The organism is Lamprocystis purpurea DSM 4197, from assembly GCF_000379525.1.
In the GTDB taxonomy this organism is placed as follows: Bacteria; Pseudomonadota; Gammaproteobacteria; order Chromatiales; family Chromatiaceae; genus Thiodictyon; species Thiodictyon purpureum.
In genome coordinates this window covers 1-114429 of the sequence record NZ_KB902386.1, presented here as the reverse complement: position 1 = coordinate 114429, position 114429 = coordinate 1, and the positions used below count along the sequence as shown (strand labels likewise).

100 protein-coding genes, 1 tRNA gene and 1 pseudogene are annotated in these 114429 nt (G+C 65.4%); 67 read left to right on the top strand and 35 right to left on the bottom strand.

The genetic code is table 11. The features are described 5' to 3' along the window. The first annotated feature begins 463 nt into the window (after positions 1-463). The 7 genes from traL (A39O_RS0104960) (at position 464) to A39O_RS0104930 (ending at position 5815) form a co-directional block, all read left to right on the top strand. Positions 464-757 (top strand): type IV conjugative transfer system protein TraL, encoded by a 294-nt coding sequence (gene traL / locus A39O_RS0104960; protein ID WP_020503602.1) that lies wholly within the window; start codon positions 464-466, stop codon positions 755-757. Continuing rightward, positions 754-1341, top strand: a complete 588-nt coding sequence (locus tag A39O_RS0104955) for a TraE/TraK family type IV conjugative transfer system protein (protein WP_020503601.1) — start codon at positions 754-756, stop codon at positions 1339-1341. The genes traL (A39O_RS0104960) and A39O_RS0104955 overlap by 4 nt, the downstream gene beginning before the upstream one ends. Then, positions 1338-2366: a TraK domain-containing protein gene (locus A39O_RS36225; protein WP_020503600.1), complete on the top strand. Its 1029-nt coding sequence runs from the start codon at positions 1338-1340 to the stop codon at positions 2364-2366. The genes A39O_RS0104955 and A39O_RS36225 overlap by 4 nt, the downstream gene beginning before the upstream one ends. Further along, on the top strand, positions 2363-3661 hold the full coding sequence (locus tag A39O_RS0104945; RefSeq protein WP_020503599.1) for a TrbI/VirB10 family protein: 1299 nt from the start codon (positions 2363-2365) through the stop codon (positions 3659-3661). Before A39O_RS36225 ends, A39O_RS0104945 begins: the two co-directional genes overlap by 4 nt. A 514-nt stretch (positions 3662-4175) precedes the next feature. After that, positions 4176-4379 carry a hypothetical protein gene (locus A39O_RS0104940; protein WP_020503598.1) on the top strand — a complete coding sequence of 68 codons (204 nt, stop codon included), beginning with the start codon at positions 4176-4178 and terminating at the stop codon, positions 4377-4379. A gap of 96 nt (positions 4380-4475) precedes the next feature. Next, positions 4476-4928: a hemerythrin domain-containing protein gene (locus A39O_RS32055; RefSeq protein WP_020503597.1), complete on the top strand. Its 453-nt coding sequence runs from the start codon at positions 4476-4478 to the stop codon at positions 4926-4928. Positions 4929-5167: 239 nt separating this feature from the next. Continuing rightward, a complete protein-coding gene (locus A39O_RS0104930; RefSeq protein ID WP_020503596.1) occupies positions 5168-5815 on the top strand; it encodes a DUF938 domain-containing protein in 648 nt (215 codons plus the stop codon). Between the two features lie 135 nt (positions 5816-5950). Here A39O_RS0104930 and A39O_RS0104925 read toward each other — a convergent pair whose 3' ends face one another. After that, on the bottom strand, positions 5951-6742 hold the full coding sequence (locus A39O_RS0104925) for a phosphodiester glycosidase family protein (RefSeq protein WP_040527167.1): 792 nt from the start codon (positions 6740-6742) through the stop codon (positions 5951-5953). A gap of 665 nt (positions 6743-7407) precedes the next feature. Then, positions 7408-7596 (bottom strand): CPXCG motif-containing cysteine-rich protein, encoded by a 189-nt coding sequence (locus A39O_RS0104920; RefSeq protein WP_020503594.1) that lies wholly within the window; start codon positions 7594-7596, stop codon positions 7408-7410. A 137-nt stretch (positions 7597-7733) separates the two neighbouring features. Here A39O_RS0104920 and A39O_RS0104915 point away from each other — a divergent pair, with 137 nt between their 5' ends. Both A39O_RS0104915 and A39O_RS37820 read left to right on the top strand, forming a co-directional pair. Next, on the top strand, positions 7734-8570 hold the full coding sequence (locus A39O_RS0104915; RefSeq protein WP_040527165.1) for a sulfurtransferase: 837 nt from the start codon (positions 7734-7736) through the stop codon (positions 8568-8570). 831 nt (positions 8571-9401) lie between these two features. Then, a complete protein-coding gene (locus A39O_RS37820; RefSeq protein WP_083924523.1) occupies positions 9402-9998 on the top strand; it encodes a sce7726 family protein in 597 nt (198 codons plus the stop codon). Here A39O_RS37820 and A39O_RS0104900 read toward each other — a convergent pair. From A39O_RS0104900 to A39O_RS0104875, 7 genes are all read right to left on the bottom strand, one after another. Then, entirely contained in the window at positions 9952-11040 is a 1089-nt protein-coding gene (locus A39O_RS0104900) for a beta family protein (RefSeq protein ID WP_157639647.1), read from the bottom strand. The genes A39O_RS37820 and A39O_RS0104900 overlap by 47 nt on opposite strands. Continuing rightward, positions 11027-12304, bottom strand: coding sequence for a helix-turn-helix domain-containing protein (locus tag A39O_RS0104895; protein WP_020503589.1), 1278 nt, complete (start codon positions 12302-12304; stop codon positions 11027-11029). The genes A39O_RS0104900 and A39O_RS0104895 overlap by 14 nt, the downstream gene beginning before the upstream one ends. Continuing rightward, positions 12301-12816 carry a DUF6932 family protein gene (locus A39O_RS37815; RefSeq protein WP_245561774.1) on the bottom strand — a complete coding sequence of 172 codons (516 nt, stop codon included), beginning with the start codon at positions 12814-12816 and terminating at the stop codon, positions 12301-12303. The genes A39O_RS0104895 and A39O_RS37815 overlap by 4 nt, the downstream gene beginning before the upstream one ends. Before the next feature lie 386 nt (positions 12817-13202). After that, complete coding sequence (locus A39O_RS0104885; RefSeq protein ID WP_157639645.1) at positions 13203-14198, bottom strand: DNA-binding protein; 996 nt, start codon at positions 14196-14198, stop codon at positions 13203-13205. After that, entirely contained in the window at positions 14195-14458 is a 264-nt protein-coding gene (locus A39O_RS41590) for a hypothetical protein (protein WP_169338401.1), read from the bottom strand. Before A39O_RS41590 ends, A39O_RS0104885 begins: the two co-directional genes overlap by 4 nt. 53 nt (positions 14459-14511) lie before the next feature. Next, on the bottom strand, positions 14512-15522 hold the full coding sequence (locus A39O_RS0104880) for a helicase-related protein (protein ID WP_026199172.1): 1011 nt from the start codon (positions 15520-15522) through the stop codon (positions 14512-14514). Between the two features lie 37 nt (positions 15523-15559). Then, a complete protein-coding gene (locus A39O_RS0104875; protein ID WP_020503586.1) occupies positions 15560-18571 on the bottom strand; it encodes a Tn3 family transposase in 3012 nt (1003 codons plus the stop codon). Positions 18572-18739: 168 nt separating this feature from the next. Here A39O_RS0104875 and A39O_RS0104870 point away from each other — a divergent pair, with 168 nt between their 5' ends. Beyond that, the gene (locus A39O_RS0104870; protein WP_020503585.1) at positions 18740-19327 is read left to right on the top strand and encodes a recombinase family protein; all 588 of its coding nucleotides are present in this window, start codon (positions 18740-18742) and stop codon (positions 19325-19327) included. Positions 19328-19359: 32 nt separating this feature from the next. Here the strand turns inward: A39O_RS0104870 and A39O_RS32050 are convergent, their stop codons facing one another. The 3 genes from A39O_RS32050 to A39O_RS0104855 are packed head-to-tail and all read right to left on the bottom strand — an operon-like array spanning position 19360 to position 22915. Next, complete coding sequence (locus A39O_RS32050; RefSeq protein WP_020503584.1) at positions 19360-21465, bottom strand: SNF2-related protein; 2106 nt, start codon at positions 21463-21465, stop codon at positions 19360-19362. Further along, a complete protein-coding gene (locus A39O_RS0104860; protein ID WP_020503583.1) occupies positions 21462-22319 on the bottom strand; it encodes a hypothetical protein in 858 nt (285 codons plus the stop codon). The genes A39O_RS32050 and A39O_RS0104860 overlap by 4 nt, the downstream gene beginning before the upstream one ends. After that, positions 22316-22915: a hypothetical protein gene (locus tag A39O_RS0104855; protein ID WP_157639643.1), complete on the bottom strand. Its 600-nt coding sequence runs from the start codon at positions 22913-22915 to the stop codon at positions 22316-22318. Before A39O_RS0104855 ends, A39O_RS0104860 begins: the two co-directional genes overlap by 4 nt. A gap of 318 nt (positions 22916-23233) precedes the next feature. On the opposite strand from A39O_RS0104855, the gene A39O_RS0104850 reads away from it, so the two are divergent. From A39O_RS0104850 to A39O_RS0104810, 9 genes are all read left to right on the top strand, one after another. Beyond that, the gene (locus A39O_RS0104850; RefSeq protein WP_020503581.1) at positions 23234-24958 is read left to right on the top strand and encodes a PRTRC system ParB family protein; all 1725 of its coding nucleotides are present in this window, start codon (positions 23234-23236) and stop codon (positions 24956-24958) included. A gap of 30 nt (positions 24959-24988) precedes the next feature. Next, positions 24989-25441, top strand: a complete 453-nt coding sequence (locus tag A39O_RS0104845) for a PRTRC system protein E (protein ID WP_020503580.1) — start codon at positions 24989-24991, stop codon at positions 25439-25441. A gap of 7 nt (positions 25442-25448) precedes the next feature. Beyond that, positions 25449-26240 (top strand): PRTRC system ThiF family protein, encoded by a 792-nt coding sequence (locus A39O_RS32045; RefSeq protein WP_051088762.1) that lies wholly within the window; start codon positions 25449-25451, stop codon positions 26238-26240. 36 nt (positions 26241-26276) lie between these two features. Continuing rightward, entirely contained in the window at positions 26277-26495 is a 219-nt protein-coding gene (locus tag A39O_RS0104835) for a PRTRC system protein C (RefSeq protein ID WP_020503578.1), read from the top strand. 87 nt (positions 26496-26582) lie between these two features. Next, complete coding sequence (locus A39O_RS0104830; RefSeq protein ID WP_020503577.1) at positions 26583-27833, top strand: hypothetical protein; 1251 nt, start codon at positions 26583-26585, stop codon at positions 27831-27833. Then, on the top strand, positions 27820-28563 hold the full coding sequence (locus A39O_RS36215) for a PRTRC system protein B (protein ID WP_020503576.1): 744 nt from the start codon (positions 27820-27822) through the stop codon (positions 28561-28563). The genes A39O_RS0104830 and A39O_RS36215 overlap by 14 nt, the downstream gene beginning before the upstream one ends. 23 nt (positions 28564-28586) lie before the next feature. Continuing rightward, positions 28587-30836: an ATP-dependent helicase gene (locus A39O_RS0104820; RefSeq protein WP_020503575.1), complete on the top strand. Its 2250-nt coding sequence runs from the start codon at positions 28587-28589 to the stop codon at positions 30834-30836. 621 nt (positions 30837-31457) lie between these two features. Continuing rightward, the gene (gene parA / locus A39O_RS0104815) at positions 31458-32099 is read left to right on the top strand and encodes a ParA family partition ATPase (RefSeq protein WP_020503574.1); all 642 of its coding nucleotides are present in this window, start codon (positions 31458-31460) and stop codon (positions 32097-32099) included. Then, positions 32092-32343 carry a ribbon-helix-helix domain-containing protein gene (locus tag A39O_RS0104810; RefSeq protein WP_020503573.1) on the top strand — a complete coding sequence of 84 codons (252 nt, stop codon included), beginning with the start codon at positions 32092-32094 and terminating at the stop codon, positions 32341-32343. Before parA ends, A39O_RS0104810 begins: the two co-directional genes overlap by 8 nt. A 584-nt stretch (positions 32344-32927) precedes the next feature. On the opposite strand, the gene A39O_RS43360 is transcribed toward A39O_RS0104810, so the two are convergent. Beyond that, positions 32928-33068, bottom strand: coding sequence for a hypothetical protein (locus tag A39O_RS43360; protein WP_020503572.1), 141 nt, complete (start codon positions 33066-33068; stop codon positions 32928-32930). Positions 33069-33554: 486 nt separating this feature from the next. Here A39O_RS43360 and A39O_RS40345 point away from each other — a divergent pair, with 486 nt between their 5' ends. The 14 genes from A39O_RS40345 (at position 33555) to A39O_RS32020 (ending at position 50999) form a co-directional block, all read left to right on the top strand. Next, the gene (locus A39O_RS40345) at positions 33555-38183 is read left to right on the top strand and encodes a phosphoribosyltransferase (RefSeq protein ID WP_157639641.1); all 4629 of its coding nucleotides are present in this window, start codon (positions 33555-33557) and stop codon (positions 38181-38183) included. 3 nt (positions 38184-38186) lie between these two features. Next, positions 38187-39692: a metallophosphoesterase family protein gene (locus A39O_RS37810; protein ID WP_083924519.1), complete on the top strand. Its 1506-nt coding sequence runs from the start codon at positions 38187-38189 to the stop codon at positions 39690-39692. A 530-nt stretch (positions 39693-40222) separates the two neighbouring features. After that, complete coding sequence (locus A39O_RS0104790; RefSeq protein WP_020503569.1) at positions 40223-40981, top strand: DsbC family protein; 759 nt, start codon at positions 40223-40225, stop codon at positions 40979-40981. Further along, on the top strand, positions 40978-41196 hold the full coding sequence (locus tag A39O_RS0104785; protein WP_020503568.1) for a hypothetical protein: 219 nt from the start codon (positions 40978-40980) through the stop codon (positions 41194-41196). Before A39O_RS0104790 ends, A39O_RS0104785 begins: the two co-directional genes overlap by 4 nt. Further along, a complete protein-coding gene (locus tag A39O_RS36210; protein ID WP_020503567.1) occupies positions 41193-41579 on the top strand; it encodes a TraV family lipoprotein in 387 nt (128 codons plus the stop codon). Before A39O_RS0104785 ends, A39O_RS36210 begins: the two co-directional genes overlap by 4 nt. Before the next feature lie 88 nt (positions 41580-41667). After that, the gene (traA, locus tag A39O_RS0104775) at positions 41668-42015 is read left to right on the top strand and encodes a TraA family conjugative transfer protein (RefSeq protein ID WP_020503566.1); all 348 of its coding nucleotides are present in this window, start codon (positions 41668-41670) and stop codon (positions 42013-42015) included. 54 nt (positions 42016-42069) lie between these two features. Next, positions 42070-42351 (top strand): RRXRR domain-containing protein, encoded by a 282-nt coding sequence (locus tag A39O_RS0104770; protein ID WP_020503565.1) that lies wholly within the window; start codon positions 42070-42072, stop codon positions 42349-42351. Next, positions 42348-44744 carry a type IV secretion system protein TraC gene (traC, locus tag A39O_RS0104765; RefSeq protein WP_020503564.1) on the top strand — a complete coding sequence of 799 codons (2397 nt, stop codon included), beginning with the start codon at positions 42348-42350 and terminating at the stop codon, positions 44742-44744. The genes A39O_RS0104770 and traC overlap by 4 nt, the downstream gene beginning before the upstream one ends. Further along, positions 44737-45093 (top strand): hypothetical protein, encoded by a 357-nt coding sequence (locus tag A39O_RS32030; RefSeq protein WP_040527134.1) that lies wholly within the window; start codon positions 44737-44739, stop codon positions 45091-45093. The genes traC and A39O_RS32030 overlap by 8 nt, the downstream gene beginning before the upstream one ends. After that, positions 45090-45596: a S26 family signal peptidase gene (locus A39O_RS0104755; protein WP_020503562.1), complete on the top strand. Its 507-nt coding sequence runs from the start codon at positions 45090-45092 to the stop codon at positions 45594-45596. Before A39O_RS32030 ends, A39O_RS0104755 begins: the two co-directional genes overlap by 4 nt. After that, positions 45583-46860, top strand: coding sequence for a TrbC family F-type conjugative pilus assembly protein (locus tag A39O_RS0104750; RefSeq protein WP_020503561.1), 1278 nt, complete (start codon positions 45583-45585; stop codon positions 46858-46860). The genes A39O_RS0104755 and A39O_RS0104750 overlap by 14 nt, the downstream gene beginning before the upstream one ends. 77 nt (positions 46861-46937) lie before the next feature. Continuing rightward, the gene (locus A39O_RS0104745; protein ID WP_020503560.1) at positions 46938-47909 is read left to right on the top strand and encodes a TraU family protein; all 972 of its coding nucleotides are present in this window, start codon (positions 46938-46940) and stop codon (positions 47907-47909) included. Then, positions 47902-50310 (top strand): conjugal transfer protein TraN, encoded by a 2409-nt coding sequence (gene traN, locus A39O_RS36205; RefSeq protein WP_020503559.1) that lies wholly within the window; start codon positions 47902-47904, stop codon positions 50308-50310. Before A39O_RS0104745 ends, traN begins: the two co-directional genes overlap by 8 nt. A gap of 158 nt (positions 50311-50468) precedes the next feature. Next, the gene (locus A39O_RS32020) at positions 50469-50999 is read left to right on the top strand and encodes a DUF2726 domain-containing protein (protein ID WP_020503558.1); all 531 of its coding nucleotides are present in this window, start codon (positions 50469-50471) and stop codon (positions 50997-50999) included. Here A39O_RS32020 and A39O_RS32015 read toward each other — a convergent pair. After that, positions 50971-51651, bottom strand: coding sequence for a hypothetical protein (locus A39O_RS32015; RefSeq protein WP_020503557.1), 681 nt, complete (start codon positions 51649-51651; stop codon positions 50971-50973). The two genes, A39O_RS32020 and A39O_RS32015, sit on opposite strands and share 29 nt — an antisense overlap. 609 nt (positions 51652-52260) lie before the next feature. Between A39O_RS32015 and ssb the strand changes: the two genes are divergently transcribed. The 14 genes and pseudogenes from ssb (at position 52261) to A39O_RS31995 (ending at position 64946) form a co-directional block, all read left to right on the top strand. Further along, positions 52261-52734, top strand: coding sequence for a single-stranded DNA-binding protein (gene ssb, locus A39O_RS0104725; protein ID WP_020503556.1), 474 nt, complete (start codon positions 52261-52263; stop codon positions 52732-52734). Between the two features lie 368 nt (positions 52735-53102). Next, a complete protein-coding gene (bet, locus tag A39O_RS0104720) occupies positions 53103-54122 on the top strand; it encodes a phage recombination protein Bet (RefSeq protein ID WP_020503555.1) in 1020 nt (339 codons plus the stop codon). Positions 54123-54228: 106 nt separating this feature from the next. Beyond that, positions 54229-55248 carry a YqaJ viral recombinase family nuclease gene (locus A39O_RS0104715; RefSeq protein ID WP_026199170.1) on the top strand — a complete coding sequence of 340 codons (1020 nt, stop codon included), beginning with the start codon at positions 54229-54231 and terminating at the stop codon, positions 55246-55248. A 142-nt stretch (positions 55249-55390) separates the two neighbouring features. Next, positions 55391-56347, top strand: a complete 957-nt coding sequence (locus A39O_RS0104710; protein WP_020503553.1) for an AAA family ATPase — start codon at positions 55391-55393, stop codon at positions 56345-56347. Further along, on the top strand, positions 56344-56721 hold the full coding sequence (locus A39O_RS0104705; protein WP_020503552.1) for a hypothetical protein: 378 nt from the start codon (positions 56344-56346) through the stop codon (positions 56719-56721). Before A39O_RS0104710 ends, A39O_RS0104705 begins: the two co-directional genes overlap by 4 nt. Beyond that, positions 56699-57907: pseudogene (locus A39O_RS32010) on the top strand (DUF3150 domain-containing protein). Before A39O_RS0104705 ends, A39O_RS32010 begins: the two are co-directional and overlap by 23 nt. A gap of 108 nt (positions 57908-58015) precedes the next feature. Further along, on the top strand, positions 58016-59782 hold the full coding sequence (locus tag A39O_RS0104695) for a hypothetical protein (protein WP_020503549.1): 1767 nt from the start codon (positions 58016-58018) through the stop codon (positions 59780-59782). Between the two features lie 263 nt (positions 59783-60045). Then, positions 60046-60660, top strand: coding sequence for a lasso peptide biosynthesis protein (locus A39O_RS36200; RefSeq protein WP_020503548.1), 615 nt, complete (start codon positions 60046-60048; stop codon positions 60658-60660). 179 nt (positions 60661-60839) lie between these two features. Beyond that, positions 60840-61124, top strand: coding sequence for a hypothetical protein (locus tag A39O_RS40340; protein ID WP_157639635.1), 285 nt, complete (start codon positions 60840-60842; stop codon positions 61122-61124). Positions 61125-61203: 79 nt separating this feature from the next. Beyond that, positions 61204-61446 carry a hypothetical protein gene (locus A39O_RS0104680; RefSeq protein ID WP_245561772.1) on the top strand — a complete coding sequence of 81 codons (243 nt, stop codon included), beginning with the start codon at positions 61204-61206 and terminating at the stop codon, positions 61444-61446. Between the two features lie 141 nt (positions 61447-61587). Then, on the top strand, positions 61588-62094 hold the full coding sequence (gene radC / locus A39O_RS0104675) for a RadC family protein (RefSeq protein ID WP_020503545.1): 507 nt from the start codon (positions 61588-61590) through the stop codon (positions 62092-62094). 69 nt (positions 62095-62163) lie between these two features. Then, a complete protein-coding gene (locus A39O_RS0104670; protein WP_026199169.1) occupies positions 62164-63198 on the top strand; it encodes a DUF7146 domain-containing protein in 1035 nt (344 codons plus the stop codon). A gap of 336 nt (positions 63199-63534) precedes the next feature. Then, entirely contained in the window at positions 63535-63963 is a 429-nt protein-coding gene (locus tag A39O_RS43455) for a helix-turn-helix domain-containing protein (RefSeq protein ID WP_083924517.1), read from the top strand. Between the two features lie 11 nt (positions 63964-63974). After that, a complete protein-coding gene (locus tag A39O_RS31995; protein WP_020503543.1) occupies positions 63975-64946 on the top strand; it encodes a tyrosine-type recombinase/integrase in 972 nt (323 codons plus the stop codon). A gap of 40 nt (positions 64947-64986) precedes the next feature. Here the strand turns inward: A39O_RS31995 and A39O_RS40330 are convergent. Both A39O_RS40330 and A39O_RS36195 read right to left on the bottom strand, forming a co-directional pair. Then, a tRNA-Pro gene (locus A39O_RS40330) sits at positions 64987-65080 on the bottom strand. A gap of 85 nt (positions 65081-65165) precedes the next feature. After that, positions 65166-65612, bottom strand: a complete 447-nt coding sequence (locus tag A39O_RS36195; RefSeq protein WP_020503542.1) for a helix-turn-helix domain-containing protein — start codon at positions 65610-65612, stop codon at positions 65166-65168. 189 nt (positions 65613-65801) lie between these two features. Here A39O_RS36195 and A39O_RS0104655 point away from each other — a divergent pair, with 189 nt between their 5' ends. The 9 genes from A39O_RS0104655 to A39O_RS0104610 all read left to right on the top strand — a co-directional run bounded on the left by A39O_RS0104655 (position 65802) and on the right by A39O_RS0104610 (position 72586). Next, positions 65802-66011 (top strand): hypothetical protein, encoded by a 210-nt coding sequence (locus A39O_RS0104655; protein WP_020503541.1) that lies wholly within the window; start codon positions 65802-65804, stop codon positions 66009-66011. A 110-nt stretch (positions 66012-66121) separates the two neighbouring features. Next, on the top strand, positions 66122-67234 hold the full coding sequence (locus A39O_RS40325) for a hypothetical protein (RefSeq protein WP_157639630.1): 1113 nt from the start codon (positions 66122-66124) through the stop codon (positions 67232-67234). Between the two features lie 602 nt (positions 67235-67836). Beyond that, entirely contained in the window at positions 67837-68202 is a 366-nt protein-coding gene (locus A39O_RS0104640) for a hypothetical protein (protein WP_020503538.1), read from the top strand. Beyond that, positions 68199-68513, top strand: coding sequence for a hypothetical protein (locus A39O_RS0104635; RefSeq protein ID WP_020503537.1), 315 nt, complete (start codon positions 68199-68201; stop codon positions 68511-68513). Before A39O_RS0104640 ends, A39O_RS0104635 begins: the two co-directional genes overlap by 4 nt. 227 nt (positions 68514-68740) lie before the next feature. After that, positions 68741-68887, top strand: coding sequence for a hypothetical protein (locus A39O_RS40320; RefSeq protein WP_157639628.1), 147 nt, complete (start codon positions 68741-68743; stop codon positions 68885-68887). 25 nt (positions 68888-68912) lie between these two features. Further along, complete coding sequence (locus A39O_RS0104625; protein ID WP_020503535.1) at positions 68913-70028, top strand: MBL fold metallo-hydrolase; 1116 nt, start codon at positions 68913-68915, stop codon at positions 70026-70028. A 202-nt stretch (positions 70029-70230) separates the two neighbouring features. Continuing rightward, positions 70231-71331: a helix-turn-helix domain-containing protein gene (locus tag A39O_RS0104620; RefSeq protein WP_020503534.1), complete on the top strand. Its 1101-nt coding sequence runs from the start codon at positions 70231-70233 to the stop codon at positions 71329-71331. Continuing rightward, positions 71315-71461 (top strand): PIN domain-containing protein, encoded by a 147-nt coding sequence (locus tag A39O_RS40315; protein WP_020503533.1) that lies wholly within the window; start codon positions 71315-71317, stop codon positions 71459-71461. The genes A39O_RS0104620 and A39O_RS40315 overlap by 17 nt, the downstream gene beginning before the upstream one ends. A 39-nt stretch (positions 71462-71500) precedes the next feature. Then, positions 71501-72586: a Fic family protein gene (locus tag A39O_RS0104610; protein ID WP_020503532.1), complete on the top strand. Its 1086-nt coding sequence runs from the start codon at positions 71501-71503 to the stop codon at positions 72584-72586. A 231-nt stretch (positions 72587-72817) separates the two neighbouring features. On the opposite strand, the gene A39O_RS0104605 is transcribed toward A39O_RS0104610, so the two are convergent. The 18 genes from A39O_RS0104605 to A39O_RS0104525 form a co-directional block, all read right to left on the bottom strand. Next, on the bottom strand, positions 72818-74908 hold the full coding sequence (locus A39O_RS0104605) for a DEAD/DEAH box helicase (RefSeq protein ID WP_020503531.1): 2091 nt from the start codon (positions 74906-74908) through the stop codon (positions 72818-72820). Then, a complete protein-coding gene (gene brxD / locus A39O_RS0104600; RefSeq protein ID WP_020503530.1) occupies positions 74905-76218 on the bottom strand; it encodes a BREX system ATP-binding protein BrxD in 1314 nt (437 codons plus the stop codon). Before brxD ends, A39O_RS0104605 begins: the two co-directional genes overlap by 4 nt. A 3-nt stretch (positions 76219-76221) precedes the next feature. Beyond that, positions 76222-78906, bottom strand: coding sequence for a BREX-2 system phosphatase PglZ (gene pglZ / locus A39O_RS0104595; RefSeq protein WP_026199168.1), 2685 nt, complete (start codon positions 78904-78906; stop codon positions 76222-76224). A gap of 3 nt (positions 78907-78909) precedes the next feature. Beyond that, the gene (locus A39O_RS0104590) at positions 78910-82584 is read right to left on the bottom strand and encodes a hypothetical protein (protein ID WP_020503528.1); all 3675 of its coding nucleotides are present in this window, start codon (positions 82582-82584) and stop codon (positions 78910-78912) included. Between the two features lie 179 nt (positions 82585-82763). Then, positions 82764-84119 (bottom strand): BREX-2 system adenine-specific DNA-methyltransferase PglX, encoded by a 1356-nt coding sequence (gene pglX, locus A39O_RS0104585; RefSeq protein WP_020503527.1) that lies wholly within the window; start codon positions 84117-84119, stop codon positions 82764-82766. Positions 84120-84150: 31 nt separating this feature from the next. Next, positions 84151-84492 (bottom strand): nucleotidyltransferase domain-containing protein, encoded by a 342-nt coding sequence (locus tag A39O_RS0104580; protein WP_020503526.1) that lies wholly within the window; start codon positions 84490-84492, stop codon positions 84151-84153. After that, positions 84489-87038, bottom strand: coding sequence for a BREX-2 system adenine-specific DNA-methyltransferase PglX (gene pglX / locus A39O_RS31985; protein WP_020503525.1), 2550 nt, complete (start codon positions 87036-87038; stop codon positions 84489-84491). The genes A39O_RS0104580 and pglX (A39O_RS31985) overlap by 4 nt, the downstream gene beginning before the upstream one ends. Continuing rightward, positions 87035-91327 carry a BREX system serine/threonine kinase PglW gene (gene pglW / locus A39O_RS31980; protein ID WP_040527144.1) on the bottom strand — a complete coding sequence of 1431 codons (4293 nt, stop codon included), beginning with the start codon at positions 91325-91327 and terminating at the stop codon, positions 87035-87037. Before pglW ends, pglX (A39O_RS31985) begins: the two co-directional genes overlap by 4 nt. A 261-nt stretch (positions 91328-91588) precedes the next feature. Next, the gene (locus tag A39O_RS0104565; RefSeq protein ID WP_020503523.1) at positions 91589-91939 is read right to left on the bottom strand and encodes a hypothetical protein; all 351 of its coding nucleotides are present in this window, start codon (positions 91937-91939) and stop codon (positions 91589-91591) included. Between the two features lie 932 nt (positions 91940-92871). Then, positions 92872-93162 (bottom strand): hypothetical protein, encoded by a 291-nt coding sequence (locus A39O_RS40310; protein WP_157639626.1) that lies wholly within the window; start codon positions 93160-93162, stop codon positions 92872-92874. A 58-nt stretch (positions 93163-93220) separates the two neighbouring features. Continuing rightward, complete coding sequence (locus A39O_RS0104560; RefSeq protein ID WP_020503522.1) at positions 93221-96868, bottom strand: conjugal transfer protein TraG N-terminal domain-containing protein; 3648 nt, start codon at positions 96866-96868, stop codon at positions 93221-93223. 3 nt (positions 96869-96871) lie between these two features. Beyond that, positions 96872-98314, bottom strand: a complete 1443-nt coding sequence (locus tag A39O_RS0104555; RefSeq protein WP_026199166.1) for a conjugal transfer protein TraH — start codon at positions 98312-98314, stop codon at positions 96872-96874. Further along, positions 98298-99263 (bottom strand): conjugal transfer protein TraF, encoded by a 966-nt coding sequence (gene traF / locus A39O_RS0104550; protein ID WP_020503520.1) that lies wholly within the window; start codon positions 99261-99263, stop codon positions 98298-98300. Before traF ends, A39O_RS0104555 begins: the two co-directional genes overlap by 17 nt. Next, on the bottom strand, positions 99247-99741 hold the full coding sequence (locus tag A39O_RS0104545; protein ID WP_020503519.1) for a FlhC family transcriptional regulator: 495 nt from the start codon (positions 99739-99741) through the stop codon (positions 99247-99249). Before A39O_RS0104545 ends, traF begins: the two co-directional genes overlap by 17 nt. Further along, positions 99738-100157, bottom strand: coding sequence for a hypothetical protein (locus A39O_RS0104540; protein ID WP_157639624.1), 420 nt, complete (start codon positions 100155-100157; stop codon positions 99738-99740). Before A39O_RS0104540 ends, A39O_RS0104545 begins: the two co-directional genes overlap by 4 nt. Beyond that, complete coding sequence (locus A39O_RS36190; protein WP_211211536.1) at positions 100139-101179, bottom strand: lytic transglycosylase domain-containing protein; 1041 nt, start codon at positions 101177-101179, stop codon at positions 100139-100141. The genes A39O_RS0104540 and A39O_RS36190 overlap by 19 nt, the downstream gene beginning before the upstream one ends. Positions 101180-101237: 58 nt before the next feature. Continuing rightward, positions 101238-101528, bottom strand: a complete 291-nt coding sequence (locus tag A39O_RS0104530) for a hypothetical protein (protein ID WP_157639622.1) — start codon at positions 101526-101528, stop codon at positions 101238-101240. Further along, a complete protein-coding gene (locus tag A39O_RS0104525; protein WP_020503515.1) occupies positions 101518-102510 on the bottom strand; it encodes a ParM/StbA family protein in 993 nt (330 codons plus the stop codon). The genes A39O_RS0104530 and A39O_RS0104525 overlap by 11 nt, the downstream gene beginning before the upstream one ends. Before the next feature lie 664 nt (positions 102511-103174). On the opposite strand from A39O_RS0104525, the gene mobI reads away from it, so the two are divergent. The 11 genes from mobI (at position 103175) to A39O_RS40305 (ending at position 113678) form a co-directional block, all read left to right on the top strand. Continuing rightward, on the top strand, positions 103175-103738 hold the full coding sequence (gene mobI / locus A39O_RS0104520; protein ID WP_020503514.1) for a conjugative transfer protein MobI(A/C): 564 nt from the start codon (positions 103175-103177) through the stop codon (positions 103736-103738). Positions 103739-103850: 112 nt separating this feature from the next. Next, complete coding sequence (mobH, locus tag A39O_RS36185; protein WP_020503513.1) at positions 103851-106229, top strand: MobH family relaxase; 2379 nt, start codon at positions 103851-103853, stop codon at positions 106227-106229. Continuing rightward, the gene (gene traD, locus A39O_RS0104510; protein WP_020503512.1) at positions 106229-108190 is read left to right on the top strand and encodes a conjugative transfer system coupling protein TraD; all 1962 of its coding nucleotides are present in this window, start codon (positions 106229-106231) and stop codon (positions 108188-108190) included. Before mobH ends, traD begins: the two co-directional genes overlap by 1 nt. Then, positions 108187-108588, top strand: coding sequence for a hypothetical protein (locus A39O_RS0104505; protein WP_020503511.1), 402 nt, complete (start codon positions 108187-108189; stop codon positions 108586-108588). The genes traD and A39O_RS0104505 overlap by 4 nt, the downstream gene beginning before the upstream one ends. Next, the gene (locus tag A39O_RS0104500; protein WP_020503510.1) at positions 108581-109249 is read left to right on the top strand and encodes a DUF4400 domain-containing protein; all 669 of its coding nucleotides are present in this window, start codon (positions 108581-108583) and stop codon (positions 109247-109249) included. Before A39O_RS0104505 ends, A39O_RS0104500 begins: the two co-directional genes overlap by 8 nt. A gap of 82 nt (positions 109250-109331) precedes the next feature. Then, complete coding sequence (gene traL / locus A39O_RS0104495; RefSeq protein ID WP_026199164.1) at positions 109332-109613, top strand: type IV conjugative transfer system protein TraL; 282 nt, start codon at positions 109332-109334, stop codon at positions 109611-109613. Then, on the top strand, positions 109610-110206 hold the full coding sequence (locus tag A39O_RS0104490; RefSeq protein ID WP_020503508.1) for a TraE/TraK family type IV conjugative transfer system protein: 597 nt from the start codon (positions 109610-109612) through the stop codon (positions 110204-110206). The genes traL (A39O_RS0104495) and A39O_RS0104490 overlap by 4 nt, the downstream gene beginning before the upstream one ends. After that, entirely contained in the window at positions 110203-111216 is a 1014-nt protein-coding gene (locus A39O_RS0104485) for a TraK domain-containing protein (RefSeq protein WP_020503507.1), read from the top strand. The genes A39O_RS0104490 and A39O_RS0104485 overlap by 4 nt, the downstream gene beginning before the upstream one ends. Beyond that, positions 111213-112499 (top strand): TraB/VirB10 family protein, encoded by a 1287-nt coding sequence (locus A39O_RS0104480; RefSeq protein WP_020503506.1) that lies wholly within the window; start codon positions 111213-111215, stop codon positions 112497-112499. Before A39O_RS0104485 ends, A39O_RS0104480 begins: the two co-directional genes overlap by 4 nt. Positions 112500-112737: 238 nt before the next feature. Next, entirely contained in the window at positions 112738-113280 is a 543-nt protein-coding gene (locus A39O_RS0104475) for a GNAT family N-acetyltransferase (RefSeq protein WP_211211535.1), read from the top strand. A 185-nt stretch (positions 113281-113465) separates the two neighbouring features. Further along, on the top strand, positions 113466-113678 hold the full coding sequence (locus A39O_RS40305; RefSeq protein ID WP_040527137.1) for a DUF4351 domain-containing protein: 213 nt from the start codon (positions 113466-113468) through the stop codon (positions 113676-113678). A gap of 464 nt (positions 113679-114142) precedes the next feature. On the opposite strand, the gene A39O_RS31965 is transcribed toward A39O_RS40305, so the two are convergent. After that, positions 114143-114379, bottom strand: coding sequence for a DUF1214 domain-containing protein (locus A39O_RS31965; RefSeq protein WP_083924521.1), 237 nt, complete (start codon positions 114377-114379; stop codon positions 114143-114145). Positions 114380-114429: the final 50 nt, after the last annotated feature.

Here is a 114429-nt window from a genome sequence, read left to right as displayed (position 1 = left end):
ATCGCGCACCAGATACAACCGCTCCAGGTCGCTGCGCGCGTCAACATCGCGCCAGTCAAATAAGCTCGGTTCAATGGCCGCCATGGGGTCCTCCTGCAAAGGATCGTCTCGATAACGATATGATCCCTTGGCGGCCGCCTTTTTGCACGCCCCCGCCGCTACGCTGGGGTGAATTTTCGCCCGCCGCCCCAGCCCACCCGCGCAACTGACTGATTGTTCGTTCCGGGCTGGGGTAAACGAAAGTTTTCCACCGCCGGGCGGCTTTTCAGTTCAGGGGGTTGCGGACACCGCTAGAGGCTCTTCAGAGGGTCTCACGGGTGCGTCTCGACGCACCCCCTGAACCGAAACAAGCGCTCAGGCCGGGCGTTCTCGGTCTGGAGCCAGCCTGGTTCCCCGCATTCCCCCCCAAAATCCGCACCTTCAGCGCTCACGGTCCCCGCCCACCGCGCAGCACACTGCGCCCATGGCTGACCCCACCGAAATCCCCAAATACATCGACGATCCACCGCTGATCCTGCTGTGGCGCGTCGACGATCTCGTGCCCATCGTCCTGTGTCTGATCATCGGGATCTTCACCGGCAGTCCCAGCACGATGTTCAAACTGATCGTCCTGGGAGTCCTCCTGGTGCGCCTGTATTCCAAGTACCGCGAGCGGCGTCCCGACGGGCACGCGCTGCACGTCCTCTATTGGTATGGCCTGTTGCCCCTGCGCGGGCGGACCACCCCCAATCCGTTCTGTCGGCGGTGGCTGCCATGAACCTCCAGCGCTTTCTCGCCACCTGGGCCGGGCTGACGCTGGAGAACCGGGTCAACCGCGTGATCATCCTGCTGCTGATCGGCGTGAACTGCGTGCTGGCGGTGACGATCAACCAGACCGATCGCACCGTGGTGTTGGTGCCGCCGGTGCTGGAAGGGGCGGTCTCGGTTGCCCGCGCCTCGGCCAGTCAGGAGGTCCGGGACGCCTGGGCGCTGTTCGTCGCCGAGCTGCTCGGCAACGTCACCCCCACCAACGCCGAGTTCCTGATCAAGGCCCTGGAGCCCTTGCTGTCACCCGCGCTGCGGGTCGACGTGCTGCGCGTCCTGGACGCCCAGGTCGCCGAGATTCGCCGGGAAAAGGTCAGTCTGGCCTTCGAGCCGCGGGCGGTCAGCCGGGATCCGGCGAGCGGCACGATCTTCATCACCGGCACCCACGTCACCAGCGGACCGGCGGCCAAGCCGGTCAGTACCGCGCGCACCTATGCGCTGCGGATCGAGTTCAAGAACTATCGGCCGGTCGTGGTCTTCCTGGATTCCTATCCGGGGGAGCCGCGCATCGGCGCAACCGTTGGGAGCCCGCGATGACCCGCCAACCGACCCTGCTCGCCCTGTGCATCACGCTCGCGCTCGGCACTGCCCAGGCCGCCCCCGAGCCCGATCCCGTGACCGCGATCCCGCGGGTCTCCTGCGACCTGCTGGATGTCCGCACCGCGGCGGCGGGACCGCGCACCGAGCCGACCGGGACCGGGGAGGGCGTTCCGGTGGGCGCACCGCCCATTCGTCAGGTCGGCGGGGCCGCGGCCGCCCGTCGGACCAGCAGTGCCCCCGAGCGGCGTGGCGGCTTGCTGCGCGTCGGGATGGGTCAGTCGGGGTCCGGGGCGATGGAACTGGGACCCCGCAACGTCACCCTCGCCGCGGGCACCACGGCCTTGATCGAGATCGCCATCGACCATCTCAACCGCATCGTCACCCCGTTCGCGAATCCGGTGGTGCGGACCGTCTCGGCGGCCAGTACCAGCGTCGATGGCCCGGTGGTCTACGTGGCCACGTCCACCGAGGAACCCGTGTCCCTGTACATCAGCGACGGCCAGAGCAACGACCTGGCGCTGTCGCTCACCCTGGCCCCGCGGTACGTCCCGCCGCGCGAGATTCGCCTGACCGTGCCCGGCTATCACGGCAAGGGCGCGAGCGGCGGGGTACCCGACAGCGGCCAAGCGGCGTTGCCGCCGATCGGGGGAGGAGGGCGCAACGGCAGCGACCCCTACGTGGCCGGAATCACCGACCTGTTGCGTGCCATGGCCCAGCGCCGCCTGCCGGCCGGCGTCCAGGTCAAAGGCCGCGGTCCGCACGCGCACTGCGTGCCAGAGCTCAAGATCACCAAGGCACAACTGACCCAAGGGGCGGGCGCCAGTGTGCTGACCCTCGGCGTACGCAATGCCGGCACCAGCACTGTCCTGGTCAACGCGTCCGCCTGCGACCTGGACCAGGGCCGCGTCGCGGCGGTGGGCGCCTGGCCGTTGCAGACACTGGCGCCGGGGCAGGCGACCGAACTGTTCCTCGTCCTCCAGGAGGGCGCGGTCACGGCTGCGCCCAGCGAGACACCCCGGTGATCACGCTCAAGACCCAGTGGGCCGCCCTGTCGCCCGGCGTCCAGCGCGTGGTCGCCTGGGGGGCCGGCGCGTCCGTGCTGCTCGTGCTGGCCGCGCTCGCCGTGCAAAGTGCCGGACCCCCCGCGCCCAAGGGGACCGCCCAGGAAACCCTGGTGCGCAACCTGCTCACCGATACCGATCCCCGTTCGTTGGGCATCGAAGGGCTCGCCGCCCGGCTGGAGCGCATGGAGCACCATGTCGATGACGTGAAGCAGGCGTTGGCGAAACCCCCGGACCCGCCGGCCGTGCCCCCGGTCGATCCCGCGGTGGTCGAGGCGCAGCGGGTCGAGCTGGCGCAGTTGAAGAATGAACTGGAGAGCCTGCGCCGCCACGTGGAGGTGACCAAGCAAACTCCACCAACCGGGTCGCCGTCCGCCGTACGGCCGCCAGGGCGACTGGCCGAGCCGGCGCCCGCGCCGCCCCCGGTGCCGGCGGCCGCACCGGCGTCGTCGGGCGAGCGGCCCCTGAATCACCTGTTCAGCCCGCCGACCACCCCCGCGCCGAGCCCCGCGGTGCCCGGCGCGCACGCGAGCGGAGCCGGCCGCGCCCTGGACATTCGGGTGGTCAGCGCTACGCCCCCGCCCACGCCGCCCGCCGGTCGACCCGCCGTCCCGGCCCCCGGCGAACTCTTCATCCCCGCCGGCAGCATCCTCAGCGGGGTGCTCCTCAACGGACTGGACGCCCCCACGGGGCAGGGCGCCCGGCAGCAGCCGACCCCGGCCCTGGTGCGGATCAAGCACGATGCGATTCTGCCCAACCGGTTCCGTGCGGACGTCAGGGAATGCTTTGTGATCGTCGGCGGCTTCGGCGATCTGGGGTCGGAGCGCGCCTACCTGCGCGCCGAGACCTTGACCTGCGTGCGCACCGACGGGGGTGTCATCGAGGTCCCGCTCGACGCCTACGCGGTCGGCGAAGACGGCAAGGTCGGCGTCCGCGGCCGACTGGTCAGCAAGCAGGGCGCCCTGCTCGCCAAGGCGTTGCAGGCCGGCTTCCTGACCGCGTTTTCGAAGGTGTTCACCCAGGTTCCGGCGACGCCGTTCAGCAACGCAGCAACCGGCGGCCAGGTCCAGTTCCAATCCATGTTCACTCCCCAGGCGGCCGAGGCCGGTTTTGCCGGCGGGGTCGGCGGGGCCATGGACAAGTTGGCCGACTATTACATGAAGATGGCCGAAAACACCTTTCCGGTACTCGAAGTCGATGCGGGACGGGGGATTGAGCTCATCATCAACAAGGGGACGTCGCTCAAGCTGAAATGATGTCGACCCCGAAGCCACGCATTCTGCTCGTCGTTCCCAACTCCACCAGGCAGCCCCTGGTGCGCCCGGCGTTGTCGCGCTGCGGGGCGCTGGTCACCAAGGGGTCGGGGAGACGGCTCTGCGCCGGTGCGCGGTTGCCCCGCCCGCGGCCGTCATCGTGGCGGTGGTCATGTCCGGGCTCAACGGGTTACCGGTTCTGACCCGACTGCGTACCGACCATCCCACGCTGCCGGTATACCTCATGGACGACGAAAGCGCGGGCGGCGGATGGGCGCCGAGGGCCTTGCCGCTGGCGCCGCGGCTGTTTTCCAGAGTGCGCAGGTGGGTGTCTGGACGAACCCGATCCTTGATACGGCGCTACACTGAAGTCGCGCCGTCCGACCCGCCGGTCCTTGCGTCGTTGTGATCGCCCGCAGGGGCCGGCCGTCCTACCGGCTGCACCCTGGGAGCCATTCGGCGTCGGCACGACGTGCGACAATGCAACGTTTCAGGCATTCGTCCCCACTATGAAAGGATGAAGACCGTGATCAATGGGCTCGATCTTGCGGAAGCTGTTCGATCGGCTTGCTTGCAGGCCGCGTTGGACGCCTATGAGCAGGCGGGCGTGAGCGGACTGTGCGGCGAGGGGCGCTGGGAGATCGCAGTGCAAACGATCAGGAATCTCGATCTGGTCCAGTTGCTCGACGCGGATTGCAGTTCCCAAGGCAACCGGCGGTGAGCACGCCATGAGCAGGAGCAGCGAAATGCAGGGATGGTCCCGTGGTTGTTTTGACGGGTCCACTCTTATGGATCCCTGGCCGCGGCGACACGACTGATGCAGCGGTCTGCGGCGCTCAAGCGGCTGTCGAGCGAACATCACCTCGGATTGGTCATCGCACGCCGGGCGCGGGAAGCGCGCGATAACCCGGAAGCTGCATGGGGCGAGTTACGGCGAAGGTTCGCCGACGAGTTGGAACCTCACTTTCAACTCGAAGAGCGCGGCCTGTTGCCGGCGATGCAGGCGGCTGGCGAGCAGACGCTGGTCGAACGCACGCTGGCCGACCACCAAGCCATGCGCGCCCTGATCGATGCCGGCGGGCCCGAAACCTTGGCTGCTTTCGCTCAGTTGCTCGCCGATCACATCCGGTTTGAGGAGACCGAACTCTTCGAGACTGCCCAGCGGATCCTGGGGGCGGAGGCGCTGGCGGCCATTCAGGACCTCCATGCCCAAGAACCCGGGACTGCGTGCCGGCCGCCGGAACTGAGCGCAACGTCATCCGGTGATTGATTGCGCACTGACCGCGCCTGGCTGCTCGCGCTGTGGCCCGGTCCGCCCAGCCGCAGAGCCCCCGACCTGCTGAGACGAACGCACGCGCCGCAGAGAAAGCTGCCTCACTGGTCGTATACTCGCGGCAATTGCAGGAGAGGGCATCCACACGATTGGCTGCCCCGGTTCTGCCCGATCTGCGCTTGCCTAATCGCCACCGCCGTCGCGGGTTGCGACAACCCGTGCCAGGATAATTCCCAATGGCAACACGCACGCTCCACGACAAACCCTTCTCGCTGGCCTGCGAGGAGAACCAAGCCCCCATTCTCGCGGTCATCGGTCCGCTGTTCGCCAAGGCCCGCCGGGTCTTGGAGATCGGCAGCGGCACGGGCCAACATGCGGTCTACTTCGCCACCCGGCTGCCTCACCTGATCTGGCAGACCAGTGATGTTCCGGCCAATCTGCCGGGCATCCGGTTGTGGTTGGCCGAGGCGCAGCTGCCCAACCTGCCGGAGCCACTGAGCCTGGACGTAATCGGCGATTGGCCTGCGGGTCCGTTCGACGGCGTCTTCAGCGCCAATACCGCCTACATCATGGGAGAGTCGGAGGTCGGCCGGCTGTTCCGCGGCGTTGGTCAGATTTTGGCGCCTGGTGCACCGTTCGCGCTCTATGGCCCGTTCAGCAAGGGCGGACAGCATACCAGCGAGAGCAATGCCCGCTTCGATGCATCGCTCAAGGCCCGTGACCCGCGGATGGGGGTGCGGGACTTGGACGATCTGCGGGCGTTGGCGGATCGGGCGGGTCTGGAGCTGCGCGCCGATCACCCCATGCCCGTCAACAATCGGACGCTGGTCTGGTGCCGGTGCAACTCGGCAGGAGCGCAAACGAATCCGGCAACGGGGCACTGAGTAGCGGGGCCTGAGCAACGCGGCCAGGCTCGATGCCGATGTCACGGGCCAAGCGACGGCTTTGCTCCCATTGCCGCCGCGGGCCGATTCGTCCCTGGGGGCCTTTGTGACCGCCCGCATCCATCCAGCGGCTGGTCAGCGCGGGGTAATTCCAAGCAGGTTGCGGACGCGTTTCCAGGGACTTAGGGTCACCGGAGCCTTGTCGCCCCGCCGGTCGAAGAAAAATCCGGCCGAGCTTCCGCCATCGAGGTTGAGGGCGCGATCGACCCGCCACGGAATCAGGGCCCCGGTCGAGGCGAGACATTGTGCGAAGTCGGCGAGGGTGAGCGGGCTCAAGGTGGCACCCAAGACCCAGCGCCCGTGCGCATCCGTGGCGATAAAGGTCCGGCGGCTGGAATCGGACGCGGACAGACCCCGCGCCGCCCGCGCGCCATCCACGAGATAGGGACCGCTTTGCAGCAACGCGGCGATGTCCGGGTGATCCCGGAACTGAGCCCGCCGCACGAGGTGGACACCCTGGTTGTCGCTGTAGACGACACCGCTGAGGAGCTTGGCGGTTTCGAACCGGTTGATCCGGCGGCCGGCGGAGATCACCAACCCGGCTGGCCGCAGGTCCGGGTGGAAGAATCCACCGTTGACCCCCGCCACGCATCCTTCGGCCCGAAAGGCATCCGCCAGGGTCGGATAGACGGGCTCGGCACCGGCCCCGAGATCGACAACCTTCAAGCGGAATCCCGGCGAGGTGAAGAAGGCGAGGTGCGCGGTGACTTGCCGACCGTCGGAGGGACGGACCGCCGACCGCTCGGCGTAAGACAGGTCCGTTGTGATGTCCTGCCGGTCCGATTCCCCCTTGGGCTTCCAGTCCGTCGCGCCGGCGCTCGCGGCGACCATCAGGCAGGCCCAGAGAAGAACGCAAGGCGAAGTCATAGCCGCAGCTCGGTAGGCGGTGGATTTGGAGGCGTCGGCGAGCATGGCCCGAGCATGCGGGGGCTTTACCTGGCGGTCAACCACGGCGATCTCGATCCAGGCGAACCCGGCTGGTTGATGCATCGGCGCCGCGTATCATGCGAGTAGCCCAGGAGGACATCCGAATGGAATCCATGGCCGGCGTCGCAGCCCGAGCGGAGTCTTGAGGTCTGCAACGTTCGAAACGAAAGACGGGATCGCGGCCCATCCCCGACAGTCGACGGCTTCCGCGGAGCGAGAGACTTCTCCCAAGCGTGTTCACACGAGCAGGGGGATAGCGAAGGACTGGTAGCCCACAAACGGACTTAGTAGTCGTGTTAAAGCCGAATCCTGCCACAGTGAGGCCCAATATCGGCTCACCCGTCCCCGGATCGGTCCGTAGCTGTCGCTTTCCGGTCGAGATCCGGCGGAAGCTGCGGGTCGTAACGGGTCTGTCTAGTGCGTCATCGCCCGCGCCCGCAAAGCGCGTTGACCAGCCGCTCGACAGTCCGAGGTTGAGAGACACTCTTGGGATCAGAACGGTCGCTGAGCATGAAACGTTTAGTGTCAGGTTTGGGTCGGGCCCGGTCACGCTCTCGGGCTCGCTGGGAACGCGCTCGCGCCCCAGCAGATTGATCGGCTGACCGTCAATCGTCGTCGCGGCGCGTCGTCAGGGCGAGCAGGTTGCCGCCCCAGTCCACGTCGGCTTGAAACTCGATGGGGCGGCAGCACACGGGGCAGTCCTCAATGTAGCGCTGGCTGCCCGCCGAACAGTCCACCGTGGTCGCAAAGCCCTCACCGCAGTAAAAGCACTCGACCTGCATGTCTTTCAGCATTCAACGGTTCCTCGCGGCTATGGCTCAAGGCCAACTGCGCTTCGTCGCGCTACCCGATGCGCCCGGGCGGATTCGCCAGACGCGCGACGCTCCGGTAGCCTATGTCTCGTCAAGCCCAGCGCACGCCGGAGAAACCCATGCCCCATTACCCGCATCTGATCGATGGCCGCACGCTCGCCTCGGTCCCCGATATCGTCGTATTCGATTGCCGTTTCAACCTCGCCGACCCTGGCTGGGGCGAGCGCGCCTATCGCGAAGGGCATCTGCCCGGCGCCCGCTTTGCCGATCTGGACCGGGATCTGTCCTCGCCCATCGGACCCACTACTGGGCGCCACCCCTTGCCGGACGCCGCGGGGCTGGCGCGCAAACTCGGCAACTGGGGGGTGGACCGGTCGGTGCAAGTCGCGGTCTACGACGATGCCGGCGGCGCCTATGCCGGGCGCCTGTGGTGGCTGTTGCGCTGGCTCGGACACCCGGCGGTGGCGCTGCTCGACGGCGGCCTCCAGGCGTGGTCGGCGATGGGCGGCGAGCTGACCGCCGACCTGCCGCAGCCGCGACGCTTCGAGCCCCAGGCGAACGAAGCCGCCTGGGTGACCAGCGCCGCGCTGGTGGCCGGTCTGGCCGAGAACCGGTTCCAGGTCATCGACGCCCGCGCCCCGGTCCGGTTCCGCGGCGAATCTGAGACCATCGATCCGGTGCCCGGACATATTCCCGGCGCCGTCAATCTCCCGTTGCAGGGCAACCTGACCGCGGACGGGCGGTTCCTGTCGCCAGACCAATTGCGGGCACGCTTTCTCCCCGCACTCGGCGAACGGCCGCCGCACGCGGCGGTCCATGCTTGTGGTTCGGGAGTCAACGCTTGCCATAATGTGTTGGCGATGGAGGTCGCGGGCCTGCCGGGCTCGAAACTCTACACCGGATCTTGGAGCGAATGGATTCGCGACCCGCACCGTCCGGTCGCCAGCGGCGACTAAGCTGCCGGACTTAGCCACGTTTCCGGGCGCACCACCTGGGTCCAGACCCTGGCCGGCGCCGGTTGACCCGCGTCGCCCGATCCTGCTCCGGTCATCGCGTCGGTCGTCGGGTCCTGCCCAGGTTGGCGCGTCTGGGCCACCCTCGGCGTCGCCATCGCCGACCCCGGCGGGCGACGCACCACGGCGGCAGCCGGGTCGGTACGATCAGGGCTGGCGGTCTCGGCGTGCCACCCGCCGATGGTCGTGGTACCGAGCCCGTCCGCAGGGAAGGGCGGCGTTGAACGGACATTGACGGCCAATACCGGACATTCGACCTAAACCACCGATCGCGGTTATCATGCTAGCCGTGGGCCACGGGCGTCCAACTCCCAAACAGCCGGATTTGGCTGGCATTGCACCTATGCGGTGGATCTTCAGCGAAGCGAAAACGACGCCGGGCTTAGAGGATATCCGGAACGGAATATGCTTAAACTGAGAAACCATAAAATTTACAACGCTTAATCTATCAAGCGCCAAAAGCGTCGTATTCTCAGAGTTCAGTGACATATCAATAAATGTCAACCGGTTGTCTTTCATAAGCAATTTCTGAACCGGATTTCCTCTTAGAGATCCCATCGCGAGCCCAGGCGACCATCCCTGGCGCTGGCTGCCAGCCCTAGTCCGGAAGATCGCCCTGTTACAGTGACCGGAAGGGGCGGGCCAGGACGGCGCGGATACCGCTTACGTGGGGCTGGCAAGAACCCGAATTGAATAAACTGCTGCCTAAACCAAAATTGACACTTGGCTCTGCCTGTCATTTCGGAGGATGTGGTGCAGGTACATGTGACCGCCATGGCCAAGACTGAAACCACTGATATTGATATCCGTCTCGCACTTCACGCCCAGCGCTTGCGCCGCGTGAAGGCCCATCCAGACACACTGGTGATCGACGAACTGGGCCTTGCGCACGCCAAGTGTCGTATCGACATAGCCGTGATAAACGGTTGCATTCACGGATACGAGATTAAGAGCGCCAAGGACACGCTTAATCGGCTCAACTCGCAGATCGATATCTGTCGGCAAACGCTGCAGAAGCTCACCATCGTAGCCGCGCCGAAACACGTCTCAGGGATTATGACTCGCGCCCCAGAATGGTGTGGCATCATTGCGGCCGAGCAGGGGCCACGCGGCGGCATTAGCTTCAGCGTGTTACGCAATGCTGTCACCAATCACGAGGTTGATCCGGTGATGATGGCGCACCTTCTCTGGCGTGATGAAGTCATCGACCTGTTGATTCAGATCGGATATGCGCCGCGGGAACTCCGACAGCCCAGAAAACATCTGTACGAAATGCTTTGTAAAGCCATGACTATTCGCGAGATCACGGCCGCGATCCGAACATTTATGGCGCAGCGGCAATCGTGGCGAGATCGTCCAGTACATGCGTGATGTGGTGGTTGATTGCCACCTCCTTCCAGTGCCCCAGATTGCTCGGTCCTTTCTCGTAAATCGCACATTTGGCGATGTAATCGTCACCGTTCGAGTAGCTGGCGCCGTTGAACTTACCCGACGCCACGATTGACGCGCAGTGATCATGCATCTGGGCGCGATTTTGTTGAAATGCCCCGCCCTTACGCACTTCCCATGCGCAAGGGTTCGTGTACACAAGCTTCCCCGCTGGGTTGATCATGCGCATATCCAGCGCCGCCTTGAATTCCGGATGGACGATCGTGAAGTCTCCGTAATTCGGCTGCCGCATGCCGACGGGCATCCGGTCGAGAAGTATACGGTAAAAGAGCCAGTCATGGCGCGGGAGTTGGTCAGCACCCTTGGCAACATCCTTGAAAGACTCCGGAATGGCCGTTCCGATCACCACGAAATTCCGGAAGGCATGGAGGTCGCCGAGCCGTCGCATGGCTGCAATCAGGAGACCCGCGAAGGCAGCATACGGCTCGAAGTTCGGCGCACCAAAATTGATCACCAAGTCAACTTCGTTGAGCGCTACACCGATCGATCCCGCCAATCCACTGATGCGGGTACCGGCATCGGACTTCATCAGGTCTTCAAGGCGGATTTCAACCGCTACGCCGTGACCATCGGTCGCAACGATAGCCCTGACAGAGGCAACAATGCGAGGGGCCGTGTCTAGAGGAATCACCGGAATCGCTTTCGCCTGGAATGCGCGCAGGCCATGGAATACGTAGGCGTGTATATCCCGCCCATCACCCATAGGCTCATTGACGATGCCCGGATGAACGCCGACCCACGCGGGACGCTGGTTCCACTTGGCTTTGAAGCGCGTGGCAAACGGATGGACGTGCTCATGGACGGACTTCTTCGGCTGCCGCGTCTGGAAATCAAACTCCACTTCTGGAATGGTGATGAAGGGGACAACGCGATCCTTAACCGCAGAAGCAAGGCGGAGAAGCGCCTGATACTCGGCTTGCCGCCACCGCAGGGCCGGAATATACATGTTTTTAGTCAAGATCATCGCCCGTCTCCTCAAGCTGCGAGCGCACGTGACCCTGGCCGACCAGATCGCTCAGGATCGTATAGTTTGCGCACTCCTTCCTGATGCGTCCGGCGATGATGCTGGGATCGATTCCGATCGTTTCCGCGTCGATCTTGACTGCCTCTTCGGACAGTGCAAAACGGGAAAGGCACTGATCCCACAGGTCTCCCGGTATCAGCGTATCGAGCGCGAACTTGTCTGCTTCCGTCTCGATTGTGTCCGAATCGCTCGCGCTTTCTTCGTCGAAAAAGTCGAAGCGTAGTCCATCGAACAAATGCCGAAATACATGCCCTAGCTCGTGCATCAACACGAACCAGAAATTGTCAAGCCGGTCATACCTCAGGGTTAGGCCGACGACCGGTATTTCACCAATGGCAAGCATGGCAGCACCGTCGAGATAAGAGCCCGGCAGATGTCGCTCTACAATCAGCACGATCCCTTTCGCGGCAAGCAGATCGCGGGCGCGCTTTGGCCCGTCCTTTCGCTTCGTTAGGCGCACTAGGTCCGGCAGCCATTGATCGTCCAACGTGAACGCGCCGAGCGCGCCTTCCTCAATTTTGTTCCGCGCCCGCTCTAGAACTCGGGCCTGCCACGCGAGCAGCGCATATTCGTTCGGCACATTCCCGCTTCGCATCTTCTTGCGATGAAAGGCTGTCGCCAATTGCGGTCCAGCCGCTTGTAGGAAATACTCCTTGACCTTGTCGATCGGATTCCCGCCGCGTGGCACGGTGAACCACTTGCGCTTGATCATCTCCTTGTAGGGGAGTTGCCCCCAAACGATATCGTCGGCATCTCCCCATGCGAACACTGATCCGCCAGCCTGCTTAGGTCCCTCGAAAGTTCCTGACGTTCTTACGCCAAGGGCGTGCGACACCTCAATCAGTCGCGCGAGGCTCGCGCCCATGTAGTTGGTCGCCTCGTAACGCTGCACCTGCTGCGGTTTCATGTTCAGCTTTTCGGCAAGGTCCGTCTGGCTCATGCCGAAAGCAATCCGGGCTTGCACCAGTACGCGCGGCAGATCCTCGAGCGCGTAGGTTTTCGAAAAAGAGACCTGCCCAGATTTTAGGAGAGAGTATTCGGCGATTTCCGCTTCGATATCAGCGATCTGGCTCTTGAGCGCCTCGATTTCCGCCTGCTTGAGCCAGGGCTGATGCGACGCGCGGTCTCTTGCGGTAGCGAGCGCGTCCCGCAGCTTGGCTAGTTGCGCGCTTGATACTCCGCATTGCTTATCGCTGTAGATCATGGCTGCACCATTCTCGAAAGAAGCGGATCTGCCGAAAGGGGAATAGAGATGATGCCTTTTTGTTCTCCTGTGAAACGATCCAATTGAAAGAAATCCAAGAACGTCTGCCCGACATCCGCGCACATCATCGAAGAAGGGAAGAACTCGCCCTTAAACGCTGCCTTCTGAGCCGCCCTACCGTTCGCAAATTGCAGAAACAAGGGATCAAGCCTACCCGGATCGACGCCGGATGGGTCCCAGCACGCATCGAAATCACCGGGCTTTTGCTTGCCCGATACATAGCTCCCATCGAGATAAACTGTCTGGCATCCAGCCGCCCGGAGGCGGCCAGAGGCATCAACAAGTCCATCGAAGAGTTCCTGTCGCCAGGCATTGGTAGCGAAGGCTGTCGCAACGTCATCAAGGCTTGCCTGGTGTATCCCTGGAGGCAAGACCAGCCATGGAGAACTCGGCAATGTGACAAGTGCTGGAATCATGCTCGCAACAATAATGTTGTAGCGGCGGAATTGCAAGTCGCCAGTTTGTACCCAGCCAAGCGGAGTGCCGCACGGAGGGAATCTGACCTCCGATGTTCGAGTCGACGCCGAGGATCAGATATGCGCTCTCGCCTCGGCCTCCTGGTCGCGTCCGGACTTTGTCGGGCGATCCTGATGGCGAAGGCCCATTTCCGAGTGGTTTGCGCAGATCCGTTCAAGCCCTCCGGAACCCCCAGCAGCCAAGTATTTTGCCCGCTTACGGGTCAAAAAAATATTCGCAAAAGCAAGAAAATGGCAAAACCTATGCAAGCCGACCCGTGCAGGTCGGTCGGCCCAGGCGGACCAGATAGGCCACAGAGGCAGCCTCTGGGGATTGTCGCTTAACGTCCGTTATGGGTCGAAAGTGAACCTGCACGGCAAAATCAGCCTTGGCGAGCGGCGCCTCGCGCACGCTCATCATCGTCGATCCCGGACTGCACCTTCCGAAGGTCCTGCCGCAAGCGTTGCGCCTCCAGGGTTAGGGCCTTTTTCTCCTCGGTCAGCGCCGTTTCCCGGGCACGGGCCGCCGCCACTGCCGCCTGATGCTCGGCGAGGCGGCTGAGCCAGTGCTGGGTATCCGCGTCGCGCGCCTGCTGTTCCGCCTGGACCGTGGCCGTGAGTGCGGCGAGTTGGCCGTCGCGCTCGGACAGCGAGCCGCGCAACTGTTCCGCCAACGCCTGTTCGGCTACAAGGTCCGCCCGTGCCTGCGCCGCAGCGTCCCTGGCGACCGCCTCCGCGCGCTCCAGCAACTCGGCCCGCGCCGTCGCGACCTCCTGCTCCACCTGGAGCCGGGCGATGCGCTCTTGGGCCGCCTTGAGGCTTTCCGCCGACGCGGCGATAACCCGCTCGGAGTGGTCCCGCTGGCGGGACTGGTCCTCGCCCTGTGCGCGTGCCTGAGCCAGGGCTTCGGTCGTCTCTTGGAGGGCCTCGGTACGGGCGGCAAGGCTGGTGCCGGCCAGTTCCAAAGCGTCCTGCGTTTCCAGCAGTATCGTGCCCCGGCTGTTCAGTTCGGCGGCCAGGTGCTCGATCTCGGTGCTGGCCGCGTCGCGTTCGCCAGCGACCGCCGCGACCTGGGCGTCCAGTGCGGAGACCTGGGCCTCAAGCGCCGTCTTCGTGTCGAACCATTGCTCGCCGGCCAGCCGGCACGCCTGGTCCCAGACTTCGACTACTTGGGTGCGCAGCGCCTCGGGAATACCGGGGATCTGAAAGCGCCGGGCGGCCTCGTCGAGCCAGTCGTCGATCCCGGCGCCGATCGCCTGCTGGGAGCCCTTACCACCCAGTCCCTCGCGGACGGCGGCGATCGTCGGGCGCTTGCCGGCGGCGGCGAGGGTACAGGCGGTCTGGAAGGCGCGTTGGCGGGTCGCTCCGTGGGCGCTCATGGTGCGTCCGGTGGGCGCTTGCACGCGCCAACGGCGCCGATGCCAACGCGCTCGACGATCGAACTCACCGCTCCATGGACGGACCATGCGCCCGTCCATGCCTCCCCCGGCCGATGCACCAGACGATCGAGCCAGATTCGGGTGACTTCGCCGTCCGGGTTCCGATCAAGCCCCAGGACCTGCGCCACGATGGGCGCGGAATGCCCGGAGCGGCGGATGGTGACTGACCCGTCACCAATGACAACCTCAATATCGCTCATCATCTCCCCCTATGCCGCCAGTCGGTCCCGGACTTCATGGGTCCGGCACCCCATCAGCCCCGCCAAGTCCGCGACGAACCGCCCCAGGATCGTATCGAGATGCTGGAACTCGACGCCATCCAACGCCGGGGTGCCCCAATCCAGTCCGGCGCTGATGGCATCGCGCTTTGCGCCACCATCTGCCCTTGGTAGTCGTCGATCGACCCGCGCAAGTGGACGAACTCGGTGGTCACGGGCCGGGTCTGCTGGGGCCGCAGCACCCGGCCTTCGGCCTGGTCCTCGGTCTTGGCGGTCCAGGAGCGGGTGAGGAACAGCACCCGATCGGCCTCCGGGATGTTCAGCCCCTTCTGGGCAACCCCCAGACTCGCCAACAGCACCGGGGCGGAGCCGGCGCGGAAGCGCGTGTTCAGTTCTCGCACCCGCTCAGCGATCGGCTTGCCGCCATGGATGGTCACCTGCTCAATGCCACGCCCATCCAACTCCCGTCCGATGACCTCCAGCAACTCGGGCCATTCGGCGTAGGCGATGACCTTGTGGCCGTCCTCCACCAGACCCGCTAACCGGTCCACCACGTACCGCTGTTTGCTGGTGAGCCCGCCGTCGTAGACGAACGGGGACTTGTCCGAGCGCCGCTGCGGGATGGCCGCCGCGATCTGCACCGCCTGGATACGCGCCAGCAGGGCGATCAGGTTGCGTTCGCGGGAGTTGGCCTGGCCCTTCATGTACCACTGGCGGAAGTCCTCCGCGACCCGCAGGTAATGGGCCAAGTGCGTCGGGTCCCAGTCCAGGGTGACCACATGGCGCTCCGGTACCGGGATCTGGAAGTGCCGCGCCACCTGCGGCTCCTGGGCCACGCGCCGCTTGACGTGGTGGGCGAGGGCCGCCCGGTAGGTCGACAGGTTGCGCAACGTCGGGACTTCCCGCTTGGCGCCGGTGGTCATGTCGTCCTTGAACGCATTGGTCACCCACTCGAAGGTAACGAACTGCTCGCGCACCTGATCGACCCCGGGTACGCAGCCGCGGGTCGATTGCCGCAGCGCCGGGTCCAGATACCAACGGTGCATCCCGTACACGGGGTCTGACAATCATTGGAACGAAAACTTACGCTAAGGACCAGTCATCGTCCTCCGGCCCCCGGAGCGGTCGCATCCCGCCGCGGGCGACCTGCTCGGACAGCAAGAACGCATAGCGGCCCAAGACATTGATATGATGGGTTGACAGTGGGGACAGGCGGGCCACATCTTCCGGCCGGACCGCGTAGCCCTCGGCGCGCAACTGCTCCAGGGCGGTGGCCGTGTAGATGGTGTTCCACAGGATAACGGCGTTGACGACCAGCCCCAGGGCGCTCAATTGGTCCTCCTGCCCCTCGCGGTAGCGTTTGCGGATCTCCCCGCGCTGGCCGTGACAGATCTTGCGGGCGACGGCGTGCCGCCCTTCGCCGCGGTTAAGCTGGATCAAGATACGGCGCCGGTAGGTCTCATCGTCCAGGAAGTTCAGCAAGTGGATCGTCTTGGGAATCCGGCCCAGGTCCGCCATGGCCTGGGTCAGACTCGACGGTCGATCGCCTTTGAGGAGCGAGCGCACCAGTTCATCCGCCCGGATCGCGCCCAGTTTGAGGGAGCCGGCCACGCGCAGGATGTCCTCCCACTGCCGGACGACGCGCGACCCGGTGATCCGATGTTTGGCGAGGGCGTTCAGGGCGCCGTAATCGGCGTCCGCATCGAGCCGCCAGAACCGGGCGCCGCCAAGGTCGGCAAGCCGCGGACTGAACTGATAGCCGAGCAGCCAGAAGAGCCCGAAGACGACATCGCTGGCCCCCGCGGTGTCGGTCATGATCTCGGCCGGCTGAAGACAGGTCTGTTGTTCCAGGAGCCCCGCGAGGATGTAGATCGAGTCCCGCAGCGTGCCCGGGATGACCAGACCATGGAACCCGGCGTACTGGTCCGAGGTGAAGTTGTAGTAGGTGATGCCGCGCTCGGCGCCGAAGTATTTCCGGTTAGGTCCCGCGTTGAGGGTCCGCACCGGGGTGACGAAGCGCATCCCATCAGCGGAGGCGACCTCGCCGCCGCCCCACTGCTGGGCCAGCGGATTCGCCGTTTGGCCCTCGACCAGGCAGGCATTGGCCTGGGCGAGCGTGTCGGCACGGATGTAGTTCTGCTGAATCCAACTCAGACGGTTGCGGGTGAGCGCTGGATTGTCCTCGCGCACCAGCGGCTCCAGGCCGATGTTGCAGGCCTCGGCCAAGAGCACGGCACACACGCTGGTCGGCAGGTCGCTGATCCGGGCCTGGGCCTCGCTGACATGGGTGAAGGCGGAGGCGAACCCGGTACGCAACTGCATCTCCAGGAGGATTTCCGGCAGATCCACCCGTGGTAACAGGCGGTTCACGCGGGCACGCAGGTCAATCAGACTGTCGGGCTCCGGGATGTGGTCCAGATGGCTCAGGGTCAAGGGTCGCGCGGGATGCGCTGGATCGATTCTGACCGCGGTGTTCGTCGGCAGATTCGCCAAGGTGCGTCGATAGGCCGTGTCGAGTTGAGCGCCGAGCTGCGCCAGTGCCTGGTCCGCGTTCACCGGCAGGTTGAGCGAGCGGCAGAGCGGGCCGCGTTGCGCCTCCCACTGCGGACCTTGCAGGAGTTTGGCGCGCGGATCGCCCCAGCGTTCGCTGGGACTGACGTAGAGATCCCGCCGCCGGAGTCCATCTTGCAGGCGCCCCAGGGTGCACAGGGTATAGGCCGGACGCTGCACCTGGTCGTCTTGGTCGATGACCAGCCGGCGCCACGGGGTCGGAATGCACTCGCGCGGTGCCGCCTGGCAATCGGCGTGGCGCTTGCCTTCCAGTGAGCGTAGGAACTGGAGGGCCTCCAGGACGGGCTGACCGCTGGGGGTCGCCTGGAACTGGACCTGACGCAGGACTGCGGGCAGGAACCGCCGGACGCGTTGATAGCGATCAACCAGTTCCTCCTGGTAGTGGTCATCGGCCGGACGTGCCAGGGTCTCGATGGTCGCCATGGCGCGGCGCAGCCGCTCCTCGGGGATATGCTTCAAGACCACGGTGCGCACCTCCAGGTCCGGATACTGGGGGTCGAGCAGCAGGACGCAGGCCTCGCGCAGCGCCAGGGCCGCCTGGTCCAGGTCCCGCACGGTGCGCAACCGCTGCTGCTGGCCTAAGCGCTCGGCCTGGGCGGTGATGTCGGTGATCAGCAGGTCCAGTACATCCAGGGCATCATCGAGCGCCGTGACTTCGTAGACCGCCACGAACGCCAACAGGGTGGCCAGGCGCCGCGGTGGCTGCATGCGGGCGATGATCGGTGCCCAGGCGGTCGCCGCCGTTCGCGCCAAGAGTTTGATGCGCGCCGGCGGCAAGCCGGTCAGGTCCAGCGTGCCGATGCCCAGCGCCTGCAGTTCGCGATGCCGCTGCAGCGCGCCGATCAAGGCCGGCGCACTGACGCGCGTAGGGCCGCGGCGCAACCGGTCCAGGTGACTGTAACGCGACCCCTCGGGAACCAGCAGCAAGGCCTCGAGCCGCTCCTGCTGCGCCGCCGAGGGTAAGGCGCAGAGTCGCCGCCACAGGCGGCTGGCCGAGCGGTCACGGACGCGGGCGACCAGGCGGGTCAGGGTCGTGACACCGGGCAACAACACCTTGCGTTCGATCAGCCAGGCGGTGGCCAGGTCGAACAGCAGGCTTGGGCGCTCCTCGCTCAGCCAGGCCCGCAGGAACAGCCAGCGACCGAGCCGAAAGGACCAGGGCGGTTCACCGAAGTCGCGGTAACCGTAGGCCGCACGGATCTCGGCGCGGTGCGCGTGGCGGGTCGGCTCGCGCTCCAGGTAGCGCGACAGACAGCCGACCTCGGTGATGCCCAGTTGCCGGGCTACATGCTCGACCACGGGGGGCGGCACCGCGACGGGGTTGGGCAGGAAGCTGCCGAGAAACCGCACCGTCAGCAGTTGCAGGGCGAAGCCGAGCCGATTGGCATCGCCGCGGTGCTGGCCGATCAGGTCGCGGTCGGTGTCATCGAGGTGGAAGAAGCGCGCCAACTGGGCGGCGGAGACCGCCTCCGGGTAACGGCCATAGCGGCGCTGCTGCGCCTCGGTCAGAAAATCGACGGGCACCGGGGCGTCTCAACAAACGACCGTTTGATGAGACGGCCAGAAACGTCCCACGCGAACCGCGAAACAGGCCCGATTTTGTCGCATCTGTCCGTCTCATGAATCAAAGTCTCAGTTAGCCATCTGTATCATAGGAAAGCAAGACAAAGCTCCGGCACCCGAGGATCGAAGATGGCAAAGTTAGTTGGCTACGCGCGGGTCAGTACCGAGGACCAGGAGGTTGCGTTGCAGCGCGATGCCCTGCAAACCGCGGGTTGCCGCCCCGAGTGGATCTTCGTCGACAAGGTTTCTGGAGCCCGCACCCAGCGCCCCGGACTGGACGCCTGCCTGGGCGCGCTGGAGGCCGGTGACACGCTGGTGGTGTGGCGGCTCGACCGGCTGGGCCGCTCCATGCCGCACTTGGTGGTCCTGATCCAGGACCTACTGGGCAAGGGGATCGCCTTCCGGTCCCTGTGCGATGGTGCGATCGACACCACCAGTGCCTCGGGCGAGCTGATCTTTCACATTTTCTCGGCGCTGGCCCAGTTCGAGCGGCGGCTGATTCAGGAGCGGACCAAGGCGGGACTCACGGCGGCCCGGACGCGCGGGCGTAAGGGTGGGCGCCGACCGATGACGAGCGACGATCCGCGGGTGAAGACCGCGCAGCGGATGTACGCCGGCCGGGCACTCAGCGTGAAGCAGATCTGCAAGACGCTGGCGATCTCGCGAGCGACGTTCTACCGCTATCTGGCCGTCGCGGCAGGGCCGGGGAGTCCTTAGCGTAAGTTTTCGTTCCAATGATTGTCAGACCCCTACACCTGAGCGGCGGTCGCATCGCCCCCGGTGAAGGCGAGCACCGCGAAGGCATCGCGCGGATAGTTCCCGAGCGGCGTCCCGGACAACGCATAGCGCCGCTTGGCCGCGAGCTTCCACAAGGCGGCAGTCTGGGCGGTGCCTTTGTTGCGCAACAGGTCCCCCTCGTCGGCGACCAGACAGCCGATGCGGTGCCGCAGGCGGCTTGCGTAGGTCCGCCGCTGGTGAGCACCGTGGATCGGCCCACGCAGCCGGTGGTAGCTGATCACATTAATCCGCCGCAGGGTGTCCAGGTCCCGCGGGCTCTGGATGACCTGCCAATCCGCGGCCGGGATCGGGAGCCTGGCCAGTTCGGTGCGCAGTTCGTCGATCAGGTACGCCTCGGTGCAGATCAGCCCGGCCGTGCAGCCGGACAGCAGGATCAGCCCGGCCGCCAGCCGCGCCTTGCCGAGCCCGACCGCCCAGGCGGCGACGGCACCGCGGGTCATCGACAACTCCAGCAGGTCATCGAACTGGTAATCCCAGGACAGGAACCCATCCAGACCCAGGGCTTGCCCGCGGCGGCGCAGTTCGGCCGCCCGCTCGGGGAAGGCCGTCAGCCGTCCGGGATGGACCGTCTCCCACCGATCCTGCGCCTGTCCGGTGACGACCGCGAAGCGGCGGTTGAGTTCTTCTGCCGCCAAGGCGAAGTCACGTCCGCCGACCCGGTACCGGTAGGACCCGGCGCCATCGGGCGCAAAGGCGACCTCCGCCCCCGCCGGGATGACCGGCGAGCCCCAGGTTTCAGGGTCCACCAGGTGCAGGGTACGCGCCTTGCCGACGAGCGCCCCGGTCGGGCCGTGCGCCCGGTCGGCCTTGACCAGGACGGTATGGCGGAAGGGGGTCCGCTCGATGCGCAGGCGGCGGACGCGCTTGCGCAGGTATTGCAGCAATCCGGGGTCGACCTCCAGGTCGGCACCCGCGGCGCGGATCAGGTCGCACAGAGCCTCAAGGGACGCCAGGGGGTCTTCCTGGATCAGGTGAACCTCGATATCCAGCGCACCCTGACCGGTGGACTTCACCCCCTTGGGGTAGCGGTGGCCCGCGATGCCGGTCGGGGTGAGCCGCTCACCCAGGATCGCGTTGCGGACCTTGGCCTCGATCAGACCGCAGGCAAAGCCCAGGGTCAGCTTGCGCCCCGAGTGGCCGAGTCGGACCTTGGGGTTGCCCGTGACCGGGCGGGTGATGGTCGGTCCGTCATCGACAATCCCGGTCTCGCGCAGCCGGGGGGTGAGGCTGCGTGTGGTGCGGCACGACAGCCCCAGGTCCGGCGCCAGGGTCAGGGCGTCGTCCAGCGTCTCGACGCGGACCTCGGCACCGGGCGCCCGTGGGTCCTTGGCGAAGAACAGCACCGACACCCGCACGTCGGCCCCCTGCGCGCGGAAGCACCAGGCCGGGGCGTGGAAGGCCGCCACCAGTCGCGGCCAGGACCCGGAGTCGGTAAGCACGGTGTCGGCGTAGGACCGGGGAAGGACGGCAGCCACCACGTCGGCCGCCGCCAGTGCTTGCTGCACGGCGTAGGCGTGCGACAGAGCCGAGGTCTCCGGCCCGAAGCGCCCATAGTGCGTGGCCGGGCCGGCAACCAGGGTCGGGGCCTCCAGGTGGAGCGAAAAGGGTGGGTTGATCAGGGCGACCCCGAAGCCCGTCGGGTCGATCTGCTCCATGCCCACGGTTGAGAAGTGGCACTGGAACCCGGCTGCTTTGGCAGCTTCGCCGAGCGCCGTCACGCTGGGACCGTGAACATCGGTTCCGGCCAGCGTGTGGCGGGCCGGATCGGCGAACTGAAGCAGGGCACCGGTGCCGCAACTGGTGTCGATCAGGGGTACCCGGACGCCGGTACCGTCGCTGGCCAGGGCGCGCGCCAGGGCAGGGGAGACCATGCGCCAGATCCACGCGGCGAGGGGGTCAGGGGTGAAGAACTGACCCAGGTGCGCCAAGCGCGCCGCGTGCAGTCCAGCGAGCGACCCCGGACGCTGCGCCAGGCTACCGAGCGAGGCCAGACCGCGCAGGGCCGAGCGCCAGTCCGGGGCGCGCGTCTCCGCCGGGAGGGGTGCGGGCGGGGTCACGCGGCCTCCTGGGCATTAGCGGGTTCGGACTGTCGGCCATAGAGGGCCAGGAACAGTTGCAGTTGCGAACCGAGCGCCGCGCCGAAGATAAACTCGAAACGGGTGTAATAGGTGACGATGTGCAGGGCCGGGGCGACCCGGATGCGTTGCCGCGAGATCACGCCGGACGCACGGTCACTCAGTCGGCCTTTCGCCGCGTCGAGCCCGGCCGCGAGCGTGCCGGCGTCCTGCGCCCAGACCGCAAACGTCTGCAGCGCGCCGAGCACGTGCACCAGCGCGTCTTGCTGGCTCCACGAGAGGGGTTTACAGGTGCGCGTCGCGAATGAACTATCGATGTAGACCCGCGTGGACAGGACGATGCCGTCACGGCGGCGCTCCACGCGGGTTCCCGGTTGCAGGTCGAACGCGCCGTCGATGGCGCACGCGGCCTTGCGGTAGGCCAATTCAACGCCCTTACTGCCTCCATACTGCTGTTCCAGTTCGCGCCACACGGCGGCCGGATCGAATCGCTCGGGGGAAAAGACTGCGTCCCGCCCCGCGCGACCCTGGCACGCCTCAGTGACAAAACGGGTCTGGAAGTCCTGATCGGGAATGCTCAGCGCCGGGCATCCGGCGGGAGTGAACGTCTCGTTTGCCAGACGGACCAGGCGGGTGACGATTGCCGCGGCGCGTTGCGTCAGGTCCGTCCAGGACTCATAGATATCTTTGGAAAAGGTCTGCTGAGAAAGCTCCGTGATCGCCAGTTCGCTGGCCTCACGTTGAGCGAGCGCATTGGATCGCGCAGCGAATGCCTGTCGGGCGGCGACATAGTCGCGCCAGAGTTCGGCGTAGACCTGGCCAGGATTCGTATTCATGCGGCAGTCTCCAGGAACTTCATCGATAGAGGCAAGTCGAGTTGCTGCGCGGTCGCAACGGCAGGCGGCTTGCCCAGCGCGGCCTCAATGGCTGGCTGATTCGGGAAGAACACTTTGTCCGCCAGGGACCGCGGGCAGCCCATATAGAGCCCATCGTTGTGGTTGTAGGTGGGCCATTCGCCGGCCTGGTGCCACGGGAGCGACCCAATACGGCGCCATCGATACTCGGTACAGCGTCCGTCCAGGACGCTGGAGCGCACGATCACGCGCCACTCGTTCTCCCCGATCACTGCCGGCGCTGAGCCGAACAGCGCGTCATTGGGCAATGCCGGCTCCGCTTTCCAGGGATTGCGGGGCAATGTCCGGGCGGCCACGGCCTGCAGCAACTGCGCTTGAATAGCGGCCAGCACCTTGGGCTTGGTCTGCTCGAAAGCCACCAGGAAACCCGCTTTCAATAGCACTTCGCGCAGGACATTGACCGGAAGGCACACTAACGCATCGAGTGCCCCCTTGAGATGACCGTCGGTGATGGACGCTGAAAAGCGTTCAACCGGTGTCGCGGGTCGTGGTGTGCCGCTCATATCAGCCGCTGCCATAAAGAAGGAAGAAATCCATGGGGGGTAGCCTAGCAAGGGTGACGGAAAACGTAAAGCGGAGAGTAATAAATAAATATCACTCTTGACGAAATAAAGCGGCTGGCTATAATGGCACCGATAGCGGATTGATGGCTGGCAATAGGACCAGTCGAAAATTAACTTGCAGCGCGTGGAGCAGAAGCCAGTAGGCGCGGGGGATGGCCGCAATGAAACGGTGCCAATAAGCGCATCCGTTGCTTGAGAAAGCGCAAACGCCGTGAATCACAACCGTGGAACACGTCAAAGCCACGAATCATCGAAAGACCGACAGGGGCCGTTATGCATACCCAACCCGTCATCCCACAAGCCGCCGTGGCGATACCGTCCGCCGAGGACGGTCAACTCGCCTGGTTGCCCGTCAGCGTGATTGCGCCCCGTGCGGGGCATAATCCCCGGCGTCATTTCGACGCGGCCAGCATGCGTGACCTGGTGGAGTCGATCCGCACCCAGGGCGTGATCCAGCCCATCGTGGTGCGTGCCATCGCCGGTGGGTGCTACCAGATCATCGCCGGGGAACGGCGCTGGCGGGCCGCGCGTGAGGCCGGGCTGGATGAAATCCCCGCGTTCGTCCGCGTGGTCGATGATCTCCAGTCCATGCAAATGTCGATGGTCGAGAACACCCATCGGGACGATCTCGCCCCGAGCGAGGAAGCGCAGAAGGCGCGGGACCTGCTGACCCTGTGCCATGGCGACCGGGACGCGGCCCGCCGTCGACTCGGCTGGAGCGCAGCGAAGCTGGATAGCCGTCTCGCCCTGCTGCATTGCACCCCGGCGGTCCTTGAGGCCCTGGACACCCGTCGTCTCACCCTGGGCCATGGCGAGTTGCTGGCGACCCTGGCGCCCGACACCCAGGACGGCACCCTGCCGCGCCTCCTGGAGCAAGGGATCAGCATCGCCCAACTGCGCGAGCGGATCGGCCAGGTGGCCCGGCCCCTGGGGCAGGCGATCTTCGACCAAGCGGCCTGCCAGGGCTGCCCCCACAACTCCGAGGTGCAGGGCCAACTGTTCGCCACGCATATCGACAGCGGGCAGTGCTCCAACCCGACTTGTTACGGCGAAAAGACCCGGCGGGTCCTGGAAGCCAAGAAGCTGGCCATGACCCAAGCGGTCGCCGCTGTCTGGCTCGACACCGAGCGCGCACCTGACACCTACGCGGTGCTCGAAGCGACCGGCGCACTCGGGGTGGGACCGCAGCAACTCGCCGAAGGGTGCCGGCAGTGCGCCCACTTCGGGGTCCTGATCGGGACCGCGCCAGGGCAGGAAGGGCGGCTCACGGAAGACCTGTGCTTCAACCTGGCCTGCCGGGCCGAGAAGCAGCAGGATTACCGTCGGCTGCGTGAGACCCCGCAGAGTGCGTCGGCCGCGCCGATGACGCAGCGGGCTGCCGCCGTGCCCAAAGCGCCGGCGGCCGAACGCCCGCACGCCGCCGCGACCCCGCAGCGCGTCCAAGACGTGACCGATGCCAAATTACGCACCCTCGCCGCGGACCTGGCCCAGGAGGATGCACGGGTCGCCCGTGCCGTGCGCCTCTACGCCCTGCTGCGGGATGCCGGGTTCACCGATACCGAGAAACTCGGGGTAGCCGCCGTGCCCACCGCGCGGGCGCCGGCCATGACCGCCCTGGTGGCCCTGACCGATGCGCAGTGCATCGCCCTGGAAGCCGCTCTGGTGCGCCACGTCCTGATGGAACGAACCGATGGCGATCTCCCCGGCGCCACGGTGGCGATCCTTGCCACCACCCAGACCGACCTGACGCAACGGTTCCGTGTGGATGAACCGTTCCTGAGGGCGCACCGCAAGGCGGGCCTGGATGCGCTGCTGCGCGAGGCCGGATTCGCTGCCTGGTACGACGCGGCGCATGGCGAAGCCCGGTACGCCCGGCTGATGCAGGGAAAGCTGGACACGATCATTGCCGCGGCCCTGGCCCCGGATGCCTTCGACTGGTCCGGCTTCGTCCCTCAGGTCGTGGTCGGGCGGTTCGAGACCCTGGCCGGACGCGCCTGAATCCCGCCCACAACCCCCTCGGAGACCACAATGGCCCTCTTTGAACACCTTGCCGGCGTCCTGACCGCGGGCGAACGCCTCCGCTTCGAGATCGCCCGCAACCCGGATGGGGGCCTGACAGTGCTGGTGCAGCCGCTCATGATCACGCCGGTGGAGCACCTCGCAGGCGACACGGCGTCCCTGCGCGCAGCGCTGGCGATGCCACTGCGGATCACCGGAAGCGTCGCGGAACTCGATGCCCGGTTGCCCGCGATGCTCGTCACCTATGGCGAGCGCCGGCAGGATGTCGCGATGAAGGTCACTGCATTGGAAACGTTGAAGGAAGCGGGGAAGGCTGGGGCGCGGCTGGTGGAACAGGGCAAGCAAGCGGCTGGGGCCTCAGCGGTTGCTGCGGCCCCGCTGGACCCGACACCGACTTCGGTACCGGCGCCCGTGCTGTCCGCCCCGGCCGTGCCGGTCGACCCCAACAACCTGTTCGCCTGAGTACGCCGTGTTTATCCTACCAAACCATTGGGTTGCGAACCCCATCCGCGTGGTCCTGGCGGGCGCCGGGGGCAGCGGCAGCGAAGTCCTCGACGGGCTGGCGCGGATCGACCGGGCGCTGCGCGCCTTGGGGCATCCGGGGTTCCAGATGTCCGTGTTCGATCCCGATACGGTCTCACCGACCAATACCGTGCGGCAACGCTTCTGGCCGGCGGATGTGGGCCAGAACAAGGCGGAACTGCTGATGCACCGTTACGGAACCTTCGGCGGCCTGGACGGGCGGGGCTATCCCGAGGCACTCACCGTGTCGACCCTCGACGCCATCCCCGGCGTCGACCTGTTGGTGACCTGCGTGGACAAGGCCCGCATCCGCCATGCGATCGGTGCCCATGTTTGGCACCTGGACCCCGACCGCTGGCGGGACACCCTGTGGCTCGACCTCGGCAACGGCGCACGCACCGGCCAGGTCGTCCTCGGCCACCTGGGGGGCTGGATGGGCGATCCGGCCCGCCTGCCCAACGTCTATGACCTGTTCCCGGAACTGGCGCAGGCCGAGCGTCTGGACGCCGACGATACGCCAAGCTGTTCCGCCGCCGAGGCCCTGGCCGCGCAGGACCTGTTCATCAACCGCTGGGTGGCCGTCGCCGCCGGCGATCTGCTGTGGCAGTTGGTGCGCCACGGCACCCTCGGCGTCCATGGCTTCTTCATCCACCCGACCGGCGTGCGCGTCAGCGAATTGGTCATTGACCCCCGCACCTGGGCGAGCTTTGGATGCGTCGCCGCGCGCCCGGCCGCCTGATCCCCAGACTCAAACCCAAACCAGAAGCAGCATCCCATGACCACACCCACCATTGAGACCCCGCTCCGCGTCTTTCGCCTCGGCGCACTGGAACTGGCCGACCCTGACGCCTCCCTGTCCGCCGCGGACGCGCTGGCGCTGTACGCGCCGAACTTCCCGCAGGTCCAGGGGGCGACGCTGGCGGCGCCCGAGTACCGGGCGGACGGGACCCTGGTCTATCCCGTCGAGCGGCCCCTGGTCAAGACCAAGGGATAGGCCGGCTATGCACCCCGGCACGATCACCGCCCGGCTCCGCGCCTGGGCGGAGGACCGCGCAGCGCAACAGGCACAGGAGATCACCCCATGCGGACTCAGGGTCACTACCGATTGGCAACACCGCCGGATCCATCAGATTCTCAGCCGCGCCGCGCACGACCGCCGACGGGGCGGGTTCGACCCCAGGGCGCTGCCGCCGGCCTGAGTCCGCTCGCGTTCCCCCTCCGCGCCGCGGCGGACACCTTCCACGGGGAGGCGGACGCCCGCCGCGCCTATGCCGACTGGCTGGAGCGCGATTGGTATCGGGTCGCAGGGCTTTTGGAATTCACCCTGGAAGCCGGGCTGGTGGACGGCCGGGCCATCGCCGTGGCGCTGGACGCGAACGACGGTGGCGATGCGCGTCCGCTCTATGGACTGGCGGCGACGGCCCTGCAGGCCATCGGCGACCACCTGAACGCCCAGGTCGCGGACCTGGTGGACCCGGCGCTGCACCCGGCGCTGCTGATTGGCGTTGAGCGGTGGGAGGAGGGCGACCGTGCGGGGGTGATCCACATTATGGGCGAGGGCACGGCCCTGGTCTGCACCCGCCTGCCGTTGCTCACACTGCCGCCCGATCTGGCGCGCCTGTGTTATCGGGTGTGCATCCTGATGCGCCAAACCCTGGGGATCGACGTCACCCGCGGCTGGCAGCCGGACCTGTTCTGGGCCGTCGCGGAGCAGTTGGACGCCTTTCTGGCGGTCCCCAAGGCGGTGCGTCACGACCCCGCGGCCTTCCATACCGCCTGCATCGACGAGAGCCGCGCGTGCGGCTGGTTGGAGCGGGGCGCCGCGTCCGTCGCTGACGCCGCGGACCTGGCCACTGCGTTGGCGTCCTGGGTGGACCTGCGCACCCGCTGGGAGGTGTTCGTGAAGCGCCAACAGCGGCGCCGCCCGCTGACCGTCGCGCAGGTGGATGCACAGGCCGTGCGCCTGGTCGCGTCCCTGGAGCACGCCGACGCGCCTCCGGAAAACCTGGCCTGGGCACGCTGGGTCCGGTTGGTGTGTGCCCGGCTCCGGGTCGCGGCGGGACGCTCCCCGGCAGAGCCCACGCCGGAGGACGAGGGTGAATGGGCGCTCGACTGGCTGATCCACGTGGATCCCGCGATGCCCTGGTTCGCTGACGCCCTCCAGGACACCCTCGATCAGGCCGCCCAGGCGGGGGAACGCATGAGTGCCAGCTACCCCTTTGCGGCCGGCGGTGCCCGGTCCATCCTGGACGCCCTGACCAACGCGGTGACGGCGATGGGCCTGATCCTGGCCGCCCCCTCCGGCGATGAGGTTGACCATGTCGCTCATTGACTGCATGGCGCTGCCGAGCATCACCACGGCGCGGCCCACCGGGGCTGTCGTCTTCCACGCCCAGCAGCAGGACCGCGGGGGCGCGATCACCTACCATCCGCTGGACGACGCCGCGGGCGCAACCCGCATCATCCCCGGTCGGCCGCTGACCGTGGCCGACGCCCGCGCCCTGCTGGAAACCCTGCTCGGGGAGCGCACCAGCGACCTGCGGTGGACCCCGCCGAACCTGCTGGCCAGCGGCGACGCAGCCTGGGTCTGGTCGGTGCCTGGGAGGGTGCGCCCCATGTACTTTCGTGGGAAAAAGGACGGGCCGATCCACCTGGACGTGCCGTGGCCGACCCTGGTGTTCGCCGCCACCGATGGCGCCATCCGGCTCGCCGCGATCAAGTCACGCGGCCGGCCGACGGCGCGGACACCGCTGTTCCACGCGCCGCTGTGGAATGTCGATCAGGACGGCCGGGTGTGTCTCGGCAGTGCCACGGTCCCGCCCTTGGACGGTGTCGACGCTCTACCGGGGTACGAGCGCGCGATTTTCGATACCCTGTTCAGTCATGGCAATTTCCGGGGGAACCTGGCCTATCGGCAGGACCGGGGCGAAACCAGCGACCGCGATCATCTGCGATTCTGGCGCGAACTGGCTCGCGCCAAGGCGACCCGCTTTCCGCCCGCGGCCCTGGTGCCCATGGGGCAGCGGCTGGCGGCCTGGCTGGGATTGGAGCGGCGCCCTTAGCGGGTCTGCGAACAGAGCAACCGATGGGTTACACCGACGAACAACTGCGCGCCATCGAGCACACCGGCGGCCACAGCCTGACCTACGCCGTGGCCGGGTCGGGCAAGACCCACATGCTGGTCGGCCGGGTGCTGTTCCTGCTGGAGCAGGGCATCCCGGCGGAACGCATCCGCGTGCTCGCCTTCAACCGCGAAGCGGCGAAGGAATTTCAGACCCGGCTCACGAGCGTGCTGCCGACGCACCGCGCCGCGCCCAAAGTATCCACCTTCCACAGCCTGGGGCTGTCCCTGACCGCGCTGTTCGAGCAGCAGGACCTGCTGCCGCGCCGCCGCCTGGAAGCCAGCGAAGCGGTGGAGAAAAAGCTCGCCCGCGAGGCCGCTCTGGCGGCGCTGAAGGAGGAGGGCAGCGACGAGTACCCCAGCCAGGATGTGTTTGAGGCGTTTCGCGCCTTCATCGGGCTGGTCAAATCGGATCTGCTGTCCGCCGCGGACGCCTTCCGGACCTTTGGCCTGCTGCCGTCGTGCGCCTACTTCGTCCGGGCGTTCACGCTCTTTGAGCAGGCCCGCGAGCGCGCGGGTCTGCGGTTCTTCGCCGACCTGCTGTCGGACCCTGTGGCGGTGATGCGCGCCAACCCTGCGGCGCTCGCGCGGGTCACCAACAAGCTGGACCTGGTGGTGGTCGACGAGTTTCAGGATGTCAGTCGGGTTCAGGTCGAACTGCTGATCCAACTGGTGGGTACCCGTGCCCACCTGAACGCGGTCGGCGATGATTCGCAGTGCATCTACGCCTGGCGCGGGGCGCGACCCGAGATCATGGGGGCTGAGTTCGCGCAGCACTTCCCTGGGGCGACCCGTTACACCCTGTCCCGGACCTTTCGCTTCGGCCACCGGGTGTCGCTGGCCGCGGCCCAGTTGATCGGCCACAACCGCAACCGCATGGATACCCTGTGCGTCTCGGCACCGTCCACGCCCGACACCGGCATCGCGGTGCTGCGTGCCACCTCGGCCGGGGACCAAGCGGCGGTCGTAGCGGCCATCGACGACTGGCGCCGTTCCGGGCGGTCGCTGCGCGAGGTGGCGGTCCTCGCCCGCCTCTGGGCGCAGACCCTGAGCCTGGAACTGGCGCTGCTGGAGCGCGACATCCCCTACGTCAAGGCCAAGGATGACCTGTTCCGGGTTCCTGAGATTGCGGGCCTGTTGGGCTACCTGCGTCTCGCCGCCGGCACCCTGTTCGCTGAACCGCGGGTGCGCGAGATCGTCCGCCACATGCTCACGACCCCGACCTTGTGGCTGACGGCGGCCACGCTGGATGCGTTGACGGATGCGATGGTCCGCGCCCCCGCGCAGGCCCCGGCCCTGCTCATGGAGGCCGCCCGCCAGGCCAGGAAGCCCTATCACGCAACGCGGATCAGTGATCGTGCGCAGGTTTGGCACGAGGCCCTGGGATGGGCCGCGTGGCCGGCCGCCGAGGCGCTGCGGTACTACGCCCGCACCACCGATCTGGTCAGCGCGTTCGCCACCTCGGCGACCAGTGAGGCGGCGGCCGAAAAGGAGTTGGCCTATCAAACGCTCCTGGACTGGGCGGTGCGTACCCGCACCACGGTCGGCGAATTCGTCGCCCGCATGGACGCCCTGCGGCAGGCGCGCGAACGCTACGAGGCCGGTGGTGACGCGGTGCTGCTGTCGTCGATTCACCAGGTGAAAGGACGGGAGTTCCCCCTGGTTATCGTCACCGGGCTGGAAGACGGGCTCTTCCCGTCGCGCCGCGCCAGTGCCGAAGAAGAGCGGCGGCTCGCCTATGTGGCGCTGACCCGCGTCCAGGAACAACTGCTGCTGGTCGTACCGCCCGATGAACGCTTCGATGCGGCGTGGCTCGGCATCCCGACGCGGGGTCCCGGTCGGACCAAGAGCGCGGCCAGCCCCTTTGTCTTCGAGGCCAATCTGCGCACCAGCACGGCACTCGGGGAGGCGCTCACTCGCCTGCTGTCCGGCGCCGACCCTGAGGCACCCTTGCCGGAGGCGTCGCTTGAGGCCGCGCCGGTGCTCAACCGGTATCTGGGGGACGTCGGTCTTGAGGAACGCTATCAAGCCCCGGCGCACCCACCCGCGGCCCCGGTGTCCACCGGCGACTGGCGCATCAATGACCGGGTGCGCCATCCGTTTTTTGGTGACGGCCTGGTGGTTGGCCTGCGTGATCAGGACATCCTGGACATCAACTTCGGCGGCACCCAGCGGTCCATCAAGGCGGGCGTCGTGGCCATGGAGCGGGTGTGAGCGCGCGCGAACCGTGCGGGCGCGGTCGCCCACGCGCGCTTCCACGGCGACGCTTGGCGGTCCACGGCGGACCGGTGTATCGCTGCACCGAACATCCGGATCGCCTGGGCCTGTAACTGGACGGTCTTCCGGACCTGGGTACTGGGTCGGGCAGCGTTTTGGTATCCGGACGAACGCGACCGAATCCGCCTGCCGATCCGGCCGGAGCTTCTTTCCTTGGTCTCTTCCAAGATTCCTCGGAGACAACAAAATATGGAAGCAAGAAAGTTGGGAAGTTGGGAAGGGAGGATGTGACGTGCGTGGGGACCCGGCGGATGTTGAACCGTCCTCTGCGTGTCGCCGGGTGGGATGGTTCACCGTCTCGGACGAACGGGGGAAGCGATGAAGTAACGAAACGATGAGGGGAAGAAAACGGGAAGCCACCGGGTGCGCTGAACGCAACGGGTCCCGCCCTTGATCAAGCCGCGACATGGAATGTTGCCAGCAGGCGGCTTCAACGGAACGAAGGTAGAGATGAAGCGAGGAAGCGAAGAAGGAAAGAAGTTCAGAAGTTAGGAAGCAGGGAAGCAAAGAACCGTGGAAGTCATGTAACAATGTTGGATCAACCAGGGAGTGAAACCTGTGCCAAACGTCGTCGCCATCCTCAATCCCAAAGGTGGGTGCGGGAAAACCACCCTAGCCGCCCATCTGGCCCGGGCACTGCACCTCAAGGGGCAGACGGTCCTGCTCGCCGATGCCGACGCGCAAGGCAGCGCCCGTGACTGGCACAACGCGGGCGAAGGGAAAGCCGGCTTTCCCGTGATCGGCCTGGACCGGCCGACGCTCGATCGAGATCTGATCTCCTTGGGCGCACCCTATCAGTGGGTCTTCATCGACGGCGCCGCCAAGCTGGAGAAAATGATCGCGGCAGCCGTCAAGGCCGCGGACCTGGTGCTCATCCCGATCCAGCCCTCGCCGTTGGATATCTGGGCCTGCGACCCGCTGGTCGAGATGATCCAGGCGCGACAGACCGTCACGGACGGTAGCCCCGCGGCGGCTTTCGTGATCACCCGGTCCAAGAAGGGCACTCTCCTGGCGCGGGAAGTCGCCGACGCGATCAAGATCTACGGGTTCCCGATCCTGCAAGGGGCCATCTACGATCGCACGATCTTCGCGCGCTCCATGGCCGACGGGTCGACGGCCATGGACGACGAGCCCACGGGACCGGCCGCGTGGGAGATCCACCACTTGCTCAAGCAAATCCAGGAGGCGTTCGATGTCTGAACCGCGTTTGAAGGTCAAGCCGCGTCCAGGGCAATCGGCCGCGGGCAGCGGGACACCGTCGGACCTGGCGCCGCTGACCGCGCTGGCAGCGGCGGAGCCCACCGCGCGGCTCAACGTGCAGATTCCGGCGAAACTGCGCCAGCAACTGAAGATTCGGGCGGTACAGGAGGGGCGTACTGTTCAGGACCTGGTGAAGCAACTCATCGAAGAGTACTTGGCGTCGACCCACGAAACGCTTGGGTAAAGCCGGGCATCCGATCAACGTGCGGGGCAGGGCAGGACGGGCCAACGCCACCGGGCTCGCTTCCCAAGGCCGAAAGGGCAGAGGGGGCACGTCGGTCATCGCAGTTTGTGTGCGACTTGCCCGTGGGGGGAACCCCGCGTGTCGCACGACACCCTGCACGGCCTGGCTGAACGCCAGAGCCGGTTCAGCCCGATTTGTTCAATGGCGGTGCGCAACTCCCCGCCGACAGCGACTTGGAGGGTCGCCCTCGGTGACGGTCGAGCGTGCGCACGTGCGCTTTGGCGCTGACGCCCTGCGCCGGAGACTGTCCGCCACGGACCAAGTGGCCACGACCCTATTCCTGCAAACAGACGCCAGAGGGTCCAAGAACGTGTTAGTTTATGATTGATATAGTCGGCTTTTTCGCAGACACTTAATCGACTAAGTGGAGGCTGAGACGAACGGAGTCGTGGTGCCCCGTCTTGGAGGCATTTGCGCTACGCCCAGATATTGTCGTCACAACTGCCCCCAGGCACTATAAGTTGCGGTTTTTTCATTACAGCGGAATTAACTCTCTTGAGTCCGTTGACGCACCACGACGGGGGTTAAGGGGCCACCGTGACCAAAGCCGACATCCAGAACACCTGTTCGTGACGCTTGATCTCAGCAAACGCGAGACCACCGACCCTCACGAGCGCTTCTTCGAGGAGATCCGCATGTCGCTGGAGCGTGGCGAGGAGGTCCATCCGGGGTCGGGAACTTCAATCTGCACGAGAAGAAGGAGGGCTAGGGGGGAATGGCACTGACTTAAGGCGCTGGCCTAGCAGAAACAAGCGGTTGAGATATAGAGATGTCAGCGAAAAACGGACGCGGCCTCGATCATCGTTCCGGCCAGCGACGGCCTGTCCGCAACTGGAGGTCGAGGCTTTAGCCAGTGGCGATTCCCGAGATCTTAAAGAAAATCAGTGATGCCTGCACGCCGGACCGGCGAAAGCCTCAACCTCCAGTGGCCGAAACGATGACCAAGGCCAGGGCCGCGGGATCTGGCCCGGAGTCAAAAAACACCGCGGAAAATGCTACCTCCACTCCAGTGACAGATTGTCGATCTGTCCGTAAGTCGCTGATATGTATTTGTCGCGGCTTAAGTCAGTGCCATTCGGGCCTGTATCCTAAACTAGGCATTTGAACGATCAACCGAAAAATCGTATTACAGTCTTAAGGAATGCGCATCAATGCAGCCAATACCCCCACGGATTTCCCGACCACGGCAAGAAGGAAATACATGCATCTGGTCGATCGCCTCAGAGTTTCTCGAAAATGAAGCGCTAGGCGCAATGGGGTTTTTGCAGAGTTTGGTCACCTCTCCTCAAATTCATTACTGTCGCATAGACTTGGCGCGTGTTCAGTGGGCTGATCCGCTAGCGCTGCTTTATCTTGCTTTGATCCTTGCGGAATCGCCCCTGAAGCAATCGTCTACGACGCTTGATCTCGGCAGATCGAATCCTCGGAATGAAGCCCACGGTATTTTTCTTAAGTTCCTTGCACAGCAGGGCTTCCTAACGGCGTTTTCTGAATCCGCGATCATTATCTTCGACGGCGAGATACAGAACCAACATCGCGACGTTTCTTTATTTAGATTGCGCATGGCTTCTCAGGCCCAAGCAACCCATTTTCAGAATGCCGACTGTATCTTTGCCAGGATCATTCGCGTCGATGATTTATCTGAGCACAGGCTACAGCAGCGAGTCGAAGAGTTCTTAGAGGAAGCACGGACCCGCGCCGTTACAAATCCTTTCTATTCGGATCCTCTCTCAAGGGATATGTTATTTCAGAAATTACGAAAGCTACTTCATGAACTATTGCTAAATGTGGCGGAACACTCTCATCTGCCGGGCCAGCCGGCGTATGCAGGAGTATTTGCAAGAGTCAGGGGAGCCAAACCGCAACGCGCCGAAGAAGCCGGCCGCTGGTCCGACCTATTTAATAAATGTAATAGCATTTATGGTCAATCACAGTTTCTACCGAATCCGTATGCCGACTGGTTGGAATTATACCTATGTGACGCAGGAGTTGGCCTAACCTCAAGGATAGCTGAGTGGCGGGCTCCGGCCGGAGATCCAGACGCAGCACGCAGTTTGGCTGCCGCTCAAGCTGCAAGCAACCCACTACGTTCAATAGCACCCAGTCTTTTTAAGACGCCACTATCGCGATTCCCGCGCCACAATTCGCAACGTACCGCTGTCACCGGTCTTCAGCACCTCGGTAACATCCTGTCCCACGGAGGAGACTACTGCCGCCTTTACGCCCAATTCGGTACCTGGGTTGGTGGGCAGCATCCCTGGGGTTCAACAGTTACCGGCTCCCAAAAAGACGTCACAAAAGATCCGCGCTATAGCACCCTTGTTGCTGTTTCTGGCACGGCCTACGTCTTTAGTATACAACCTAGTCACCGAACTTTTAGCCAGCAGGAGGATGCTTGGGTTTTGGCCGATAGCGATGCTAGAGCAAGGATAGTTGGTGCATTGTGTCACCATGGGAATATCGCTAGTACTATTCGCGTCGAATATTACGAGTTTTGTGAGAAGCAATCTTGCGCTCCCCCACTTAGCTTCCCACCGTCGGAATCGGCTGATGTTATGGTAATGCGTCCGCCAAGGCTTGTAAGCAAACAAGATCTTGCGAAATGGTTACTTTTGCTTGCCGGAGATCGAGGTGCGTCCCCCTCCCGTCGGGTTCGCACTTTTGTGATCGCTGAATTAACCCCTTTTCAGACGCTGACTTTACGCGAGCTTCTCTTGCATGTTGTCGTTCATGAGAGCAGCCATCTGGATATTCTCCTCGTAGCGCAAAACTGGGCGGTTACCTGTCTCTGTACATCACCCGGCGAACATAGGCTGACACCGAATATTCTAAAAGCAGAGCGATTTTTTTATCCCACTAAAGATTCAAACGCCTTTGGGGCTAAAGACTTAGCCGTCCGCCTTCAACTGGCAGACTCGGAGTTGTTTTGGGAATCACCCGACTCGCCATTCTTTCGGGACGCGCCGGTCGAGTGGCTAAATGATCAGGGTCAAGTTGAGTGTGTCTTGAGACGCTACCTAGATCTTCCCCTAGCTCTAACGGATCCGCAGCGCTATGCGGCAAGTTTACGTGCGGTTCGGCGATTAATAGAGCTTCATCCTGATCACTATTTCGTACCGGGAGACGATTTGGTCGCATCTCTGGTAAACGAAGCGCAACTTGAGACTTATACTCCTACGACCTTGGAGGAAAAACTCAGTAAGAAAATTGTTGTCGGAAGTGTCGGCGTTACGCTGGCGACTGTCCAAGAAAGTGCGGAGGGATCTGAATCAACTATGCATCTTATGATTCATCGAGATGCGAACCCAGATGCTCATCCGCATGCACTAGTTGCGCTGTTGTGGCTATCGCAACTCCCTAATTTCCAAGATACTGATCTTGACCCCTGTCGTGTGGCAGTCGGGTCCCCTTGGCGCCGAATACCGCATACACCTTTTATCGCCCCTGCGGGAGAGAAATCTATTTCCATACTTCGGTATATGCGAAGTACAGCTGACTTCCTCGATTTTTCAAGGCCATGGTACGGACGGACACCCGAGGACACATACAACGATTTTGATCGTCTACGCATATTGAAACTCGGTCACTGGAAATACGGGAACCACCACGACCTAATAACAGTAAATTTATGGCTTGCATTCCAATTGTCATCCCTTTCTGCCGAGCCGCTATTTTCTTGGCTTTATGAGCAATTTCGTGATCTTTTTTGTCCGCAAGGTGCCTCCACCACGACACGAGCTCAGGTCCTGATATATCCGTCTCATCGCGTAACCGACACGATAGTTGATCGCATTCGAAGGGACCCAATGTTCCGTGATTCCAAGCCAGTAGGTGGTATGATCCCGGTAAAATTTCTTGGCATACACACGGTTTCTCCTCTTCTCGCATCGCACATGGTCGCCCACCATATTGAGTCTCTTATTGAAAAGCTCTCTTTGACCTCGTGGTCGGGCGTAATTCTCGATGACGGTGCAGTTACAGGTAAGCACCTCCGCGAACTGACTCAATTTCTCCAAAGTTTGGGCGCAAGAGAGGTATACACGATCGCTTTGATTGACCGAACGGGATTACCTGCGCAAGATGGCGTCATGCCGCGCTTCTTAGAGCGGCATCGGCGGTTCTGGCGTTGGGACGTTCCGACCCTAGGACATGGTCGAGATTGTCCGCTTTGCCAAGCGCTAAATATAGCGCAAACGGCCGCAAATAAACTGTTCTCGCAAAGGCAACGGAGTCGCCTGAGCGAATGGGAGCTGATCTGGCGAGCACGTGATTTGGAGCGAGAATGGCATCAAGCAGGTTTGACTTCAGTTCCATTTCGATCTGGGCTACCGATAACATTCGGAATCGATGGGGATGCGACTAGCGGCGCGGGAAAGAAGAAGATCTTTGCGAATAATTCAACAGCCGCAGCAGCGCTTCTCATTGAACTTACCCGTCTCACTACACGTGCAGACGTTGCAATGAAGAAGGCGCGCGATGTGACCGTAGATTATCCTGCCGCTGCGATCGAGATCCTAGTCGCGCAAACCCTATTGTTTTTCGATGAATTACGGATTGGTGAAAAACGCGAGAGAGTTGATTTGCTCTTGCAGCTTCTGTGGGGTGTTCCTACTACAGGTGATATCACTGCGCTGGCGGGCCTATTGTTCGCCCTAGTGGATCATGACGTACTCCACTACATTTGGGAGCGCTGTCGAAGTGAGTATCTGAAGGAGCGCTTACTGAGAAATCTTGACGCGATTCTAGCGATTAATATCATTCGCTATCGCCATCAATTCATTTCCGGGCAGCATTATATTCCAGGCGGGTTGGCAACGCAGACTGAGAGGGATAATTTTATTCTTTTAGGGGGCGGCGATCTTCGGGCATTAGTTCGGGGATTTCTTAAGTTGTATCGCAACCCGGACATACAAGACCGCATCAGCGATCACACGACGCCACTTCGTGAGCGGTTTCTTCGTATCTTGGATGGTGGTTATTGCGACCCCAAGAGTGTGCACGCAGAGTTACTCGCACTGGTATCGAATTCGCAGCTGATCAGCAATATCATTGAAGGTCTGGCGGATGAAGGCGCAATTTCGGATCCGATCGACCTCACAAATCTACAAGCGGCTACGGATGCCTTGGAGAAAATTGGTTGCGAAGATTGCTCTACTCAGCATGGTGAATCGTGTGGAGATGGCATAAGGGCAGCAACGGAGGTGGTCTACCGGCTTCTATACGGCGGCGATTCGCTTAGAGGAATTTTTCGGGTTGCTGCAAATCAGTTCCTTCGGCGGGTCCATGGGCCAACCGGTCTTTCACGTTTCATCGGGGACATAGCGTTGGATGTTTGCTCTCGATGGACCGAATTGGTCAATAATCGGTGTCGGGAAGAGTCGGCGCAACGATGGCTTAAAGGTGACGGAGTGCATCCTGAGATATCATGCGGGGTCATTCCGCCAGCTACTGAGTTCTGGCTATATTGCGATACGTTCGTGACTGGCGTTATAAGGGATCTCTTTCAAAATGTTTTCCACACACCGCATAGGACGCATAACCCATGGGATTCGTCGGACGCTCAAGAGGCGGACCTGTGGTGGCGCGTGGTTGTTGAGGGGGACTATCTGGTTCTCGAGTTGATCAATATCACGGTTGATCGTGCCATATCACTCAAGCAATCTGTTTGTATCGCTGGTTTAGAGAGAACTGGCGGTACTGTCACGGTGGCAATCGTTGATAATAAGGCCATCACGCGAGCGACTATTCCAATGCACTCCGCATTTTTCAAAGAGAGCTGACCTATGAAATTCAAGGTGCTAGTAATAGATGATCGGCTTGGTGTGGAGAGTAGGCGCAACGGATATGTGCGTTTAGCGCAAGAAATTGAGGCAAGAGTCCCCGGTTTCTCGATAGAGTTAGACTGGGCCGAGCGCCCTTCAGATATTACTATTAAGTTACGGCAGAACCGGTATTCTGCGGCTCTAGTCGATGCGGTTCTTACTGAACTGTGGCCGTCGGAATGCGATCTCGATTTCGCTATGAGTAAGCTTGATGACAGCATCCCCATCGCCTTGCTGAGCAGTCACTGGGATGACACCAACGCTGCACAGTTAAACCGCGCGTTGCTTAGGCCCAATTGTAACACAATACTTCACTGGAGAGATATTGCCGGAGAAGGGGGTGGGTGCATTGAATATGCGGTAGCACAGTTTTCCGGAATGATTGCGAATCGGCAGCACTTACGGCTTTCCTTAGACGGCGAGACTTCGGATTCAATCCGAATTCTCCATATCTCCGATCTTCAGTTTGGTGGAATTGACGCCAGCAAGGTTGAGTTGGAGGCGATGCGTAGCGCGGATAGAGTTCTGGCAGCCTGGTCGAACCAGCCTCCCACATTCATTGCATTTTCTGGAGACATTGCCGAGCACGCACTCCCCTCGGAGTATAAGAGTGCATTGCGGTGGCTCGAGTTCTTCTTTGGGCGTCTCGGCATATCTTGGCCGCCGAATGGTGAGTTATTGGTCGTTCCAGGGAATCACGATGTAAGCATAGCGATTGCTGCTGCGTCGAGGATAGAGTTAGAAAGGGATGAAGGAAGCGACAGTCTAGCGCCGCGACTTGCGAGCACCGTAAAAAATGCGGATCTAATCACCGAGGCATATGCCCCTTTTCGGCAATTTATGAAGACTGCCGCGCACGCGCCGTTGCTAAGCGAAGAGGTCGATGAGACGTCTTTTGCATGGGTTGAGGCTCGCTATAGGCACTTGGGTGTGGTTTTCTATGGAATCAACACCGCATGTCCCGCTAGTCCGCATGGTGTTCCAAAGAGACAGGTTGATGCGAATGCACTTGCGCAAATTGGTGTGGAGATTGGTCGCTCGGTCAGTAGCGGTGAAAAGGACGGGCCACTTATTATCGGTATATCGCATCACAGCCCGATTTCGGCAAGTGGCGACAAGAGTGTGACCAATCCAGAGGATTTCGCAACCTTTTTCAAGGGGCGTCTAAAAACGGCTTTGTTCTTGCACGGTCACATTCACGAACAAGCCGTGCAATATCTTAGCGAGGACGGTTTCCGCATGGTTCGGAGTTGCGCTTCTACCCTTGCAAAAGAGGGTTCGGCGCGACCTCGGGATAGCCTCCGGGGATTTAATCTTCTTGAGCTGTCATCAGTTGATGGGCGGCGAAATGCGCGGCTTTGTGCGTCATCGTTTGGGTGGATTGGAGGGACGATAAAAGAGATTTCGTCGGGTGAGTGGGAGCGTGACTATGACGGGATGTTCCGCGAGGCGCGAGTAAGGCCATAGGAGTAGGTGCTACACTCCGGAAATGACTGATCGTCGCCGCATCGCGTGAGACACGCAAGATGGCTTTGCTGTCTTGGTTCGGATCGGAACCAAGGCTTGGCATAGACGACTTGATGCGCCATGCGGATGTTGGACTGATTGCTGGCTTGATATGCCGAGGTACCAAGATTTCAGGCTCTGCATAAGGGGCGGGTCCGGTCAGTCAATGGCCGTCTCTCGGCGTGGAAGACGCCCGGCTGCACGTTTCTCCCACAGCAGCAGGCGCCTTGTGCGGTCACTGTCGCGCTCGTCGGCAGCGATCCGGTTCGCGCCGCAGGGAGCCCGCCCCGAGTGTCGAGCCTCCTGATTCGCGGTGTCTAGCAGTGCCGACTGGGAAGGTATCCAGACAGCGTGGTTTTGGGAACTCTGGTTGGTGATTTTACCTCGGTTTCCCGCATTCCCCCCCGAAAACCGAACTTTGAGCGCTCACACCCACCCCCCCTGATCAGGCACCCTGACGGCACCTTCACAGCCGGTCCGGGTCCCCGTCAATGCGCTTCTCCAGGTTTTCAGGGCTGCTCGCCGTGGCACTCGCCGCACCGCCCTATGCCCTCTGGGCCGAGCCCGCCGCTACCCTGGGCACCATCCTGGGCAACAGCGACACCGCGATCCGTCGCATGGCCCGGCTGCCGGTGGGCGGCCTCCAGGCGGTCGAGACCACCGACGGACAACTCCTGTTCATCTCCGACACCGGGCGCTACGTGGTCCGGGGCAACGCCTACGACCTGTGGCACGGCGTGGCCTTGACCTCGCTGGCCCAGGCCGAAGAACTGGCCGGGCGCATCGCTCTGAAGCATCTGAAGCTCGACGTTGCCGACCTGGGCGCGCTCGACCTCGGCACGGGTCCGGAGGTCGTGGCCTTCGTCGACCCGCAATGCCCCCATTGCGCCGCCTTTTTCAAGGACATCGCGTCGCTCACGGACCGCTATCGGTTCCGCTTGATCCCTCTGCCCATCGGCGAGGACTCCCAGTCCGAGGTGCTGGCCGTGCACTGCCTGGCCACCACCGACCGTGCCGCCGCGCTCGCCGCACTCCTGGAACACCCGACNGACGTGCCGGCGGCGACGGGCACCTGCGGACAGCAGACAGCGCAGCGCACCTTGATCACGGCCCAGATGTTCGGGGTGGGAGGGACCCCCTTCGTGATCGCGCCCGACGGACGCCTCCATCAGGGCCGCCCGGATGACCTCGCCGGGTGGCTCGCCGGCACCCCGACGGCAGTGCCCAACGCCGGGGAGGGCGGGCAGTGAACCGCGCCGGCTGGTGCTGGCCGCTCGTCCTGTTCCCGCTGGCGGCGCTGTCCGGATGCGCCAGCGACAACGCGACCTTCGCCTGCCCTGGATTGCCCGGTCAGCCGCTGTGTTTGCCCACCTCGGCTATCTACCGCCTGACGGACGGGGCCGGGCCACCGCCCGCCGCGGAGCGCCGTCCCAGCACCATCACCACCAGTGGGAGCTTCTTATGAAACGCATCAGGAGGGTTGTTGCACTGCTCCTGCTGAGCGCCCTGGCCGGCTGCGCCACGCCCCAACCGCCGGGTCCCAGGGTCGCCGGACCGGATCAACGTCCGCCGCAGTTCGCACCGCAGCGCGTGTCGTCCACCACGATGGCCGTCTGGCTCGCGGCCTGGGAGGACGACAAGGGCGATCTGCACGCACCGGCGACCGTGTATGTGGAGGTGGACCCGCAGCGTTGGAGTTACGCCGACCCGTCCACGCCCGCGCGTTACACCGTGTTGCGTCCGTTGCAGGTGGAGCAACGCCCGACCGATGCGGGGGAGCCCCGTAGCGCTGCCCCGCCACCATCGACCCCGCTCCCGCTGCCGCCGACGGCGCGGCGCGGGGCCTAGTGAACCCCCTGGCCCGACGCCGTGCGCCGGGTCATCGGCCACCCGCCGGACGACCGGCAATCATCATCCGCAGCACGCAGGAACCCCTATGCAACCACACCCCTTCCAGCCGGGACTGTCGCCCCGGCAACACACGACGCTGATGGCCCTCGGCCTGTTGGCGTTCATGGCCGCTCTGATGCTGGTGGCCGATCCAACGCTCGCGGGCACCGGAGGCTCCGAGTTCAACCCGCTCTACACCAAGCTGTCGGATTGGATGACCGGCTACCTGGGCCGCGTCGTGGCGGCGGTGTTCATCATCGTTGGGTTGGTGGCGGGTGTCACCCGCGGGTCGGTGATGGGCTTCGTCTTCGGGGTCGCGGCCGGAACCGGCCTATTCCTGGCGCCGAATGTCATCGACGCCACGGTGTCCGCCACGCTGCCGCTGCTCGCGTAGCCCAGCACTCACCGGCCTGCACGCCGAGTCGCGACGGGAAACCGTCATCCACCCATGCCGCGCTATCTGATCACCGTTCCCGCCGCCGTGTGGTCCGTGCTGGCGTCCCTTTCAGACACTGAGCGGGACCGCGTGCTCGCCAGCGCCCTGGCACCCAGCCACGGCGGCACGGACCCGGTGCAGGTGCGCGACCTGGACGAGCACAGTCTGGCGCCCTGTAGCCCCGCGCGGGCGCGCCAATTGGTTCGGCGCGGGACCGCGCAGTGGGTGTCCTACTCCCCGCCGGTCATTCGCCTGACCCGCCGTCAATCACCCCACACCGGAGAAGCACGTTGATCCATCGTCAGTTTCGCGGTTCGCGTGCGGCCGGACTCTTTCCGGTGCTGGCCTATGAACCCGACCAGCAGATCTTCGTCCTGGACGACCTGTCCCTGGGTTTCGGGTTCGTCTGCGAGCCGCTGGCGAGCGCCGACCGCGCGCAGGCCGATCGGCTGTCGGTGTTGATGAACCTGGACTGGCCAGCGGAGACACTGGTGCAGATCGCCTTGTGGGCTTCGCCGGACATCGAAGAGCGCCTGGCGCGGATGCAGGCGTTGCGCATCGGCCATGGCGACGAGTTGCTGCGGGCGTCGACCCAACGGCGCGCCGCGTTTCTGCGGGCCGGGACCGAGGCGCCGCTCGGGCCGGCCAGCGAGCTGCGCCTGCGCGACCTCCAGGTCATCGTCACCGTCAAGCTGCCCATCGCGGAAGGCAAGCCAACCCCCCGCGAGATCACGGACGCGGCCGTTCTGGGCGCGACGGCGCTGCAAGTGTTGAAGACGGCAGGGTTGCGGCCGGTCGCGCTGACGGCGGACCGCTATGTGCGGCTCATGTCGACCCTGCTGAACTGGGACGCACAAGCCGGCTGGCGCGACCGGATCGTGCCCGAGTGCGATCCGGACCGGCTCATCCGCGAGCAGTTCTTCGACCTCAGCCACGCGTTGGAGGTGGATGCGCAGGGCCTCACGCTCGGCACGCACCGGGCGCAAACCTTCTCGGTCAAGCGCTTTCCCGACCGGGTCGCCTTCGGCATGGCCGCGCGTTATATCGGCGATGGGGTCTCGGGCACGCGCGGCATCCGCCACAACGTGCTGATCACCCTGTCGGTCCGTTTTCCGGACCCCGAGGCGCTGCGGACCAAGCTGTCGGCCAGCCGCCAATGGGCCACCCACCAGGCCCTCGGCCAGTTGTCCCACTATCTGCCGACCTTGCATCAGACCAAGACCGGCTATGACGGGCTCTTCCAGTGTCTGGACAACGGCGACCGTCCGATCCACTGCTATCTCGGCATCGTGCTTTTTACGCCGCTGGCGGAGGCGACCGCGGCCGGCTCCAATCTGCGCACCTATTGGCGCGAGCTGGGCTTCCAAGTCATGCCGGACCAATTCTTTTCGCTCCCCTTGTTCCTGCATTGTCTGCCGTTCGGCGCCGACCGCGATGCCATCCCCCACATGATGCGGTATCGCACCATGGCCGCGAGCCATGCGACGACCCTGATGCCGGTGTTCGGCGACTGGAAGGGCACGGGGAGCCCGGTGCTCAACCTGGTCGGGCGCGCCGGACAGCTCATGGATTTCAACCTCTTCGACTCGGCCACCAATTACAACGCGGTGGTCGCGGCGTCCTCCGGGTCGGGGAAGTCCTTTCTCGCCAACGAACTCCTCGCCACCAACCTCAGTGTGGGTGGACGGTGCTGGGTGATCGATGTCGGGCGCAGCTACGAGAATCTTTGCGAGGCCCTGGGCGGGCAGTTCGTGGCCTTCACCAAGGAGGCGCAGCTCTCGGTCAACCCCTTCGGCCTGATTGGCAGTTGGGAGGAGGAGGCCGATGTGGTGTGTGCCCTGGTCACCGCCATGGCCGCCCCGACGCAGCCGCTGCTCGACATCCAGAGCGCCGGGCTCAAGCGCGTGCTCAAAGCGGTGTGGGATCGGACCGGTCCGGCGATGGACATTGATGCCATCGCCGCGGCGCTGGCCGCCACGGACGATCCGCGCCTGCGGGATGTGGGGCAGCAGCTCTATCCGTTCACCTCACAGGGCGAGTACGGACGGTTTTTCTCGGGTGCCAACAGCATTCAGTTCGCGTCGAACCTGGTGGTCCTGGAACTCGAAGAGCTGAAGGGACGCAAACACCTCCAGCAAGTCATCCTGCTGATCCTGATCTACCAGATCCAACAGGTCATGTACCTTGGCGACCGTGCTCAACCCAAGCTGGTCTTCATCGACGAAGCCTGGGATCTGCTGACCCACGGGGATGTGGCGAAGTTCATCGAGGCGGGTTACCGGCGCTTCCGCAAGTACAACGGCGCGGCGATCACGGTTACCCAGTCGCTCAACGATCTCTACAACAACCCGACCGGGCGGGCCATCGCCGATAACAGTGCCCATACGCTGCTGCTCGCCCAACCCGCGCAGGCCATCGACCAACTCCACGCCGAGAACCGCCTGCCGCTGTCGGCGGGCGGGGTCGAACTGCTGAAGTCGGTCCACACCGTACCCGGGGCCTATTCGGAAATCATGACCTTGACCGACCGCGGGGCGGGGATCGGCCGGCTGGTGGTGGACCCGTTCCGCCGGCTCCTGTATTCGACGCGTCCGCAGGATGTGGCCGCCATTCGCGCGCTGCGCCAGGAAGGGTATTCGGTGCGCGACGCGATCAACCGACTGTTGGGACATCAGGCCGATGGATAAGCCGCCGACCCCCGCGTCAGGGCGGATGGCAGGGCCGCGGCGGTTCGGGTGGGTGCCGCTTGTGCTGGCCACCCTGGCGAGCGGTGCGCTCGGCGCGTTCCTGGCCGTGCGTCCGCTGCGCAGCGAGTTCGCCACGCGCCCGCCGGTGGTGATCCTCGACGCCGCGGAGGCTTTGCGTGGGGTGCCGGCGGCGCAGGTCGGTCCGGTGATCGCGCGGCAACGCGACATCGCCCGTCGTTTGGCCGCCGGCGGCGTGCTGGTGCTCGATCCGCAAGCGGTCGTTGCCGCGCCGGCTGGTTTGTACCTGCGGACCGAGCCTCAAGAGGCGGACCCCGGGGGGCGTCCATGACGAACCACATGGCATCGCGAGCCTTCGTGGTCCGTGCCGGACTGAGCCTCCTCGTCATGGCGGCTCTGGGGCTCTATCTGGGCACCCGTTTCCGGATCGGGATCGACAGTCAGGTGCACCAGTGTCTGCCACCGTATAGCGTCTGGCTGATCGACCGGCATGACCGGGCACTGGTGCGTGGTGCGACCTACAGCTTCTTCGCCGGTGACGCCATGGCCCCGTTCTTCAGTCCCGGACAGCGCGTGGTCAAACGGCTGCGGGGGCTCCCCGGAGAGCAGGTCACCGTCACGTCCGAGCGGACCACGGTGAACGGGGTGACAATCGGCACAGGGCTCGCGCTGGCGGCCACCTTGCACCAGCCGCCGGAGGCCTTCGCCCGCCAGGTGACGCTACCCGCCGCTGCGGTGTGGATGATGGGGGACACCCCCGACAGCTTCGACGCGCGCTATTGGGGTCCGCTGCCGATCGTCCAGATCCGCGGGAGGGCGTATGCGCTGTTTTAGCACGGGTGCCGTGTTGATCCTGGTCCTCGCGCCCCCTGTGCCGGCGGCCTGCGCTGCCGATGCACTGGGACTGCGTGCCATCCGGGATCAGGCGCACGCGCTCGACGCGGCGGCGCGCACGGCGTCACCGCCGGCCTGGTTGCGTCTGACGCCGGCGACGGCGGGAGCCGCCGCCGGTGATAGCCTGGGGCGCAGCGCCCTGGCGCGGATGCAGGAGGCTCCCGCGGCGGTGTCGGCCTGCACGGATCTCGGGCAACTGTGCGGGACCGGTCAGGATGCCGTCCCGGTGACGCGCCCGGCCGCGGCGCCGGACGTGACCTACACCGTTCTGGTCTCCCGCAGCCTCGGGGCCGACGCGCTGCGGGCCATCTTCCGCGCGGCCACGGGTCTGGACGTGCGGTTCCTGTTTCGCGGGGTCGCCCCCGGTGAGCCGCTGATGGACATGATCAAGGCGATCCATGCGCTCCTGGATGGCATCGACCCGGTCCCGAATGTCGCGATCGATCCGACGGTGTTTCGCGCGGCTGGCGCGACCGTGGTCCCGTTGCTGATCGCCCGCGGTCCCGCTGGCGAGCTGGCGCGGGTGACGGGGCTGAGCGCCCCGGCGTGGCTGCGCGAGCAGATCCAAGCGGGGGCGCGGGGTGACCTGGGGGTCCGCGGACCCGCCGTCGCGATCAGCGAGGCCGACCTGATCGAGGAACTGCAACGCCGGGCCGCCGCCTTGGACTTGGACGCGTTGCGCGCGGGCGCGCTCCAGCGTTTTTGGCAGCGCGCGACCTTCGACGCCTTACCCGTGGTGACCGTGCCCCGCGAGCGCACCATCGATCCAACCATCACCGCGAGCGCCGACGTCCGGTTGCCCGACGGGACCACAGCGATCCAGGCGGGGCAGACCGTGAATCCGCTCGACCATGTGCCCTTCAGCCACCGCCTGATCGTCTTCGATGCGTCCGACCCGCGCCAGGTGGCGACCGCCCACCGGCTGGGCGAGACCGCCAGTGCGCAGCGTCCGTTGTACCTGGCGACCGCGTTCGACCGCGCGCTCGGCTGGGACGGGCTGCGCACCGTCGAGGACCGACTCGATGAGCCGGTGTACCTCCTCACGTCCGACGTGCGCACCCGGTTCGGCTTGGAGCGGGTCCCCGCGCTGGTCGAAGCCCGGGGGCGGGTGTTCGTGGTCCATGAGGTGCTGCCCGATGATCTGCCGACAGGGACGCCAGCCCCGCGTGCTGAGGAACCGTTGTCCGTGGAGTCCAAGCAATGACCGCCGTGTTCTCCCGTCAGGATCGGCAACACCGTCACGGGTTATCGCGGCTGGGCCTATGGCTCGCGTGCTGTCTCATGCTCGCCGGAACCGCGCCGCGGCTGAGCCAGGCCGCCGACCCCGGGTGTCCGGATGCGGAACTGTTCTCGGGCAAGCTGATGACCGATATCTGCTGGGCCTGTCTGTTGCCGGTGCGGATCGCGGGGATCCCGATCGGCGGCGGTGGTCAGGTCCCGGCCGGGGCGGCGGACAGCGCGTTTTGTGCGTGTTCCACCGGGGCCGGATTCACGATTGGCATGTGGGAGCCGGCGCGCCTCATCGAGCTGACCCATGCCCCGGGGTGTTCGTCCGCGCTGGGTGGTGCCCGGCTGCCCATGGGCAGTCGCCGGCTGATCGGGACCGAGGGCAAGAGCGCCTACGATGCCACGGATGTCGCCTTCTGGCACTACCACTGGTACGCGTTTCCGTTACTGATCTTGCTCGATCTGTTCTGGGATCAGCACTGTAACGCCGACGGGCTGATGGACGTCGACATCCTGTATCTGTCCGAACTCGATCCGACCTGGAACAACGGCGAACTGGCGTTCTTTACCAACCCGGAGGCCGCCTGGCTCGCCCATCCGGCGGCGCAGGCGGCCTGCCTCGCCGATGCGACGGCAGCCACCGCCGGGGCGCCCATTGACGCGCTGTTCTGGTGTGCCGGCACCTGGGGGAATCTCTATCCCTTCACCGGCACCCAACCGAACCTCGGGTCGGACCCCCGCGAGACGAGTCTGGCCGCGGCGCGCTCACTGGCGGCGCTCCACCGCCGGGGGATGGCGCGGCGGACCATGGGCAATGATGCCGTGTGCAAAGCCCCCATCGATTTTTTCGTCAAGAAGAGCGCCTACAAGCTCACGATGTTCTACCCACTCCCTGAAACGCAAAAGGCCCACGTGATCGGTCAGAGCACCTTCACCTGGGGTGAGTCCCGGACGATTCCCGGCCCTGGGGAGCATCAACTGTATCTGCTGTGGCGTTGGAATGACTGCTGTGCCATCGATGACTGAGTTCAATCCTTGGGCCTGGGGTCGCCGCCTGCTGGTCGCGGTGGTGAGCATCGCGCTCACCTGGACGCCGTGGGCGCTGGTGTGGGGCGATGCCTTTCGCGATGCCGCCCAGGCTGGTCAGGCGGCCGGGACGCAGTTGCGGATCACCGCCACCGTCCCGAGCGCGACGGGCAGTACCGTGCAGTTTCCGGCGAACGCGGGGGGACCCATCGCGATCGAAACGCTGTTTCCCGGCAGCAGCGCCGCCAACGGCGATCCCTTCGGTGCGTATTTCGGCAACCATACCGCAACCCTCACGGCGGGTCAGCAGGCGCAACATCACCTGGTCCATGACCCGTCATCGACGGGGGACGCCTACCGCACCCTGCGCACGGGGGTCGACCGTTCCCACCTGGATATCAGCCTGCAGGCGGCCTGGCAGCCGACCGATGCGCTTGCGGACAACCTCGGACACCTTACCCAGACCTTCGCCGACTGTCGTCTCCACAGCCAGTTCGCCCAGGGGTCCCGGACGCTGCATCTGCCCGACTATCGCGTCTGTGAACGGTTACCGCCGCCACCCCCCGAGATCAACTGCAGCGGGGCTACGGCGGGGCAGGTGCGCTATCGTTGCCCGCCCTTCGAGGGGTTGTATCCGGCGCCACTCCTGCAGGCGTGTGCTCCCATCGCCAGCCCGGACTTGGCGGCAGCGGGCGTGCGCTTTCACTGCCCCGACCTCCCTGGGGTTCCGGCGGGCGAGTACGGACCCGAGCAACTGAGCGGTTGTTACCCGGTCACGCTCGGAGTGGAGAACCTCGATCCCCTGGGCGGCCAGTGGGCGATACAACCGCCGGAGTGCCTCCAAGCGCTCGTGGCCAGCAACGCCGACCCCTTTTGCCGCATCGCCGCCCTCTGTACCCATCCGGCAACGGAAGGCGGCTGCCTCGGTACCTCAATTAACGCGAGTTGTGGGACCTTCCATCACGGGGCAATGGATTGCTGGGTCGATCCCCAAGGGGGAACACAGTGCCCCACCAACGCCGGCACCACCAACAGTTGTGCCGCGTTCGAGTCCGATGCCGCCTGCACCTTCGTGCGCAGCGCCTGCGTGGAGGGTGCCACCGGACCGGACGGCACCTGCCATGTGTTCGAGGAGACCTGGGACTGCGGGACGCCGGCCAGCGCCCCGGTCGTCACGCGGACCACCACCGTGGACTGCGCCGGGCCGGTCAACCTCCCGGGTGCGCCGGCGCCGCTGAGCCCCGTGCGTTGCATCGGCTCCGAATGCGCCAGTTTCCCCAGTGAGCAATCCGCGGATTTTGCCAAAGCGGCAGCGGCGTTGCAGGCCGCACAGCTGTCGGCCGCGGACATGGAGTGCGTACCGGGTGGCACCTGTGTCGTGTTCCCGGGGGAGGCCCGCGAATGCAAGCGGGCGGTGGGCGGCATCGTCAACTGCTGCAAGACGCCGGGGAACGCCTCGCTGGGTGATTATCTGGACCTGGTGTTTGCCATGAGCAAGATCAACAACGCCATCATGGGGATGGACAGCAGCAGCGCGGTGCGCGGCGCCTGGGAGACTTTGAGTGGTCCGATTTCCAATGCGTATAGTGCGGTGACCGAGCAATTCACCTCCGCTGCCAATACCCTGATGGGGCAGACCAGCGCGACGGTCAGCGAAAACGCGCTGAAAGCGGCGCTCAGTGAAGCCACGCAGCAACTTATGATGAAAGCGGTGGAATGGACCGCCAACCTCTTTGGGGAAGCGGCTGCCAATACGCTCTTCGTCAGCGCGGCCGGCGGCCCCGCGGTGTCGGGTGGGGTGGTGTCGAGCGCGGGTGTCGCCCTGGCGCCGATGCTCGTCAGTCTCATCAGCGTGGTCATGTGGGCCTATCTGATCTATCAGATCGTCATGATCCTGATCAAGATCATCTGGGAGTGCGAGCAAAGCGAATTCGAACTGGGCGCCAAGCGGGATCTGAAGTCCTGTGTGTTCGTCGGCGGGTATTGTCGCTCACGCACGCTGGGCTACTGTATCGAGAAGCGCGATGCCTATTGTTGCTTTAGCTCACCGCTGGCGCGCATCCTGCACGAGCAACTGCGGCCGCAACTGGAGCGGGGCTGGGGAACGGCCAAGGCGCCCGATTGCGCGGGGCTGAAGGTCAGTGATTTCCAGCGGGTCGACTGGAGCGCGGTGAACCTCGACGAGTGGATGGCGCTGTTGGTGCAAACCGGTCACTATCCGACGCTGGATACCCTGGGGATCGAACGACTGACGGGCAACGGCAGCGATTTGGCCACCAAGGCCGGGCGCCCGAACGCTGCCGCGCGCTCCATCGAGCGTGTCAGCGGCATGGATTCCGATCGCGCACGGGGCGCTGCCGAACGGCAACTGTGGGACGCGACCCAGACGGTGCCGAAGTAAGCCCACTTCCGCACTGCGGCCAAGGAGCGACACCAAGGGCCCTGAGCACCGCGTGACCACCGCTCCCTGACGTGTGGCAAGCGATTGGAAACGCTGTCAATGCTGCCTGGCAGGCGTCGCTGATCACGCCATTGATGCACCGTTTTTGTGGATAACTGATGCCTCACGATGTCCTCTCGCAACTCCGCCAACTGACGGCACTGCCACCGGTTGCGCTGCTCGCCAGCGCGGCCGTGCTGGTGCTGCTGATCATCGTGGCGGCGCGGCTGGTGGCTCCGCCCCGGTACGAGCGCAAGGAACGGCTGTTTTCACCCGCGGAGTGGGCGTTTTTCCGCGTCCTTGAAGAAACGGTCGGGTCGGAGTTCCGGATTTTCGCCAAAGTGCGGATCGCGGACGTGCTCAGTCCCAAGCAGACCGCAAACCGGCGGGCCTGGTGGCGCGCCTTCAGCAAGGTGTCCTCCAAGCATGTGGACTATGTCCTGGTGGATCGCGTCACCGGAGTCATCGCCGCCGCCCTGGAACTCGACGACAGGACCCATGACCGCCAGGACAGACGCGCGCGGGACGCTTTCGTGGATCGGGCCTTTGCCCAGGCCCGCGTGCCCCTGATCCGGGTGAAGGCGGGCCGGAACTATCAGCGGCGGGAACTGGCGGCGCGGATCAGTCAGGGAATCGCGGGGCGGGGGTAGCTTCGGGGTCGGCGCTTGCCGCCGCCGGGGTGTCCGCGGCGTCGTGCTCGACCACGACGTCCGTATCCGCGGTCGCCGCGGTCGCCGCGGCGACTTCGTCGGCCTTCCCGTCGCGTGCTGCCGCGTCGCGGGCGCGCCGCTCCAGGGTCATGATCTCACGGCCGATGCGCAGTAACGCCACCCGCCACGTATAGCCGGCCAGGGCCTTCTGCTTGCTGGTCAGCACGGCGTTCATCCACAGTGAATCGATCTCCATCATCAGGCGGTCGAGCACCTGGATGAGGACGGTGTACTGTGCCATCTGGGGTGATGAGATTTGGATCTTGAGGGTGACCGGGCGCGTGTATTTCACGTGGCGGGTGATGCCGCTTTGCTCGCGCAGCATCAACAAGCGCTGGCGTTCCTGTTCCATGGTCGTTGCGAAGGCCTGAATGTGCCCGTCAACCAGCGTCTCCACGGCATCCATCTCGTCGTGATCGCCGATGATGCGCAGCACCACGTCGATGGCGTAGAGGGCCGCCGCGACGCGGTAGTAGCCACGATCCAGGATGCGTTGCGCGTGGGAGGAGTGGATGGTGATGGTCTCCTCAAAGACCGGGCGGCTGAAGCGGGAGTCCTGGAGCGGTCGTTTCGAACGGCGGGGTTCGGCCATGGTGTGGGTCCGCGTGGTGGTGAACGGTTCGGGTACTGCCACGGTAGGCCACCTTCGGGCCGCTGGTAAGCCGCTGAAGGTTCGCAAAAATGTGGGCTTTGCGGGAAGCCATTGGCGACGCCGGTAGTGGCCAGGAAAATGCGCTGGCCGACGCTTGCAACCGCCTTTGAAATGCGCTACAACGCGGATTATGCGGTAGCTGGCCGCCCGGGGCGATGTGGACCCCGGAAGAGCAAGCCATCAACGAGTCTCATCCCGAAGTATTCCGGCGCGCTGCTGTTTTTCTCCGCGCCACTCGCTATGCGACCCAACCAGCGCCAACGTGCTCGGCACGTAACCGTCGTCCCCAAGATCCCCCCGCTGGTATGAGCCGGCGCCTTCGCCGTGCTCCTGAAACCTGCTTTCCCCTGTCCCTTGCGATCCTCACGCAGCTGCGTGCCCGTGGTCCGCAATGGACAGTCGGATTGTCGTGTCTCCTATGGTGGAGACGCGCATAGCGCCAGCTGAGCGCTTTACAAGAACAGCCAAACCCAATACCCCATCGACCCACCCCACCGGGGCACAGCGCCCCTGCGGGGCGTTGCGCCCCTGTATTCCCAGGAGGGAATCATGTCCAGAGGCGTGAACAAAGTCATCCTGATCGGTCATCTCGGCGCTGAACCGGATGTGCGCTACATGCAGAGTGGCGACGCCGTCGCCAATGTGAGTCTCGCGACCAGTGAATCCTGGAAGGATAAGACGACCGGCGAGACCCAGGAACGCACCGAATGGCATCGCGTGGTGTTCTTCGGCAAGTTGGCCGAGATCGTCAAACAATACCTCCACAAGGGTTCAAAGATCTACGTGGAAGGGCAGTTGCGCACCAAGAAATGGCAGGATAAGGAGGGTCAGGATCGCTATACCACGGAGGTCATCGTCAGCATGCGTGGGACCATGCAAATGCTCGATGGCCGCCCGGCCAGCGAGTCCGAGGCTCAGTCAACGAATAGGGCAGGGACGCAGCAGCGCCCGGCTGCGCGGAACGAGCCGCCCCCGCCAGACCAGGGTGGTGGTATGCCGTTTGATGATGATATCCCGTTCTAGGAATCCGTTTTCATCCAATTCCCCGGGGAGACCTGCTCTCCCACTCGGGGGCGTTTTTCTCCTCGGGTTCATCGAATCGAGGAGACCAGTATCATGATTGATCTATTGATCGCTTTCGGCTGCGGCGTTGCCGCCGCTGTCCTTTGGCGACGGTCGTTTGTCAGTCGCGCCGCGCAGCCGTCCGTGCCGTCGACACGTGCGCCTACCTGCGACTGGGGACCTGAATACGACGTTCCAACCTACCTGCGTCGGCGCAACGCCAGAAGCTAACGTCGGCGCTGCCGGCATTCAAGCCATTACCTGGGGAGCATGTCACTCCCCTGGGGAGTGGTGTGTCTCCCTGGGTCATCAACCCTCGGAGACACACCATGGCAACAACCAAGAAGAACGCATTAGCGGTCGTCCCGTGCACCGGTGCGGTGCCGTGCCGCATCCCGGTGGCCGCCGCTGTCCTGGCGGAGATCGGTCTTGACCCAAGTACCTGGGCGGTGCTCACCGACAGTATTTTCCCATCGGCGGCCACCTCCGAAGGCATCGTCCTGGCGGTCCGCTATTGCCAGGCCCGCGGCTTGGACATCATGAAGCGTCCGGTCCACGTGGTGCCGATGTGGTCGAGCGCGCTGCGACGGTACGTGGAGACGGTCTGGCCGGGTATCGCCGAAGTGCAAATTACGGCGGCGCGGACCGGACTCTGGGCGGGGCTGGATTCGCCGAAGTTTGGTCCGGATCAAACCAAGACCTTTACCGGCTCGGTGAAACGCAATGAGCAATGGGTCGAGGCGCAGGCGACCGTGACCTTTCCGGAGTGGGCCGAAGTCACCGTTTACCGCCTGGTGAACGGGAATCGCTGTCCCTTCTCGGAAATGGTCTTCTGGGAGGAAGCCTATGCACGTCAGGGCAAGTCCCCGATCCCGAATGAGATGTGGCAGAAGCGTCCGCGCGGGCAACTGCTGAAGTGCGCGAAAGCCGCCTCGCTGCGGGCGGCCTTTCCGGAGGAGGCCGGGGAGTACACCGCCGAGGAAATGGCCGGGAAGGTGATCGAGGTGGACTCGGTCCCCATGGCGTCCGTCATCGAGCGCACGCCGGTCACGGCCCAGGCCACGGTACCAACCGTTCAAGAGACTGCGGGGACGGTGTCAGCGCCTGGTGACCAACCGGCGACTGAGACGGTCCCCCGGACCGACCAGGCCAAGACCGCGGCCATTGATGAGGCTGCCCAGGCACAGATCAACAAGCTGGTTGCACGGGCCACCACCACAAAGGCGTGGGGCCAGGCCGAAGAGTACGCGCGGTCGCGCTTCACCGGTGACCATCTGGTCCTGGCCCTCCAAGCGCTGACCACGGCGGCTGCAGTCGCCGTCAAGGAGGCTCAGGCACAGGCCGCCTGAACGGCACGTCAGACCGCCATGGACGGCGGTCGGACACCGACCCACCACGGGGCATCCGCGTCCCCTAGGGGCCTGGTGCCCTACCTGTTGATAGGAGCACCGACTGATGAACGTGATCGATCTACCTCAGCGCACACCCGCATGGTTGGCGTGGCGGGCCGGCGGTGTGTCCGCCTCGGATGTCGCCATCCTGCTTGGCCTGTCGCCCTACAAAACGCCATGGCGTTTATGGGCCGAAAAGACCGGGCTGGTGCGCCTGGAAGCGGAGCTCTCAAGCGACTGGTTCCGCACCAAGGGCACCGGCGGCGAGGATGCCGTGCGCTGGGCGTTCGAGCAACAGCACGACACGCTGTTGTTGCCCCTCTGCGGCGAGTCTGAGGAACAACCGCTGATCCGGGCGTCCTTTGACGGCATCGACGACGACGGCCGCCCGGTCGAGTTGAAGGTGTCGTGCCAGCAGGTCTACACCGAGGTGCTGAATCTCGGGCGGGAGTCGACCGCCTTCAAGCTCTACTACCCGCAGGTCCAGACCCAACTCTATGTGTCCGGCCAGACGCTGGGCTGGTTGGTGTTCTACTACGGACCCGGCGCCATGGTCGAGTTTGCGGTCGAGCGCGATGATGCCTTCATCGCCGAGACGCTCGTGCCGGGGTGTCTGGCGTTCTGGGACCAGATCCAGAACAAGAAGGAACCGCCCAGAGATCCGGAACGGGACCTTTACACACCTAAGGACAAGGACTTGGAAACCTGGACCGTGCGGGCGGCGGAGTACCGCAAGGCGACGGCCGCCAAGGCGGATCTCGACCATCAGGTCAAGACGCTGAAGGCCAGCATGGAGGTCATCGAGGAGGCCCTGGTCGCCATGATGGGCGACTTTTTGCTGGCCGAGACGGCTGGCATCAAAGTCCTACGCTATTCCCAGCGCGGACTGATTGCCTACAAGGACGCCTTGGCCGAGCGGGTCCCTGATCTCGATCCGGCGGTGCTGGAGACCTATCGGGGCGCCCCGTCGGAGCGCGTCAAGGTGACCGTGCTGAAAGAGGAGAAGGCCCAGGTTCCGTTCGACGGAGCCCAGGTCGAAGCCGTCCGCCAGGCAGCGCAGGATGAGCAGGGCTGCTTCTTCTAAGGCAGCAACGGACCCGTGCCACTGACCCGGCACGAACGACCCTGGGCACCGCGTGCCCACACCGACCCCCCGGGGAGACCTGTTCTCCCCCACCGGGAGGCGTGCGTCTCCTCCGGTTCCGCAACCGACCCAGGAGACCACCATGAGTCCCTACCAACGCTTTGATGTCGCGACCACCTTCGGCGTCCAGGCCCGCGCCGGGCTGGAAGTCCTCGGCTTCAGCGACGAGTCCCATCCGCACATCCCGGTGCGCAAGCCCTATGTGTTCCGCAATGCGGTCCTGCGCGACGTGTTGGCCTTTCTGCGCGATCCCGCGGGGGACGGGCTGTTCCTGACCGGCCCCACCGGGTCCGGCAAGACCAGCCTGGTGATGCAGGTCGCCAGCCGGATTTTCTGGCCCGTGCAGTCGGTGACCTGCCACGGTCGCATGGAACTGCACGCCCTGCTCGGCCAGTTCATCCTGGTCCAAGGCGAGACCAAGTTCATCTACGGCCCCCTGGCCGTGGCCGCCCGGGATGGGCACCTGCTGATCTTAAATGAGAGCGACCTGATGGACCCGGCGGAACTGGCGGGCTTGAACGACATCATCGAGGGCCAGCCCCTGGTGATCGCCGAGAACGGTGGGGAGGTGATCCGACCGCATCCGAAGTTCCGGGTGTTCGCCACCGGTAACTCGGTGGGCGCGGGGGACGGCACCGGCCTCTACCAGGGGGTGTTGCGCCAGAACCTCGCGTTCATGGACCGCTTCCGGGTGGTCCAAGTCGACTACCCCGAGCCCGCAATCGAGAAAGCCATCATCCAGACCCAGGTCCCGCGGCTGCCGGACCTGATCGCCGAGAAGATGATCGCTGTGGCCGGTGAGATTCGGCGCTTGTTCGTCGGCACCCGGGAGGGTGGGGCGGAGCTGACAGTCACCATGAGTACGCGGACCCTGGTCCGCTGGGCGGGTCTCTCGTTGACCTTCAAGGGCGCTCCGCAGGTCTTCGCGTACGCCTTGACCCAGGCCCTCACCGCACGGGCGGAACCAGAGCAGCAGGAGGCGATCCACCGGATCGCGGCCGACGTCTTTGGCGACTACTGGGATGGGTCGCAGCCGTGAACGGCAAGACCTACGAGTTGTTCCGTTTCACCCATCCGGATGGATCGGCCAAGGAGTGGGGCTACGCCGAGATGGGCAGCGGTTCCGGGGTTTACGAAGTTCGCTGGGGGAAAGCCGGCCGGCTGGTGCAACACCAGCTTGGTCTAACCTTGGCGACGATCCAGCAGCGTCGCACTGCGAAGATGAAGAAGGGCTATCAGCCCGTTGGGCGGCGCCTGATCAACCCTGCCGGGGAGGTCAGACCGCTGCCGCGCAGTCAACCGCCGGCACCCGAGCGCCCGCCAGCGCCGCAGCCCTCACCGAGGAAACGGAAGAAGCCAACCATCGACATCGCTGCCTTCCTGGGCGGGGATGAAGACGGCTTCTACTTCTAAACCCATCGTCCAAATCCAACCGCCAACCGCGGCGCCGGTGGTCGCCGCCAGGCGGTTGCTTGTGCCCAGTTTGGCAAGGAGACAAACCGTGCAAGACATCCACCGCATCCATCGCATCACGGACCAGATCACGCTGGTGGTGCTGGGCGTGAACATCTGGTCAGGGCGGAAGAAGCTCCGGCCGGAGGACCTGAAGCTCGGGACCGAGATCCCACCGGAGGACCTCGTTTCGTTGGGGTCGAAACGTATCTGCAACCCGGATGCGCTGAAGGAGTTCCACCGGCTGAAGAAGGTCGGTGAACGGGCCTGCCTGCACATCGGAACCCGCTTTCTTGGCGGGTTTGCGGTGCCCAACTGTCATGCCGAGTCCTTGGCGGACAAGCTGGAGACGGTGAAGGCCGCGTTTGATGCGCAGACCCAGACCTTCCTGTCCGAGTACGACCAGGCCTTGGAGGCGTGGATCTCCAGCCTTCCGGCCTGGGAGGCGCCGATCCGGCGGGCGATCGAGCCGGCCACGGTGGTCGGCGGCCGTCTGCGCTTCGGCTTCCAGTTGGTTCAGATTGCCCCGGCCGACACGCCGGGGACCCTGGAGCAGGAGGTCAACGGGCTCGGCGATGGCATTTTCGCCGAGGTCGAACAGATGGCCCGGGAGCTGGATGAAAGCTTCGAGGGCAAGGAGAAGCTCCACCGCCGCGCGCTGGGGACTTTCCGGCGCATCCGGGAGAAATTGGCCTGTCTATAGTTCATCGATCAACGGATTGCACCGGTGGTCGACACGATTGACGACTGGTTCGCCCGGGTGCCGGCGGATGGTCCGATCGAGGGACCAATCTTCAACGAGGGGATGGGCCTCGCGCTCCTGCTGGGCGACTCCCAGCGTATGGCTCGGCATGGCGCCGGGCAACGGGCGATGCAGACCGGCGAGACGGCGTCGGAACACGATGACGAGACCGGCATCGTGACCCTGGACGCGGTGGAAATCGCCGCTGAAACGGCTGCACCGCAGGTCTCTGAGTTGTCCTTTGATGAGGGACTGGACGTGATCTTTGGGGCTGAGTCGGCGACGTCCGACACGCCTCAGACCACGGAGAGGACCGACGACCTGCCGCGGGCGCAGCCTGCGGTTGAGGAGAAGGAAGAAGAAGAGGTACTGGCCGTCGATGACGGCGGCGGCTTCTTCTTCTGACCACGTGGCGGATCGCGCGCTCCGGCGCCCGCTCCGCTGATGACCACCCCAGCGGGGCGCCGACCCCTGCCGGGGGTGGTGCGCCCCATCATTTTTTTGGAGCGCACTATGAACAAGGGCAATCTGCTGCAGGCCCTGCCGATCGTTGCCGCTGCCTATGGGCGGAAATTCGGCGTGAAGGTGCAGGTCGGGGGAACCCAGGCCAGCACGGATGGTACGACCATCCGCCTCCCCGAGATCCGGGACACGCCGGTGGCCACGACGCTGGCGTGGGGCTATCTGACCCATGAGGCCGCCCATGTCCGGTTTACCGACATGGCGGTGTACCGCGTCACCGCGATGACGCATCCGCTCGTGAACACCGTCCTCAACATTCTGGAGGACGTGCGGATCGAGAACGCGATCCTGGGGCCGTACCCCGGCTCCGTAAAGACGCTGGACGCAACGCTGGAATGGCTGGTCCGTGAGGGCAGGACCAAGGCGGCGACGGAGGGTGATAGCCCGGCCAGGGTCTTGACTGCCTTTCTCCTGACCATGCTGCGGTATCGCGTGCGTCGGCAAGCGGTCTTAAAGGACCTCGCCGCGGAATCGGAGCGGGTGCTACGCAAGACCTTCCCGGCCCGCTTCGTCCATCGCCTGCTGGGGCTGCTCGCAGCAGTCCCGGGCCTGGACAGTACGGCGTCCACGGCCGACTTGGCGGAACGCATCGTGGCGCTGGTCGAGCAGGAGGCACCGGAGCCGCCGCCCTCGGCGCCAGCGTCCGACGACGACGGTGCGGGCGAGCAAGCGCCTGACGACGAAGCCGGCGCCGGGGACCCAGCGCGGGGTGATGAGGATGCGGCCGGGGACCAAGCGCCCGGTGACGATGATCCGGCCGGGGACGAGGAGCCCGGTGATGATGATGTGGTAGGGGACCAGGAGCCCGGTGACGATGATGCGGCCGGGGATCAAGCGCCCGGTGACGATGGCGCAGCAGAGGACCAAGAGCCCGGTGGCACCGATGCGGACGGCCGCAGCGCGCTGCGGGCGATCCTCGCGGCTGGTGAGGACGATCTACCCGAGGATCTCTTCGCGGTCGTCGCTGCGGCCCTGAACGCGCAGCGGGTGGGAACCTGCACGCCGCTCCTGCCGTCCGTGGAGGACTACGACGGGGACCCGGCGCTCGGTCAGACCCGTCTCGCTGCGGTGAAAGGGGAGTCCGCGAAACTCGCGGCACGGCTCCAGGGCCTCGTCCAGGCCCACGCGATGGCCAAGATCAGGACGGCACGGCGGGGACGCGCCCTGAGCACCCGACACCTCCACCGGGCGGCGGTCGGGGACGATCGGATCTTCCAGCGCACCGACCAGCGGATCAGCCCCAACACCGCGATCCACGTGTTAATCGACCTGTCCTCATCAATGAATGATGGCGCGGATCGCATCGCCCTGGACGCGGCCATGTCCCTGGCGCTCGCGCTTGAGCCGATCCGCGGGGTGTCCTGTGCCGCCACCGCCTTCCCAGGCGGCAACCGGGACCCCGCCATCGTCACCCGCATCATGCGCCACGGCGATCGCGTGGCCGCCCGGTCTGGGGCCTTCGTGCAACACGCTCGCGGCGGCACGCCGATGACGGGGGCGCTGTGGTATGCCGCGGCGGACCTGTTGGCGCGGCAGGAGGAACGCCGGGTCATTCTGACCCTCACCGATGGCGCCCCGGATGACTGGGGCAGCGCCAGCGCGATGGTGATCCGGGCCGGCGCCGCCGGGATCGAGATGATCGGCGTGGGGATTGCCACCAGCGTCGACCGGCTGTTTCCGGTCGCGGTGCAGATCGCCAGCGTCGCCGAGCTCAAGGGTGAGCTGTTCCGGATTGCGGAGCGGCTGCTCCTGAAGTAACCAACCCACGCCAGGTTCAGGCCGGCAGTCCCGCGTGGACTGTCCGGCCTGGTCCGGGAGGCGTGCCTGCCCTGTGCTTTTGGTGAACGCACCCGTGAGAGCACAACGCATGCATCGCTTCTTCGGTCCTCCATGGTGAGGCCGAGATCACCGCCAGCTGGGCGGAATAGAAGAACAGCTACAACGACGATCGATTCGAAACCCACTTGGGAGCATGACTCCCAAAACGGGGTGGCATGTCTCCCGATCAACCGGAGCAAGACATGACCATCCCCACCGAGACCGCCAGCCGCATCGCCACGGCGGTGCGCACCATCGCCACGACCACCAGCAGCCGCTTGGGGTCAGACTGCATCTGGCACGCCCTGGCGTGCCGCCACTTGCTCGCCCGTGAGGGCATTGATGACGCGCGCCTGGTGGCCGGCTATGCCGCCTGGCGCGTCGATGGCAAGGCGCCCGGCGCCGTGGTGTGTCACCACGTCGACGGCGTGCCCTGCGACCCGGCCAGTGGCGGGCTCGCGTTTCATAGCTGGGTCTCCTGTGGGAGCCAGGTGTTCGACGCGACGACCTACCAACTGCGCGGGAAGATGGCGCTGATGGACACCGCGGACGGTGGCCGGACCCCGGTGCGGTGGTCGCCGCCGTACGTCCTGGTCGAGCGCAAGCAATGCCACTCGTGGCGGTCGGTGCGCGACGGCTTCCGGGCCGGACTGTCCTGTTACGACGCCATCCCGGCGATCACGACCCGGGTCGCCGGTCATCCGGACACCCACTTGGAGGCCGACGCGATCGACCTGCTGGAGCAGGTGTACGCGCGCGTCAAGGACGGTAACCAGCTCGTCCTGATCGGTCCGTGCGGCATCGCCGCGACCGCGTAACGTCAAACCCGTTCGATAACCCCCTCGGGGAGACGACCTCCCTGCGCGGGGAACGTGCGTCTCCCCGCCAGTCCAATGAGGTGAGACGTGAGCAAGAACCACTGCCAGCACGGCTGGCGCCCGAAGGATGCCCCGGACCCGCTCGACGATGGTCAGTCCATGACCGACGGGGCCAAGTCATGATCGTCGCCGCGGACGAAGCGAAAAACATCGGCTGTCCCCTGCGCACGATCAGCCGCCGGATGACCATGGACGAGCTCACCGCGGTCTATCAGCCCGGTCAGCTTGGCAATGGCACTCTTCCCACCGTCTCCACCTTTGCGCCGTGCCTGCATGAGCAATGCATGGCGTGGCGTTGGGAAGACGCGGGAATGGATTCGCGCAAGATGCCGGATAGCTATCGTGCGGATGACGGACCCAGAGGCTATTGCGGCCTCGCCGGGAGGCCTCTCAGCCTGCTCTGAACCACGTTCAATCAACCCCACCGGGGAGGTCGCCGCCCCGATGGGGAACGTGCGTCCCCCCATGTATGCGGAGAGACACATGACACCAACGAACGGGGCCGAGACCATGGAGCGACCCTCGGCCCGCCATTGGCTGCTAATCATGGAGGGCGATCTGGAGCCCTGCGTGATCGGTCCCCTGGACGAGCCCGAGGTGCTCGTCAGGGCGCGGCAGCATCGCGCCAGCGACGCCTCCTTGGAAGACGGCCTTTATGCGATCTGCCTGGATGCCGCGGGGAACCTGCAGGTCGAGGCTTTCGTGTCTGCGGAACTGGAACCGTAGGACGCGCGCCGCTCACCACCGTAAAGCCCGTGAGCCGCCCGCCCAGCGCGGCGCTTCGATCCAACTGACCCCCATGGGGAGACGCGTGCTCCCCGTGGGGGACGGTGCGTCTCCCCGGTTTAACCAACCCCGGAGACCACCATGACCAAACAACTGTCCCTGTTCGCCGACGAACTGGACGACGACGACCGTCGTCCCGCCCTGTCCCGCACCGACCGCATACTGGTGGCGAAAGCCATCCGGTGTTTGGAGGCGGTGTACCGGACCAAGGGGGACTGCCTCACCAGTCCGCAAGCGACGCGCGACTACCTGAAACTGAAGCTCTACGGCCTGTCCTATGAAGTCTTCGTCTGCCTGTTCCTGGACAACCGGCACCGGGTCATCCGCTATGAGGAATTGTTCAAGGGCACCATCGATGGGGCGAGCGTGCACCCCCGCGAGGTGATCCGCCGGGTGATCGAGACCAATGCCGCCGCGGTGATCTTTGCGCACAACCACCCTTCGGGGGTGATTGAGCCAAGTCAGGCGGATCTGCGTATCACGCAACGGCTGAAGGATGCGCTGGCCCTCATCGACGTGCGCGTCCTCGATCATCTGATCGTGGGTGAGGGCGAGGCGAACTCGCTCGCGGAGCGGGGATTGCTTTAACCAGTCCAGGGGTGACATGGGATGCCCGATCGGCATTCCGTGTCGCCGCGTCCGACAATGGAGCGTGAGATGACTCAACGTATTGAGGCGGCGGTTGTCCGTCAACAGGCCCATGGCCACTGGTGCGATATCCTGGGGCGTCTGGCGCCGACCTTGGAACAAGCGCTGGCCCGGTCGGGCCGACATGTACCTTGTCCGATCCATGGCGGACAGGACGGCTTTCGGGTATTCAACGACGTGAATGAACGTGGGGGAGGGATCTGCAACACCTGTGGGTCCTTCAGCGACGGGTTCGCCCTGCTGATGTGGGCGAACCACTGGGGCTTCCGTGAAGCCTTGGAGGCGGTCGCGCACGATCTCCACCTGGACGCCGGGAGTCGTTGGATGCCGACGCCACAACGGCAACCCAGACCGCGCCCCGCCCCGGTGCGACGCCAAGACGATGGCGCCGCCGAAGCCGCGCTGCGGCGGGTCTGGTCCGAGACCCTGGACCCGCAGGACGCCAAGGCCCGGCCGCTCCAGCGCTACCTCCTGCGGCGCGGCATCGACGCGACACCGGACCCCGGTGTCGTTCGGTTCCACCCCGGACTGGGGTACTACGAGGACGGCAGGAGGATCGGCACCTATCCGGCGATCATCGCCCGGGTGTCGAATGCTCAAGGGCAGCCGGTGAGCCTGCACCGGATTTACCTGACCCCGGAGGGGCGCAAGGCCCCGGTGGCGAGTCCCAAGAAGATGATGGTCCCACTGGGGCTGGTCGTCGGTGGCGCCATCCGGCTCTATCCGGCCGGACCCACCCTGGGGATCACCGAGGGCATTGAGACGGCCCTGGTCATCCGGCAGCGCATCGGGATGCCGGTCTGGGCTGGCGTCTCCGCGAAGCTCCTGGAGCGATTCCAGCCGCCGCCGGAGGTGAATTTGTTGGTCATCTGGGCGGACCTGGACCTCTCCGGGACAGGAGAGGATGCCGCCGTGAAATTACACGACCGCTTGATCGATCAGCGTCTGCGCGTCGCGATCCACGTCCCGCGGGGGCCTATCCCCGTGGGCGCGAAGGGCTTGGACTGGGCTGATCTGTGGAGCCTCAAGGGCCTGGCGGCCTAGTTCGGAACGGTTCTGTCTCTTGATAACCCCGACCGGCCTTTGGCTGGCCGGGGATTTCTTTTGTCCAAAGAAGATCTCACACACGGAACAGTAGTACACTTTCTTTTGTGTTATATCTTATCTCTGTAAGTGCTATAGTGGGTTTTGCCTTTATCTTGATCTACCAACCAATAGCGACGGCGGAAGACGCGGAAATCATATCATGCTGATTTATTTGCTTCTATGGAGCTATGAGTCCAGTCGCGACCGGGCGGCTCTCATCGGCTGGATGCTCCGACGCAAGCCGGTGAGGGTCCGTGGCAACCGAGTCGGTATGACGGGAGGCGCGCACATCTGGTGCCCCCCGGCCGGGGTGACAGCGTTGGATCACGAGGGTTTCCTCGCCAGCGTACCAGGTACGATGCCGTGACCGAACCCTTGCTATGGAGCATTGATGAGACCGCGCGCCAGCTCGGAAACATCAGCAGGCGCACCGTGGAGCGCCTGCTGGCAACGGGCAAGCTGAGACCGGTGAAGATTGGGCGACGCCGGATGATCGATCCCGCGAGTGCGCGAGCGCTAGTCACGAACAATGCTTTGGGCGATACTTCGCCCGGGGCGGCGGTGCTGGAGATAACACCATGCCAAAAGCCAGGAAACGCGACCAAGATGGTCTCTTCCAGCGACCGGACTCGCCGTACTGGTGGGCCGCGACGCCCGACGGACTCGGCGGATCGACTCGCCGCAGTACTGGAATTCGGATCGACGCGGACCCGAAGGGATTGAAGGCTGCTGCGATGCGTGCTGGATGGCTCGTCACGCCGCCGCCCGTACCAACGGCCGCGGGTTACACCTTCGACGACCTGTTACTGGCGTACTTGGACCAAGTGACGCCGACCAAGCGCGCTCCGGAGCGGGATCGCTGGAGTGCGAAGGCGCTTTTCCCAGCGTTCAGCGGGAAGACACTTGCCAGCATCGACGGTGCAGAGGTCCGGGCTTACATCGCCAAGAGGACGGCGCAGGGGATCGCGGCGGGTACGCTGAACAAGGAGATTGGGCTCATGTCGGCAGCCTTGAACTGGGTACGGCGCGAGCTGGACTGGGATGTTTCGAACCCCTGGGAGTCGCGTCGGCAGCGGGAACCTGCGGGCCGTGCCCGGTGGTTGACCCCGGAAGAGGCAGCGGTGCTCCTGGCAGAAGCGGAGCGGAGAGTTCAGCGATGGCCTTGGCTGCTGGAGTTTATGCGGCTGGGTCTTTACGCGGGGCTCCGACCGGGGGAAATCCTTGGGCTTGAGTGGAGCCGAGTGGATTTTGACCGGGACCGGATCATTTTTGCGCCGGACGATCAGAAGAATGCAAAGTTTGGGTCGGTGCCCCTGAATCATGAGTCGCGGGAAGCGCTCATGTCGCGAGCACGGTTCAGATCGACGTGGTGCCCTGGGTCTTCGTGGGTATTTGCGAGAAAAGATGGAAGCAGAATCGCCAGCGTAAAGGTTGGATTCGCTTCGTGCGTAAAGTCCGCTGGCTTGGCCGATATTCACCCTCACGATCTACGGAGGACATTCGGTAGTTGGCTCGTACAAGCCGGGGTCGGGATTGATCGGGTGTCAAAACTACTTCGCCACGGAGACGTGGCAATTACGGCTCGGGTTTATGCCCATCTTCGTCCGAGCGATTTGTCCGAGGCCGTTGCGGTACTGGATCGCACCGGGCCAACGGTTTCACGCTCGGGTTTCACGTTTGCTGATTCGTCCTTGAATCGAGACTGATGACTAACCGTAACGTACTGTTCGCAATTAGGAATTTGGTCGGGGTGACAGGATTTGAACCTGCGACTTCTGCCTCCCGAAGACACGCGCCCGCTAAATAGTATTTATTTATCAACATCTTGTGCCGCCACCCCTGGCTAAACGAGGCACGGAAGTGCCAGCAAGTGCTTGATCTGGGCTCTCAGTTGTCACGCTAGTGTCACGCTAGGGCACAGCGTGTCAGGGTGCCACGTGCGCACGCAGTACGAGCAGGATCGCGATGTACCCCTCCTTGGTCAGCGGTTCCGGCGTGGTCAGCGACCGCAAAGCACCCCACTCCACGGAGCGGATGTTCAAGATGTCACACAAGGCGGCGTCGCCAGCGAGTGTCGCGAGTCCCGCGGGCGTCTTGGTATCGGCGAGAAGATGCTCCGTGCCGGTCTCCCGGTTTGCGAGCGTGGCACTGCTGTCGCCTCCGATCAACCAGTGTACGCTGACTCCCAGCGCTTGCGCCAATGCTTTGGCCATTTCGATCGAGGGCGCGCGCTTGCCTCTTTCCATGCCGGAAATATGACTTTGCGGGGTGCCGCAGAGCCGGCCAAGCTCCTTCTGGCTCAAACCAGCGTTCAGCCTCGCAGAGGACAGGCGTTGACCGACTAAGACGGGTGTTTCGGTATCTTCGTTCATACCCTCTAAGGATGGACGAAAACGGCTGTCTGAACATAGCGGAAAGCACGTTTTTTCTATGTGCGTGCTAAAAAAAGCCTGAAAGCGTTTCTATAATATCTATAAAATGTCTATTTCGTGAGCAATAACGCCAATGAACCTGCGATACACCACCCGGCGTGCGAGATCGTCGGTCGCAACGTGCGACGGATGCACGACCTGCGCGCCTGGGTCTGGAACTACCCAGTTCTCGGCAAGAAGGTTGGCCTAGGGCAGGGGACGATCTCCGGGATCGAGTGCGTTGAGCGCTGCCCGTTCGTTCGAGCGGTGTTCCGGCTGGCCGCGGCGTTCAGTGTCGAAACTGAACGGCTCGTGAGGGTCCTGCTGGGGAGGATGACTAGGAGGGGCAAGGCACCATGACAATCGACGCATCCGCCCCGAAGCCGCGGAGTCGGCCGCCCGGGACGCGACCGGGAGGTGCTCCGGACAGTCACCCTCCCGGCGCGGCGCCGCCTGGGCCTGACGCTAACTTGAGTACAGACGCGCACAGTGCGACGGAAGGCAAAAGCCTTGAGGCCCTGCTTGAGCGGATCCAGCGCAACGGAAAGGCCAGGACAACGTCCGCAGTCGACGAAGCGACAACATCCGCTGTAGCAGCCTCAGTAAAGGGGGCGCGGACTGAAGAACGCAAGAAGCGGGTGGGGACAGGGCGTTCGAGCAAGGTATTGGTCGCGGCAGCCAATCACAATCTGGAAACGCTCGTCCATCAACGGGGATTGGAACAAGTCGAACTCTTTCCCTCATCCGAATATCCTACGCCACTGACAAGGCTTCCGCTATTCCCGCCAGTGACGCGCGAGACTGCAATTGAGATGTTCAAACGAGGATGGACGCCCCTGGCTTCACGGTGGGATGGTGAGGGTGTGTTGCGGTCCGGCCCAGCGCTGAATATCTATGATGAGGACACCTTGCTCGGTCTCATGGTACTGCGCTCGCGGCGACTGAAGGGGCTCCCTGATCATCTGCCAGTTCCTCTGCGGTGCCATGATTCAAACGACCGTACGCGGCCGGCAGAGGTCGTGGAAGTCGATACATTGTATTTTAGAATGTCACAGTTGGAGACCGCAATTCGTGGTGAGACCCCAAAGGGTGGTTGGAGTGGACCCGAGTTGGCGCGGCGGCGTCAGAGTCTTGATGATCTCTCTGGACTCAGGCTTCGCTTCGAATTGCCACGTGGTGGTCATGAATACTCGAGAAAAACGATCTCTCTGTTCGATACACCCGGCTTCTCGAAGGAGAAAGACGCCTGCTACTACGTCCAATTCCATCCTCTGGTGTCGCAGTGGCTGGAAAGTTATCGCACGTACATCGACTTGGCCCTTCGAAGGAAATTCTCCGATCTTGGACGGGCAATTCACCGTTTCCTTGCGAGCCAACGCAGTAATCAAATCTATGTCATCGAACTGACAGCAATGTACGATGCAATCGGCGCACAGGAACGGGTGGGGAAACTGAATCATCATGCCCGAGTTCAGCTTGGGATCATGCAAGAGAATGGATTCCTTGAATCTTTCTCGATCACCGGTACAGGGCGTTCCCATCCGTTTGTTCTAGCGGTGACGTTTCCCGCCAAGGCGAGCTAGACGGTCGTCCTGTTCCACTCCTTGCGGCAGCGAGGCTTGCTTTACATGGACCCGGGCGTCGGCGGTGAGCGCCACATCACGCGGCTTCGATCCCTCAAAACACGGTGCTTTGCACCTCGATCAGCGGCGGCACCGCCATGTCAAGGGGTGGAAAGAGATGCCTGAGTTATCCACAACGATCCACAGGACCACCGTGTTTCCAGGGATCGAGCACCGTGTTTTGAGGGACGGAGATACCGTGTTTTGAGGGATCGAGCACCGTGTTTTGAGGGACCGAGCACCGTGTTTTGAGGGATCGAAGCCCTTGCTCTGAAGCATCCAACAATATGATATATATTATAAAAAAACGCACCAGCCAGGCTCTTAGTATTTCTTAGTGCTTTTTAAGTCTTAAGAAGAGTATTGCGGCAGTGGCCGCGCGAAGATGTTCAAATGACAACGCAGAAGAAAAAAACCCAGGTGCCGGGCAGGCGCTTTTTTGTCAGATCATCACGGGATCGTCCGGACCGAGACGGTGAGCACCAGAACTCGTCCACCGGCCCGTCTGCAACGTGTAACCTACACTGTCAACCGATACGCAAAGTGAGGTATTCAAGGCGTCCATGTCTCCAGACTTCAACCTCGGCGATCTCGCCATCCTGCAACGCTCGGCGTTCCACCCCGAGTACAACGGTGCCCTGGCCGAGATCGTCGCCCCCGAGCAGTGGCGGGGGTCGCTGACGCCTTCTCGATGCCCCAGGCCCGTCCAGCGGCTCTACAGGGTCCGGCTGATCACGCCAAAAGATGGCGAACTGGTCTTCTCAGCGGCCCGTTACCAACTCCGCCCCCTCGATGGCGTGGAGTTCGAGCGCGCCTGGCCTCTCGCGGCAACCGAGAGCCGGTGTCGTCGCGCCCTGGTTCCGCCATCCGATCGCGACATTGACGACCAGTGCCCGCGGGCAGGCGCTGTAGCGGAGGTCAGTTCATGACCCTCCCGGCCAACGTCGCTGATTTCGGCTGGTTTAGTGCGGGTTACGCCGTGTTCGGAGCCGAGACCAACGATCACGATTTCTACCCGCCGCTGGACGACGACGAAGCCCAGCGTCACTGGCTCGCCGGGTTCAGCGCCGCATGGGTGGAGTGCCCCGATGACGCAGCGATCGAATCGATCCTCAACGGCGACTGGCTGGGTGGGGAGTCGGTCGAGGAGGCATTGGTGCGGATTCTGGAGGGCCGGATGGAACTTCTGCGCCAACTGTGGGCGCATGGCCTTGGTAAGGTCGCGCGGGTGACCCATTGATGCATGCGTTGGCGGTCCTTGGGAGTCCTCGGGAACCTGGGATCGTTCCGCCGCTGCAGGGTATCCATCCCCGTCGCGTCGCGGCTGCGTTGGTCAGGGTGGGGGCTGAGCGACAAGGGCTGGAGGCAACCGAGACCCCGATGGTGATCCGCGATGTTGGAGTCGGGCGCCGAGATCCCGCGTGCCTTGCCTTGGCCTTGGGACCTGAACCAACGGGTGTCGTATCCGTGAACTGGATCGAATTCCGGACCATTGGCCATGACGTGCACCGCGAAATCGCGATGGCGCACCAGGGGCACCCGCACGGCAGGACCGGCCGCGTCGTCCTGGAAAAGACCGGAATTACCAGTGACGGCGACCCGCACCGGCGTTGAACCATTGACGAAAGACTGACCAGCCATGTCCACCGACCCTGCCGTCACCTTCGAGGCCCTGCCCGCCAGCTACGGCGATGCGCTGCTGGTGACCTGTCCGGTACCCGGCGGCGCCTGGCGGCTGCTGGTGGATTCCGGCCCGTCAGTTTCGTGGCCGAAGGTGCGCCAGCGCCTGACCAAGCTGCCAACTGCCGCCGATGGCACGCGGTACATCGACGTGGCGATCGTCAGCCACATCGACCATGACCACATCGGCGCCGTGCCGAGGTGGTTCGACGATGCCAAACTGGCGCTGCGTTTTGGCGACATCTGGTTCAACGGCCGGCGGCACCTGGGCGCTGTGCCCCGCGCCGTCGGCGAAGGCGAAGCGCTCGCCGCCCTGCTCGGTGCTGCCGACCGCGAGTTACCCTGGAACCGCGCCTTCGGCGGGGAGGCCGTCTGCATCTACGGCGACGGAGGCTTTGTCGAAATTCCGGGGCCGCCCGACCACCCCCGACTGACACTGCTCTCGCCCACGCCGAAGCAGTTGGCGAAGCTGGCCACTGTGTGGAATGCCGCGCTGGAGCGACTACACCGCGGCGAGGCCGACACCGAGTCCGAACGGACCCACGGCGCCGAAGCCCTCGAACTGAGCCGCAGTATGGAAACCCTGGACCTGGACGCCTTGGCGGCCCACCCGTCGACCATGGACACGACGCCGCCCAATGGTTCGAGCATCGCGCTGCTGCTGGAGCACCGCGGCGCCTCATTGCTGCTGGCTGCCGATGCCTTTCCCAGCGTGCTCGCCAGCGCCTTACGGAAGTTGGCCAAGCATCGCCGCGTGCAGTCCCTCCAAGTGGACCTGTTCAAGCTCAGCCACCACGGCAGTCGCGGCAATCTGATAAGCGAGCTGCTCAGCGTCGTGCAGGCCAAGCACTACGCGGTCAGTACCGACAACACCCACTTCGGTCACCCCGACGACGAGACGCTTGCCCGGGTCGTGCTGCACGGGGGACCGCAGCCGGTGCTCTGCTTCAACTACGCGACGGCGCGCAATCTGCGTTGGGCCGACCCAGAGCTTCAGCAGAGGTACGGATTTGCGACCCTGTACCCGGTCGCTGCCACGGCGGGCGCGGTGCTGCGACTGCGGGGCTCACCGTGAGATGGGACCAGGAACCTGGCCGAGTAGCGCCAAGCCGCGCTACCAGCCCACTGATTGAGACGCACGACCCAGTTATGCCGTCATGCCGTCGGCATCTCTTCGACCCGTCCGCCAGACCCGGCAGGCACATCGACGCAGGAGCGCCAAAGGTTTACACTTCGTAGGATTAGCCAGAATTTGTAAACTTACGAGGCCGAGCGACATGATCGGACAGCGGCTCTTACGCGCCCGCAAGGCGGCTGGTCTCTCGTTGCGCGAGTTGGCGGAACGGACCTGCGTGAGCCACACCGCCATCAGCAAGTTCGAGAAAGGGCTGCTGACGCCATCCTCGGGCCAGTTGATCGAGTTCGCCAAAACCCTTGGCGTACGCGGCGAGTTTTTCTTTCGCCCGATGCAAGCGGAGATCACCGGGGTCGAGTACCGCAAGAAGGCATCCATGCCGAAACGCCTGTTGGATCGCGTCCACGGCGATGTCCTGGACCAGGCCGAGCGTTGGCAGGAACTATTGAGTCTGTATCCCGATTCGCCGATCGAAGCGTTCGCGGTGCCGCGTGGTCTGATCGACACGATCCACGAGGAAGGGCAGGTCGAGACGCTCGCCGAGGGACTGCGCCAAGCCTGGTCGCTTGGCGCGAGCCCCATTCCGGGCTTGATCGATACCCTGAAATCAAAGGGAGTTCGGGTCATTGGGACCGATGCCGACGACCAAGGCAAGTTCGACGGCTTGGCCGGAACGGTCGACGGCGTACCGCTGATCGTGGTCGGGCGCCACTGGCCAGGGGACCGGCAGCGCTTCACCCTTGCCCATGAACTGGGGCATCTGGTCCTCGCCGGCCGCGTCGTCTTGGAGCGACCAGGCGTTGACGCCAATGCCTGCATCCGTGGCGACCCGCTGGAGCGCTTGTGCAACGGTTTTGCCGGCGCCTTTCTGATGCCGCGCCAGGCAGTCATTGGGCATCTCGGCGCACATCGCCGTCGCTTGGAGCCGAACGAGCTGGTACTGCTCAAGCATGAATACGGCCTGAGCATGCAGGCTTGCCTGTTCCGCGCCCTGGATGCAGGAGTGATCGACGCCGCGACGCACCAGGGACTATTTCGCCTGTTCAGCGAGCGGGGCTGGCGCAAACAGGAGCCTGGTGCACCCTATCCGCCCGAGGAGACGATCCTCTTCAAACAGTTGGTCTTCCGTGCCTTAGGGGAAGGCTTGGTCGGTGAGTCGAAGGCGGCCGAGATCTTGGGAGTACCATTAGGGCAGTTCCACCGCCAACGCAAACTGGAGGCGGCGGGTGCGGCTGCTCATTAGCGACGCCAATAACCTCATCGACCTTGAAGACGCTGAGCTGACCGCGCTGCTGTTTCGTCTCCCGTTTCGTGTGATGATGCCTGACCTTCTGTTCTTTGACGAGCTCGCCGCCGAGCAGGGCACACCATGAGTCTGCATCCAAAGCCGAGCCTTACAGTGCGAAACGACGATGCCGAACGCCCCTTTTGACCGCGACCGGCCCTTCAACGACCTGCCGCCGCTGCCGCCGGCCGTTGAGCTGGAGACGCCGCGGATTCTGAAGAAGGCCATCGCCGCCCACCGGGTGTTGGCGGAGTTGAAGGGTCTGGCGAAGCTGATCCCCAATCAGGCCATGCTGGTGGACGGCATCGTGTTGCAGGAAGCGCGTCTCTCCTCCGAGATCGAGAACGTCCTGACCACCAACGACGCACTCTACCGGGCCGCGGCGGATGAGCGGGTCGCGACCGACCCTCACACCAAAGAGGTGCTGCGCTATCGCGAGGCCCTGTGGCATGGCTTCCGCGCGCTGGAACACCGGCCGCTGGCCACCAACCTGTTCGTCGAGATCGCCGGCATCATCAAAGAGTCCGACATGGGCATCCGCCGAGTTCCGGGGACCAAGATCGCGAATGGCCTGGGGGAGGTGATCTATACACCGCCCGAGGGGGAGGCGGTTATTCGCGACAAACTGGCGAACCTGGAGCGCTATCTGCACGCGCAGGACGGGACCGACCCGCTGGTGAAGCTGGCGGTGCTGCATTACCAGTTTGAGGCCATCCACCCCTTCCTTGATGGCAACGGCCGCACCGGGCGTATCCTGAACATCCTATATCTGGTGGACCAGGGACTGCTGGAACTGCCGGTACTCTACCTTTCCCATTACATCATTCACCACAAGTCAGCCTATTACGACGGCCTGCGGCAGGTCACCGAGGCCGGCGATTGGGAGACCTGGGTGGCCTATCTGTTGGACGCCGTGGAGGCCACCGCCCGCCAGACCCAGGAGCGGGTGTTGGGCATCCACGACCTGATGACCCAGGCCCAGGCGTTGGTGGCCGAGCGGGCGCCGAAGATCTACAGCAAGGACTTGATCGAGGTCGTCTTCATGCATCCCTACTGCAAAATCCGCTTTCTGGAGGAGCGCGGCATCGCCAAGCGGCAGACGGCTTCGGTCTATCTTCAGACCCTTGAATCGCTGGGTCTGCTCCGCGGTCAGCGTATCGGGCGGGAGCTGTACTACATCAACGAGCCTTTGTTTCGGTTGCTGACCGCCTGATCGGGTCGGGCGATGTGTCGATAAATATCAATAATTTCGACGTATCCGAACAAGCTGTCGATCGCATCGACAGGTTCCCGGCCCCTCCGCAACCGGGAGGACGCTGGTCCGCCGCGCGGACCGTTCACCGCTGGCCAGAGCATGATCAACGCCCGTGCGGGATTTGGTAAGGAGGGGCAGTCCGGCCCTTCCACCTACCCGGAGCTGCCCCGCGCCAGGTTTTCCCGCCGTTCAGGTGGTGGCCGTCAAGCGAAAGCGCCGAACCGGTTGGGTGAGGACCGCTCCAGCTCCCTGCGGGTCGGTCAGACGCGCCGCCAGCGCCTCCCGCGCGAGTGCCTCGGGCAGGCAGATGGAAAACTTGAGTTCAATTTGATCCATCCATGGCTCCCATGACACCGCGAGCGGCTTCGCAGTCCTTGCAGCCAGGGCCGTGATCAGCCCCTCGTCGGGCTCCCGGGCCAGGGTGATGGCGAAGTTGTCGAGTCGTTTCACTGCCGTTCCGGTCTTGTCGAGCAGCTGCACCAGTACGGCATTCGCAGCGAACCCCGCGAAGGTCCACCACCGCGTCACCCCTTCGTCGTCAGTGACCAGCGACGTGTACCCATCTCCGCAGAATGGAAGCTCTTCGCGAATCTCGGTGAGCCGCGCGCTGGCGCGGCGGGATAGGGTGACTCCGGGTTCGACATCAGCGAGGACGCCCCGCACCGCCTGGCAGAGGGCGAAGCCAAGGGAGCGGGCACTGCCGACCCAGCGGGTCCGGCCCTGACTGGGTGAGGGTTCCACCCAGGCGATCCGGCGGCCCCAGTCGACCGAGGTGACGTGCCAGCCGCGCCCACCGAGTTGGAGGACAACCGGTTTGTCGTCCTGCCGGCGAAGGCTCAAGGGGTCGACGCTACCAAGTTCCGCGCGTCCGTAACGTACCTGAACCTGTACCGGCGAGGTGAACACCGAAAGGATTTCCAGAAAGTTGCGTTGCCCGAACGCCTGCTCGCCCCGGGGTCCGAACCACAGGACGCCCGCGTCCTCCCACAGGATCTCTTCCCGGGTCAGGTGTGCGAGCGTCTGGTCCACGATCTCGCCGGGGATGCCACGAAAGGCGCCCTGGATCGCCTCGCGCATCTCCGGCGCTCTGGCACCGCGCTGTTGCAGGACCATCGCGAGGAGCTGCTGGGCGACCACTTGGTAGGGCCTGGGCGGCGGCGTCACCGGCTCGATGAAGCCCTGGCGCCACAGGGTCGTCAAGCCTGTCGCGCATAACAGGGCTTCATCGGAGGTTGCCAGGAACAGACAGTTGCGCAGTGCCCCCGGCCGGCGACCTGTCCGACCCATGCGCTGCAAGAACGATGACACCGTGGCCGGGGCATCGATCTGGATCACCCGATCGAGGTCGCCTACGTCGATCCCCAACTCCAGGGTGCTGGTGGCGACGATCGCGCAGTCGGTGGCCTCGCCGAAGGCACGCTCGGCCTGTCGGCGCTCCTCTACGGACAGCGAACTGTGCGAGACGAAGACCTGTATCCCCGCGACGCGCAGGGCCCCTGCCAAGGCCTCGACACGGGTCCGGCTGTCGCAGAAGATGAGCCGCTTCTCGCCGCGGTGCAGGCGCGAGATCACCAGGGCAGCATTCTCCAGGGTCCCGACGTAATCGATCGTGACGTCCGCCTCTTGGGACGCGCTCCCGCTGCCGACCACCCGGCCGCCACGGCCGAGCGTGAGCCAATCGAGCAACACATCAGGGTTACCTACTGTGGCGCTCAGGCCCAGGCGCTGGAGTCGCCTACCGGTCAGGCGTGTCAGGCGTTCGATCAGGGCCAGCAGATGCCAGCCGCGGTCGTCGCCCGCGAAGGCGTGCAGCTCGTCCACCACCACTGCCTGGACGTGCCGGAAGAGCAACGCGCGGTCAGGGTCCCGAGAGGTCAATATCCCCTCAATGGACTCCGGGGTAATTAAGAGCAGGTTTGGCGGGTCTGCCAGCAGGCGCTTGCGGGCACTCGCCCCCAGGTCTCCGTGCCAGAGTCCCACGCGCCGCCCGACGAGCCCCAGATAGCCCTCCAGGCGGGGCGCCAGATTGTTGAGCAGGGCCTTGATCGGGCAGACGTACAGCACGCTGAGGCCCGACCAGTCCTCGGTCAGCATACGGGACAGGAGCGGCAGTACCGCGGCCTCGGTCTTGCCGCCGGCCGTCGGGGCGAGCAGCAGCACATCCTCGCCGTCCAGGATCGGCCCGATGGCGTCGATCTGCGTCGGCCGGAGCGTCGCCCAACCCAGCGAGTTGACGACGTGATACGCAAGCGCCGGGTGCAGGCGCTCGAACGGGGTCACGTCGGGAGCTCAATGTCATCGACGCCGCGGGCCACGCGTGCGGACCGCTCGGTCGGGGTCAGCTCGGTATCCGAGACGGTCAGTGCGTAGTGCATCCGGGGGTTGAAGTCGTGGAACTGGTCGATGCGGTCCAGTACATCGGCCACCAGCTTCTTGAGGTAGAGTCGTGGGGCTATACCCACCTTGCCGCCGAGTTGGCCGGTTACGGCGGCGGCCAGATCGGCGATGTAGGCATCGTCCGCCAGGGACCGGATGCGCTCCGACACCAGTGATTGGCGCGCGTAGAGGTCCCGCACCTTGCGGCCAACCTCGCACAAAGCATCGAGCCCGAAACCCGGCAGTCGGACCTGGACCGCCCTCGGGTTGTCGAATCGCGTATCGGTGGCAAAGTCGGTATGCAGCCGTTGGGCCAGCGGGGGTAACCGCTGCGCACCCTGGGGTCCATCGAAGAAGGCCGGCGTCCCGGTGACGAGCAGGTAGAGGCCAGGGAAGTGTCCCGCATCGATCTCATCAAGCCATTGGCGCAGGGCGTTGAGTCCCTTGTCGCGGGTGTCCCCGCGCATCCTTTGCAGGGTCTCCACCTCGTCGAGCACCAAGACCAGCCCGGCATACCCCGAATCCCGCAGGATGGTCAGGAGTCCCGTCAGGAAGCTGGTGGCGCCGAAATGATCGATCGCCCCCTGGATGCCCGCCACACGTTTCACTGCTGCGGCGACGGTCGGCTGCCCGGCGACCCAGGCGATCAAGCCGTCCGCGGTCGCCGTCTCCTCATGCAGCAAGGCCAGGCGATAGGCCCGCAGGGCGGCCGAGAACGCGGGCGCGACCCGCGTGATGGCGGCCAGGCGTTGCTCCATCAGGACCTCGGTAGCCTGGACCAATGCGGTGGCATCCGCCGGATCGATGCGGCCATCGGCCAGCACATCCTGTTCAAGGGTATAGAACCAGCCGTCGATGACGCTGTGAAAGGCCCCGTCGCCGTCGCTCGTGGCCAGCCGCTCACATAGTCGCCGATAGACCGTCTCCATGCGATGGAGCGGCGTCTCGGTCTCCGATGCCTGAACCTCGGTTGTCGCGAAGCCGCGTGCCCGGGCATGCTCCGCAAGCCAGCGGCCGAAGAAGGTCTTGCCGCAGCCGTAGTCGCCGCGGACCGCCTTGAAGTGGCCCCGCCCCAGGCGGATCGCATCAAGCTCTTCGCTGACCGTCGGTTCAAAGCGCTGGAGGCCGACGGCCAGCAGGTCCAATCCGGTCTGCGGCACAGTGCCGCGCCGCAGGGCGCCGATGACCTCGCCGAGACGAGAGGGGGAGGGCATGCGTTAAGGACCCTTCAGTTGGAACTGGACATCAAGTAGTCCGCGGTTGAACTCGACCTCTCCCGCCGCCTCGTCGATGGAGACCACCGCCGCCCGGTCGACATTGAGGACCCGTCGGATCGCGCTGAGGAATCCCCCGATTCGCACCAAAGGCATTCCCAGGCGCTGGGCCAAGGCAGTCTTGCCGAGTTTCCCACCGCGGCTGTCCAGCGCGAGCAGAAAGCGTCGCAGATCCTGGTCGGTCGGGGCAATGCGTGCCGCGAGTCGTTTCTGCTCAGCATAGACCGCAGAGGCGAGGAGTCGCTCCACCCACCCATCGTCGGCTGGTGGCGTTGCCAGTGCCAGGAACAGATCGCCCTGCGCCAATGGGACCTTCCGCCGCTTGCCCGGTGGGATCGGGGGTGTTTCGGTCGGCACCGCCAGACCCATCGCGGGCTCTGCCTCCAGACCTGGCGACGGCGCCGTCTCCCACCACTGCGGCAAGGCCGGCGGGAACAGTGTCCAGCCGGCCACCTCCTGTGCCGCCGACACCAGGACCACCAGCGGCACCAGCACCTCCTGAGGTGTGGCCCCGCCGTGGTAGCCATTTTTCTTACAGGCGTACCTGACGCCTTCACTCCAGGGTAGGATGACCCGCGCGTACCCGCCCGGCGCCAGCACCCGGCCACCGCCCAACTCGATTTCGTCCGTCGCGCTCGGCCCTGGACCACGGCGCCAGCGATCACCGTCCTCATGGCTGCGCAGGGTGGTCCCCTCGTCCAAGACGTGGCCATGGTCGGCGGTGATCACGATGGCGCGACCGGCCAGCCGGGCCTCATGGAGCAAGGGGCCGAGGAGGCGTAGGTCGTCCACCGACCAGGTCTGGTGCAATTGGTCCGACCCGCTAAGATGGTCGTCCACGGCGTTGTAGACCACGCCCACGACCCGTTGGTCCCGTGCCCGGAGTGCCTCGCGAACCGCATCGGACAGACCGCTGCCGTCCCCGAGTTCTGACTTGTGGAAGAGCAGGGGTCGCGCGGTCGGCCGGGAGACGGCCAGGAGTGCCGGATGCGTGCTGAAGCCTGACGTCTCCTGGGACGCGTTGCCCAGGGTCAGTCGCCCGCACAGCAGGCTGGTCCTGGACGACTCGGTCACCGTCGGCAGCACGGCGACACCCGCCACTGCAGGCAGCCCCCCTGTCGGAGCCACCGCGGTCCAGCCCAGCGCCGTCAGGCTCGCCGTGAGGGCACGCAACACCGGGAGGCTCATGCCGTCTGCCACCAGCAGGAGCGTTGGACACTGCGCGGCCAGGGGGGCGAGGACCGACCCGATGATCCCCTCGACCGGCACCAGTCCCGCTCCTTCCGCCGCTGACCCCGCCGCATTCCAGGCCGGCAGCAATTCCGCAAAGCGGCCGTTGAGTCGCTCGCGTCTGGCACGCACAGCCAGGGCCAACCCGGCATAGGCCGCGGAGAGCTCGCCCAAATCATCGCCGCCGAGCAATGTCATCCGTGCCCAGTCCACGAAGGAACCTTCTTGCGTATAGGACTGAGCCGCGGCCGGGAAGTCGCCCGGCGTGTCTTCGGGGCTGGCCAACCAGCGCAGGAGCCGCAACGCCATCTGCACCCGCGCGCAGCGCGCGCCTTGATGGACGGCTTGGCCGTGCGTGAGGACTCGCGCCGCCGCTGCTTCCACCTGGGCAAGTTGCGGCGCCCGCGGTGTCGGCACCGCGGTTGCGAGGCTCTCCGCGTAGCGCCCGAGTCGCGCATCGAAGCCCGCCTGCAGGCAATCGCTCGCCTCGGCCGCCGCGGTCAGCCCCAGGTCCGCGAGGAGTACGTCGGCGCGGGCGAGCAGCGCGCGCACGCGGGAGCGGTCGTTCAGACGCGCCAAGGCAGCAACCGCAGCCTCGGCCCATCGCTGTCCCCCCAGGGGTTCGACCCGCTGACCCTCGGTGAAGCGCTCCAAGCGCGCCGTTGCCGCCGACAGGGTGGGGTCGGCCTGTGCGCCCTCGCGGAAGAGCAACTCGCACAGGAGCCCTAATGGCAGGCAGTCTGCACCCTTCCCGGCGACCACACAGGCGATGATCGGCCGGCCCGCGGGTCCGGCGACCCCTGCCACCCAACCGGCTAGGTCGGTCCGCATCGGGTCGGCGAGCGCCTGCATGCGGGCCGAAGCGTCCTCGCGTAGCGTCCACTCCACCAGCGCCAGCGCATCCGGGCGCGGGTCGGTAATACCCAGCGACAACCCCAGCACCTGCTGCCACGCGGCGTCCGCACACAGGAAGCCGCCGGGGGCGGGTGCGTAGCCCGCCGCCGGCGCACGCTCGACCAACAGGTCCGCGATCCACTTGAGCTTGCCGAGCCGGGGGTCGATGTCTCGGGCCTGGAACAGGTCACGTACCAGCTCCCAGCTCTGAAGCCGGAACACCCGGCCGCGCGCGAGGCGGGCGAGGATATCGGCGCCGAGCGCCTGGTCATTCGCGTTGGTGAGCAGGATCAGTCCCTCGGTGCCGGGGTCACTGGCCAAGAGTGCTTCGCGCGCTGCCAGTGGGGAGTCGCACCAGGCGAGTCGAAAGTCCCGGGCGCGGACCCTGATGCGCTCCGGCCAGGCCCCCGGACGCGCCGCCTGGATCCCCAGGATCCGAGCCTCGGCGTCGTGCGCGAGCACTGCCGACACCTGCTGTTCGATCTGACGGGTGCTTGGGACCACGGTCTAGTCGTTATCCGGGTTGCTGATTCGCCACTCGATGTCGAGCAGGGCGTCGGGGTGATCGGTCATTGCACCCTGAAGCTGGCTCAATATGTCGCGCGCGGCTCCGCCGACGAGGCCTACCCTTTTGTCCTGCGTGATCAATCGGCCTTTCGGAGGGGGCGGAGGTGGGGGAGGGGGCGGCGGCGGAGGCGGCGGAGGGGCTTCACTCAAGAGCCGGATCGCCTTGCCCCGTTGCTCGTCCAGCGCGGTCTTGAGGGCGATCGCGTGCTCATCTGCGGTCAGCACCTCCAAGACCCGCCCCTTGATACGGGTCGCCGCGGCGGCACGGCGGTCGCGAAGCTGCCAAGTGGCCTCGAAGAGTGGCCAATCGGCGGTCCGGATGGCTTCCTCAATAGTCTCGACCTTCGACAGGACGGCCGCCATTGCTGCCGTCGATGTCTGCACTGGTGTCTCGGCCAAGGCCCCGACCCGATCTGCGCTATTCGCCGCCAGCACTTTCTCCACCATGGCCAGGGCTGACCGGGCCGTCGCCAGTCGCGGCGCTTCCTCGACCGGCGTACCCAGTGTCCGCAGCCGCTGGTCCAGCACCGCTACGAGCCGTTGCAGGGGTTTGCGTAGCGGCTCCGTAGCCTCGGTGAGATCATCGACCAACCTGGAGAGATTGGCCGCGTTGCGTCCCTGCGCCTCGACCTTGCCGAACAGGCTCGCCATCCGTGCCACTGCCTCCGCCCACTGGTTCGCGGGCGGCAGCGCCTGTTGTCGCAGCTCGCACTCGTCGGGGATACGCTCGATCGTCGCCTTGACCGGGGCCGTGCCCAGGAAGAAGGAGCGGTCGGTCTGATCCGCGTAGGCGAGGATGACCAGGTTCTGAAGTTCGACCGGCAATCCCATCGGGTCCGGATCGTCGATCCAACCCCGGAGCTTGCGCACCGTCAGCGGCGGCAGGGTCGTGCCGTCGGTGGACCCCTGGCCCCCGCCTTCCTGCGCGTGCTTCTGGTGCAGGTGAGCGCGCCAGTGGGAGCCCAGCACGAAGTGGGTGTCACCCATGTGCCCGAGCTTGAGCGGATCGGCGACGCACCGCACCAGGGTACGCAATGGCTTGTCGGCAACGAAGGCACGGTGGTCCTGCTGCTGCACCGCCTCTTGCAGGACCCCATAGACCTTCTGCGCCACGGCGGGGCGCACCTCGGTGTCAAAGCGCGGGTGTGCCGGATACTGGTGGCTGAAAATCTGATCCAGCAGCGCCTCGAACGCGGCCTTCAGGTTCGAGCCGACGGGGACGCGCGGGGAGAAGGTCGGATCAAGGGTGCGGATCTGCTCACCCGGCGCCAAGACCAGGTCGGCGGCGTCCCGGGGCTCGTTCGCGATCCCGTAGGCGACCTCCAGGCATTGCCGCAGGCGCTGCTGCAATTGGCTCTGCTGATTCTTCAGGAGCGCCTTGGCCTGGGCCTGATCCACCGCAGACAGGTGGCCCGCACATTCCCCCAGGCGTTCGCCGGTCAAAATGGCGTCGATACGCACCAGGGTCCAGAGATCTTTCTGGGCCTTCTGGCTCAGGAAATTCGGCAGCCAGGCGACGGTCTGTGCCGCCCCCCGATAGCGCTGGAGCCGCACGATGTCGTCCTGGGGCGTGAACCCCGGGTCATCGAACGGGAAGTCCAGCAGCAGGGTCCAGGCCCCCTCGCGCCCGCGCAGCCGACTGTCCTCGATCAGCTCGCGGATGTTGTCGAAGACCACATCCACCTCGCGGCGCGTCCCCCGCCAGGTGAAGCCGTAGGTGGAGAACAGGTCGTTCCCCTCGGGGATGCCCAGCTCACGAAACAGCATCTCGCGAACCTTGCGCCGGTGGTTGCCGGGGTTATCGTACGATGCGGCGTTTTCCAGGATGGGCGCCACATCGACTCCGGTCACCTGGATCGAGAGGATCGGATTGAGATCCTCGCTTACCTTGATCTCGCCGACCTCGGCGGCCCACTCCCGGCACCGGGTGAGGACGATCTGTGCCTCCCGGCCCGGGATGGGTGCCTTGATGGTACCGTGGTTCAGCGCCGCCAGCCGCTGGGCGGTCAGCGCCCGCAGGGATTCGACCTCGGGTACCAAGGCCGCCAACAGCAGCGTCTTGAGGAGACGGGCGTCGTTCTTCAGGCGCAACGCCGCGTCGGCCGCGGCCACGCCGGCCCGCACGTCCTGCCAGGTGACGCCGTGGCGACGCTCCAGCATCGGCAGGAGCTTTTGGTAATAGAGCCGCTTGCCATTGTCGAAGTGCAGCCGCATCGCATCCGAGAAGGGCTCGTCGCCCTCGGCAATGACGTCGAACAGGTCACCCACCGGGATGAGCTGGCCCAGCTCCAGGTCGGCGCGCCGCTCCACCAGGAGCTGCTGCATGAGCTTGAGCGCGGTCCGCTCGCGTTGCAGGACCGAGGACACGGCGATCAGGGTCTGCACCAGGGCCGGGCTGAAGGGGTAGACCTGGCGGAACTCCTGCCACTTGCCCTCGTCGGTGAGGAGTGTGGCGGAAACGTCGGAGCGCAGCCCCTTCAGCGCATCAAAGGCGGCGTCGATCTCGGCGCGCGCCTGCTCATCAATGGGCCGCAGGATGCGCCGTTGCGCGATGACCGGCAGGTTGCGGTCCTCCAACCGGATCTTCTCGAAGCGTGCCTCCCAGTATTTCAGGGCATCGGAGAACTGGAGTTGGAGCGATCCGGCGAGGTTCTCGCCGACCAGCTCCCGCAGGTCGCGTTGGCGGGCGACAAAGCTCACCAGGGGGACCGGCCGGTCCGCATGTTGGGCCTCCACCAGCTTGGAGAGCTTGGCGCCCTCGCTGCTTACGAAGGCCAGGTCAGCGGCCCGGCTCGCCAACCAGAGAATCAATTCGTCGAGGAACAGGATCACCGCGTCATAGCCTAGATCCCGGGCGTGTTTGGAGAGGACCGCCAGACCCTGGTCCAGCGGCAGGAAGGCCTCCCCCTGCACCCCGGCCGCCGTCTGGTAGGAACGGAAAAAGGCGCCGATGAGGTCACCCACCAGGCGAATCCGCTCATTCCCGTCGGGGGCTTCGAGCCTGGCCGACGCGTAGCTTGTGGTGGTCCAGCCCCCCGCGAGCCCGCCCCAGCCGGACTGCGTGCCCGCGGCCGTCTCGTTCAGCGCCGCCAGGAAGGCCTCGTCCCCCATGCGCGCGCGCATGGCCTCGGCGTCGTGAAACAGGTGTTCGGCCAGATAGAAACCGGGTATGGGTGCCTGCGGGTGCAGCCGCCGGACCTGCTCGGCGTAGCCGCCCAGGATCGCCGACTCCAGGTCGTTTGCCCCGATCATGTGGTAGGGCACCAGCAGGAACCGCCGACCCTCGGTCCAGTCGTTGTGGCGTGCGACCACCGGGGCGAGTTCCACAATGGAGCGGGCGCGCGGATTGCCGGCCAGTAGCAGGTTCAGGACGGCCATGAAGTGGCTTTTGCCCGAGCCGAAACTGCCGTGCAGGTAGATCGCCTTGCTGACCCCGCGGGCGATGGCGTTCTGGATATTGCCCAGGGCCTCGTCGAAGCAACGCACCAACTGCTCGGTGACCACATAGTCATCAAGGGTGCGCTCGGCGTGGGCCACGCCCTCGGTCAGGTGCAGAACGAAGTCGCTCTGGTGAACCCGTTCGGGGATCTCGATCAGGTCGCGTAGCAGTGTCATTGATGCCTCCCTGGCGAAGGGGTAGTGGGGATGCAGGCTTATGGAATCATACCACTCGGCTTGTCTTCCTCCCCTCTCCCATCGGGAGAGGGGCCGGGGGNGAGGGGAAGCCGGCACGAGGCCTCAGCGTCCGAGCGAGATTCCCCTCACCCCAACCCCTCCCCCGTGGGAGGAGGGGCTCAAGAACCCACCTTCGGCTTACGCCCGCGCCGCGCAACCACCTGGCCGGGCGGGCGCCAGGCACTCAGCGCCTCCAGGGTCAAGTCCAGCGCGCGTGCCTCTTCGGCCAGGAAACCCGTGAAATAGTCGCCCATGCGCTGGTCAGAATCTGGATCGTAGTCATTGTGCCATTGGAGTATCCAGGGCAAAAGCTCCTGAATGCCGGCCAGCAGCGGGGTCAATCGCTCGGCGGTCCAGCCCTCGCGGTCCTTCATGTCCAGGTAATAGGTGGCGATCACCATGGCCTGCTGCAGGGCGTTCCAGCCGGCCCAGGTGATCGGCAGGCTGCGATCGGCGTCGCGCTCGCACCCCGGGTAGCTGACGAAGCGCTCCTTTGGTACGTCCAGACTGCCGCGCAGGCGCCAGTAGGCGGTCTTGAGGAAGTCCGCGGAGTTGTACTTGGGCGGGACCGGGATGTCGCCCAGTTCGGCTTGCTTGCGGGTGCGCTGCTCGGCTGCGAGGGCCTCTGCGGCGGCCTGCTCGGCGGCCGGATCAATCGGTCCATCCCCGCCCTGCATGGCGCGGAAGCCGGCCTCCACCTCGGCGTCGATGGCATCCTCCCGACGCTGAAGGCGCCAGGTCTCCTCCCACTGGGCGCGTTTGCGCAGGCCCGAGTCCTTGTATCGCAGCACCGGTAGAAAGGGTACAGACTCGGCCTCCACCAGTTCTGTGACCAGGGCCGCGAGGTCGAAGTCCATCCGGCCCCGGTAGACGGCGGCAAATTCCAAGAACTCAGCGTCGTCATGGAGCCGGTCAGCGAGGCGCGCGCTGGTGGTGAGTCGGGGCTCCGGGGCCTGTCCAGTGCTGGGCAGCGCGGTTCCACTCCGGCCGGAGAAGAGCGCTTCGATACGGTCCAGAAGCCAGCCGCGCAGGGCGTCCCGCTCCTGCTCCTCCCAGGGTGTCCAGGACCAGCGCCGTTTGTATTCGGGCCGTTCGATGAGCCCGATGTTGCGGTCGGACTCGATCAGCGCGATGCGCCGCTCCACCAAGCGTCGATAGTCCTCCGGCCAGTGCTCGGGCAACGCGGTGATGGGTGTCGATCCGTGGCGCGAGAACCAGGCTGTCTCCAACTCCCCCTCGGCCATGCGCCGGGCCATGACGATCTCGAAAGCCCGTTCGCCCAGCGCGATCCTCGGCAAAGCCGCTCCCCGGGAGAGGGGTTGGGGTGACGGGTGGTACTCAAGGTCCTCTTCGATGAGCCCATAGAGCCGATAGCAGCGCCAGTCCAGTTCCTCCTGGGTGGCAATCATCTGGCGGCGGATGTCCTCCGCACGGTCCCGGGCGGCATTGAGGCGGGCGCGCAGGGCCTGGGTCATGGCGGCGGTTCCAGTGCGCGGCGGATCGCATTCAAAGCCTGATTCCCTCACGGTGGACGTTGCGGATCAGCGCGGGGGCTCGGTGATGCTCCGGGTGTTCCCACTCGTCCTCCCAGACCGGTAAGGGTTGGATCAGGATACCTGTCTCCAGCAGCACGTCGAAGGCCATGTCCGCCAGGTCGAGTTTGGTGTCGAGGAAGGGGCCGTTCGGTCCGCGCAGCAAGACGGCGATGTCGGCGTCGCTATCCGGGCGATGGCTGTGTCGGGCGCGGCTGCCGAACAGGACTGCACCCGCCAGGTCGTAGCGTGCCGACACCCGCTCGATGAAGGCGCGTGCCGCGCGCTCGGTATCCGCATCGATTGGGGTCGTCATGGCGCAGTGTCCTCCGGGTCCGGTAGCCCCTCCCCCCTCGGGGGAGGGGTTGGGGAGAGGGGATTCAGGCACGCAGCCGCCGCCTGCGCTGAGGTCGCGCGCTGGTTTCCCCTCACCCCCGACCCCTCTCCCGCTGGGGGAGGGGAGGAAGAGGCCAGCACGGCGGCGGGGAGGCAGTCGGTCAGCTCGCGGGCCAGGGTGTCTAACTGGCGGGCGAGGTCGGTGGGAGGGGGTTCGACGAGGGGAAATTGTTGCAGGCCGGTGCCGGTGAATTCGTAGAAGTTCTCGAAGGCATCCGTGGTCTGCCGCGCACCCTTGGTATCCACTGTGCTCCCTTTGTTGTGAAACACCTGCTTGAGCCAAAAGCAGGCAGCCGAGCTATTGAGAAGCCCGAGCAAGGCCAGATGGTCTTTCTCAGTCGCCCCAGCCGGCAACTTGATGATCGGCGCGGAGCGGTTGAAAAGGTTGCCGCCACGATCAAGGAGAAAGTGGTTGTGCGTGGCAACGAACGCGAAACCTATCTTGAGCGGCGCGAAATATCTATCCGGGTAAAACATTGAGTATTCATAGAATTCGCCGCCTGCTTCGCGTTTCGTCTTGAAGCCCTTGCCCTGGCGAAGCCATAATTGAGTGCGGTACCGCCACAAGACCTTGAGATAGGACCCAAGCGCACCTGCGGGCAAGGTGCCGGATGCGTCATAAGGAAAAACAACGTCCGGTAGCTCGTTAGTTGCCCAGTCGCGGATGGCCTCTCCAAAACCGTAACGAGTCACGGCACTCGGATCTAGACCCCAGCGCGTACTGCTACCCCGCGGGATCACAAATGCTTCGTCTTCTCGCGTCACCGCGCCAAAGCCGATGAGTTCGACCTGATCTTTCAATGGCTGTCCCTGCTCGCTGATGCTTTCATATAACGATGCGGCACCACCCCCGCCAATGCTCCATGGGTGCTTTGTGAAAACCGCCCTTGGCACATCCGCGACGCTGATGTAGGCGCTTTCGCTACCGGCTTTGTTCGCTTGTGCCACGATGGCGCCCCACACCAGTCCCTTCGCCGGATCAACCGGTGTTTCCGGCTCGCCCTTGATGCCCATGACGCTGCGGACAGTCACCTCGACCGGCGGCCGGTTACGCCCAAACAGGATAACGGTCGGGGTTCCGTGGCCGGGGATGTAGGCCCCCGAGGTGTCGATGACGTGCGAGAGATCCACGCGGGGCAGGAATGACTCGATCAGCTTCTTTCCGAATTCCCGCTTCATGAATGAATTGGCGGCGATCAGCCCGACGTAGCCGGCAGGCTGGGTGCTGCTCGCGGGCAGTGCCAGGTCAAAAAACCGCTCAGTAAAGGGGGCCACCAGCGAATACTGCATGTGGCAGGTAACGTAGAACTGCCGATAAAGCACACCGAGCACCGAATCCTTGACGGTGATGTAAGGCGGATTCCCAACCACCGCGTGATACCGCTGCCCCAGGATTCGCCGAACTACCTCCAAATCTTCAGTGGCATAGGCATGGCCCAGTCCGCGGGTGCTCAAACCCTCGGCCTCTCCCCCCAAGTCCAGTTCGGCGAACCGCCGCCCATGCAGCAGACTGTCGCCGACCGCCACATTGACCCGGAAGTCCGGCGCATCCGCCAGTCGCCGAATGCCGACAACAGCGAGTGCCGCCATCGTCAGCCGGAAGTGCGCAATCGCTACGGCGAAGGGGTTGAGGTCGACCCCATAAACGCCATCGAGCGCCCGCTGGGCCAAATCCGGAAGGTTGCGCCCCGGCTCGTTGGTTGCCCAACGATCGAAGAGCCGACGGAAGGCCCCGAGCAGGAAGTGACCCGAGCCGCAGGTGGGGTCGATGAGCCGGACTGTCTGATAACCGAAGGCGGCCAGGGCTGGGGTCAGGGTGCGGTCGAGGATGAATTCCTCGACAAAGATGGGCGTCTGGAGCAGGGCGTATTTCTTGCGGACGGACTCGGAGAGGTCCTGATAGAGGTCGCCGAGGAAGCGGGTGTCCAGGTCCGCATCGGTGAAGTCGTGCAGGACCTCACCCGTATCCGGGTTGACCATCCGCCAGAAGCCGAGCAATGCCATGGCCCCGTCGCCGGAGGGGCCGAGTCGCCAGACCGGGTTGTGGGTCGGGTCGAAGAGCCCGCTCATGGCCGGCAGCCGCGCGACCTCTGCGAAGCAGGCGAGCAGGTACTCCCGATCCGACTCCATGGGGTGGGCACGGAAGAACTCCTCGTGCCGGTCCTGTGCCAGGTCGCGCTGGGGCTTGGTGGCCCCGGAGAGCCAGGGTCGCTCGCAGAGTCCGTTGTCTTCGATGAAGCGCAGGAAGACGCAGGCGAGTATCCAGTGGACGGCGGCTTGGGTGACCTCTTCCTCCTGCCACTGCGCATAGGCCGATCCGACCCGGCCGGAGTCGCGGGCCCGCTGCCACTCGCCGCGCAGTAGGGACTCCAAGCCGGTCTGGAAGTCGATGCGCTCGCGCAGATCCTGCTCCAGCCCGGTCATGAGCTTGCGCAGTGCATCCAGGAGTTTGCGGCTGTCGATCATGCGGTGACCTGGGTGCTGGGAGCCATGCCCGAACCGGCAGTGCCGTTGGTCCCGGTGCGGTGCAGGTTGGTGGCCCAGGCGTGCGGGACCACCGCCCACTGGGCGGCGGTCACGGTCGGCACGATGAGTCCGTCGATGGCGGGCGGGCCTGGGATGACCATGGGGACGAGCATCCAGAGCCCCGGTGGTCCGCCGGGGCGGCTGACGGCGTGTTGCAGGTCGGCGAGCAGGCCCCGGAGCCGGTAGCGGCCCAGTAGTCCCGGATCGACCAACAGCAGGGGGCGGGTCGCGGCCAGGATGCGCTCCCGCACTGCCGGTAGGGCACGGTTGACGAGTTGGAGCAGCCGGTTCCAGTCGGCGCCTCCACCGGGGCCGTCCCCGTCCGCACGCGACACCAGGGGCCAACTCACCTTGAGGGTCTGGGCCTGGTCGCGCATGGCCGTGACCAGTAGTGCATCAAGGCTCAGCCGCTCCAGGTCGAAGCGGCGCAGCAACTCCGCCTCCACCGGCCGGGCGAGCCGCACGCCGCAACTCAGGGCCAGGAAGCCGCCGCTGCGGGCCGCGGTCTCGAGCTTGACCTCCAACTGGCGGGCGGCGGCCACCTCCGGGGTGAGGGGTACGCCCGCGGCGATGAAGGTGTCGAGCCGTTGGTGGGGACTGCTGGAGCCGATGCTGGGGTCAAAGCCCGCGCTTGGCCGCTCATAGGCCGGGCCTTCGGGCCGGTCTGCGCGCCAGATGAGATCCAGGCCAGCCCCGCGCAGCAGGTCGTCCAGTTCCGGGGGGTCGGGCAGGGGGGCGGCCTCCGGGTAACGCCCGAGGACCCGCTCTCGGCATTGGGTGAGCGTGAGTACCCGTGGACCATAGAGCGACCCGACGGCGAGTGCGATGGCCTGGGCGGGCCCCATGCCGCAGGGGTAGATCTCGCCGCGGCTGGAGAGTGCCGCCCGGCGGGAGGCCGCCGCCGCGAGCTTGAGCAGACGGGCCGGCGCCGCGGCCAGCCCCTCGGGCGCGGGGATGGCTTGCAATGCCTCACTGGCGCGTTGGGGGGAAAGGATGGGATCGGCGGCGGCCAGCCGGTCGGCCTCGCGGCCCAAGGCCAGGGCCCAATCGGCGCTCTGGGTGTCGCGGGCGACCAGCGGCTCGCGGGGTCCATCGAAAACCTGGAAACGCGGGGCGGCGAGGCCGGCCTCGGCCTCGATCGCGGCCCGGGCGACGGCCCCGGCGAGTTGCAGGCGCTCGGTCTGCGCCTGCTCCATCGAGCCCCGGGCGGCCAGCAGTCCGCGGGCGGTCTCCGCGGCGGTCATGGCGCCGCCGTGGCTGGTCAGAAGCGCGAGGACCTGCTCGCGGACCTGCGTCATGGGCGTGGCCTTTTGCCAGCGTTCGCGGGCCAGCAGCAGGGCGTCGGTGAGTCGGCCGCGGGCCAGGTCGCAGGCACGGGCGGCTTGGCCTAGGCTTGGCCAGAGGTTGAGCGGGTAGCTTCCCCTCACTCCAACCCCTCCCCCGAGGGGGGAGGGGCTCTCTTCCTCCCATCTCCCCCCGGGAGAGGGGCCGGGGGTGAGGAGAATAGGCTCCAACCCCAGCCAAATGGCCAAGGCCCGCTCCTCCGGCCGGTCGTCCCCCAAAGGGCGCCGCGGCAGCAGGTGGGCGGCGAGGTCGTCGATGCTGGTTCCGCCGAGATCGGTGTCGGTGGCCGTGAGCCCGCCCGGTACCAGATCAAGGCGCAGTTGCGCCAGGCGCTTGGCCTGGAGCCGAATCTCCTTGCGGACCTTGTCGCCGACCCCCTTCAGGTAGCGGAAGCGCACGCGGTCGACGGCGAGCAACTCGGACACCGTGTGGATGCCCATCCGGTCCAGGCAATTCTGGGCTTCCAGGCTATAGCCCAGTTCGGCGATGGTGGTCAGGGGCGTGGCCCGACGGGCGATGCCGTCGAATTCATCCGCCTCCGTGGTCGGTTGACGCGCCTCGTCGAAGGCCCGCCGCCAGGCGCGCAGCATCTCGGTGGCGTTGTCGTAACGCTCACGCGCCTCGCGCCGCAGCGCCTTGGCGAAGAAGGCGGTGAGTCCGTCGCGCAGCGCCGGGTCAAAATGTTCGGACGCGATGGTGACCTCGCACTCCAGGCTGGCCGCGTCGCTGACACCATCACCCCAGAAAGGCACCTTACGGGTGAGCAGTTCATAGAGGGTGACGGCGACGGCGAAGCGCTCGGCGTAGAGGTCCCAGCGTGGTGGGCGGCGCAGGCTGAGAAAGGGGTCCAGGTAGGGGCGGGTGCCGGCGTGCAGGTTCTCGGGCGGGGTGCGCGCCAGGGAGAAATCGAACAGGACGAGTTGCAGGCGCCGGTCCTTGCCGGTGGCGATGCCGATGTTCTCCGGCTTGATGTCCCGGTGCGCCACGCCCTCCGACTCCAGGTAATCGGTGACCGCGAGCAGTTCCTCACCGAAGCGGGAGACCAGGTCCAGGGAGATCGGCTCCGCCTCCCGGATGTGTTTGGCCAGGGTCTTGTCTCCGGCCCTGGTCATCAGGATGGCGGTGCGCCCGGCGACCGCGCGGGTCCCCCGGTATTCGATGACGTTGGGGTGGCGCAGACGCGCCAGGATCTCGCCCTCGGCACGGACCCGCTGGTCCTGGGTCTGGTCCGCGGCGACCTTGAGTACCAGGTCTACATCCGCGCCGTCGGGGCGGACTAGGAGGGCGACGGCGGTGGCGCCGCGGCCAAGATACTTCACCACCGTGAAGCCGCCGTCCAACCGGTCGCCCTTACCCGCGACCATCGGGTCGACGGTGACCTCGGGGGCGGGGGCGGTCAGCTCGTCCTCGACCAGCTCCAGATAGTCCAGGAACTCATCGACCGTGGCGATGCGGCTGCTGACTTCCGGTTGGGTGCTGGACTGCACCAGGTCCTGCAGCGCCTGGCCGGCGCCGTCCATGGCGTCGGAGATGCGCAGCCCGTGGCCGGTGCGCAGACGCTCAAACAGCTCCAGGCGAGAGGCCGCCGGGGGCTGCCCGGTGAAGAGGTGGTAGGCGATGGCGCCCAGCGAGAAGCAGTCCATGTGCGCGCCGGCGGCGATGTCGGGTCGCAGCGCCTCCGGGGCCAGGTAGACCTGGTCCGGCTCCTCGATGAAGTCCTCAATGTGGCGGGTGCCGAGCGTCCGCAGCAGGGTCGCCCCGGCCGTGGCCTCGCGCACGGCGGCTTGCCAGTTCATCACCTGCACGACGGGTGCTGTGGTCTCGGGGCCCTGGATCAGCACGCTCTGGGGGGCCAGCGCGCGATGGTAGAGTCGCCGGCCGTGGGCATATTTCAGTACCTCGGCCAGTTGACGCAGGATGCGCAGCCGCAGATCCAGGCTGAGCGTGGCGCCGTGCTCGCGCAGAAAGAAGTCGAGCCGGACGGCGCCCGGGTCTAACTCGAAGACGAGCGCGGGGCCGAGTTCGGTCTCCTTGAAGTCGTTGACCTTGACGATGCCGGGGTGCGCGATGCCTTCCAAGACCTGAAACTCGCGCAGGGCCGCCTTCTTGAGATCCGCGCGCACCTGTTCGCCGCTGCCGCCGGCAAAGGAGTAGATGCGGATGCGGCGGTGGACCCCGGCACTGAGATGGGTGCCATGGAAGTCCTGCCAGCCCTCTCCCTCGGCGAGGAGGCCCTTCAGCTCATAGTCGCCGACCCGGCGCGAGCGGTTGGACGGGCGGATCCCGGATTCGCCGACGGCCTTCACGATCGCCCGGGCGAGGCTGCGGTCGACAAGCACGGACCTTGCGGTGTCTGTCCCCAAGGCGGCGGGCGGACTGGTGAGGGCGGCGATGATCCCGCGATCGTCGGGGCGCCCGGGCTGACCTCGCCCGTGGACGCGGGCGAGGCCGGACGGGTCGAGCCGGCAGATCGTGCGCGTCGCGGCGAGGAAAATGAGCGGTTCGACCCAGGGCAGGCGCGCGCGGGACTTGGCGATGGCCGGCTGCCGACGCAGCAACGCCGCGAGCCGCTTGGCCTTGCGGTTGGTCAGGATCAGGGGGTTGTCGTCGGTGACGCTGCGGCCGTTCTCGCTCCAGGTCCAGGTGTGGGCATCCCCGGTCAGGACTCCGGGCCGGCTCTTGACCTCAAGGAGGAAGATCCCCTGGGGCGAGAGGACCAGGGCGTCGCACTCGTTGACCCGGCCCTCGTCGTCGATGAACTCGAAGTTCGTCCAGGCATGCCAGGGCTCGCCGTCGGGGAGTTGTTCCCTCAGCCAATCGAGCGCCTCCCGCTCCCAGGGAAACCGGGAGGCGGTGATGGCGGACCAGCGGGAGGTCATGGGCATGGGTCGACTGTACCGGGTCGGATGCAGGGTGGCGGGGGTAAGCGGGATCAGGTGTTGTGCCGAGCCCGTACGCCAAACCGCACCCAGACCGGCCGTCGCAATCCGCAGAAGATAACCGATCGGGACCTGTCGATGCACTAACCCAATCAGTGGTGGGAGTTTGGGGCAAGATGGCTTGGCTGTGACGACGGCATGTGCGGGGATGCCTGGACCGTGCGGGTGGAGCGGGCCGGGCGCGTGTCCCCGGCCCGCGAGGTGGCGTTACAACGCGTCCATCAGCCCTGCGGAGAATCCGCACATCTCCCCGCGTACCGTCTCGAATCCGGTGGTTCGCTCCGTGAGGGGCTTAATAGTCATTTCGTGTCCTCCGGCGGCTTCCCATCGGATCATGGTGCGCTCGATGATCCGCGCGAGTTCGTTGGGGACGATGATTTGCCCGGCGGTTCTTCTGAAGCGAAGCGACGCAGCAAACTGTGTCCCCGCCTCGGCTCCGCGCCCGTACCCGGGTTCATAGCCGTCGTCTCGAAGGGCGCGCAGCAACGTGTCTGAGGCGACAGGGATCTCTTGCCACTTGCTTAAAATAATTGATTGATCTTGTTTTGCTTTTCTCATTAGATGCGGTTTATTTCAGGGGTAACAAGAACGAACCAGACACTCGTCACACGGGTGCGTATGCACCTGACATCAGGAGTCGCTGATTCATGGGTGCATGCTTCCTGCAGAGCAAAGCGCCTAATCGAAAGATCGCTATACTCCGCTTCTTCCTATAAACTAAACGGAGACTGCTAGCGTTTTATCCGGCGCACTGTTGCTGACGATGTGGTTGTCCAGGCCGAACGCAGCAACGAGAACGTCGCCATGCGCGACGATACGCGTAAGCGGCTTTGAATGAAAATGATCAGCGCACGGCCAGGTCGCGGACCTGTATTTGCTCTCGGATCAGTTGACACGTCCCGCGGTGCGAGACCTCTCCAGTGATCGCGAATAGCGTAGGTAAGGGCATGGTTGGCCGATTAACATTATTCCCCTGGCACATTTCATTACATTTTCTTCATGATGTGAACCGCTCTGGTGAATTTGATCCAGGCGAGGGAATCTGAAGCAAAACCTAGTCCGCTGGTCTGACATTTGCTGCCGCTGGTCGAATGCTTGCTCCAAGAGAACTCTTCGCCAGGCCGAACTCATTCAACAGTTGGGTGATGAAATCGCCGTGCTCAAGGCTGAAAGGGGCGTCCAAATTCAAGCCGAGCGGAATGGAGGTCCAGACCGCGGATCGCGTCTTCGACCGACAGGATAGGCGGTCGGCTACCGGTAGATGTAGGGAGAGGGCACGTAGCCGCCCCCGGAGCGGAGCGCCGGGGCACAAGCGGCGGTCGCGCTGGCCGAGTCCGTCCGGCGGCAGTACCCGGACAGATTCTACGAGGTGCGCTACGCTTCGGTCACACTACGCGTTACCGTTTTGACATCTGTCTGACCCCGGCGGGTCGCTGCTCGTGGGGGACCCTGCTGGCCTCGCTCCATGGGCGCCACGCGTAGACCACGGGTTAGTCCAAGTGGTGGCGTTCAAACGTATCCTCTCCGTAGAAAAAGCCTCCCGCATCTGTTGCTCCCGTCATGCTGAGACCACTGCTTGGATTTGTTGCCGGCGGTTCTTCGTCGCACTGATGCGCGCGGTTGCCCTGGACGCTTTGAGTCACCAGTGCGTACAGGAAAACACCGAGTGAAAAAGCCGCTCCCAGGTTGCGGTCCAATGCGAACGCAACCACGATCAGTATCGTGATCGCGAGCGTCCGCCAGGCCCGCCGAGGGACAGTACGTAAAGCGCGTAGGTTCAATTCGTTCTCCTGGGTGAGGTGTGACAGGTCATTCTGTTCGGTCTCCGCAGTCCATCGCTTATGGTGCCCGGCCGACGTGCCGGAAGGCGGCGGACACTTTCGGGAGATACTCCAACGTCTCCTGTTTGAGCGGCTTGCCGCGACCTACCAAATACTCTTCGATACGGCGCGGCCCCGCGTTGTAGGCCATGACGGCGTGGTTCCAGTTGCCGAACGTCCGATAATCCCGCGCGAGGTGTTGCGCCGCCCCTTCCGCGGCTTCCACGGGGTCGAATGGGTTTGCAACGCCGAGCGTTGTTGCCGTCTTCGGCATGAGCTGGAACATGCCTTGCGCGCCGACTGGAGAAACCGCTTTCGGGTTGAATTGGCTCTCGACCGAAGCGATCGCCGTCAACAAGCCGGTGGGCAATCCATAGTCCCGCTCAACGGCGCCAAAATGATCTCTCAGGTGCGCGGGTGCCAGCAGCGGACGATCGGCGCCCCCGCTGGGGGCGCCGTTTAATCCATGGTCAGGGCTTTTTTTTTCCGCCGTTTGGGTGTTGTAGCTTCCAATCAGTCGTAGATCAGTGTCATCCCGACTGCCTGCCGCACGCTCGATCAAGTCGGCCATCTGCGTCCCATGCGTGGGACCCGCTTCATTGATTACCGCCTGGCGGGCAGCTTGTTGGGCCTGGCTGGGCAGTTCAGCGAGCATCGAGTCGGTAGCCGCGCGAAACAGCTGCTGCTGGGTATCCGTGAGTCCGAACCCTGCAACCTGCTGCATCCGCGCCTCGATCATCGCCTTGCGCGCTCCGCTCCAGCCCTGCTCGCTGCCCGCCGCGGTGCGACCGGCGACGACCGCCTCCTTGAAATCACCACCATCGAGCAAGGTTTGTCCGAACGCTTTCGTCACCGCAATCACCTCGTGCGCGACGCCGGCGACACCGGTTCGGGCCAGCGCACCGGACTCCGCCATCTGAACGAGCAGTCCACCGGCCGCATGATGGGCAATCTGCGCCGCAGGGCGAGGCAACCCTGCGTGCTGATCGATGATCGCGCCTAACTGATCTTGCTTTCCAGCCCGGAGCGCAGTTTGCCCGTCGGACCGGAAGCCTGACACCGCTTGCTGTGCCCCCGCTCCGAACCGATCGACGGCACCGGGATCCCAGGCATCTGCAACGCCGCGGCCATGCGCATCGAGCTGATCCTGCAACGTGGGCGTGTCTTGACGAACATCGCGTAACTGAGCCCCCTCGACCGCCGTCCGGGTGTTGCCAAAGGCCGGGACCGCGCGTTGCAGGTCGGCGTTGGCATGCGCGTTGATGCCGGCCGGTGCCTGGAAACGGAAGAGGTTACCCAGGATGTCCATGCCATCTTCCTTGGCGGCTGATTGTTCGTCTGCGGCCATGGTTCGGGGCCGCTCGCCGTCGGTGTAACCCAAGAGGAGCCCCATCCCGGCCATGGCCCGTGCCTGCGCGCGGTCCGCGGTGACACCGCCGGCCATCAGGAGGTTGGTCTCGCGCTGAACGTCGCCCTCCAGACCGTAGCGCGCGATCTTCTGCTCCATGCGTTCGGCTAAGGCATGATTCGTCGGTAAGGCGAGCGCGGCGCCGGTCGACACGGCACCATAGGACCCGAGCATGCCAAACCGGTCGGTCAGCGACTCGGCGCGATCCAGGCTACGCGAGGCCGATACCACGTCGTCTGCAGACCGGGTGAGTCGCGACGATTCATCGGTGCTCAATCCTGACGTAAAGACGTTACGATCACCGTTCGACGAATCGACCTTGAGTCCCTCGGCGACACGGGCTTCAAGCCCTTCATTCGAAGTCACTTTTTGCGCGATGTCGGCCGCCATCCGGTCGGACAGGTCGCTTTGGACGCCGTATTGCGTCCGCAATTTGGTTTCGATGTCTGCCTTTGCACCGGCCCCGCCGCTACCAGCGAGCCCGCCAGCGAGGACCGCTACCATCTGATTGGTGGATAGCCCACTCGCGCTGTATTGCTGCGTCAAGCCCTCGGCTTGTTGCCGCAACACCTGATCCGTCTGGCTCGTGGTGGCCTCCTTCATCCAGGTCTCTGCATGGGCGTCGAAGCTCTGGCCACTGCGTGACGCCGTGGTACTCGCCGCACTGCCGAGGGCCGAGGCGAACCCCACGCTTGCCCGCTGCGCCTGCTGCTGACTGGAGCGTAACTCCCGTTGCGTGTCCTGCCCAACATGCGCCGTCCAGGTGACCTGCTCAGCCCCTGGCGCCGCGGTCCCCCGGATCGGTCCGTGATCCTGCAGCGGTTGCATCGACAAGGCGGCCGCCGGATTCACCACGTCCGGCGCGGCAATCTTCTCGTTGATATGGTCGCCGCCTTGGAGGCGTCCCGCCAGATGCGTCGCCGTGATCGCCGACCCATAGATCAACATCAAGCTGATTGCCGGCGTGCTCGCGGCGAGCATCCCCCCGATGCCCAGGTAGTCCGACAGTAGGAAATCGAGCTTCCAGAGGGCCGCGATCGAGGGCAGCGGCAGATTGCCCAGGCCGACCGCCTGGATGGCGTCCATCTTGCCCTGGATGGACATCAAGATGTATAGGTTGATGATCGCCAGGATCGGCTGCCAGAGCTGAATCCACAGCCCGAACAGCAGATACTTGCCGATCATCCGCAAGCCGACCGGACCCAATCCGATGGCGAACACCAGCAGCGGGGACACGGCGAACAGGAAGGCCTCGAAGAAGGTCATCATCGGCCGCACGATCTTCACGAACAGCGTCTCCTCGGCCGCCCACTGGGTGTTCCGCTGGGTCTCCGCCTGCTCGATCATGATCGCATCGTTGAAGTGTTGGATCTCGCGCCAGGATTGCGCATCGGCCTGCGGTAAGGTGGCGGCCAGCACCGCCATCACCATGTAGTTCTGGGCATCGACCCCTTCCCCGGCCACCGCGTCCAGCGCGGAGCGGATCGCCCCGGGCACCGCGTCCGGATTGGTGATTTCCAGTTTGGTGGCCAGCGACTGGCGCAACGCCGGCTCAAAGTGGGCGATGGTGTAGGCCGAGAGATCGGCTGCGGCCTCGTTGCAGGGCTTGGTCACCGGATCGCCACCCAGCCAGAGCTGGGTCGTCCACATCTTGGACGACGTGGCGATCACCTGCTGCCAGCTCGCGCTGTGCACCACATCGGCCAGGGTGCGATTGCGCGTGTCGACGTCGTAGAGGATGCACTCGTTCAGGAAGTTAACGAAACTCAAGTGCATGTCCGCCCCCGGCGTCGGGCTGTTGGCCGCCCCCAACGCGGTCAGCGAGAGGGTCCCCTTGCGTACGCCTTGTAGCAGATGCAGCGGGGAGGCGAACCCGTAGGTCGTCATCGCCGGGGTCGCGAACGCCTGCTCGAAGAGCCGCGTCACCCCATAGCCCACGTTGGACAGCAACGAGCCAATGGCCGCCGGTCCGATCGGCACCTGGTCGACGACGCGGACCGCCCCCGAGTAGAGGTCCTCCACCGACACCTTCACCGTGGGGCCGAACATCGCCGAGTAGACGACCCAGGCGATGAGCATCTGCTGGAACTGCGGTGGCCGCGCCTGGATGGCGCTCTGTACCACGGTCAGAATGACACCAACGGCAAACCCGATGCCGGCGAGTTGGCGCATATCGCCGGAGCCCGACAGCATGGCCACCGCATTGAGCACCGCGGTCAGAAAGGCCCCATCGCCGATCGAATAGATATCCCAGACCATGATTCAACCCCCGCCCGCGTCATTGGCGCCGGCCCGCTGTGGTCGGATCACCGTCGATAGGTTGTGGTAGTAGGCCAGGATGTCCTGCAAGTTCCCGTGTCGCTGGGTCAGCTCGGTGTACTCCTGCGCCACCTCCGCTTTGGCGGTGCGCAGTTGCTCCATCGCCTTGGCGGCATACGGACTCTGGTGCAGGGCGACCACGCCGCCGGCCTGCCGCAGCAGATCGTCGATCAGGAGCTTGACCATTTCGAGCGCGATCACCGGGGCGGCGTGCTCGGCCAGTTCACGGGCGAGGCCGGTGTCGTGGCGGGCCAGATCGCGCAGCAGCGCTGCGACCCCGGCCGGTGCCAACTCCATGAACGCCTTCTCGGCCGCCGACGGCTCGGCCCCGCGCCAGCGGAATTTCTCGATGAGCCCCACCGCGCCGCCCGGGGTCCCCAGGAACATCCGCTTGGTCTGCTGCGCCAGCCCCACCAGGCCCGTCTCGTTGCGGATCGTCGGGGCGAGGCAGCTGTCGGCCGCGCGGTCGTCGCAAGCCCAGAGACTCACCGCCTGGGTCACCCGCCGCGCTGGATCGGCTTCCTGTGCGCCGGGCCCCCACAGTAGATCGCGTACGGACAGAACCTTCGCCAGCGGGGTGATCTCGGGGCTATCGCCGCGGTTGTCCGGCGCCCGCGCGGCACGCCCGACGATGAGGCTGCCGGTGACGCTCATGATGGCTTCGAGCAGTTCATCGTCGCCGCCGCTGAAGCGCGCCCCGACGTTGCCGCGTTTGAGCGCCTGCCACACGATGTTGCCCTGCAGGTCGGCGTCCGCACGCTGCTGGTCGGTCATGGTGCGGGTCGCCTGCGTCGTCGGGTTCTGGCCGGTGGTGGTGGTGCGGGTCTCGAAGATATCCCCGACACCCAGCGCCGAGAGGGTCTGGGAGGTCTTGCTGGTCAGGCTGCCGTTGAAGGCCGAGGCGGCATCGTTCACCAGCCCTTGGGCAAGCTGACAGGAGTCGGCGAAGCCCTGATTGAGCGCCATCAACTTCTTCTGCAGATCGGTGAGCTGCTCAAGACAACTCGGGCACATCGCCCCCATCGCCAACTGGAAGGCGTATCCGGTCGCATTCGAGGCGATCGAGCGCAGCAGATTTTGGAACTGCTCCGCGGAGATAAAGCTGAAGCTGCCCGCGTACATATCGATCCCACCGCAGCCGGCCTCAAAGGACGGTGGGGTAATGTGCCACAACGCTTCAGACGCAATACGGTTGCGCGCCTGTAGCGTGCCGCCGTCGAGTACCCCGCGGCGCTGGCCCAGATGCGCCGTGGGGCTGGTGACATTGACCATGGTGTTGAAGAGCTGTTCGGACTGGTAACGAATGCCGTTGCCGGCGCTGACGGCGCCGCCGGGGAGCAGCACGAGGAGGGACGCGGTGGACAGGAACCTACTCAGACTTCTCATTGACAAGCGCTCTCAATCGGGCAAGGAGGGCCTCGGGGTCGTCCGGCAAATCGCCCGAGAAGGTGGTGGGGTCGTTCAGGGGATGGGTGACCACGGGCAGCGTTTTCGCGACCTCGGCTTCGGAGATCCAGCCCGCGGTCACCGCGGCCAGGACGAAGCGTTCCTGCAACTGGGCCAGCGACAGCAGTCCCTGGGCGACAGGTGCGAAGGCGGGTAGTTCGGGGCGCACCAGAAACACGGCTGGCGTGGACCTGACCCCAAGCGCCTGGCCTTGACCCGCGTCACGTTGGAAGGTCGGGAACAGTCCGCTCGGTAGCGGTTTTCCATCCAGCGAGATGGGCAGGACGTCAAAGCCATACCGCGTGCTGAGGATGTCCAGCAGCGGGGCCTGTGCCTCGCAATAGGGGCAGTCCGAACGAAAGAAGAACCAGACCGAGACCGTGCGCGCGAGGCGCTCCAGTACCGCATCCCGCCCGACGCTGGCCTGCTGGTTGGCCAGGTTGGCACCGAAGGTCGCAGTAGGCCGGTGGGTGATCTCGTCCAGCGAGGGATCGCCCTGGACCACGCGCTCGGCCACCTTGGCGAAGGTGGACGACTTGTCCAGGGTGACCCGCTGCAGGTAGTAGTACACCGCGACGTTCTGCGGCGTGGGGTGGTCGATGGCCAGATCCCGGTAGTGCTCCAGGTGCTCCCGGAACCACTTCGCGGACAGGGCCGGGGGTTCAGCCGGAGCGGCCGGGGGCTCCGGTGCCGCGGGTGCCGGTACCGACGGCGGTGGGGGTTCCGGCGCTGGTTCGCTCGTTGGTGGCAGAGGAGGAGGGCTGTATTGGTACCAAAACCATCCCTGCGCCTTGTCGCCATAGAAGTTCGCCGGACTGGCCGGCCCCGGCCCGGCGACCAGCAGGCCGAGCGCGACCAGCGCCCCCGTGCGCTTACCCGGCGCGTGCATAGAGGGCGCACAGCGGACAGGTGGGGCCGAAGACCGCGTGCGCGACCACCAGATAGGGCACCTGACAGGCCTCGCAGTGCGCCAGGGTGACGCGACCGACCTTGAAGTCGATGGCGACGGCCCACGCCTGGTTGATGTCGAGCGGCTCGCTGCCCCGCGGGGAGAGCGCGCGATACATCGCGTAGGCATGGACGAGCGCCTGCCAATCCACTGCGTCATACCGCGCCCCCGCTCCTAAGTCGGTGTACAGCGCGGCGAACAGCGAGGCGCTGGCGTGCTGGGTGCGGGTCTTGAGGATGCCGGCCAGCGACGTGGCCAGGGGGCCGCCGCGCGGGGCCTCGCCATGCAGCTCATGGTAGAGACTGCGCAACAAGGGGCGCGCCACGCCGGTGCCGGCATGAATGATGGAGATCTTGGCCCGGTGTTGGACCAGGGCGACGGCCAGTGCCATCTGTTGATGCTGGTGCACTGCGGTCATTGATCTACCGACCGCCGCCCGGCCAACGCGGTATGGAGTGCCAGGAGCGGGGGCACGCCCGCGGCCGGTGAGAGCAGACGCCCGCGGTGGGCCCGCTCGATCGCCCGCGTCGGCAACCGCAGCGCGAAGACGCAGACCGGCATGGCGGCGAGGTCCACGATCTCATCGACCCCAGCGGTGGCCAGCCAGTCGGCGAAGGTCTGCGGTACGCCGAAGGCGGCGACGGTGTAGGGGATGCTGTGCTGGGCCGCTTCCCGGGCGGCCATCAGGTAGGTGGTATTGAGGCGTCGGATCACCTCGGCGTGGCTCGGGATCGCCGCCGGGACCTGGATCTGGGCTGAGCCCTGTGGCGCCAGCAAATCGCAGGAGAATCCAGGTGCGTCGGCCAACCGTGAGCTCACTGGCTTATCGTGCATGCGTACGCCTCCCGTGCCGCCAGGACCCGTGGGACATACGCCTGGGTCTCCCGATAAGGTGGGACCTGGTGCCGATGCCGGATCACGGCGTGTTCCCCTGCGTTATAGGCGGCGGCGACCAGCGCCGGATCGCCGCCGAAGCGCTCCGCCAGGTCCCGCAGATAGCGCACCCCGGCGTCGATGTTCTCCGTCAGTTCCCCCGCATTGGCCTGATAGCGCGCCGCCGTCCCGGGCATCAACTGCATGACACCACGGGCCCCCTTGGGACTGCGGGCGGCTTGGTTGAAGCGGCTCTCGGTGTGTGCGACCGCCAAGGCGAACGCCGGGTCGAGACCATGGCGGCGGGCCGCCGCCTCGATTAGCCGCCGGACGAGCGTCTCGCCGGGGCTGCGCTTCGCCCCGGACGGACGTCGCGCGTCGGCGTCCGCTTGCTCTGCCATGCCCAACGCGGTCGCAATGGTGAGGACGCGCCGGCCGAAGGTCCGGGCCGCGCCGGCATCGGCGGGGTAGGCGACATGACCCACGGCGAGTGCCCGGTCGCCCGGTGTCGCGCGCAGGCTGTCGGCCAGGATCGCGGCCCCCAGGCGCAGATTGGTGGCGGGTTCCAGCAGGTCTGCCGGATCGGGCGTGTCGAGTCGGTGACGCCAGCGGTGCAAGTCGATTGCCATCAGTCCAAGTTCCAGTGTGTTGCGTTGATCGTGACTGAGCTGCGCGAGCGCCGCGGCGGCGTCCGCGCGGCTCGGGTAGTGGTGTGGTCGGCCCTGGACCACCAGGGTCCACGGCCACGGGGCGGCCGACCCACCCCCCGCGCTGGTCCCGGTACGGGCGAGTGCCAGGGCATAGAGCAGTGCGGGCTCGACCCCCTGGGCGCGCGCGGCCTGGTCCCATGCGGTCCCGGCGAACGCGATCGGTGGGGGCGCGGCACCGATGGCCGCCGCCGGGCCGGCCAGGGTCGTCGCCACCCAGAACAGCACGCGAAGCGCGATATCGCGCGTTACCCTAACATGATTTTTTGTTTGCATTGTATATCTATCAGATATAATCAGGTCAACCAACGGCGGCGGTAGCGGACCCTGATCGCTAGTCTGCATCCCCGCCAATGGCACTCAAGAGTCGCAGTCGCTGCTGCTGCAAGCGCTCATCGGCGGGTAATTCTGGGTGCGGCGCCTGCACCGGCGGGCCGACGGCGCCGATCCCGCCGCGCAGCACCGTGATACCGATCATGGCCAGAGCGCGCAGGCGCTCCGGGCGGGAGCGCGACGGGATAGTCTGCAAGTCGTGCAGGAGTTCCGGGCAGGCCGCAGTGACCTGCACCTGGAAGCGGAACCCACCACCCAGCGGCGGCATCCCCCGGCTGGACTTAGGCGACATGGCGGAAAAACCCGCGGACATTCGCGGCCACCGGGGTACGCGAGACCACCACCGAGGCCCCCGGGAACAGGGCGCCGACGCTTGCCCCGTAGAGTTCGCCGCCACCGCCGGCCAGGAGCACGAGATCAATGTTCGTTGCCTCGCGCCGCAACGACTGACGCAAGGCTTCGAGGGCGACCGAGGCCACGTCCCGAGCCACCAGCGTGAGGACGGGCGCGAGGTGCACGAGGTGACCGGCCTGACGGAAGGTCGGCTGACCCGCGCGCACCGCCGCTTCGAGCCCGAGGGGGACCGGTTTACCACCGTATTCGTCGGCGAGGCGCCGGGCCGCCCGATCGAGCAGCACCGACATCGCCTCCAGGCTGGTGCCCGAGGCGGCGCGGCGCAGTTCCCCGCCCACGATCAGCGCCCAGTCGAAGGAGTAAAAGCCGGCGTCCAGGACCAGCACGGCGCCGCTCTCGATACGGTCGAGTAAGGTCCGGTCGGTCCCGGACCACACCAGATCCAGGTAGGCGCCTACCGGCTGGGGGAGCACCCGGACGTTGCCCACCTCGATCGCACCTGAGGCGCAGTCGTGGGTACCGACGATCAGACGGCGCACGGCGTCGCGCCGGCGCGGGTCGTTGGCCTGGCTGACCGGTAACCCGGTGACGACCGTCTCGATGGCGCACTCGCCGGTCAGTACCAAGGCGGCCTTCACCAGCGCCAGGTAGGCGTCGGTCGTCGCGTAGTCCTCATGCAGCGAGCGCGCCCAGCCCGAGAAGCGCCCGGGCTCGATACCGGCAGCCCACCGTCGGCCCTGAACCTCCACCAGGACGGGCGCCGCGTCGCCTCCGTTTGGCCGGCGTTCGCCGATGCGCTCGCCCAGCCGGTCTAAGGGCGCCGCCCCGGCCGGCCGCACGATCACGCGGGGCTCGCTCCCCGGGTGCCCGACGGCGATCTTCAGGTTTGAATAGCCAACATCGACAGCAGCGACCAGCATGAGGACTCCGAACAGAGACAATGGCATCAAGGTCGACGGAAAGTCGACTCTCGCCACCGCGTGCGCTGGTGCTGGGGCAATTCCGGCCCGAATACGCAAACGCCGTGCTGAAAGGTCGACGGCACGTCGAGAACGCGCAAGGAAGCTTGCCATGGTGTTGGGATCGGGCGTGAGGGCTGAACATGCGATTTGCGGGGGGGAATGCGGGAGGTTGCAGCCAGCGCGCGAGGAGTGTTGCGCCGTCGCGCCTCTGTGATTAGGATGACGCCGCCAGCGACCATGTGATTAGAGTAAATCCATGCATCGCCTTAACCTCGTGATCGGACGAATAGAGTCGCTATGTGGTCATCGCCCGCCACCAAGCGTTGCTGTGACAACGTGATCGTTCATACCCCAGGCTACACCCTGCTCTGGGTGTGATGTGATTACGCGCCGCTCAATTGCGATGATTACGCGGTGGCTTGCGCAACGGCGGAAGTTTCTGTAATAAAGAAAGAAGCGCTGCTGTGATTGTGCAGCACTGCGTTGTCACAGATCATGTGATTCAATGCCGTCCCTGCGGTCGAATAGCCGGGGCCTGAGGACCCATGCGCCTATCTGTGATTAGCGGTGGGGGCGTAATCCAAAAGATAAGACTGTGGAGCGAAATGGGGGTATTAAGCACATGAGCGGAACAACGACGAGCGACGCTGGCCGCGCGAGCGAAGCGGGTGGGGCGTTAGGCTGGGATGACGACGCGGCCACGGCGGCGGGTGTCGATCGCTGGGTCGTGGCGAACCTGGCAACGCTCTATCAGCAAGCCGAGGACGCGGTCATGCGCTTTGAAGCGCGGCAGGCGGAGGCCGGGCGGGACATCCCCCGCAGCGCCTGGGGCAAGATCGGCGTGCGGGTGCGCCGTCAACAGAGCCCAGCAGCCACGCCTGGGGCCTTCGTGATCGAGTGGGTCCGTTACCGCTTCACCGCCCCCACGGCGGCTGGGCGGCGCTGCCAAACGGTCTACATTCAGCGCGGCACGGGGGACCGCTACCCGCGCAGTGCCTTCCGGAACCTGGCGCGGCCCTGGCAAACGCCGCTGGTCATGGAGGCCGAGGAGGCGTTGGGGCGGATTCGCGCACTCACCCGGCAGATCGCCCAGGTCAGGACCCAGTTGCGGGCGGCCGAGCGGGCGAAGCGGGACTTCTATGCGAGCCTGTGCGCCGACACGCCAGCGACCGAGCCCTGGGACTGAGCGACCCCCGCGCCTTGGCGGGTGCCCAGGGGTTGGTGACCTCCCGCATACCCCCCCGGTAAAGGCATCTTGAGCCCTCACCCCACGCGGCGGCGGCGCGGATGATGGGGGCATGAACTGGTTCCGTCGCACATCGAACGTCCATCCCGCGCCCGCCCCGGTCGCCGTCCCTGCGCCCGTGGCCCCGCGCCCCGAGATACCCCGGTATCCACCCTTCTTGCAGGGGCTGCCCCTGTACGCGACGGAGGAGGTCCGCGAGACCCAGAAAGAACTGGTCCTCAAGCTGCGCTATGCCGTCGGTTGCACCCCCGAGCAATACGAGTCCTGGGTGGTCCCGGTCGTGAACCGCTACACCGCCTATGTACACCTGCTGCCGGCGTCGGAGTCGCACCATCATCGCGGCGCCGGCGGACTGCTGCATCATGGGCTGGAGGTCGCCTTCCTGGCCGGGCAGGCGAGCGGCGGCAAGGTGTTCGCGATGGACCGGGAGCCCAAGGTTCGGCGCATCCATGAGCCGCTGTGGCGGCTGGCCGCCACGCTGGCCGGACTGTGCCACGACATTGGCAAGCCGCTGAGTGATCTGTCGGTGACTGACCGCGACGGGACCTGCACCTGGTCGCCTATGCAGGAGACGATCTCCGCGTGGGCGGCAGGCAACCGCATCGACAGCTACTACCTGCACTGGCGTGACCGTCAGCACAACCGCCACGAGTTGGCGGGGATGATGATGCTCCAACGGATTCTGGGTCCTGACACCATCGCGCTGCTCTACGGTCACGATGCGGCGATCATGAACGCCCTGATCGATGCGGTGGGCGGCCAAAAGGAGACGGCGACCCTGACCCAGTTGGTGGCCAATGCCGATCGCGCGAGTGTGGAGCGTGATCTGAAGACCAACCGGATCGACCCGCAAGCCCATTCGCTCGGCGTGCCGATCGAACGCTACCTGATCGACGCGATGTGTCGGCTGGTGCGCGATGGTACCTGGCGGATCAACACCCCGGGGGCGCGCCTGTGGATGTTCGCCGAGGGGCTGCATGTGGTCTGGCCGCAGGGTGGCGACGAGATCGCCACGCTCCTGGCCGCCGACCGCGTCCCCGGCATTCCCCGCCACCCCGACACCCTGGCCGACATCCTGATCGAGCGCGGCTCGGCCGTGGCGCCGAACGAGGGTGATGGCGTGCGCCGTTACTGGCGGCTGGCCCCGGCCCTGTTGGCGGGCGAGGGCAAACCGGTCACGCTCACCATGCTGCGGCTGTCCTCGCCCGGCCTGGTGCTGTCCGGTCCGGTCCCAGAGGCTGCGGCCGTGTTCCGGGACGCCACGGTGCGTGCCATGGTGCCAAGTCAGGTCCCGCCCCAGGGACCACCCACCGCAGGGCATGGAGCCCATGCCGAGCGCCGCGGGGGGAATGCGTCTGACCTTGCTGACGCGGATGATCCTGCGCAGTGGGACTCATCGGCGAGCGAGGCGGTGGCGCCCGAACCTTGGATGCTGTCGGGGGTGGACGCCGACCTCGTTGGCCCACCCAGGTCTCCCGCGGAGCGCGAAGGGGCGGGGACGCCCACCAGTGCCCCGGCGAATCGGGATTTGCGTACGTCTCTCGAACCGCCAACCGAGCCCCCAATACTGGACGCTCAACCCCTGGACCCGGGAGGGCCAAGCCCGCGCGCACCCCGGTCTGGGCCACCGGCCGGGCCGCGGACCTCCAAGAGCGCCGAGGCCCTGACGCCCGACCCAGCGACCCACGCTGGCATGCTCGCCCGGACCTGGTTCCAAGATTCCCAGCGCGGCCCTGGCGGTCGTCTCTTGCTCAACTTGGCTGAGGCCATTCGTCAGGGCGAGCGGATTGCCGCCGACCTGCTCTACGTCCCCGCCGGCCGCGTCTGGGTGCGGGTGCCCCAGGGGTTGGAAGGCTTCGGTGCCGCCGTCGAAGAGCAGCTGACGGCTCTGTGGGATGGCGGCCTGCTGAAGGTCGATATCATGCAGCCCTACGTGCGGGTTCATGCGATCGACGGTGTCCGCGGCGTGTCGCTCACGGCGGAGGCGAGCGGCTATTTCACCGCACTCCTCACGCCCGAGGTCCTGGCGTGCTGTGTCACTGCGGGCACAGCCGCGACCTTGCTAGCGCCCGCCGTGACCTTGGCGCCCCAACCCGAGCCCCGTCCAGCCCAGACCCCAACGGTCCTGGTGGCCGCCCCGGCATCCATCACCGCGCCGACCGCTGCCGCACTCAGTCCCACCCCGACCGACACCCCTGCGCCAAGTCCGAGTGTTATGGCTGACGCGCTGCTCGCCCGCCTGCGCGCCGAGCACGGGCAGGGGGCCGCTGGTGGTGCAGGGGAGGGAAGCGTCGCACTCACCGCGGCGGATCTGGCCGCTGCCGCCACCGCCGCGGGGATCAAGGTGAAGTCTCTGCGCCTGGCCCTGATGACCCGCAACGGTTGTCGGATTACCGACGAGGGTGGCTTGGTGATCGAGATCGCCCCCTGATGGCTAACCCCTACGCCAACCCCTGGCGCCCCAACTTTGAGGCTCGGGCGCTGGCCATGTGGCTCGCGGTCGCATTGGTTGCCTGGTCGACCGCGGACCTGTGGGCGCTGCATGGTGCCGCCTTTCGCTGGGTCGCGACGCTAGCACTGGGGTTTGCCCTGATCTGGCTGCCGGGGACCCTGCGCCTGGCCAGCCTCCAGGAGTTTCTGCGCGGGTACTCGCTCGAATTCGTCGCCCCGACCGCCTTCGCCGACCAGATGCCGCAGTGGACCGGGAACCTCTGGATGGGCAAGGGCTATGACTGGACGGCCCAGCACACTCAACTGGCCCTGGACCTGATGCGCGAGGGACCGGAGCGATTCGCCCCACGCGATCCGCAGCGCATGGGGGCCACCTGGATCCATGGACTGGGCGGGCGGGACCAGAACCTGTGCGTGCCCTTGGAACATATCGAGGGGCACCTGCTGATCGTCGGGACGACCGGCGCCGGCAAGACGCGCGCCTTCGACCTGCTGGTCACCCAGGCCGCCCTGCGGGGTGAGGCGGTCGTCATCATCGACCCCAAGGGCGACCAGGACCTGCGCCGCACTGCCGAGCGTGCCTGTGTTCTGGCTGGGGCTCCGCGGCGCTTCGTCTATTTCCATCCGGCCTTCCCGGACGAGTCGGTGCGCATCGACCCGCTGCACAGCTTCAACCGGCCCACGGAACTGGCGAGCCGCGTGGCCGCCCTAATCCCTTCTGAGACCGGCAACGATCCCTTCAAGGCCTTCGGCCAGATGGCGCTCTCCCATGTAGTGCAGGGCCTGCTCGCGGTTAACGAGCGCCCGAGCCTGGTCACGTTGCGCCATTACCTGGAAGGCGGCGCCGGCGCCCTGGTCGAGCGCGTCCTGCTGCGCTACTTCGCCGAGCACCGACCCCAGTGGGTATCCGAAACCGACACCCAAATGGCTCGCGCCCGGGATGGCAGTGCCCGGGTCAAGGTGCTGCTGCGGTACTACCGGGAGCGCGTGGCGCCCGAGACGCCCTCGACGGTGATCGAGGGGTTGGCCGGCATGTACGAGCATGAGGCCGTTCACTTCAGCAAGATGATCGCGAGTCTGATGCCGATCCTGAACATGCTTACCTCCGGGGACCTGGGGGGGCTGCTCAGTCCCGATGCGGTGACGCCTGCGGATGCGCGCCGCTTTACCTCCATGAGCGAGGTGATCGAAGCGCGCGAGGTGCTCTATGTCGGGTTGGACTCGCTCTCCGACACCATGGTGGGGAGCGCGATCGGCTCCGTGCTGATCGCCGACCTGGCCGCGGTGGCGGGCGGCCGGTACAACCACCAACTGCGCCCACATCCGGTCAATGTGTTCATCGACGAGGCGGCCGAAGTCGTCAACGACCCCTTCATCCAACTGCTGAACAAAGGCCGCGGCGCGGGTCTGCGCCTGGCCATCGCCACCCAGACCTTCGCCGACTTCTCCGCCCGTACCGGCAGCGAGGCCAAGGCCCGGCAGGTGCTGGGCAACATCAACAATGTCGTGGCCCTGCGGGTGCTCGACGCCGAGACCCAGAAGTATGTCGCCGAGAGCCTGCCCATGGCCCGGGTCACGAGCATCATGCGCGCCCACGGCAGCACGAGCGATTCCACCAACCCGCTGCTCTACACCGGCAACACCGGCGAGCGCATCACCGAAGAAGAGGTCGAACTGTTCCCCCCGGCGCTCTTGGGCCAACTGCCAAACTTCGAGTACGTCGCCCGCTGGGCCGGGGGACGGGTCTCCAAGGGGCGCCTGCCGATCCTGGGGGCGCCGCGGGGGGCGGTCGGTACGGCGCCTTTCGAGCCGCTGCCCCGGCTGTCAGTCCAAGAAGCCCCGACCGGGCTCAGCCTCCCGGGCGACCACGTGTCAGCCCCGGATCTCGTGGCGACCACCGAATCGGCGCCACCGGTTGCAGCGGCGGGGGCCGCTCCATGAGGACGCCGAACATCGGCAAGCAACATCTGCGCGCCGTCCTCACGCAGCGTTCCCAGCGTGACCACCTGATGCAGGTCGAGATCGACTGGCCGGGCAGTCGCGGCCTGTTGGAACGTTTGGCCGTGGGGTTGGGCGGCTGCTATGCAACGCAGCCCGAACTGCGCGAGCGCCTGAGTCGGATCGTGACCAGCGCCATCGCGACCCATCGGGCGGCGAAAGAGGCCCACTGGCCGGATCGTGAGCGCTTCGCCGCGTTCATCGCGGGGATGACCGCGGTCTTGCGGCCCGCGGAACATGCCGCGCTCGCGTTCGCCCTGACGCAGGCACAGCGGCGCATCCTGGGCGGACAGCTGCGTGCGGTAGCGACGACCACGCGTCGGGGGGCCGTCGATGCTTGATGACAGCCACGCGGGCGGCGAGGGCAAAGGTATCTGGCTGTGGACCATCGCCTCGGGCCTGCTGCTGTTCCTGATGGAGTTCATCCTGTTCGCCGCCTTGGTGCCGACGCACTGGGCGCGCCAGGCGAGTGCGGCGGAACTCCTCTCGCTGGTGCAGACCCTGGGACCGTCAACTGCGGACGCGATCCTCAACCAAGCGGCGGGCTGGTTCGACGCGCTCTTCATCCGCACCGGGGTGGTCAGCGCGAGCTATCACCTGCTGATCCCGGACCCGCACACCCCGGGCGCAGGGATGGTGAAGCTCGCCGAGAACCCCTTCTGGCCCTGGCTCGCCGGGCGTCTGGAAGTGGTTTGGATCGCCATCGCCCAGGCCTGCCAGCGGGTGGCGATGCTGTGCGCCTGGTGGCCCTTCTTCCTGATCCTGTTCCTCGCCGCCTGGGGCGACGGCTGGGTGCGCCGCCGCATCCGCCAGCACAGCTTCGCCTATGCCAGTCCGCTGGCGCATGCGCTCGCCCTCCGGATCATCCTGTGGCTCGTCATCGGCGCTTTCATGCTGCTGTTTGCCCCGCTTGCGCTGCCGGCGCTGGGGGTGCCGCTCTTCGGTGCCGTCATCGCCGGGCTCCTGGGCTTCGCCGTGGCCAACACCCAAAAGCGCCTGTAGCGGTCGACCTCCCGCATTCCCCCCGTCAGCACGCACGTTCAGCCCTCACGCTGCGCCCGTGACCACGGGGATCATGGGCGCCATGAACCCAATCGACATGCCGAAATACGTTGATGATCCACCCACGGTCATGCTGTGGCGCGTGGATGATCTGGTCCCGGTGGTGCTCATGCTGATCATCGGAATCCTCGTCGACCGCTTACCCTTGTTCCTGCTCTTGGGCGTGCTCCTGGTCCGGCTCTATTCCAAGTTCCGGGAGAGCCGCGCCGATGGCTTCGCCCTGCACTGGATGTACTGGATCGGCATGTTTCCGATGCGCGGACGCACCACACCCAATCCCTTCTGTCGCCGGTGGCTGCCATGAACCTGCATGACCTGCTGGCTACCTGGGACGGGACGCACCGGGAGAACCGCTTCAACCGCGTGGTGATCCTGTTGCTGGTGGTCGTCAACATTGCACTCGCGGTCACGGTGAACCAGACCGACCGTACGGTGGTGCTGGTGCCGCCGGTGCTCGACGGACAAGTGACGCTCGCCCGCAACGCAGCCAGTCAGGAGGTGAAGGACGCCTGGGCGCTGTTCGTCGCCGAGCTCCTGGGCAATGTCACCCCCCTCAATGCTGAGGTGCTGACCAAGGCTTTGGACCCGCTGCTCGCCCCGGCGCTACGTCAGGACGTGCTGCACGTCCTGGACAGCCAGATCGGCGAGATCAAGCGCGAAAAGATCAGCCTCTCCTTCCAGCCCCGCTCCGTCAGCCGCGATGCCGGTACTGACACGCTCTATGTCACCGGCAATCACATCACCAGCGGTCCGGCCGCGCAGCCGGTGGCCATCGAGCGCACCTACGCCATTCGGATCGGCTTCCACAGCTACCGCCCGGTCATCACCTATCTGGATGTCTATCCGGGACCGCCGCGCACCAGTGACTCCAAGCCTACGGGGACCCCCTTGCCATGATCCGTCCGCGCACCCTGCGATCGACCACCGCCCTGCTCGCCTGTCTGGCGGCTGGCGCCGCCGCCGAGCCTGAGCCGGGGGTCGCATTACCCGGCGTGTCGTGCGCCTTGCTCCAAGAGACGCCGGGCGCGCCAGCGCGACCAGTGACCGGCACCGGCGGCACGGTCCCAGTGGGACCGCCGACGATTCGCCTGGTCGGCGGTCAGGGCAGCCAGTTTGCGCCCGCGACCGCCGGGTTCCAACGAGTCGCCCTGCGGACGGAGGCGCCGCCGGTGGCGATGGAACTGGGGCCGCGCAATCTGACCGTTACACCCGGCACTACGGTGCTGGTCGAGGTCGCGATAGGGCATTTGAACCGCCTCGTGACACCCTTTGCCAACCCGGTCGTGCATACCGTCTCCAGTGCGAGCACCAGTGTCGATGGCCGTGTGGTCTATGTGGCCACTTCCGGCGAAGAGCCGATCGCCCTGTGGATCACCGATGGGCAGGGCGGCGAGAGCGCGCTATCCCTCACCCTGGCCCCGCGCTATGTTCCCCCGCGCGAGATTCGCGTCACCGTGCCGGGCTATCGGCCCAAGGGAGGTACAGGCTCGGCGGCGGGGGCGGGCGCCTCGCCGGCTCGTGTCGAGTCGGTGGCGGGCGGGGACGGGTTCGGCGCCGCGAGCTATGTGGAGGGTCTCACCGACCTGTTACGGGCGATGGCCCAGCAGCGGCTGCCACCCGGGTTTCAGGTCGTTAAGGCCCCGTTCAAGGCCCACTGTGCCGCGAATCTCAAGGTCAACAAGACGCAACTCACCGAGGGGCCGAGCGCCAGCGTGCTGACGGTCGGCGTGCGCAATGGCGGTCAGGACAGCATCGCGATCACTGAGTCCTCCTGCGACGTGCCGCAGCATAGCGTTGCGGCCGTCGGTGCTTGGCCGCTGAAGACCCTGGGACCCGGACAGGAGACTGAGGTCTTTCTGGTGCTCCAGCAGGGCGCTGGCGCCGCCGTCAGCGGTCAACCGCAGTGAACCTGCGCGCACATTGGGATGCGCTGTCGCCCGGTGTCCAGCGTTGGGTGGCGTTCGGCGCGGCCGGTGCCTTGGTGCTGGGGATCGCCGCGGTCACTGTGGCGACCACCGCGCCGCCGCGCCCGGCCCCCACGGCACAAGAGAAGCTGGTGCGCAACCTCCTCACCGATACCGACCCAAGGTCCTTGGGGATTGAGGGGCTGGCCACGCGGCTGGAGCGGATGGAGAAGCATGTCACCGAGGTGCAGGACCAGATCGAGAGGGACAAACGGGAGAAGGCGGCGGAGCCGGCCCATAGCCCCGCCGCCGCGGCCGTCCCAGCGGAACCGGCTGACAAGGGCGAACTGGACGATCTCAAGCGCCAGATCGCGACCCTCCAGCAGCAGGTGGAGACGGCGAAGCAGGCCGCGTTGCAAGCCGCCCGGCCGCCGGGTCGCCTGCTCGACGCCAAGCAGCCCCCGCCCCCGGCGCTCGTGGCCCCGGTGGAGGTCCCACGCAGCGAGCGGCCGATGGACCAGATGTTCAGCCCGCCCGTCAAAGCCACCGTGGCCCCGGCGGCGCCACCGCCAGTGGGCGGGCGCGCGTTGGATATCCGGGTCGTCACCGGACAGGCGCAGGACGGCAAGGGGTCGAACGTACAGGCGGCCAAGGATGCTCTGTTCATTCCCGCGGGCACCATCCTGCGCGGCGTCCTCTTGAACGGCCTGGACGCCCCGACCGGCCAGGGCGCGCGCTCCCAGCCCACGCCCGCCCTGGTGCGGATCAAGCACGAGGCCATCCTCCCCAACCGTTTTCGCGCCGACGTGAAGGAGTGCTTCGTCATCGTCGGCGGCTTCGGCGACTTGGGGGCGGAGCGCGCCTATCTGCGCTCCGAGACCCTGACCTGCGTGCGCACCGATGGAGGCGTGATCGAGGTCCCCATCGATGGCTATGCGGTGGGTGAGGACGGCAAGGTCGGGGTCCGCGGCCGACTGGTGTCCAAGCAAGGCGCCATGCTCGCCCGCGCCATGCAGGCGGGGTTCCTGCAGTCCTTCTCGAAAGTCTTTACCCAGGTGCCGAGCATCCCGATCAGCACCGGCGGGAGTCAGATGCAGTTCCAATCCATGCTGACCCCGCAGTCGGCCCAGGCCGGGGTCGCCGGCGGTGTGGGTGGGGCGATGGAGAAGCTGGCCGACTACTACATGACGATGGCCGAGAACACCTTCCCGGTGTTGGAGGTGGACGCGGGGCGGGGCATCGAGATCATCCTGAACAAAGGGATTTCGTTGCGGTTGGCCGAGTGAGCGGAGACCGGTCGGGTGTCCGGGTCGGACGGATCGCCGCGGGTCACCGCGGCTTCCGGTGGCGGGTCACGCGACCCAGCGCCTGTTACTGCGCCAAGCGCCGTTGATCCGCTGCGGATCGGCCTGCTCCGCCCCCAGGTGAGCGCGCAACGCGCCGCAGTCGATGTGACCGCACCCGTGAGCGGTGACGCCGACGCGTTGTGGATTTGGTGCACGCGGTTCACTGCCGGCGGTAGTGGTGGCAACGTCATTACGCGACGGTTATGCAGACCCCGCCGCCTTGGGCGAAATGACGATCGGTGCACCGGAGCCGCTGACGGAAGGACACGACTGCACCGACTTCTCTTGCGGTAGCGCGATGCTCGACACCTGGCTACGACAGCGTGCGCTACGCAACCAGACGAGCGGTGCCTCACGGACCTTCGTCGTCTGCGCGGCCGGGCGCGTGGTTGCCTATTACGCCTTGGCATCGCGTGCCGTGGCTGGCGCATTGGCGGCCGGCCGTCTGCGGCGGAACATGCCCGATCCAATCCCGGTGGTTGTGCTCGCTCGCCTGGCCGTGGAGCGTTCCCATCAGGGATCGGGTCTGGGGCGAGCCCTCATGCAGGACGCCGGCCGGCGGGTCGTGAACGCCGCGGACGCCATCGGCATTCGCGGCTTGATCGTGCATGCTCTCGACGCCTCCGCCAAGGCGTTCTACGAGCGCCTTGGCTTTGATCCCTCGCCGCTGGAGCCGATGACCCTGATGATCACGCTGGCTGATCTGCGGGCCAGCGTCTAGGTTCGGGCCAGGCCGCGAGCGTCCGCTGCCGCAGCGTGCGCATCATTCGCCATTCGCCAGATCGGCGACCAGACCCAGGCGAAAGTCTGTCCACCTTCCTGCGGTACGCTGTTCAGGCGAACATCCGTCTGGACGAAGCGCAGGTCCGGACGCTGTTGAGTGAGACCCCGGTCGGAGACACCACCATGCAAACTTTTCTTGATCGTTACATTGAACAGGGCGTCGAGCGGGGCAAGCAGCAGGGCGGCGCCGCACTCCTGCTACGCCAGATCGAGCGCAAGTTCGGCCCACCAAGCGAGGCGGTGCGCGAGCGGATCGGCAGTGCGGACCTCGAAACCCTGCTCGCCTGGTCCGAGCGTATCCTCACTGCCGACGACGTGGAGGCGGTGCTGCACTGAGGGGCCGGCAGCACATCCTGATGACCGCCCCCGGTCTGGCCGCGGGGACCCATTGAGCGAGTCGTGTGCTTTGCCGTCAGCGGCGGGCAGCGGTCTGCTTTCACGCTGCCGGTGTCAGCCGCGAAAGGGCGGCTGCGGTCCGGGAAGGCGGGGAGGCGCTGATGATGGCTGCTCGGAATGGACGCCGATCGGCATCGATCAGAAGTTGACTGGCCGTCAGCAAGCGGCCAAATCCGGCCACCCGGCCGAGACCTGCGAGCGTCTCCTAGACGCGCATTGCAGACGCTGGCGGTCACGCTCCCGATAGGCCGGCTAGAACCCGTTTCGGACCTTGCGGGTCAGGGATAGCGGACCGACGCTCAGCGGCCGGGGCGGCATCCGGCTCGCACCTGAATCACGAGTGGCGCGACGCCGCCCCGGTCCGCTGCGGCGTTTGGTTAGCGGGCCTCGTGGTGATCCGGCGCCTACTGCACCAGTTCAAAATCGCCCGGCTTCCAAGTCTTGTCAAACCACGGCTGCAATGGGCCGTACAGGCGCAGGAGCACGTTGTAGCTCTTGCCCGGCATGGTCTGGATCCAGTTGCCNTCGTGCCCCTTCTGCGGCGAGGGCCCGAACCACACGGTATACGAACCGTCCGAATTCGGTTTGAGCGCCGGGTTATTGCTGTCCACGCCGGCAAGCTTCTGGTCGGTTTCAAGCATCGATCGGTGCTGCCCCGAATACACCGTGAATGACCAGAAGTTGTTCGCGG

Excerpts from the sequence above, each read along its gene's own strand:
- traN (WP_020503559.1), top strand. The coding sequence starts at position 47,902 with ATGACTGAGTTCAATCCTTGGGCCTGGGGTCGCCGCCTGCTGGTCGCG.
- A39O_RS0104560 (WP_020503522.1), bottom strand. The coding sequence starts at position 96,868 with ATGGTCTGGGATATCTATTCGATCGGCGATGGGGCCTTTCTGACCGCG.
- A39O_RS0104590 (WP_020503528.1), bottom strand. The coding sequence starts at position 82,584 with ATGACACTGCTACGCGACCTGATCGAGATCCCCGAACGGGTTCACCAG.
- A39O_RS0104565 (WP_020503523.1), bottom strand. The coding sequence starts at position 91,939 with ATGAGAAAAGCAAAACAAGATCAATCAATTATTTTAAGCAAGTGGCAA.
- traL (WP_026199164.1), top strand. The coding sequence starts at position 109,332 with ATGAACCCAATCGACATGCCGAAATACGTTGATGATCCACCCACGGTC.
- A39O_RS0104635 (WP_020503537.1), top strand. The coding sequence starts at position 68,199 with ATGACCCTCCCGGCCAACGTCGCTGATTTCGGCTGGTTTAGTGCGGGT.
- A39O_RS0104925 (WP_040527167.1), bottom strand. The coding sequence starts at position 6,742 with ATGACTTCGCCTTGCGTTCTTCTCTGGGCCTGCCTGATGGTCGCCGCG.
- A39O_RS0104870 (WP_020503585.1), top strand. The coding sequence starts at position 18,740 with ATGGCAAAGTTAGTTGGCTACGCGCGGGTCAGTACCGAGGACCAGGAG.
- A39O_RS0104755 (WP_020503562.1), top strand. The coding sequence starts at position 45,090 with ATGACGAACCACATGGCATCGCGAGCCTTCGTGGTCCGTGCCGGACTG.
- A39O_RS0104745 (WP_020503560.1), top strand. The coding sequence starts at position 46,938 with ATGCTCGCCGGAACCGCGCCGCGGCTGAGCCAGGCCGCCGACCCCGGG.
- A39O_RS0104670 (WP_026199169.1), top strand. The coding sequence starts at position 62,164 with ATGACTCAACGTATTGAGGCGGCGGTTGTCCGTCAACAGGCCCATGGC.
- A39O_RS36225 (WP_020503600.1), top strand. The coding sequence starts at position 1,338 with ATGACCCGCCAACCGACCCTGCTCGCCCTGTGCATCACGCTCGCGCTC.
- A39O_RS0104855 (WP_157639643.1), bottom strand. The coding sequence starts at position 22,915 with ATGGCAGCGGCTGATATGAGCGGCACACCACGACCCGCGACACCGGTT.
- mobH (WP_020503513.1), top strand. The coding sequence starts at position 103,851 with ATGAACTGGTTCCGTCGCACATCGAACGTCCATCCCGCGCCCGCCCCG.
- A39O_RS41590 (WP_169338401.1), bottom strand. The coding sequence starts at position 14,458 with ATGAGCGATATTGAGGTTGTCATTGGTGACGGGTCAGTCACCATCCGC.
- A39O_RS37810 (WP_083924519.1), top strand. The coding sequence starts at position 38,187 with ATGAAATTCAAGGTGCTAGTAATAGATGATCGGCTTGGTGTGGAGAGT.
- A39O_RS0104490 (WP_020503508.1), top strand. The coding sequence starts at position 109,610 with ATGAACCTGCATGACCTGCTGGCTACCTGGGACGGGACGCACCGGGAG.
- pglX (WP_020503527.1), bottom strand. The coding sequence starts at position 84,119 with ATGACCCAGGCCCTGCGCGCCCGCCTCAATGCCGCCCGGGACCGTGCG.
- A39O_RS0104920 (WP_020503594.1), bottom strand. The coding sequence starts at position 7,596 with ATGCTGAAAGACATGCAGGTCGAGTGCTTTTACTGCGGTGAGGGCTTT.
- A39O_RS0104545 (WP_020503519.1), bottom strand. The coding sequence starts at position 99,741 with ATGACCGCAGTGCACCAGCATCAACAGATGGCACTGGCCGTCGCCCTG.
- A39O_RS32020 (WP_020503558.1), top strand. The coding sequence starts at position 50,469 with ATGCCTCACGATGTCCTCTCGCAACTCCGCCAACTGACGGCACTGCCA.
- A39O_RS0104835 (WP_020503578.1), top strand. The coding sequence starts at position 26,277 with ATGACCACACCCACCATTGAGACCCCGCTCCGCGTCTTTCGCCTCGGC.
- A39O_RS32030 (WP_040527134.1), top strand. The coding sequence starts at position 44,737 with ATGGATAAGCCGCCGACCCCCGCGTCAGGGCGGATGGCAGGGCCGCGG.
- A39O_RS0104625 (WP_020503535.1), top strand. The coding sequence starts at position 68,913 with ATGTCCACCGACCCTGCCGTCACCTTCGAGGCCCTGCCCGCCAGCTAC.
- A39O_RS0104820 (WP_020503575.1), top strand. The coding sequence starts at position 28,587 with ATGGGTTACACCGACGAACAACTGCGCGCCATCGAGCACACCGGCGGC.
- traD (WP_020503512.1), top strand. The coding sequence starts at position 106,229 with ATGGCTAACCCCTACGCCAACCCCTGGCGCCCCAACTTTGAGGCTCGG.
- ssb (WP_020503556.1), top strand. The coding sequence starts at position 52,261 with ATGTCCAGAGGCGTGAACAAAGTCATCCTGATCGGTCATCTCGGCGCT.
- A39O_RS0104900 (WP_157639647.1), bottom strand. The coding sequence starts at position 11,040 with ATGATCTTGACTAAAAACATGTATATTCCGGCCCTGCGGTGGCGGCAA.
- A39O_RS0104610 (WP_020503532.1), top strand. The coding sequence starts at position 71,501 with ATGCCGAACGCCCCTTTTGACCGCGACCGGCCCTTCAACGACCTGCCG.
- pglX (WP_020503525.1), bottom strand. The coding sequence starts at position 87,038 with ATGATCGACAGCCGCAAACTCCTGGATGCACTGCGCAAGCTCATGACC.
- A39O_RS0104880 (WP_026199172.1), bottom strand. The coding sequence starts at position 15,522 with ATGCACCGTTGGTATCTGGACCCGGCGCTGCGGCAATCGACCCGCGGC.
- A39O_RS36190 (WP_211211536.1), bottom strand. The coding sequence starts at position 101,179 with ATGCAAACAAAAAATCATGTTAGGGTAACGCGCGATATCGCGCTTCGC.
- A39O_RS0104485 (WP_020503507.1), top strand. The coding sequence starts at position 110,203 with ATGATCCGTCCGCGCACCCTGCGATCGACCACCGCCCTGCTCGCCTGT.
- traF (WP_020503520.1), bottom strand. The coding sequence starts at position 99,263 with ATGCACGCGCCGGGTAAGCGCACGGGGGCGCTGGTCGCGCTCGGCCTG.
- A39O_RS0104555 (WP_026199166.1), bottom strand. The coding sequence starts at position 98,314 with ATGAGAAGTCTGAGTAGGTTCCTGTCCACCGCGTCCCTCCTCGTGCTG.
- A39O_RS0104830 (WP_020503577.1), top strand. The coding sequence starts at position 26,583 with ATGCGGACTCAGGGTCACTACCGATTGGCAACACCGCCGGATCCATCA.
- brxD (WP_020503530.1), bottom strand. The coding sequence starts at position 76,218 with ATGCCCTCCCCCTCTCGTCTCGGCGAGGTCATCGGCGCCCTGCGGCGC.
- A39O_RS0104680 (WP_245561772.1), top strand. The coding sequence starts at position 61,204 with ATGACACCAACGAACGGGGCCGAGACCATGGAGCGACCCTCGGCCCGC.
- A39O_RS0104525 (WP_020503515.1), bottom strand. The coding sequence starts at position 102,510 with ATGCTGGTCGCTGCTGTCGATGTTGGCTATTCAAACCTGAAGATCGCC.
- mobI (WP_020503514.1), top strand. The coding sequence starts at position 103,175 with ATGAGCGGAACAACGACGAGCGACGCTGGCCGCGCGAGCGAAGCGGGT.
- A39O_RS37820 (WP_083924523.1), top strand. The coding sequence starts at position 9,402 with ATGGCCAAGACTGAAACCACTGATATTGATATCCGTCTCGCACTTCAC.
- A39O_RS43360 (WP_020503572.1), bottom strand. The coding sequence starts at position 33,068 with ATGGACCTCCTCGCCACGCTCCAGCGACATGCGGATCTCCTCGAAGAA.
- traL (WP_020503602.1), top strand. The coding sequence starts at position 464 with ATGGCTGACCCCACCGAAATCCCCAAATACATCGACGATCCACCGCTG.
- A39O_RS0104655 (WP_020503541.1), top strand. The coding sequence starts at position 65,802 with ATGCACGACCTGCGCGCCTGGGTCTGGAACTACCCAGTTCTCGGCAAG.
- A39O_RS0104845 (WP_020503580.1), top strand. The coding sequence starts at position 24,989 with ATGGCCCTCTTTGAACACCTTGCCGGCGTCCTGACCGCGGGCGAACGC.
- A39O_RS36210 (WP_020503567.1), top strand. The coding sequence starts at position 41,193 with ATGAAACGCATCAGGAGGGTTGTTGCACTGCTCCTGCTGAGCGCCCTG.
- A39O_RS40345 (WP_157639641.1), top strand. The coding sequence starts at position 33,555 with ATGCAGCCAATACCCCCACGGATTTCCCGACCACGGCAAGAAGGAAAT.
- A39O_RS0104885 (WP_157639645.1), bottom strand. The coding sequence starts at position 14,198 with ATGAGCGCCCACGGAGCGACCCGCCAACGCGCCTTCCAGACCGCCTGT.
- traA (WP_020503566.1), top strand. The coding sequence starts at position 41,668 with ATGCAACCACACCCCTTCCAGCCGGGACTGTCGCCCCGGCAACACACG.
- A39O_RS0104710 (WP_020503553.1), top strand. The coding sequence starts at position 55,391 with ATGAGTCCCTACCAACGCTTTGATGTCGCGACCACCTTCGGCGTCCAG.
- A39O_RS0104915 (WP_040527165.1), top strand. The coding sequence starts at position 7,734 with ATGCCCCATTACCCGCATCTGATCGATGGCCGCACGCTCGCCTCGGTC.
- A39O_RS0104640 (WP_020503538.1), top strand. The coding sequence starts at position 67,837 with ATGTCTCCAGACTTCAACCTCGGCGATCTCGCCATCCTGCAACGCTCG.
- A39O_RS0104715 (WP_026199170.1), top strand. The coding sequence starts at position 54,229 with ATGAACGTGATCGATCTACCTCAGCGCACACCCGCATGGTTGGCGTGG.
- pglW (WP_040527144.1), bottom strand. The coding sequence starts at position 91,327 with ATGCCCATGACCTCCCGCTGGTCCGCCATCACCGCCTCCCGGTTTCCC.
- bet (WP_020503555.1), top strand. The coding sequence starts at position 53,103 with ATGGCAACAACCAAGAAGAACGCATTAGCGGTCGTCCCGTGCACCGGT.
- A39O_RS0104850 (WP_020503581.1), top strand. The coding sequence starts at position 23,234 with ATGCATACCCAACCCGTCATCCCACAAGCCGCCGTGGCGATACCGTCC.
- A39O_RS0104930 (WP_020503596.1), top strand. The coding sequence starts at position 5,168 with ATGGCAACACGCACGCTCCACGACAAACCCTTCTCGCTGGCCTGCGAG.
- A39O_RS0104500 (WP_020503510.1), top strand. The coding sequence starts at position 108,581 with ATGCTTGATGACAGCCACGCGGGCGGCGAGGGCAAAGGTATCTGGCTG.
- A39O_RS32015 (WP_020503557.1), bottom strand. The coding sequence starts at position 51,651 with ATGGCCGAACCCCGCCGTTCGAAACGACCGCTCCAGGACTCCCGCTTC.
- A39O_RS0104895 (WP_020503589.1), bottom strand. The coding sequence starts at position 12,304 with ATGATCTACAGCGATAAGCAATGCGGAGTATCAAGCGCGCAACTAGCC.
- A39O_RS31995 (WP_020503543.1), top strand. The coding sequence starts at position 63,975 with ATGCGTGCTGGATGGCTCGTCACGCCGCCGCCCGTACCAACGGCCGCG.
- A39O_RS0104940 (WP_020503598.1), top strand. The coding sequence starts at position 4,176 with ATGAAGACCGTGATCAATGGGCTCGATCTTGCGGAAGCTGTTCGATCG.
- A39O_RS36215 (WP_020503576.1), top strand. The coding sequence starts at position 27,820 with ATGTCGCTCATTGACTGCATGGCGCTGCCGAGCATCACCACGGCGCGG.
- A39O_RS0104750 (WP_020503561.1), top strand. The coding sequence starts at position 45,583 with ATGCGCTGTTTTAGCACGGGTGCCGTGTTGATCCTGGTCCTCGCGCCC.
- A39O_RS32055 (WP_020503597.1), top strand. The coding sequence starts at position 4,476 with ATGCAGCGGTCTGCGGCGCTCAAGCGGCTGTCGAGCGAACATCACCTC.
- A39O_RS0104620 (WP_020503534.1), top strand. The coding sequence starts at position 70,231 with ATGATCGGACAGCGGCTCTTACGCGCCCGCAAGGCGGCTGGTCTCTCG.
- A39O_RS0104505 (WP_020503511.1), top strand. The coding sequence starts at position 108,187 with ATGAGGACGCCGAACATCGGCAAGCAACATCTGCGCGCCGTCCTCACG.
- radC (WP_020503545.1), top strand. The coding sequence starts at position 61,588 with ATGACCAAACAACTGTCCCTGTTCGCCGACGAACTGGACGACGACGAC.
- A39O_RS40340 (WP_157639635.1), top strand. The coding sequence starts at position 60,840 with ATGATCGTCGCCGCGGACGAAGCGAAAAACATCGGCTGTCCCCTGCGC.
- A39O_RS0104955 (WP_020503601.1), top strand. The coding sequence starts at position 754 with ATGAACCTCCAGCGCTTTCTCGCCACCTGGGCCGGGCTGACGCTGGAG.
- A39O_RS0104770 (WP_020503565.1), top strand. The coding sequence starts at position 42,070 with ATGCCGCGCTATCTGATCACCGTTCCCGCCGCCGTGTGGTCCGTGCTG.
- A39O_RS36195 (WP_020503542.1), bottom strand. The coding sequence starts at position 65,612 with ATGAACGAAGATACCGAAACACCCGTCTTAGTCGGTCAACGCCTGTCC.
- A39O_RS0104810 (WP_020503573.1), top strand. The coding sequence starts at position 32,092 with ATGTCTGAACCGCGTTTGAAGGTCAAGCCGCGTCCAGGGCAATCGGCC.
- A39O_RS0104860 (WP_020503583.1), bottom strand. The coding sequence starts at position 22,319 with ATGAATACGAATCCTGGCCAGGTCTACGCCGAACTCTGGCGCGACTAT.
- A39O_RS0104530 (WP_157639622.1), bottom strand. The coding sequence starts at position 101,528 with ATGTCGCCTAAGTCCAGCCGGGGGATGCCGCCGCTGGGTGGTGGGTTC.
- A39O_RS40305 (WP_040527137.1), top strand. The coding sequence starts at position 113,466 with ATGCAAACTTTTCTTGATCGTTACATTGAACAGGGCGTCGAGCGGGGC.
- A39O_RS0104540 (WP_157639624.1), bottom strand. The coding sequence starts at position 100,157 with ATGCACGATAAGCCAGTGAGCTCACGGTTGGCCGACGCACCTGGATTC.
- A39O_RS36200 (WP_020503548.1), top strand. The coding sequence starts at position 60,046 with ATGACCATCCCCACCGAGACCGCCAGCCGCATCGCCACGGCGGTGCGC.
- A39O_RS0104695 (WP_020503549.1), top strand. The coding sequence starts at position 58,016 with ATGAACAAGGGCAATCTGCTGCAGGCCCTGCCGATCGTTGCCGCTGCC.
- A39O_RS0104580 (WP_020503526.1), bottom strand. The coding sequence starts at position 84,492 with ATGACGACCCCAATCGATGCGGATACCGAGCGCGCGGCACGCGCCTTC.